The 115,343-nt window shown below is 32.5% G+C and carries 99 protein-coding genes and 4 pseudogenes (2 of these 103 only partly in view); 13 read left to right on the top strand and 90 right to left on the bottom strand.

Annotated features, from left to right (window positions below; translation table 11 throughout):
- Both plsY and ACSUE0_RS04945 read left to right on the top strand, forming a co-directional pair.
- A protein-coding gene (plsY, locus tag ACSUE0_RS04940; protein WP_017724388.1) for a glycerol-3-phosphate 1-O-acyltransferase PlsY crosses the window boundary here: on the top strand, positions 1–513 show its 3' portion. Its footprint begins 96 nt before the window's first position; the window shows 513 of its 609 coding nt (coding positions 97–609); the start codon falls outside the window, past its left edge; its stop codon occupies positions 511–513.
- Between the two features lie 293 nt (positions 514–806).
- A complete protein-coding gene (locus tag ACSUE0_RS04945) occupies positions 807–1,103 on the top strand; it encodes a HesB/YadR/YfhF family protein (RefSeq protein WP_017724387.1) in 297 nt (98 codons plus the stop codon).
- 224 nt (positions 1,104–1,327) lie between these two features.
- Here the strand turns inward: ACSUE0_RS04945 and menI are convergent, their stop codons facing one another.
- The 3 genes from menI to ACSUE0_RS04960 all read right to left on the bottom strand — a co-directional run bounded on the left by menI (position 1,328) and on the right by ACSUE0_RS04960 (position 6,745).
- On the bottom strand, positions 1,328–1,786 hold the full coding sequence (menI, locus tag ACSUE0_RS04950; protein WP_119614887.1) for a 1,4-dihydroxy-2-naphthoyl-CoA hydrolase MenI: 459 nt from the start codon (positions 1,784–1,786) through the stop codon (positions 1,328–1,330).
- 336 nt (positions 1,787–2,122) lie between these two features.
- Positions 2,123–4,825 carry an aconitate hydratase AcnA gene (acnA, locus tag ACSUE0_RS04955; protein ID WP_119614888.1) on the bottom strand — a complete coding sequence of 901 codons (2,703 nt, stop codon included), beginning with the start codon at positions 4,823–4,825 and terminating at the stop codon, positions 2,123–2,125.
- Between the two features lie 264 nt (positions 4,826–5,089).
- Entirely contained in the window at positions 5,090–6,745 is a 1,656-nt protein-coding gene (locus ACSUE0_RS04960) for a BCCT family transporter (RefSeq protein ID WP_436956351.1), read from the bottom strand.
- A gap of 203 nt (positions 6,746–6,948) precedes the next feature.
- Between ACSUE0_RS04960 and mscL the strand changes: the two genes are divergently transcribed.
- A complete protein-coding gene (gene mscL, locus ACSUE0_RS04965; RefSeq protein ID WP_119614890.1) occupies positions 6,949–7,299 on the top strand; it encodes a large conductance mechanosensitive channel protein MscL in 351 nt (116 codons plus the stop codon).
- Between the two features lie 132 nt (positions 7,300–7,431).
- Here mscL and sbcC read toward each other — a convergent pair whose 3' ends face one another.
- From sbcC to sosA, 8 genes are all read right to left on the bottom strand, one after another.
- Positions 7,432–10,461, bottom strand: a complete 3,030-nt coding sequence (gene sbcC / locus ACSUE0_RS04970) for an exonuclease subunit SbcC (protein ID WP_436956353.1) — start codon at positions 10,459–10,461, stop codon at positions 7,432–7,434.
- Complete coding sequence (sbcD, locus tag ACSUE0_RS04975; RefSeq protein WP_119615275.1) at positions 10,462–11,592, bottom strand: exonuclease subunit SbcD; 1,131 nt, start codon at positions 11,590–11,592, stop codon at positions 10,462–10,464. It lies immediately after the preceding gene.
- A 210-nt stretch (positions 11,593–11,802) separates the two neighbouring features.
- Complete coding sequence (locus ACSUE0_RS04980) at positions 11,803–12,270, bottom strand: CcdC family protein (RefSeq protein WP_017724380.1); 468 nt, start codon at positions 12,268–12,270, stop codon at positions 11,803–11,805.
- A gap of 246 nt (positions 12,271–12,516) precedes the next feature.
- Positions 12,517–12,702, bottom strand: a complete 186-nt coding sequence (locus ACSUE0_RS04985; RefSeq protein WP_017724379.1) for a hypothetical protein — start codon at positions 12,700–12,702, stop codon at positions 12,517–12,519.
- A gap of 576 nt (positions 12,703–13,278) precedes the next feature.
- Positions 13,279–13,518, bottom strand: coding sequence for a YneF family protein (locus ACSUE0_RS04990; protein ID WP_017724378.1), 240 nt, complete (start codon positions 13,516–13,518; stop codon positions 13,279–13,281).
- A 208-nt stretch (positions 13,519–13,726) separates the two neighbouring features.
- Positions 13,727–15,715, bottom strand: a complete 1,989-nt coding sequence (gene tkt, locus ACSUE0_RS04995; protein ID WP_119615035.1) for a transketolase — start codon at positions 15,713–15,715, stop codon at positions 13,727–13,729.
- Between the two features lie 76 nt (positions 15,716–15,791).
- The gene (locus ACSUE0_RS05000) at positions 15,792–16,040 is read right to left on the bottom strand and encodes a DUF896 domain-containing protein (RefSeq protein WP_107531355.1); all 249 of its coding nucleotides are present in this window, start codon (positions 16,038–16,040) and stop codon (positions 15,792–15,794) included.
- 128 nt (positions 16,041–16,168) lie between these two features.
- Complete coding sequence (sosA, locus tag ACSUE0_RS05005) at positions 16,169–16,402, bottom strand: DNA damage-induced cell division inhibitor SosA (protein WP_119615036.1); 234 nt, start codon at positions 16,400–16,402, stop codon at positions 16,169–16,171.
- A gap of 142 nt (positions 16,403–16,544) precedes the next feature.
- On the opposite strand from sosA, the gene lexA reads away from it, so the two are divergent.
- Entirely contained in the window at positions 16,545–17,168 is a 624-nt protein-coding gene (lexA, locus tag ACSUE0_RS05010; RefSeq protein ID WP_017724374.1) for a transcriptional repressor LexA, read from the top strand.
- Between the two features lie 205 nt (positions 17,169–17,373).
- On the opposite strand, the gene ACSUE0_RS05015 is transcribed toward lexA, so the two are convergent.
- From ACSUE0_RS05015 to rpsN, 3 genes are all read right to left on the bottom strand, one after another.
- Positions 17,374–18,312, bottom strand: a complete 939-nt coding sequence (locus tag ACSUE0_RS05015; RefSeq protein WP_436956357.1) for a CAP-associated domain-containing protein — start codon at positions 18,310–18,312, stop codon at positions 17,374–17,376.
- A 95-nt stretch (positions 18,313–18,407) separates the two neighbouring features.
- Positions 18,408–19,385, bottom strand: a complete 978-nt coding sequence (guaC, locus tag ACSUE0_RS05020) for a GMP reductase (RefSeq protein ID WP_119615037.1) — start codon at positions 19,383–19,385, stop codon at positions 18,408–18,410.
- A 190-nt stretch (positions 19,386–19,575) separates the two neighbouring features.
- Positions 19,576–19,845 (bottom strand): 30S ribosomal protein S14, encoded by a 270-nt coding sequence (rpsN, locus tag ACSUE0_RS05025; protein ID WP_017724370.1) that lies wholly within the window; start codon positions 19,843–19,845, stop codon positions 19,576–19,578.
- A 150-nt stretch (positions 19,846–19,995) separates the two neighbouring features.
- On the opposite strand from rpsN, the gene rpmG reads away from it, so the two are divergent.
- Positions 19,996–20,145 carry a 50S ribosomal protein L33 gene (gene rpmG / locus ACSUE0_RS05030; RefSeq protein WP_017724369.1) on the top strand — a complete coding sequence of 50 codons (150 nt, stop codon included), beginning with the start codon at positions 19,996–19,998 and terminating at the stop codon, positions 20,143–20,145.
- 643 nt (positions 20,146–20,788) lie between these two features.
- Here rpmG and ACSUE0_RS05035 read toward each other — a convergent pair.
- Positions 20,789–22,276 (bottom strand): catalase, encoded by a 1,488-nt coding sequence (locus ACSUE0_RS05035; RefSeq protein ID WP_119614798.1) that lies wholly within the window; start codon positions 22,274–22,276, stop codon positions 20,789–20,791.
- A 224-nt stretch (positions 22,277–22,500) separates the two neighbouring features.
- On the opposite strand from ACSUE0_RS05035, the gene ACSUE0_RS05040 reads away from it, so the two are divergent.
- A complete protein-coding gene (locus ACSUE0_RS05040; RefSeq protein WP_119614797.1) occupies positions 22,501–23,946 on the top strand; it encodes an amino acid permease in 1,446 nt (481 codons plus the stop codon).
- A gap of 289 nt (positions 23,947–24,235) precedes the next feature.
- Positions 24,236–24,550 (top strand): hypothetical protein, encoded by a 315-nt coding sequence (locus ACSUE0_RS05045; protein ID WP_017724366.1) that lies wholly within the window; start codon positions 24,236–24,238, stop codon positions 24,548–24,550.
- Between the two features lie 265 nt (positions 24,551–24,815).
- Here the strand turns inward: ACSUE0_RS05045 and ACSUE0_RS05050 are convergent, their stop codons facing one another.
- From ACSUE0_RS05050 to ACSUE0_RS05065, 4 genes are read right to left on the bottom strand one after another with little or no spacing between them, the layout of a single operon-like run.
- Entirely contained in the window at positions 24,816–25,622 is an 807-nt protein-coding gene (locus tag ACSUE0_RS05050) for a Cof-type HAD-IIB family hydrolase (protein WP_119614796.1), read from the bottom strand.
- A 44-nt stretch (positions 25,623–25,666) separates the two neighbouring features.
- Complete coding sequence (thrB, locus tag ACSUE0_RS05055; protein WP_436956361.1) at positions 25,667–26,587, bottom strand: homoserine kinase; 921 nt, start codon at positions 26,585–26,587, stop codon at positions 25,667–25,669.
- A gap of 1 nt (position 26,588) precedes the next feature.
- Positions 26,589–27,650, bottom strand: a complete 1,062-nt coding sequence (gene thrC, locus ACSUE0_RS05060) for a threonine synthase (RefSeq protein WP_119614794.1) — start codon at positions 27,648–27,650, stop codon at positions 26,589–26,591.
- Positions 27,651–27,655: 5 nt separating this feature from the next.
- Positions 27,656–28,936: a homoserine dehydrogenase gene (locus ACSUE0_RS05065; protein WP_436956363.1), complete on the bottom strand. Its 1,281-nt coding sequence runs from the start codon at positions 28,934–28,936 to the stop codon at positions 27,656–27,658.
- 188 nt (positions 28,937–29,124) lie between these two features.
- Here ACSUE0_RS05065 and ACSUE0_RS05070 point away from each other — a divergent pair, with 188 nt between their 5' ends.
- Positions 29,125–30,492, top strand: coding sequence for an aspartate kinase (locus ACSUE0_RS05070; protein WP_119614792.1), 1,368 nt, complete (start codon positions 29,125–29,127; stop codon positions 30,490–30,492).
- An 82-nt stretch (positions 30,493–30,574) separates the two neighbouring features.
- On the opposite strand, the gene ACSUE0_RS05075 is transcribed toward ACSUE0_RS05070, so the two are convergent.
- Complete coding sequence (locus ACSUE0_RS05075) at positions 30,575–31,168, bottom strand: hypothetical protein (protein ID WP_017724360.1); 594 nt, start codon at positions 31,166–31,168, stop codon at positions 30,575–30,577.
- Positions 31,169–31,280: 112 nt separating this feature from the next.
- Positions 31,281–31,736, bottom strand: a complete 456-nt coding sequence (locus ACSUE0_RS05080; protein ID WP_119614799.1) for a hypothetical protein — start codon at positions 31,734–31,736, stop codon at positions 31,281–31,283.
- Positions 31,737–32,021: 285 nt separating this feature from the next.
- On the opposite strand from ACSUE0_RS05080, the gene ACSUE0_RS05085 reads away from it, so the two are divergent.
- Entirely contained in the window at positions 32,022–32,885 is an 864-nt protein-coding gene (locus ACSUE0_RS05085) for a hypothetical protein (RefSeq protein WP_436956365.1), read from the top strand.
- A 108-nt stretch (positions 32,886–32,993) separates the two neighbouring features.
- On the opposite strand, the gene nucI is transcribed toward ACSUE0_RS05085, so the two are convergent.
- A complete protein-coding gene (gene nucI, locus ACSUE0_RS05090) occupies positions 32,994–33,530 on the bottom strand; it encodes a thermonuclease NucI (RefSeq protein WP_119615292.1) in 537 nt (178 codons plus the stop codon).
- A 278-nt stretch (positions 33,531–33,808) separates the two neighbouring features.
- Between nucI and ACSUE0_RS05095 the strand changes: the two genes are divergently transcribed.
- Positions 33,809–34,000: a LapA family protein gene (locus ACSUE0_RS05095; protein ID WP_119614600.1), complete on the top strand. Its 192-nt coding sequence runs from the start codon at positions 33,809–33,811 to the stop codon at positions 33,998–34,000.
- Between the two features lie 394 nt (positions 34,001–34,394).
- Here ACSUE0_RS05095 and ACSUE0_RS05100 read toward each other — a convergent pair whose 3' ends face one another.
- The 9 genes and pseudogenes from ACSUE0_RS05100 to hflX all read right to left on the bottom strand — a co-directional run bounded on the left by ACSUE0_RS05100 (position 34,395) and on the right by hflX (position 42,503).
- Positions 34,395–35,264 (bottom strand): GyrI-like domain-containing protein, encoded by an 870-nt coding sequence (locus ACSUE0_RS05100; protein WP_436956368.1) that lies wholly within the window; start codon positions 35,262–35,264, stop codon positions 34,395–34,397.
- A gap of 243 nt (positions 35,265–35,507) precedes the next feature.
- Positions 35,508–35,705: a hypothetical protein gene (locus ACSUE0_RS05105; protein WP_017724353.1), complete on the bottom strand. Its 198-nt coding sequence runs from the start codon at positions 35,703–35,705 to the stop codon at positions 35,508–35,510.
- A gap of 496 nt (positions 35,706–36,201) precedes the next feature.
- Positions 36,202–36,447 carry a hypothetical protein gene (locus ACSUE0_RS05110; protein ID WP_436956370.1) on the bottom strand — a complete coding sequence of 82 codons (246 nt, stop codon included), beginning with the start codon at positions 36,445–36,447 and terminating at the stop codon, positions 36,202–36,204.
- A 35-nt stretch (positions 36,448–36,482) separates the two neighbouring features.
- Positions 36,483–36,809: pseudogene (locus ACSUE0_RS05115) on the bottom strand (FMN-binding negative transcriptional regulator).
- A 394-nt stretch (positions 36,810–37,203) separates the two neighbouring features.
- The gene (locus tag ACSUE0_RS05120) at positions 37,204–37,632 is read right to left on the bottom strand and encodes an Ohr family peroxiredoxin (RefSeq protein WP_436956372.1); all 429 of its coding nucleotides are present in this window, start codon (positions 37,630–37,632) and stop codon (positions 37,204–37,206) included.
- Positions 37,633–38,021: 389 nt separating this feature from the next.
- On the bottom strand, positions 38,022–39,362 hold the full coding sequence (glnA, locus tag ACSUE0_RS05125; protein ID WP_107530903.1) for a type I glutamate--ammonia ligase: 1,341 nt from the start codon (positions 39,360–39,362) through the stop codon (positions 38,022–38,024).
- 20 nt (positions 39,363–39,382) lie between these two features.
- Positions 39,383–39,751, bottom strand: a complete 369-nt coding sequence (locus ACSUE0_RS05130; protein ID WP_017724349.1) for a MerR family transcriptional regulator — start codon at positions 39,749–39,751, stop codon at positions 39,383–39,385.
- Between the two features lie 261 nt (positions 39,752–40,012).
- On the bottom strand, positions 40,013–41,251 hold the full coding sequence (locus ACSUE0_RS05135) for an aminotransferase class I/II-fold pyridoxal phosphate-dependent enzyme (protein ID WP_436956374.1): 1,239 nt from the start codon (positions 41,249–41,251) through the stop codon (positions 40,013–40,015).
- A 16-nt stretch (positions 41,252–41,267) separates the two neighbouring features.
- Positions 41,268–42,503: a GTPase HflX gene (hflX, locus tag ACSUE0_RS05140; protein ID WP_119614604.1), complete on the bottom strand. Its 1,236-nt coding sequence runs from the start codon at positions 42,501–42,503 to the stop codon at positions 41,268–41,270.
- 104 nt (positions 42,504–42,607) lie between these two features.
- On the opposite strand from hflX, the gene ACSUE0_RS05145 reads away from it, so the two are divergent.
- Complete coding sequence (locus tag ACSUE0_RS05145; RefSeq protein ID WP_436956376.1) at positions 42,608–43,081, top strand: glutathione peroxidase; 474 nt, start codon at positions 42,608–42,610, stop codon at positions 43,079–43,081.
- 423 nt (positions 43,082–43,504) lie between these two features.
- Here ACSUE0_RS05145 and hfq read toward each other — a convergent pair whose 3' ends face one another.
- The 21 genes and pseudogenes from hfq to ACSUE0_RS05250 all read right to left on the bottom strand — a co-directional run bounded on the left by hfq (position 43,505) and on the right by ACSUE0_RS05250 (position 67,260).
- Positions 43,505–43,729 carry an RNA chaperone Hfq gene (gene hfq, locus ACSUE0_RS05150; protein WP_119614606.1) on the bottom strand — a complete coding sequence of 75 codons (225 nt, stop codon included), beginning with the start codon at positions 43,727–43,729 and terminating at the stop codon, positions 43,505–43,507.
- 1 nt (position 43,730) lies between these two features.
- Entirely contained in the window at positions 43,731–44,678 is a 948-nt protein-coding gene (miaA, locus tag ACSUE0_RS05155; protein ID WP_436956379.1) for a tRNA (adenosine(37)-N6)-dimethylallyltransferase MiaA, read from the bottom strand.
- A gap of 19 nt (positions 44,679–44,697) precedes the next feature.
- On the bottom strand, positions 44,698–45,624 hold the full coding sequence (locus ACSUE0_RS05160) for an alpha/beta hydrolase (protein ID WP_119614608.1): 927 nt from the start codon (positions 45,622–45,624) through the stop codon (positions 44,698–44,700).
- A 194-nt stretch (positions 45,625–45,818) separates the two neighbouring features.
- Positions 45,819–47,492, bottom strand: a complete 1,674-nt coding sequence (locus ACSUE0_RS05165) for a glycerol-3-phosphate dehydrogenase/oxidase (RefSeq protein WP_436956381.1) — start codon at positions 47,490–47,492, stop codon at positions 45,819–45,821.
- A gap of 144 nt (positions 47,493–47,636) precedes the next feature.
- Entirely contained in the window at positions 47,637–49,139 is a 1,503-nt protein-coding gene (gene glpK / locus ACSUE0_RS05170) for a glycerol kinase GlpK (protein WP_119614610.1), read from the bottom strand.
- Positions 49,140–49,321: 182 nt separating this feature from the next.
- The gene (locus ACSUE0_RS05175) at positions 49,322–50,140 is read right to left on the bottom strand and encodes an MIP/aquaporin family protein (RefSeq protein WP_119614294.1); all 819 of its coding nucleotides are present in this window, start codon (positions 50,138–50,140) and stop codon (positions 49,322–49,324) included.
- 171 nt (positions 50,141–50,311) lie between these two features.
- Entirely contained in the window at positions 50,312–51,352 is a 1,041-nt protein-coding gene (locus ACSUE0_RS05180) for a S66 family peptidase (protein WP_436956384.1), read from the bottom strand.
- Positions 51,353–51,561: 209 nt separating this feature from the next.
- Positions 51,562–52,095 carry a glycerol-3-phosphate responsive antiterminator gene (locus tag ACSUE0_RS05185; RefSeq protein WP_017724338.1) on the bottom strand — a complete coding sequence of 178 codons (534 nt, stop codon included), beginning with the start codon at positions 52,093–52,095 and terminating at the stop codon, positions 51,562–51,564.
- An 11-nt stretch (positions 52,096–52,106) separates the two neighbouring features.
- Positions 52,107–54,101 (bottom strand): DNA mismatch repair endonuclease MutL, encoded by a 1,995-nt coding sequence (gene mutL, locus ACSUE0_RS05190; protein WP_436956386.1) that lies wholly within the window; start codon positions 54,099–54,101, stop codon positions 52,107–52,109.
- Positions 54,102–54,403: 302 nt separating this feature from the next.
- A pseudogene (gene mutS / locus ACSUE0_RS05195) lies at positions 54,404–56,768 on the bottom strand (DNA mismatch repair protein MutS); the annotation flags it as partial.
- 435 nt (positions 56,769–57,203) lie between these two features.
- On the bottom strand, positions 57,204–57,692 hold the full coding sequence (gene thiW / locus ACSUE0_RS05200) for an energy coupling factor transporter S component ThiW (RefSeq protein WP_017724335.1): 489 nt from the start codon (positions 57,690–57,692) through the stop codon (positions 57,204–57,206).
- 41 nt (positions 57,693–57,733) lie between these two features.
- On the bottom strand, positions 57,734–58,093 hold the full coding sequence (locus tag ACSUE0_RS05205) for a RicAFT regulatory complex protein RicA family protein (RefSeq protein WP_017724334.1): 360 nt from the start codon (positions 58,091–58,093) through the stop codon (positions 57,734–57,736).
- Positions 58,093–59,634 (bottom strand): tRNA (N6-isopentenyl adenosine(37)-C2)-methylthiotransferase MiaB, encoded by a 1,542-nt coding sequence (miaB, locus tag ACSUE0_RS05210; protein ID WP_119614289.1) that lies wholly within the window; start codon positions 59,632–59,634, stop codon positions 58,093–58,095. Before miaB ends, ACSUE0_RS05205 begins: the two co-directional genes overlap by 1 nt.
- A 471-nt stretch (positions 59,635–60,105) precedes the next feature.
- Complete coding sequence (locus ACSUE0_RS05215) at positions 60,106–60,402, bottom strand: thiamine-binding protein (RefSeq protein WP_119614288.1); 297 nt, start codon at positions 60,400–60,402, stop codon at positions 60,106–60,108.
- Between the two features lie 108 nt (positions 60,403–60,510).
- Complete coding sequence (locus ACSUE0_RS05220; RefSeq protein ID WP_119614287.1) at positions 60,511–61,407, bottom strand: NAD(P)/FAD-dependent oxidoreductase; 897 nt, start codon at positions 61,405–61,407, stop codon at positions 60,511–60,513.
- Positions 61,408–61,472: 65 nt separating this feature from the next.
- Positions 61,473–61,862, bottom strand: a complete 390-nt coding sequence (locus ACSUE0_RS05225; protein WP_017724330.1) for an RrF2 family transcriptional regulator — start codon at positions 61,860–61,862, stop codon at positions 61,473–61,475.
- A gap of 72 nt (positions 61,863–61,934) precedes the next feature.
- Positions 61,935–62,558, bottom strand: a complete 624-nt coding sequence (locus ACSUE0_RS05230) for a poly-gamma-glutamate hydrolase family protein (protein ID WP_436956390.1) — start codon at positions 62,556–62,558, stop codon at positions 61,935–61,937.
- A gap of 117 nt (positions 62,559–62,675) precedes the next feature.
- Positions 62,676–63,308 carry a poly-gamma-glutamate hydrolase family protein gene (locus tag ACSUE0_RS05235; protein ID WP_436956392.1) on the bottom strand — a complete coding sequence of 211 codons (633 nt, stop codon included), beginning with the start codon at positions 63,306–63,308 and terminating at the stop codon, positions 62,676–62,678.
- 420 nt (positions 63,309–63,728) lie between these two features.
- Complete coding sequence (locus ACSUE0_RS05240; protein WP_017724327.1) at positions 63,729–64,595, bottom strand: 2-oxoacid:ferredoxin oxidoreductase subunit beta; 867 nt, start codon at positions 64,593–64,595, stop codon at positions 63,729–63,731.
- Positions 64,596–66,356 (bottom strand): 2-oxoacid:acceptor oxidoreductase subunit alpha, encoded by a 1,761-nt coding sequence (locus tag ACSUE0_RS05245; protein WP_436956394.1) that lies wholly within the window; start codon positions 66,354–66,356, stop codon positions 64,596–64,598.
- A gap of 115 nt (positions 66,357–66,471) precedes the next feature.
- Complete coding sequence (locus ACSUE0_RS05250; protein WP_017724325.1) at positions 66,472–67,260, bottom strand: TIGR00282 family metallophosphoesterase; 789 nt, start codon at positions 67,258–67,260, stop codon at positions 66,472–66,474.
- A 166-nt stretch (positions 67,261–67,426) separates the two neighbouring features.
- Here ACSUE0_RS05250 and ACSUE0_RS05255 point away from each other — a divergent pair, with 166 nt between their 5' ends.
- A complete protein-coding gene (locus tag ACSUE0_RS05255) occupies positions 67,427–67,642 on the top strand; it encodes a hypothetical protein (RefSeq protein WP_119614283.1) in 216 nt (71 codons plus the stop codon).
- Between the two features lie 218 nt (positions 67,643–67,860).
- On the opposite strand, the gene rny is transcribed toward ACSUE0_RS05255, so the two are convergent.
- From rny to rbfA, 18 genes and pseudogenes are all read right to left on the bottom strand, one after another.
- Positions 67,861–69,420 carry a ribonuclease Y gene (gene rny / locus ACSUE0_RS05260; RefSeq protein WP_017724323.1) on the bottom strand — a complete coding sequence of 520 codons (1,560 nt, stop codon included), beginning with the start codon at positions 69,418–69,420 and terminating at the stop codon, positions 67,861–67,863.
- 484 nt (positions 69,421–69,904) lie between these two features.
- Complete coding sequence (gene recA, locus ACSUE0_RS05265; protein WP_017724322.1) at positions 69,905–70,954, bottom strand: recombinase RecA; 1,050 nt, start codon at positions 70,952–70,954, stop codon at positions 69,905–69,907.
- Between the two features lie 173 nt (positions 70,955–71,127).
- Positions 71,128–72,270, bottom strand: coding sequence for a CinA family nicotinamide mononucleotide deamidase-related protein (locus tag ACSUE0_RS05270; protein ID WP_436956397.1), 1,143 nt, complete (start codon positions 72,268–72,270; stop codon positions 71,128–71,130).
- Between the two features lie 206 nt (positions 72,271–72,476).
- Complete coding sequence (gene pgsA, locus ACSUE0_RS05275; RefSeq protein WP_119614734.1) at positions 72,477–73,052, bottom strand: CDP-diacylglycerol--glycerol-3-phosphate 3-phosphatidyltransferase; 576 nt, start codon at positions 73,050–73,052, stop codon at positions 72,477–72,479.
- 51 nt (positions 73,053–73,103) lie between these two features.
- Complete coding sequence (locus tag ACSUE0_RS05280) at positions 73,104–73,496, bottom strand: helix-turn-helix domain-containing protein (RefSeq protein WP_017724319.1); 393 nt, start codon at positions 73,494–73,496, stop codon at positions 73,104–73,106.
- A 31-nt stretch (positions 73,497–73,527) separates the two neighbouring features.
- Positions 73,528–74,358: a YmfK family protein gene (locus tag ACSUE0_RS05285; RefSeq protein ID WP_017724318.1), complete on the bottom strand. Its 831-nt coding sequence runs from the start codon at positions 74,356–74,358 to the stop codon at positions 73,528–73,530.
- Positions 74,359–74,543: 185 nt separating this feature from the next.
- Positions 74,544–75,248 (bottom strand): elongation factor P 5-aminopentanone reductase, encoded by a 705-nt coding sequence (gene ymfI / locus ACSUE0_RS05290; protein ID WP_119614736.1) that lies wholly within the window; start codon positions 75,246–75,248, stop codon positions 74,544–74,546.
- Between the two features lie 2 nt (positions 75,249–75,250).
- On the bottom strand, positions 75,251–76,543 hold the full coding sequence (gene yfmH, locus ACSUE0_RS05295) for an EF-P 5-aminopentanol modification-associated protein YfmH (RefSeq protein ID WP_017724316.1): 1,293 nt from the start codon (positions 76,541–76,543) through the stop codon (positions 75,251–75,253).
- Positions 76,543–77,832: an EF-P 5-aminopentanol modification-associated protein YfmF gene (gene yfmF, locus ACSUE0_RS05300; RefSeq protein WP_436956400.1), complete on the bottom strand. Its 1,290-nt coding sequence runs from the start codon at positions 77,830–77,832 to the stop codon at positions 76,543–76,545. Before yfmF ends, yfmH begins: the two co-directional genes overlap by 1 nt.
- A gap of 10 nt (positions 77,833–77,842) precedes the next feature.
- Complete coding sequence (locus tag ACSUE0_RS05305; protein WP_119614739.1) at positions 77,843–78,556, bottom strand: GntR family transcriptional regulator; 714 nt, start codon at positions 78,554–78,556, stop codon at positions 77,843–77,845.
- A 2-nt stretch (positions 78,557–78,558) separates the two neighbouring features.
- Positions 78,559–80,013 (bottom strand): annotated as a pseudogene (locus tag ACSUE0_RS05310) (DNA translocase FtsK); the annotation flags it as partial.
- Positions 80,014–80,123: 110 nt separating this feature from the next.
- Positions 80,124–81,009: pseudogene (locus ACSUE0_RS05315) on the bottom strand (cell division protein FtsK); the annotation flags it as partial.
- Between the two features lie 306 nt (positions 81,010–81,315).
- Positions 81,316–82,989, bottom strand: a complete 1,674-nt coding sequence (gene rnjB, locus ACSUE0_RS05320; RefSeq protein WP_119614741.1) for a ribonuclease J2 — start codon at positions 82,987–82,989, stop codon at positions 81,316–81,318.
- 414 nt (positions 82,990–83,403) lie between these two features.
- On the bottom strand, positions 83,404–85,497 hold the full coding sequence (gene pnp, locus ACSUE0_RS05325) for a polyribonucleotide nucleotidyltransferase (RefSeq protein ID WP_436956403.1): 2,094 nt from the start codon (positions 85,495–85,497) through the stop codon (positions 83,404–83,406).
- A gap of 343 nt (positions 85,498–85,840) precedes the next feature.
- Complete coding sequence (gene rpsO, locus ACSUE0_RS05330) at positions 85,841–86,110, bottom strand: 30S ribosomal protein S15 (protein ID WP_017724310.1); 270 nt, start codon at positions 86,108–86,110, stop codon at positions 85,841–85,843.
- 103 nt (positions 86,111–86,213) lie between these two features.
- Entirely contained in the window at positions 86,214–87,185 is a 972-nt protein-coding gene (ribF, locus tag ACSUE0_RS05335) for a riboflavin biosynthesis protein RibF (protein WP_436956405.1), read from the bottom strand.
- Between the two features lie 13 nt (positions 87,186–87,198).
- Positions 87,199–88,116 (bottom strand): tRNA pseudouridine(55) synthase TruB, encoded by a 918-nt coding sequence (gene truB / locus ACSUE0_RS05340; RefSeq protein WP_436956407.1) that lies wholly within the window; start codon positions 88,114–88,116, stop codon positions 87,199–87,201.
- A 257-nt stretch (positions 88,117–88,373) separates the two neighbouring features.
- On the bottom strand, positions 88,374–88,721 hold the full coding sequence (gene rbfA, locus ACSUE0_RS05345) for a 30S ribosome-binding factor RbfA (protein WP_026113574.1): 348 nt from the start codon (positions 88,719–88,721) through the stop codon (positions 88,374–88,376).
- Positions 88,722–89,330: 609 nt separating this feature from the next.
- Between rbfA and ACSUE0_RS05350 the strand changes: the two genes are divergently transcribed.
- Entirely contained in the window at positions 89,331–90,203 is an 873-nt protein-coding gene (locus tag ACSUE0_RS05350; RefSeq protein WP_436956409.1) for a hypothetical protein, read from the top strand.
- A 426-nt stretch (positions 90,204–90,629) separates the two neighbouring features.
- Here ACSUE0_RS05350 and ACSUE0_RS05355 read toward each other — a convergent pair whose 3' ends face one another.
- The 20 genes from ACSUE0_RS05355 to trmFO all read right to left on the bottom strand — a co-directional run.
- Positions 90,630–91,628, bottom strand: a complete 999-nt coding sequence (locus tag ACSUE0_RS05355; protein ID WP_436956411.1) for a hypothetical protein — start codon at positions 91,626–91,628, stop codon at positions 90,630–90,632.
- Between the two features lie 370 nt (positions 91,629–91,998).
- Complete coding sequence (gene infB, locus ACSUE0_RS05360) at positions 91,999–94,107, bottom strand: translation initiation factor IF-2 (protein WP_119615279.1); 2,109 nt, start codon at positions 94,105–94,107, stop codon at positions 91,999–92,001.
- 4 nt (positions 94,108–94,111) lie between these two features.
- A complete protein-coding gene (locus ACSUE0_RS05365) occupies positions 94,112–94,429 on the bottom strand; it encodes a L7Ae/L30e/S12e/Gadd45 family ribosomal protein (protein ID WP_017724303.1) in 318 nt (105 codons plus the stop codon).
- A complete protein-coding gene (gene rnpM, locus ACSUE0_RS05370) occupies positions 94,426–94,710 on the bottom strand; it encodes an RNase P modulator RnpM (RefSeq protein WP_017724302.1) in 285 nt (94 codons plus the stop codon). The genes ACSUE0_RS05365 and rnpM overlap by 4 nt, the downstream gene beginning before the upstream one ends.
- A gap of 17 nt (positions 94,711–94,727) precedes the next feature.
- Complete coding sequence (gene nusA / locus ACSUE0_RS05375) at positions 94,728–95,900, bottom strand: transcription termination factor NusA (protein WP_436956413.1); 1,173 nt, start codon at positions 95,898–95,900, stop codon at positions 94,728–94,730.
- A gap of 23 nt (positions 95,901–95,923) precedes the next feature.
- Positions 95,924–96,391, bottom strand: coding sequence for a ribosome maturation factor RimP (gene rimP / locus ACSUE0_RS05380; RefSeq protein WP_119613632.1), 468 nt, complete (start codon positions 96,389–96,391; stop codon positions 95,924–95,926).
- Between the two features lie 383 nt (positions 96,392–96,774).
- A complete protein-coding gene (locus tag ACSUE0_RS05385; protein ID WP_119613633.1) occupies positions 96,775–101,091 on the bottom strand; it encodes a PolC-type DNA polymerase III in 4,317 nt (1,438 codons plus the stop codon).
- Positions 101,092–101,501: 410 nt separating this feature from the next.
- Complete coding sequence (locus ACSUE0_RS05390; protein ID WP_119613634.1) at positions 101,502–103,202, bottom strand: proline--tRNA ligase; 1,701 nt, start codon at positions 103,200–103,202, stop codon at positions 101,502–101,504.
- A gap of 20 nt (positions 103,203–103,222) precedes the next feature.
- Complete coding sequence (gene rseP / locus ACSUE0_RS05395) at positions 103,223–104,509, bottom strand: RIP metalloprotease RseP (RefSeq protein WP_436956416.1); 1,287 nt, start codon at positions 104,507–104,509, stop codon at positions 103,223–103,225.
- A gap of 395 nt (positions 104,510–104,904) precedes the next feature.
- A complete protein-coding gene (locus ACSUE0_RS05400; RefSeq protein ID WP_119613636.1) occupies positions 104,905–105,687 on the bottom strand; it encodes a phosphatidate cytidylyltransferase in 783 nt (260 codons plus the stop codon).
- A 17-nt stretch (positions 105,688–105,704) separates the two neighbouring features.
- The gene (locus tag ACSUE0_RS05405; RefSeq protein ID WP_107551592.1) at positions 105,705–106,466 is read right to left on the bottom strand and encodes an isoprenyl transferase; all 762 of its coding nucleotides are present in this window, start codon (positions 106,464–106,466) and stop codon (positions 105,705–105,707) included.
- A 230-nt stretch (positions 106,467–106,696) separates the two neighbouring features.
- Positions 106,697–107,251 (bottom strand): ribosome recycling factor, encoded by a 555-nt coding sequence (gene frr, locus ACSUE0_RS05410; RefSeq protein WP_017724294.1) that lies wholly within the window; start codon positions 107,249–107,251, stop codon positions 106,697–106,699.
- A gap of 17 nt (positions 107,252–107,268) precedes the next feature.
- Positions 107,269–107,991: a UMP kinase gene (gene pyrH, locus ACSUE0_RS05415; protein ID WP_017724293.1), complete on the bottom strand. Its 723-nt coding sequence runs from the start codon at positions 107,989–107,991 to the stop codon at positions 107,269–107,271.
- 131 nt (positions 107,992–108,122) lie between these two features.
- Positions 108,123–109,001, bottom strand: a complete 879-nt coding sequence (gene tsf / locus ACSUE0_RS05420) for a translation elongation factor Ts (protein WP_119613639.1) — start codon at positions 108,999–109,001, stop codon at positions 108,123–108,125.
- A 93-nt stretch (positions 109,002–109,094) separates the two neighbouring features.
- Positions 109,095–109,883: a 30S ribosomal protein S2 gene (gene rpsB, locus ACSUE0_RS05425; protein WP_017724291.1), complete on the bottom strand. Its 789-nt coding sequence runs from the start codon at positions 109,881–109,883 to the stop codon at positions 109,095–109,097.
- A 319-nt stretch (positions 109,884–110,202) separates the two neighbouring features.
- The gene (codY, locus tag ACSUE0_RS05430; RefSeq protein WP_436956419.1) at positions 110,203–110,976 is read right to left on the bottom strand and encodes a GTP-sensing pleiotropic transcriptional regulator CodY; all 774 of its coding nucleotides are present in this window, start codon (positions 110,974–110,976) and stop codon (positions 110,203–110,205) included.
- 23 nt (positions 110,977–110,999) lie between these two features.
- Complete coding sequence (gene hslU / locus ACSUE0_RS05435; protein ID WP_436956421.1) at positions 111,000–112,409, bottom strand: ATP-dependent protease ATPase subunit HslU; 1,410 nt, start codon at positions 112,407–112,409, stop codon at positions 111,000–111,002.
- Positions 112,410–112,550: 141 nt separating this feature from the next.
- Positions 112,551–113,093, bottom strand: coding sequence for an ATP-dependent protease subunit HslV (gene hslV, locus ACSUE0_RS05440; protein ID WP_017724288.1), 543 nt, complete (start codon positions 113,091–113,093; stop codon positions 112,551–112,553).
- Positions 113,094–113,096: 3 nt separating this feature from the next.
- Positions 113,097–113,987, bottom strand: a complete 891-nt coding sequence (gene xerC / locus ACSUE0_RS05445; RefSeq protein WP_119613641.1) for a tyrosine recombinase XerC — start codon at positions 113,985–113,987, stop codon at positions 113,097–113,099.
- A 118-nt stretch (positions 113,988–114,105) separates the two neighbouring features.
- Positions 114,106–115,343: the 3' portion of an FADH(2)-oxidizing methylenetetrahydrofolate--tRNA-(uracil(54)-C(5))-methyltransferase TrmFO gene (trmFO, locus tag ACSUE0_RS05450; RefSeq protein ID WP_119613642.1), read on the bottom strand. The gene runs 70 nt beyond the window's last position; the window shows 1,238 of its 1,308 coding nt (coding positions 71–1,308); its start codon lies off the right edge, out of view — the gene reads right to left on this strand; its stop codon occupies positions 114,106–114,108.

Genomic DNA, 115,343 nt, shown 5'->3' on the forward strand with positions numbered 1-115,343 from the left:
CAATTTGGTAGTGGCAACACTGGCGCAACAAATAGCTTTAGAGTACTAGGAAAACCTACTGGATTTTTAGTTACTTTTCTAGATATATTTAAAGGGTTTATTGTGGTCTTTTTCCCACTGTGGTTGCCTGTTCATGCGGAAGGTACAATTAGTACATTTTTCACAAATGGACTTATCGTAGGTGCTTTCGCGATTCTAGGTCATGTATATCCAGTTTATCTTGGTTTTAAAGGCGGTAAAGCCGTTGCTACAAGTGCTGGAGTCATACTAGGAGTTAATCCTGTCTTATTATTAATATTAGCAGTAATTTTCTTTGGAATATTATATCTAACAAAGTATGTATCACTCTCAAGTATCATTGCATCAATTTGTTGTGTTATCGGTGCATTATTAATTCGAGACTATATCCTCTTTGTTGTTAGTATTGGTGTAGGCGTACTACTGATAATTAGACACCGTACTAATATTGTAAGAATATTCAAAGGTGAAGAGCCTAAAATAAAATGGATGTAACTATTACAAAAGTCGCAGTATAAAAACGGATAAATTATGTAAACAAACGCTAAGCTGGGACATTAAGATGTTTCCAGCTTTTTAACATTGTATCTATTATACTACGTAAACAACGTTTTATCATAGTATTTATACAATTCATATTTTTGTAAATCATTTGTCGAAATTAATTGAAAAATTATGTTATACTACCTTTAACATTACTCAAAGTGGGTATTGTATAAATTACTAATTTAAAAATTAGTAATCAACGTTCATAAGTGAAACCTTATGAATCGAAAGGAGACTTTATTATGGAAATAGAACTTTCAGATAATGCTGTATCTTGGTTTAAGGAAGAACTAGATTTACCAGAAGATGACAAAGTCTTACAATTCTTTGTACGTTATGGCGGAGAATTCCAACTAAAACAAGGGTTTAGTCCTGCTTTCAGTGTAGACAAGAAAAATGATGTAGAAATTGGTTACGAAAATCATTACGATGGATTAGATGTCGTAATCGCTGAAAAAGATTTATGGTATTTTGAAGACCACAATTTATATATTGATGTTAGCAACAGTATTGATGAAATTTCATATGCTACAAAATAAATCATAAATTATTCCAAGGTTTTACTAATTCCCTTGACCTTTATTTTTGGAAATAAGCGTATGAAATCTTTATACATTTTAAATAAATCATGATAAATAATAAAAAAAAGCGTTTGGGTCTCTTCCCAAACGCTTTTTTTAACTTAATTCTAGTTTGATTGCTATTGAATAACATATTCTCTTGCTCGTTTCACTGTGCTAGTCATCGAAGCCTAAAGCATGCCTTATATGCCTTTAATCACTTCTAAATCCTCGCCTGCCTTATTTCTTTCAGCGACATCGCTATATACAGCGTGCCATTCAGGAAAATATCTATCTAATCGTATCGGCTTGAAGTCTTCTTTTTTAATACAAGTCAATGTAGTTGATCCTGTAGTTGCTAATTCTCCAGCTTCATTGTATATTTCATAGCAATATTTAGATCGTAGTCTAGAATATTTTTCAACCCATGTTTTGATTTTTACGGTTTCTGGATAAAAAATAGATTTGATATATTTAATGTCCAAATCAACAACTGGAGAAATGATACCTGAATCTTCCATAGCTTTATAGCTAAAACCCAATTTAGATATATAATCTGTACGAGCTACCTCAAACCAGGTAGGGTAATTACCATGATAAATCACACCCATTTGGTCAGTCTCTGAATACCGTGATTCTATTTGTGTCATACTGTAAATCATTATAAGCGTCCTCTTTTCAATTGTTCATCTTATATCTTTTTTACTATTAAATTTTAACATAAAAAATTAAGTATAGCATTTTACTAGTTTACCCTTAGTAATACTCCAATAAAGTATCTATAAACTATTCTATATTCATTATCTAAACATTACTTACAAGTAATGCTATTTCAAAGTAATGTTAATCCAAGCATTTATCCCGACTTATATAATAAAGGAATACATTATGTACATATTCATACGCCTTCAATAACGCCTTTGAGGCTGAGACATATCTATGTATGCCCCAGCCTCATTTGAATCTTTATTATTAAATTAATGCTTCTAACTGTAAAGTTATTCAGCTAATTTATTTCTTAATACTAATTGAAGAATACCACCATGACGATAATAATCCATTTCAACGTTTGAATCGAAACGAGCCATTGCTTCAAACTCTATTACTTCGCCATTTTCTTTCTTAGCTTGTACTTTTACAAGATCATGCGGTTTGACATTTTCATCAATATCTACTGAAATAATTTCAGTACCATCAATGCCAAGGCTATCCGCAGATTCGCCTTCTTTGAATTGTAATGGTAAAACACCCATCATTACTAAGTTTGAACGGTGGATACGCTCATAACTTTGTGCGATAACTGTTTTAACACCTAATAAGTTTGTCCCTTTAGCTGCCCAGTCACGAGATGAACCCATTCCGTAATCATTACCAGCTAAAACAACTAAACCTGTGCCGTCTTCTTTATATTTCATGGCAGCATCAAATATTGGCATTTGTTCACCTGTTGGCCAGTAAGTTGTGAAACCACCTTCAGTTCCTGGTGCTAATTGGTTTTTAATACGGATATTCGCAAATGTACCACGTACCATCACTTCGTGGTTACCACGACGTGAACCATATGAGTTAAATTGACGAATAGGAACACCATGTTCAAGTAAATATTTACCTGCAGGTGTATCTTTACCAATTGCACCCGCTGGTGAAATATGGTCAGTTGTTACTGAATCTCCAAATTTACCCATAACCCTTAAATCTTTTAATGAATCAATAGTTCCTGGTTCTTTAGAGAGACCTTGGAAGAATGATGGATTTTGAATATACGTTGATTCAGGATCAAAATCATATAGCGGTTGATCCGTAACATCAATTTCATTCCACATTTCATTATTATTGTATACAGTTTCATATTCTTCTTTAAATAGTTTCGGAGTCACAACCGTATCAACAGTGTCTGAAACTTCTTTAATTGATGGCCAGATATCTTTTAGGTAAACGTCTTCTCCATCTTTACCTTTACCAAGTGGCTCATTTTGTAAATCGATATCCACAGTTCCTGCTAATGCATATGCCACAACTAATTGTGGTGAGGCTAAGTAGTTAGCTTTAACTAATGGATGGATACGACCTTCAAAGTTACGGTTACCTGATAACACAGAAGTAACGAGCAAATCTTCATCAGCAATTGCTTTTTCAATTTCTTCTAGTAATGGACCAGAGTTCCCGATACAAGTTGTACAACCATAACCAACAAGGTTAAAGCCTAAATCATCTAGATATTCAGTTAAGCCTGAATCTCTTAAATATCCAGTAACAACTTTAGAACCTGGAGCTAATGACGTTTTAACATATTCTGGGACTTTTAATCCTTTTTCTACAGCTTTTTTAGCAACTAGTCCAGCACCTAACATAACATATGGATTAGATGTATTTGTACATGACGTAATCGCTGCAATCGCTAAATCACCAGTTTTCATTGTAGTTGACGTGCCATCTTTAAATTCGATTGTTGCAGTTTTATCGAATTCACTTTCATCAAAACCGTGGCCTTGGTTACCTGCTGGCGCAGTAACTGATTTTTCGAATTCTTTCTTCATATCACTTAAGAAAATTAAATCTTGTGGACGTTTTGGTCCTGATAATGATGGTTCAACAGTAGATAAGTCTAATTCAACTACATCAGTGTATTCAGGGTCTTCTTTTTCAACAGTGAAGAACATGCTGTTTTCTTCTAAATATTTTTTTACAAGATCGATTTGTTCATCAGTACGACCTGTTAAACGCATGTATTTTAATGCTTCTTCGTCTACAGGGAAGAAACCACAAGTAGCACCATATTCTGGAGCCATGTTAGCAATTGTTGCACGGTCTGCTAATGGTAAGTGTTGTACACCTGGACCAAAGAACTCAACAAATTTTCCAACTACACCTTTTTTACGTAATTCTTGAGTTACACGTAAAGCTAAGTCTGTTGCAGTCGCACCTTGAGGCAATGCATTAGACAATCTAACACCGATTACTTCAGGAATTGGGAAATATGACGGTTGACCAAGCATTCCGGCTTCGGCTTCAATACCCCCTACACCCCAACCTAATACACCAAGACCATTAATCATTGTTGTATGTGAGTCAGTACCTACTAATGTATCAGGGAAAGCTACTGTTTCACCATCTACATCACGTGCATGTACAACATTAGCTAGATATTCCAAGTTTACTTGGTGAACAATACCAGTTGCTGGTGGCACAGCGCTATAGTTATTAAACGCTTTTGTAGCCCAATTTAAAAATTGATAACGTTCATAGTTTCTTTCAAACTCTAATTTCATATTGCGCTCTAATGCGTCTGGATTTGCATAGCTATCAACTTGAACTGAGTGGTCAATAACTAAATCTACAGGTACTTCAGGGTTAATTTTATTTAAATCTCCGCCTACATCATTCATTGCCTTACGTAATGACGCCAAGTCAACAACTGCAGGTACGCCTGTAAAGTCTTGTAAGATAACACGAGAAGGTTTGAATGGTACTTCACCTTCAGTGCCTTTAGTAAATTCTGATAACGCTTTAATATGTTCATCAGTAATTACAAAACCATCCTCTTGTCTTAATACAGATTCTAGTAATACTCTAATTGAATATGGCAATTTTGAAACTTTTGTTAAACCTTGTTCTTCTAAAGTGTTCAAATCATAAAAAGTATATGATTTGCCGTTTAACTCAAACGATTTTTTCGATTGCTGTTTAATATTAGAAGCCATATAAATCCCCCTTGAAATTTTTGTAATATATATGCCGTTATTTAAATTGTATAATTATATGTAATTTAAAACAACTAGATAAAGCCAGAAACATCTATAATTTAGATTTGAATTTTCAATCAGTATGTATAAGCAAAACTTATCTTGACTCCATTGTGTAATAAGTTATTATTATCAATTGAGAATCATTATCATCCTAATGTCAGACATTTCCTCATTTTTATATAAAAAAACTGAGTATCCAAATGGATACCCAGTTTTAAATTATAAAGTATGTTTATTGATCATTTTTTCTGCATTTCTAAGTGGTTTACGTTGTTCAATAATATCGTCTTCATAATCTTCTTGTTGATGCTGTAAGTAATCTTGTAATCTATGTTTATTAGGTGTCAATGTTAAACCTAAGAATTTACGTTCTTGGTTAGCATCTTTATAGAATGAAATCATCATCATGATTACTACAAATGAGAATGGCAAGGCGCTTATAATGGCGGCACTTTGAATTGCGTTAAGAGCCTCAGCACCATTTCCTCCACCTGCAAATAGTAATACAAAAGCGATTAATGATTGTGCTATACCCCATGTAACTTTGACTACGTTTGATGGCTCTAATGAACCATAAGTCGTTTGCATACCTAATACAAAGGTTGCAGAGTCAGCCGATGTAATAAAGAATGATGCAATTAATACTAAAGCAATGATAGATAATATCATACCCAACGGTATTTCATTAAACACTCCGAAAAGTTGTGTTTCAGCAGTCATATCGAATAATTCTGGATTTTTCTTACCAGTTTCAATTCCTAACACACCAAACACACTGAACCAAACGAAACTTACAAGAGCTGGTACTAGCAGTACTCCTCCTATAAATTCACGTATAGAACGTCCTTTAGATACACGTGCAATGAAAATACCTACGAATGGGCTCCAGCTTAACCACCAACCCCAGTAATAAAGTGTCCAACTAGACATCCATTCACGTTTTTGAGGGTTTTGTGCTGCAGTGTCAAACGTATTTAATAAGAATGAGTTTAATAAACTACCTGCAGAGCTCGTCATCATATTTAAAATCAATACTGTTGGTCCAATAATAAGTACAGCAATCATCAAGATTGCCCCTAAACTAATATTTAAGTTACTTAAATATTGAATACCTTTACTTAATCCAGACCAAGCACTCATAATAAATAAAATTGTTACTACTACTATGATTATAGCTTGAACCCAAACATTATTTGGTATACCAAATAGATAATTAAGCCCACCGTTAATTTGTAAGGCACCCATACCTAGTGATACGGCCACACCTACTACTGTAGCAAATACAGCAAGTACATCAATGATTGTCCCAATTGGGCCTTCAACTTTGTTACCTAAGATAGGACGTAATGTTCTTGAAATAAGTCCTGGTTCGCCTTTTCTAAATTGGGCATAAGCTAGTGCTAATGCAACAACACCATATATTGCCCACGCATGGAATCCCCAATGGAAGAATGTTGAACGCAATGCTTCTGTATAAGCTGCTGTCGTTTTTGGGTCTGCATTTGGTGGAGCTGCAAAATCAGCCATTGGTTCTGCTGCACCATAGAATACAAGTCCAATCCCCATACCAGCACTGAATAACATCGCAAACCACGAGATTGTGTTGAATTCAGGTTTGTCATTTGGTTTACCTAATTTTAATTTCCCAATAGGGCTAAAAATTAGAAATACACAGAAGAAAACTATAAACGTTGTAAGAATTAGGTAATACCATCCAAGTTTATCTGTAATCCATAGTTTAATCGTATTCGTAACATAATCAAATTGTCCCGGGAATACTGCACCGATAATTACTACGATTGCTACGATGATAGCACTATAGATAAAAACTGGAGATATCTTCTTACCATTAGATTGGTTACTAGAAGAATTCATAATTAATTACTCCCTTTCTTATCATATTAAATTTTCAAGCCAAATAGAACTTTCATTTTTTAAAAAATTCTATTTATGTATTAACCACGTATTAGAATAACAAAACAATGAGGTAATATCAAATTTCGTTAAAAAAACTATTCTCTTACTTTTAAATATATTGTATAATAATCTTTAAAATTAAATAAAAGGGAGTTAATCATATGTTTCAAGAGTTTAAAGAGTTCGCATTAAAAGGCAATGTACTCGACTTAGCTGTAGCTGTAGTTATGGGTGCAGCATTCAACAAAATTGTTACAGCTTTAGTTTCATTCATTATCATGCCTTTAATTGGATTGATTTTTGGTACAGTTGACTTTGCTAAGAGCTGGTCATTTATGGGAATCAAATACGGTATGTTCGTTCAGTCAATTATAGACTTTATCATTATTGCTTTTGCATTATTTATCTTTGTGAAAATTGCTAATACGCTAATAAGAAAAGAAGAAGAAGAAATCGAAGAGAATACTGTTTTACTTACTGAAATTCGTGATTTATTACGTGAAAAAAATTAATTTAAAATACTAAAAAGACGAGAGTCCTAGCAGAATGACAACTACTAGAACTCTTTTATTTATCTTATTTTATTGGATTTTCACACATTATATATTATTTTGAGCTACTTCGGCATATATTATTTAAGTAAATTATTGTTTCTTGAAAGTTGTCGTACTTTGATATTGTTCCGTAACTACTTCTAAAATGAGAGGGATTCTTTGTTTCAATTCACTTACATGTGAAATGATTCCTACCATTCTCCCTGTAGATTTTAAACTTAACAGTGTATCTAAAGCTGTTTCTAAAGTTTCTTGGTCTAATGTTCCAAATCCCTCATCGACGAACATAGAATCTAATGCAATACCACCTGATTCTTGTTGAACTATCTCACTTAAACCTAAAGCTAAAGCTAATGAAGCTTGGAAAGTTTCCCCTCCAGACAATGAACTAATGTGCCTAGATTGATTAGAGTGTGCATCAAACACATCAATCTCAAGTCCACTGTATCCTTGTGAAACTTGTGATCTACGTGTCAATTGATACCGCTGACCTGTCATTAAAGATAAACGTTGATTGGCTTGAGCTAAAATTCTTTCCAAATAATAAATTAACACATAATTTTCTAATGTTAATTTTTGTTCATTTTTCCCTGCTAGAATTTCTGCTAGTTGAAAAACTTCTTGTTGTGTTTTTAATTCACTTTCTAATTTACCAATAATATCTCTAATTTCACTTATTTTTTTATTATTAAACGCAACTTTATATTCATGTTGACTCAATTCAGTACAGATTAATTCAAACGCTTGTTGCTGTTGTTCAAAAGCTTCTATTAGATGTTGAGTATCTTCTAACTTTTTATCGGAAATCTCTTCTTTTAATTGTGAGATTACTACTTCAAAAGATTGTTTTGATTTATTAAATTCAGTTATTTCATTTTCTAGAGATTCTTTTTCACTTACTTTAGAAACTGTATTATATACTTGTTCTAAATCCGTGAAACCAATATGTTTCATTTCATCATCAATTTTCACACTTATATTTTTAATCTCTTGTTCAATTTCAGATAAATTATTACTTAAATGATTTCTATTATTTTGTTCTATAGCAAGTTTACTCTTATATTGTTGTATATTCTTCTCCAACTCATCCAAGTTTTTTTCATATTTCTCAATTTCACTTTTATTGTTTTCAAAAACCTCTATAAAAATATCTACATCAGTATAACCTGTAGTATTTTCAAAATCATTTATAGCCATTTCATTTTGTTTTAGATTATGTTGTTTAGTTTTCTTATCTAATTGTAATTGATGATACTGTTGTTCACATTGTTGTTGTAATTCCTTTAATTCGACAATCGCTTCATTTTCCTTTTCAATTCTCTGTTTTTGTTCTACTTTTTTCTTAATTTCCAACTCAAATTCTTGATAATTAATATTTTCTAATTTCTCTTCATCAAATTTTGCCAACAGTTCCTCTATATAATTCAGTTCGCTTTCAACTTTAATTTTATCTTCAGTTATATCATTTTTCTTTTGTTCTAACTGTGCAAGACTCTTGTGTCGTGCAGTTAAATCATCAAAATCGATATGTTGCGTTATAGTTTGTACTTGATTACCACAAATTGGACAAGTGTCTCCAACATTTATTGCTGATTGCAAAGTACTAATCAAATCTTGCTTGTTATTTAAATCTATACTTGTTTTATCTATTTTTTTATAAGCATTCGTTACCTGTTGAAGTTCATCATATAACTTTTCACTGTAATTTGCTTTTTGATGTTTTCTTTCTTGTAATTGTAGGTATTCTTTTTTATCAAGTTCATTTTGTTTTAGCACTGTAACTTCATTATTCAACCTGTAAATTGTTTCATTTATTTGTTCTATTTTCTTATAGTTCGGTACTCTACCGTTTATTTTTCCTTTAATTTCATCTAATTGCTTTATTTGTGTATCTATCTTTGTTTGAAGTGATACAAAACCTTCTTTAAGTGATTGTTGCTCCTCATATGCCTCTTTGTACTTTTGGGATCTTTCAAAGAAAAGTTTTGTCTTTTCAATAAAGTTTTTAATATCTGTTATTTTATCTGAGTCACTTTTATGAGCATCTAACTGTTCATTTGCTTTTTCTATTTGAATTTCAAGTTCTGAAATAATTTTTATTTTTTTATTGATATCTTCTTTTGTTTTTTGTTGTTTTGTATATAATTCGTCTTTAGACTCTAATAAATTAGCAATTGGCCTTACCTCATTAATTGCATTCAAACGATTGATTTTTTCATTTATATCCTTTTCTTGAGTTAATAGTCGTTCATAGTTTTGTTGGTTTTCTGCCAACTTATTTAATGTTTCTTCTAATTTTTGGTTGTTTTTCAAACAAGCTTCAGCATCATTCAACTTAGTTTTATGCTCAACCTTTTGTTGTTTTAATTTATTCTGAATATGTTCCGCTTTATCATCAAATACTTTTAATACTTCAAGCACTTGATTTGTTTGTCTTGGATTAATAGCTTTATTGTCAATTAAAGTTTCATCGTTGAATGTTTCTAAATCTAGCCAATTTGTTTCTAACAAATGATATCTTTGTTCAATTTGGCCTCTAACTTCTTTAACATCTTCGGATAAGTTTTTTTGTATTTCTTCAAAACGCTGGCTATTAAAAAGTGTCCTTAATATTTCTTGTTTATCAGAACTTTTTGATAATAAAAATCTTTTGAATTCTCCTTGAGGTAAGATAAACAACTGTCTAAACTGCTCAGCGTTTACTCCCAATAATTCTTTAATAAATTGATTACCATTCGTTATTTTACTTTCTCTAAGTTCATACTTCTCAGTTTCCATTTGATATACAGCAAGTTGACCAAGTGTTTTATTCTTATTACCTTCTTTAACAAAAGCCCCTTGTCTTTTTATTTTAAAATATTGGTTTCTTAATTTGAATTCAAATTCTACTACCATAGGCATCTTACTTTCAGCAAAATGACTTCTCAAATCACTTTCTTTTCTATCTTTTGTAGAAGCTTCTCCAAATAAAGCGTAAACAATGGCATCAAAAATCATAGTTTTTCCTGAACCAGTTTTACCACTAATTAAAAATAATTGATTATTATTCACATTATTAAAATCAATTTTTTCATTTAAAAAAGGACCAAAATTATTTAATTTAAGCGTTATTGGTCTCATTTATTTAGAGCCTCCTTCTAATATTGTACGCATAACATACTCAATTTTTTCTTTTTGGTTAGTTGTTAATTTTTCATCTGTTATGCTTTGATAAAAATTATCTATAATAGTCCCATCATCAAGCTTTTGTATTTCTACATTTTCGTGATGCATCGATGTATTAAATTCAAAGGTTTGGTTAGTTAATGCTAGAGTATTTGGATAAATTTGTTTTAAATGCATCATTGGATCATTCACATGTGACATATGCTTTAATTTAAAATGTATATAGTTTTCTTTATTTTTAACTTCTAACTTTTCTTGTATTGCATCCTCATAATCACCTTCTATAACTTCCAGTTGTCTTAACGGCTTCAAAGGTGTAAACTTATCTTTTATATCATTTTCATTTATTGAAATTACTCTATAACCTTTAGGCTGATTCACTTCCGAAAATGAATATTGTAATATAGACCCACTATAATTTATAAAATTTGATTCAATACTAAATGGGTGATGTAAATGCCCTAATAGTACTCTATCAAATTGCTGAAACATCTTCTCTTCTACTGATTCTACCGTACCAATAGTTAATGGTCTCTCAGAATCTGAACGTATGCCACCTTGCACTGTTAAGTGACCTATGAACATATTTATTCTATGTTTATTAATCACTTCATTCATTTGATTCAAAGCATATCCAAGTGCCTGTTGATGTGTTTCAATTTCTTCATTATCGAAGTAGTATTGCATCTCATTAATTGTTGCATATGGCAATGTATAAAAGTCTACACCATCTATTGAAATAGGATTTTGCATATCATTCAAACCCGTGCGAATATACATATTCGATTTTTCAAACCACTTAGCACCATAATTCAATCTTTCTTTACTATCGTGATTACCACTAATTAAAATTAATGGAATTTTCATTTCAAGATTCAAGGTATCAATCGTATGCTCCAACAATTGAATCGCATTTTTATTAGGATAACTCGTGTCATATAAATCTCCGGCAATGACAATTACATCAGGTCTTTCTTCTCGCATCGCCTCAATAAATTGTTCCAATATGTATGATTGATCTTCTAACAATGACTTGCCATTTAAAATTCTACCTAAATGCCAATCCGCTGTATGTACAATCTTCATTTCAACACTCCCTTTCAAGAACGTTCGTTCGTTATTTTATTATATTATACTTTAAGCATATTAAAAATGAAGCAATCTTATTTTATAAGATTTCGTAACCTATCCCTATTTAGATGGCTAGAGTCGATATGGATAAAAGTATTGCCTGAGCCAATGATTATTTAATGATTAAGGCTGAGACAATTAATTTGTCCCAGCCTCGTGTATAACTTATTGAATTAAAGTTCTTTTCACCTTTTTGTATTTGTATAACATCGCTAAACGCCAAGGTACAATCATACAAAACGCAAGTAGGAAAAACATTCCTGCAATTTCGCCAGGATCTATCTGATTACTTATAAAAATTTTAATTATTGTACGTACTAAAAGTAATGTTATAAGAATTATAGGAAAGGCTTTTGAACGTTTCATATAAATTTCACTACCTTGTGTTTCAAACCTAGATGTCCAAATTAGAATAGTAGAAAATAAAACACCTAGAATAATACATTCTACTATTTCAAAACCTGTTAACCTAAAATATGGAACAACGTACATTAATGCCCCCGTTGCCATAAAAAAAGGAGGTAATATAATTTTCTTTTCATTTACTGGAAAGTGTTGTGCTTTCATTCGCACAATTATAACACCTATTCCCATTAGAAATGCAAATACAATGGAAAATATTAAATACAACATGCTTACACCTACTTTAAGTTTCTACAAGATGATATTCACTTTGGTTAGTATATCATTTAAATAAATAATAATCAGTATTTGTATGTCCATTTTTATTTACTATTAACCAATAGCACATATATTATATCTTAGTATTTTTTAAATTACTAAGAAAATAATTGCAGTTCAATCGAATATCATAGATGAGCACAAATAAAAATACGATAAGATAAGCCTTTTTAAAAGCTCATCTTATCGTACTTTTATTTAAAAAGCATGTGTCTGGTTACATGTCGATAATGCATCATTTAAAGTGTATCTAAGATAATTCATATCATGAATTTGCATCGCATTATGATATTTCTTAAATGCCTCATCGGTCGGAAAGTTAATATGCATATTTGCTAGTCGATCAAGTACTTCTTTATCTTCCATGTCATAAGCATCCTTCACTTATCGATACCTCCCTTATATATATATTATAACAAACCACATTTTAGAATCAATTATTTTCTGAATATTTCAATAAATTAATACAGCTATAATATTATATAAACTTAATACCAATACTTTTAATTAAAAAATCATCAAAACATCATTTTATTATTTACTCTTCTATATACAAGAATGTTTAACCGATATTATTTATATTACTTATTCAAAATCAATCTAAAAATTCATGTATATAAGCTCACTCAATTTTAAGTAAAAGGTTATTTTCAAAACAAACGCCATGTAAATATATAAATTATAAACAATGTAATGATATTTTTATCTATTTTCTTACGAAAACTTGTGTAATAAAAAAGTAAAAATCGAAAAAGTCATTTTAGAAACAGTAAGTTAGATAATCCATATATATCATTAAATTGATTATTGAAACTAATATAGCAACTTAACCCTATGAGTTATAGTCTTGCCTTTTGTTATAAGTAAAATCAAAAGCATAATCCACATAAGCCCACCACAGACAAAAATAAGGGCTAACAACTACTCAATGTAAGTAGCTGTCAGCCCTTTATTTATGCGCTATTTCTTTTTCTTCATAGCGTCTTCCTGATTTTTATTCATCATTGTCATCATTTGATTAATTTTCTTTTGAGATGGTTTTTGACCCATTTGCATCATCATCATACGTAGCATTTCTTCATTAATTGGTGGGTTCTTTTTAAGATAATCCATCATATATTTTCTTGCAAGGAAAAATCCACCGACTAATCCTAGAATTAGTGCTAACACGATTAATAATATTGCTAACCAAGTTGCCATTGTTTCACCCACTTTCCTATCCTAATGAATTTTACTAAAATTAGTTCCCCTTTTCAAGAGCAACTCAATTAATATAGCGTTTCGACTTATGTATTATACCAATTAAAAATTAACTTTGTAAATATAAGTATATTTTTATTTCTAAAAATAAAAAATTGGTATGAGAACCTAGGCTCTCATACCAACAAATTAAGCTTAGTTACATAAATTAAAATGTTTGAATTTGATTCAATACATTTTCTTTTGTGAAGCCATATTTTTCAACAACTAAGTCTCCAGGCGCACTAGCACCGAAACCATCGATACCGATAACTTTACCTTCAGTACCTACATATTTATGCCAACCAAGTGGCGAAGCCATTTCAATTGCTACACGTTTAGTAATTGATGATGGAATTACTGATTCTTTATATTCATCAGTTTGCTGATCGAACGCATTCCAGTTTGGCATAGAAACAACACGTACACCTTTACCTTGTGCCTCTAAATCTTTAGCCGCTTCAATTGCTAAGTTAACTTCAGAACCAGTAGCTAATAATAAGAATTCTGGCTCTTTGTCTGATTCAAATACTACATACGCACCTTTACGTACGCCCTCTTCTACAGTTTCTTTCGGTAAATCCATAGTAGTAAGATTTTGACGAGTTAAAACAAGTGATGTTGGTGTATTTTCAGATTCTAATGCTACTTCCCAAGCTACACGAGTTTCGTTACCATCCGCTGGACGAATAACATTCATGTTTGGAATGGCACGTAAACCAGCTAATTGTTCAATCGGTTCATGTGTAGGGCCGTCTTCACCAACTGCAATTGAATCATGTGTGAAGATAAACGTTGAATTTAATCCCATGATTGCTGAAAGACGTAATGCTGGTTTTAGGTAGTCACTGAACACGAAGAAAGTTGCACCATAAGGGTGTAAACCGCCATGTGCAGCCATACCATTTACTGCAGCGCCCATTGCAAATTCACGAACACCAAACCAAATATTTTTACCTTCTGGTGTATCTTTATCAAAATCTGTTGCATCTTTGACATTAGATTTATTTGAACCAGCTAAGTCAGCTGAACCACCAAAGAATGAAGGTACAGTTTTACTTAAAGTTTGAATTACTTCACCAGAGTCAGCACGTGAAGCACCACTATGTCCAGCTTCAAAGTGTGGTAACTCATCTCTATAGTTTTCTGGTAATTTACCACTGATAGTCAATTTAAATTCTTCAGCTAATTCAGGGTATTTATTACTATATTCTTCAACAAGTTTATTCCATGCTTCTTCTTTTTCGTTAGCACGTTTCAACATACTTTGTTGGAAAATTTCATAAACTTCTTCTGGAACATTGAAACGTTTTTCAGGATCTAAACCATAGTTTTCAAGCGCTAATTTTCTTTCGTCTTCACCAAGAGGCGCACCGTGAACACCATGTGAAGCTTGTTTATTAGGCGCACCATAACCAATAATTGTTTTAATTTCAATAATTGTTGGTACATTTTGAGATTTAGCTTCTTCAATCGCTTTATCAATTGCGTCTAAATCATTACCTTCTTCAACTAAAATGTGTTTCCAACCATAGGCTTCAAAACGACCCTTAACATCTTCAGAAAAAGCTTTATTTAAATCTCCATCTAATGAGATATCATTTGAATCATATAAAACAATCAATTTGTCTAATTGGTTATGCCCTGCTAATGAAGCTGCTTCGTGAGAAATACCTTCCATTAAGTCACCATCTGAAGCAAGAACATATGTGTAATGGTCCACAACTTTAGCATCTTCTTTATTAAATTTACCTGCTAAATGCTTTTCAGCCATAGCCATACCAACAGACATAGCAAAACCTTGTCCAAGTGGACCAGTTGTAACTTCTACACCATCAGTGTGTTTGAACTCAGGATGTCCTGGTGTTTTAGAACCCCATTGTCTAAATTCTTTTAATTCTTCTAATTCTAAACTACCTGAAACATGTAATAAGCTATATAATAGTGCAGAACCATGTCCAGCTGATAATACAAAACGATCTCTGTCAAAGAAATCTTTTGATTGGGGATTAAAATTCAAGTGACGTGTCCATAATGTGTATGCCATAGGAGCAGCGCCCATTGGTAATCCAGGGTGTCCTGAATTTGCTTTTTCAACTGCATCGATACTTAGCGCTCTAATCGTATCTACCGCTAATTGATCTTTTTCTTTATTCATCTAAATGACTTCCTTTCTTTTAGCAAGTTTCTATATTATTATACCTTATTTGGTATCTATTTAACAAAAAATTGATTTAGTTTTTATCTTCTTTATTTTTAGAATCTAATATATTTTTCACTTTATCAGGCGTTACATCGTTTCCTTCAGGATCTATGACTCTTGTACTTTCAATTTGTTGCTTAAATTTTTCTCTAAATGAATCTAAGTAAGCTTTTCTCAATTTAGATTGTTCTTTAGCTTCTTTTTCAGTCAAGCCTTTTTCTTTTTTCTTTTTCGCTAATTCATTTATACGTTGTAAATCTACACCGTCTTTATCAGCCATAATAAACCTCCGATATTGTTGATATAGAAAAATATAACAAAAAAATGAACGAAACTAAATTGTTTCGCTCACAAAAACACCATTATATTAACATTTACATTCACTAAAGTTCACGCCGCTAAAAACTATTAGTGAACAGCTGCCATCACTTGCTGTGAAGTTTGTTCGCTTTGTAGTTTAGTTTCATTATTACTCTGTTCGCCATTTACTGATTGTCTTGTCATTTGATGGTCAGTCATTTCGTACGTCTGTTCTGAATTCGCACTATTGTGTGCACTTAATATAAATAAGGCGCAAAGTATCATTGTCACCGTTAAAACTATAATATAAGACTTTATTTGCGATTTATAGTTCTTCATCATTTATAACCACTCCTAGAACATTTGTTTGTATAGTTACTTTATCAGAACATCTGTTCTATGTCAACAACCAGACGAACAAACGTTTGTAAAAATGCTATAATCATGCTATAATTAAGTTAAATTAAATTAGGGAGTGCCTATTATGAGAGAGTTAACTAAACGACAAAATGAAATTTTTGAATATATCAAGCAAACCGTCCAATCCAAAGGGTATCCGCCAAGTGTTAGAGAAATTGGAGAAGCTGTTGGATTAGCCTCTAGTTCAACAGTTCATGGCCATCTATCTAGATTAGAGGAAAAAGGTTACATTAGAAGAGATCCAACTAAGCCTCGTGCCATTGAAATTGTGTCAGAACAATTGGGTGAATCAATTAATATGGAAGAAACAATCCACGTTCCTGTTATAGGGAAAGTAACTGCGGGTGTACCTATTTCTGCGGTTGAAAATGTTGAAGAATACTTCCCATTACCAGAACATTTCACTTCAACACATAATAGCGATATATTCATCTTAAATGTTGTTGGTGACAGTATGGTTGAAGCTGGCATTCTTGATGGAGATAAAGTTATCGTAAGAAGTCAAACTATTGCAGAGAACGGAGATATCATCGTTGCGATGACAGAAGAGAATGAAGCGACTGTTAAGCGTTTCTATAAAGAAAAAACTCGTTATCGTTTGCAACCAGAAAATAGTACAATGGGACCAATTTATCTTGATAATGTAACTGTATTAGGAAAAGTGGTTGGATTATTTAGAGAAATGTAATTGATATTTTGACCAATGCTAACACTCTCAAAAAGAGAGGGTGCGCTCATCGCGCACCCTCTCTTTTTTCATCTTTTTTCATCTTTTTTCTCTAAAACGTCTTTTACTTTTTCAAGTATATCTTCTGTTTTGTCTTTTTTGTTTGTTGTCATAACTTTTCATCCTCACATGATAACAGATACCCTCACACAACAAACCTTAAACATTATCCAGTATAATTTTCTGTCCAATAAGGCTGACGATTTTTATTAAAGTCAACACCTACACCAAGCGTATTAAATTCTTTCTTAAGAATATTCTTTCTGTGTCCTAATGAATTCATTAAGTCTTGGTGAGCATAAATACTATTTGTTTGACCATATGCCAAATTTTCACCTGCTGCATTAAAATCGTGTCCGTCAGCTTCCATACGATCAAATGGAGTATCGCCTGATAAATTATTATGATCAAAATAATTATGTTCAGCCATATCTTTACTGTGTTTTCTAGCCGTCTCAGAAATACTAGTAGAATATTTAAGTGGCTCTAACTCATGCTGTACACGTTCTGAATTAACTAAATCAAAGTTTTGCAATTCAAAGCTTTGTGCTAATCCCTCAGATGGTGCGCCATATTGTTGTTGTAATCGGTTTTCCATTTTTTCACTAACTTGTAATAGCGCTGTTAAGTTATTGCTCTCATGTTTATCATAAAAAGCTGTTGTGTATATTTTGTCTTTATGAAAATTATCAAATTCATCATCTTGAACATCAAATTTCACATGTCCTTTTTGCTTATCAGTAATAGGTTTACCTAAACGGTCCCTTACCTTATCTTTAGGTGTGCCATATTTAATTTTTGATTTAGATGATATAACGTTTTGGTTACTATATAGCGCATTTACTTTATTATCTATATAACTAACCATCACAAATCCTCTATAACTATCCGAATAATACGTGTGCCAATTTGTACCATATTCATTTGATGAGACACGTTGGGAACTCCCTAGCTTTTCTTCTACAGCATCTTTAGTCATATTCATTTGAATATTGTTAACTGCAAATTCTTGTTTACTAGGTACTTTCAACGCATCTTCATTAGTTGTTTTTGATGAAGACCAATCAGCAACTTTATCCTTTAATTGCTGTTGTACTGTAATCATTGGTTCTGTTTCTTTGATTGGTAGGACAAGAATAACTACTAAGAAAGTAAGTACATATAAGAATAATTTTCTAATTTTTTACACCTACTAATATATTAGTCTCTATCACCATTAAAAATTGAGTTTCTTACAATTACATAATCCACTTTTCTTAATGATTTAAGGTCAGTGCCACCCGCATATGAAATTGAACTTTGCAAGTCTTGTTGCATTTCAATCAATGTATTAGATAATGACCCTTTGTGCTCAACAAACATTTTCTTACCTTCTACATTTTTATGTTCACCTTTTTGGAATTCAGAGGCGCTACCAAAATATTCTTTATATAGTTTGCCATCTAATTCCACTGTTTCACCAGGTGACTCTTCATGCGCAGCAAATAATGACCCAACCATTACCATAGATGCACCAAAGCGTATAGATTTAGCAATATCACCATGCGTTCTAATACCACCATCAGCAATAATTGGTTTTCTTGCTGCTTTACTACAGTGATTTAATGCTGATAATTGCCAACCGCCTGTACCAAATCCTGTTTTAATCTTAGTTATACAAACTCTTCCTGGTCCGATACCAACTTTGGTAGCATCTGCACCAGCGTTTTCTAATTCGCGTACACCCTCTGGAGTACCAACATTACCTGCGATTACAAATACTTCAGGAATGTGTTGTTTAATATGTTTAATCATATTGATTACAGAATCTGAATGACCATGTGCAATATCAATTGTAATATAATCTGGAATTACTTTTTCATTAGCTAATTGCTTTACAAAATCGAATTCACGTTCTTTAACACCTACAGAAATTGATGCAATCAAACCTTTTTCATGCATTCTCTTAGTAAATGGGATACGTGCCGCTTCATCAAATCTGTGCATTATATAGAAATAATCATTTTCAGCAAACCATTCAGCTAATTCTTCATTCATTACTGTTTGCATATTTGCTGGAACGACTGGTAATTTAAAACTTTTTGGACCAAATTGAACTGTCGTGTCACATTCAGAACGACTATTTACAATACATTTATTCGGTATTAGTTGGATATCTTCATAATCAAAAATCTTCATTGTTAACAAACCCCTAACATTTTTAATAAAACATTTATTTAATGGTAAGATTTTCATGATTTATTCAATAATTATATGGAGAATAATAGTTATATTTACTAAAATTCCCGAACAATAACTTTTTATTTATCTTTACCAATAGATAATATACATTGTTTTAAACTAAATGTAAATGGACTTAAGTCGTAAATTACCAACTTGCTTTTTTAACACCTGGGATTTGTCCTTTATGTGCATGTTCACGTAATGCAATACGTGACATTCCAAATTTACGATATACACCTCTTGGTCTTCCAGTAACTTTGCAACGACGTGTTAATCTTGTAGGTGATGAATCTCTTGGTAATTTTCTTAAAGCCTCATAATCACCTTTAGCTTTCAATTCTTTACGTAACTCATAATATGCTTCAACTAATTGTTCTCTTTTTTGTTCTTTCGCTATTTTTGATTTCTTTGCCATTGTTCTAACTCTCCTTATAAATCGTAATCATTACGTTTTAAATAATAACATACTCACTTTATATTTCAACTTAAAAGTATTTGAAATTATTTTCTTTATATGCTAAAATTTTAAAACGTAATCATTCCTGTTAAGAAAGAGGTGTTAACTTTGCGCGTAAATATTACATTAGCATGTACAGAATGTGGCGATCGTAACTATATTTCTACAAAAAACAAACGTAATAATCCTGAGCGTATTGAATTAAAAAAATTCTGCCCTAGATTAAATAAATATACGTTACATCGTGAAACAAAATAATTTCTCTGCTAAAATTATCTTTTAAATACGACAATTTAAATACAACAGTATGTTGTAATGATATTTAGCTTATAACACTAGAGTTATCTTCATTAAATTATGATGACTTATGATTGCCAACTACATTTTTATAATTGTGGTTGGCATTATTTATTTTCATCTTTAATTTCTATTTAATGGTACCCTCAATTTATAAAAAAAAGAAACTCATAATGGGGCTCTTGAGACTGTCGACAGTTTTTTGTGCACGCTTTTCACAGTAACTACATGTATCTGTAGTCTTCGGCTAGTACTCTTTCCACAGGATTCGGCCCAAATAACTGCTAATATTATACTAAAAAGATTATATATAAATTAAACAGTGGTGGTGTTTATAATGTTGAATGCACCAATTGATAATAGAGTCAACTTTGTTCTAAAAGACCACTGCTATTTTGAAAAAACAACTATACAAATATAAATAAACAAACCTTAGGCGAACTATCACCTAAGGTTTGTTTTGTCTACGTTCTGAAGAGACTAATTACGGGTCTCTTTTTCACATGTAAGTAAATACTTCTAAACTAATAACTAATCATCATTTTCAAAAGGATTAGAAACACTTATTTTAAAAGTATTCATACTTCATTGTTTTTCTACATTATTAATCTTTAATTTCTAAATCAACATCATTAATATCAATACCTAAAGCTTTCGCTACACCTTTACCATATTCGCTATCAGCTTTAAAACAGTGACGGATGTGACGGTGTTGTACTTCTAATGTAGTACCTTGCATCTCGTTTGCAGTATTTTCAAAAATGCGCTCTTGTTGTTCTTTAGATTGCAATCTAAATAAGCGTCCTGGTTGTTCAAAGTAATTGTCATCATCTTGTCTGAAATCATATTCATAAGCTTCACCTTCAACTTTTAAGCCAGGTTTTTTGAATTCAGGTTGATCCTCAAACGAACCATCACTATTTGGATAATAATGAGTGCCTCCACCTTGATTATTATCCAAAATTCTCATTTGGCCATCTCTACTAAATGGGCAGATATTTTCAATGCCTACACCTTTTGGTTGATTTACTGGTATTTGCCAATGATTTACACCTAATCTATAACGTTGAGCATCACCATATGAGAATAAGCGACCTTGTAACATTTTATCTGGTGAAAAATCTAAACCAGGTACAATATTAGTAGGTGCAAAAGCAGCTTGTTCTACATCTTGGAAATAGTTATCTGGATTACGGTTAAGTTCCCATTCTCCTACTTCTATTAATGGATAATCACCTTTATACCACACTTTAGTTAAATCAAATGGGTTATCTTTATGATTTCTCGCTTGTTCTTCCGTCATCACTTGGATGTACATCTTCCATTTCGGATAATCTTTATTTTCAATTGCTTCGAATAAATCACGTTGTGATGATTCTCTATCGTCGGCAATAATTTTCGCTGCTTCGTCAGGTTGTAAGTTTTCAATACCTTGTTGTGTTCTATGATGGAACTTCACCCAAACGCGTTCGCCTTTGTCGTTATACATTGAGTAAGTATGAGAACCAAAACCATGCATATTTCTAAAACCTTTTGGAATACCACGGTCAGACATCAAGATTGTAACCTGATGTAATGCTTCTGGTAATGACGTCCAAAAATCCCAATTATTTTGAGCACTACGCATGTTTGTTCTTGGATCACGTTTAACTGCGTGATTTAAACTGGCGAATAATTTAGGATCTCTGAAGAAGAATACTGGTGTATTATTACCAACTAAATCCCAGTTCCCCTCATCTGTATAGAATTTCAAAGCGAATCCTCGAATATCACGCTCTGCATCTGCTGCACCACGTTCACCTGCTACTGTTGAAAAACGCGCAAACATTTCAGTCTGTTTACCAACTTCAGAGAAAATACTTGCTGAAGTATATTGCGTAATATCATTAGTAACTGTAAAGGTACCAAATGCGCCTGACCCTTTTGCATGCATACGTCGTTCTGGAATCACCTCTCTATCAAAGTGAGCCATTTGTTCTAAAAAATACCAATCTTGCATTACTAGTGGGCCTCTTGGTCCAGCAGTCATACTATTTTCTCTATCAGAAACTGGTGCACCAAATAAGCTAGTTAATTTTTTATTGTTGCTCATCACATTTCCCCCTCATTCTCTATCCAAATAATAATTATTATTACCTAGTACTTATTTTAATGTAAAGTAGTTTTAAAAGCAACATATCTAACATTAATTAATTAGACTATTTTCGCAATATTTAAACATTTTGCGACTTTTAGCCGATAAAAAGCATTGCTTGTGTCTATCAAAAGCATTAAAATGGAGTGTATATATTTTAATTAACTATTAGGAGACTTATTATGGCACAAAATAATATGAATCGTGGTCTAAATTCTCGACATATTTCAATGATAGCAATTGGGGGTGCCATTGGAACCGGACTTTTTGTTGCTACAGGTAATGTAATTTCTCAAGCTGGTCCTGGTGGTGCTATATTAGCTTATTTAATTATTGGGGTAATGTTATATTTCTTAATGTCCTCTATTGGGGAACTAGCCACATTTTACCCTGTTTCAGGATCTTTCAGTTCTTACTCTACCCGTTTTGTAGATAAGTCATTAGGATTCACTATGGGATGGCTCTATTGGGCAATATGGTTACTCGTTACGAGTGTAGATATCATTATTTCTGCAAGTGTACTTAATTATTGGGATACGTTTCAATTTTTCAGTCCAGTAACCTGGAGTATTATCTTTTTATGTTTACTTTTCTTATTAAATATATTTTCAGTTAAAGCATTTGGTGAAACTGAATTTTGGTTATCGTTAATTAAAGTAATTACAATTATCGTCTTTATCGCCATCGGTATTCTAACTATCTTTGGTATTTTAGGTGGTAAAACATATGGACTTTCAAATTACACTGTGGGAGAAGCGCCATTCGTTGGCGGTTTTTCAGGTTTCTTAGGCGTACTACTCGTTGCAGGATTTTCAGTTGGTGGTACAGAGGTAGTTGCAGTCACTGCAGGTGAATCATCTAATCCTGATCGTTCGATGCCAAAAGCAATAAAGCAAGTTTTTTGGAGAATATTATTATTCTATGTTTTATCTATTGCAGTTATTTCTGCAATCATACCTTATACTGATCCTTTATTACTAAACGAAAGCGAATCGGTATCTCAAAGTCCATTTACAATTGTATTTGATCGTGTGGGAATTGCTTTTGCAGCATCTGTGATTAACGCAGTTATCTTAACTTCGTTATTATCAGCAGCTAACTCAGGTATTTATACAACTAGTAGAATGTTATACTCAATGGCTGAAGACAAACAAGCACCAAGATTCTTAGCAAAATTAAACAAAACAACAAAACTACCTTTGGTTGCACTATTCACAACTTTCATTATTGTATTAGCAGTAATTATATTGGCTCAATTCAAATCAGATATTGTGTTTACATTACTTAATATCATCGGTTCTTTAGTTATTGTTATTTGGGCAGCTAGTATTCTAGCTCAAATCAGACTTCGCTTAGCAATTAAAAAGCAAAACAAAGACCCTAAAGATGTGCTACCGTATAAAGCACCGTTTTATCCTTTAGGTCCGATTATTGTAATCATCGCTTTACTGTTCTTGTTTGGAGGTAATTCGTTTGGTGCAGCATTATCAGGAGATATTAGTGCACTATTTAGAAACATAGTACCTATAGTCATTTTAGTTCTAATATACTTAGTACATAAATTTATTAGAAAAACTAAAATTGTAAAACTCGAAGAAATTGATCTAAAACGTCACGACTTGAACTAATTATTTCATATTAAACAGGCTAAATAACCTTTAATATGATGAGCACACTAACAACTGAAATATGATATCTCAAAGTTACAAAAATGGGGATACGAAAGCAATTTAAACATTGATTTTGTATTCCTGTTTTTTGTTATATCGTATTTTATTTAAAATACATAGATTTGTCAGTATAATACAAAAATATTTTTATTAATTCTTTCCAAATACATAAGCCTCAGTTATTTTCAGTTATATAGAAGTATAGTATAATAATTAATAACAATGACGTAACTTAGAGGTGGAGAATATGATTGGACAAACGAATTTATTTGACGATATTTTAGAAACTGAAGAACGCTTCGTTATAGTTGTGCAATCACTTGAAGATAAGCATCAACGCTTAATCAAACGTACATTAAGAGAGTATAGTAGTTTAGACCATTCTCAAATGGAAAGTCTTTTTGAACATTTGAAAGACTTATTCTTGCAAGAAGACTTTGAGGAAAACCAATCTGCATTTGCAATAACTGTTTATACTAACTTAGACTACGCGGCAGATCATGTATACGCACATGTCAAGCGACATCGTGGCAAAAATGAATGGACGCACACCGCAAAATAATATACACCATTCATTAAAAATTTAGTGTATTAGTAATCTTACTATCGCAACCTTTTATAAAGTCATAATTTACATTGATTTAAACATATCAAATAGGACAGCCACACTGAAATTTCATATTCATTGAATTGATTTCAGTGATTACGTACAAAATCAGTTTATTCATTCTAAAGCTTGCTATAAGCTACTTTTGAATGTTAACAAACAACCATTAGCATTAAAGAAAGAGCCCGAGACACATAACTGAGTGTCTCAGGCTCTTTCTTTAATTTAATAAGGATTTTAAAGCATGTGGAATACCATTATCACTATTACTTAAAGTTATCTCATCAGCAACTTTCTTCACATCATCATTAGCATTTCCCATTGCTACAGCGTGTCCAACAACTTTTAACATAGAGATATCATTGGCACTGTCACCAAAAGCAATGACTTCTGATAGATCAATTTGTACTTTTTTACATAATTCAGTAACGGCATTTCCTTTTGATACACCATTAGCCATAAATTCTAAGAAATAAGGTTTACTTGTAGTAACATCAATTTCTTCATTAAAATGGCCTGCCAAATCTTTATTGAGACTTGCAATCGTAGGTACATAGTCAACGCCCATGACTTTAGGCACATCTTCTTGAATAAAATCCTTTAAGTCATCTACATGTTTCATAGGCAATCCAGTTAATTCAGATTCAATATTCATATATTCATGTTCACCTTCGTAAACAATAAATCCATCTTGATAAGTTAATACAAATAATTCATTTTCCCTACAATAGTCGACTATAAAATCAAAATTTTCTTTAGAAACAGTACGGCTTACTTCAACTGCTTGTGTATTAACATTTACGGTTTTCCCACCATTATAGCTAATTACATAACTTTGAAATTTATCTAATTGTAAAGTTTTAGCAGTAGGTAACATACCTTCTGTAGGACGTCCTGATGCTAATACAACTTTGTACCCTTTATTTTGTATTTCAATTAAATAACTTTCTGTTTCAGGACTCATTTGATTCTCACGGTTCATCAATGTATCATCCATATCCATTACTACCATTTTATATTCACTCATGTTGCTTGTCTCCCTTCAACGTCTTCATTCTATATTACAACAAATTATTGACGTTGGTACAACACTTTGAGTTCAATACCAGTCTCATTAATCGTCACCAACTCTGAACGACAATTTTCAAATGTTCTTTTTAATTCTCTAACCAATTCACCACTACGTTCAGGACCTATCATAGTAAGTACGGTTGGACCTGCACCACTGATCACTGTAGAGTATGCTAAATATTGTTTTGCTAGTCCTTTAATTGTCTGGAATTCAGGGATTAAATTTTGTCTGTATGGTTCATGAAACCCATCTTGCTCCATCATTTTTCCAGCTAATACGTAATTATGTTGAATAAGTGCACTAATCATCGTGTTACTAATTGCACTATTTTGAACAGCTTTTTTATGTGAGAAGGTATCAGGTAAAGCATTTCTTGAATCAATCGTTCTTAATTCATAAGATGGTACTGTGATAATGATATCTACTTTAGGTGTATCAATATAAGAAACATCAGTCACCTTAGTTTCTGGGTTGTAATAACCTAAGACTAAACCACCGTAAATCGTCGGTGCAACATTATCTGGATGACCCTCAAATTCGGTAGCGAGTTGCAGTAATTCGTATTTTGACAACTCAATGTCACCAAAATAATTTGCTATGTATAAGGCACCTACTAAAGCAGATGCCGAAGAACCTAATCCTCTAGCCAATGGAATCTCACTTCTCATTTTTACTGCTAATGGTGGTAAAACTACATTATACTTATGCGCAACTTTTTGTGCAATTTGGTAAATGTAATGACTACTATTTGTTGGTAAACCTTCTACATTAGGACCAATATGGTTAAACGACCAATGATCGTCATCACTTATTTTCACATCTAAATATAAAAATTTATTTAAAGCCATACCAATTGAATCAAATCCGACACCTAAATTTGCAGTAGATGCCGGGATTTTCAAATGTAACCTTTCGCTCATGCTAAAGTGCCCCTTTGATATATTCTAAAATACTTTCTCTATCATTTGGCAATGGTTTAATCGGATTATCCAACAAGGAAATTGCAGTATCTGGATCTTTCAGACCATTACCTGTTAATACAGAAACCACTTTTTTACCTTGAGGTAAATTGCCTGCTCGATGTAACTTGATAAGTCCGGCAATCGATGCGTTACTAGCTGGCTCACTGAATACGCCTTCGTTACGCGCCATCAATTGATATGCTTCTAAAATTTCTTCGTCAGTAACACTATCTATTTGGCCATTAGACTCTTCGAGTGCAGCGGTTGCTTTATCCCAACTTGCAGGATTTCCAATTCTGATTGCTGTTGCAACCGTGTCCGGATTTTTCACTACTTTATTTTGAACGATTGGCGCAGCACCTTCAGCTTGAAAACCAAACATTTGTGGTAATTGCGTATCATTTGCTTCATGGTAATCTTTGAAACCTTTCCAATATGCAGAAATATTTCCAGCATTACCAACTGGAATTGATAAGATATCAGGCGCAACACCATCTAATTGTTGGATGATCTCGAAAGCACCCGTTTTTTGTCCTTCGATACGATAAGGGTTTACTGAATTAACTAGAGCAATTTCTCCATTTTTAGCAATTTCTTGAACAATTTCTAAAGCTTCATCAAAATTACCTTCAATTGATACAATTTCTGCTCCGTACATTACAGCTTGTGACAATTTACCCAATGCTATTTTACCTTCTGGAATAACTACAATGGCTTTTAATCCAGCACGTGCAGCATATGCAGCTGCCGAAGCTGATGTATTTCCAGTAGAGGCACAAATTACAATTTTCTTGCCTTCTTCTTTCGCTTTAGCCATTGCCATGACCATACCTCTATCTTTGAATGAACCTGTCGGATTGGCCCCTTCATATTTTACGTGTAATTCAATACCTAACATTTCAGACATGTTTTCACAATAAATTAATGGTGTGTGTCCTTCATTTAATGATAAAGATGGTGTTTTTTCAGTTACTGGTAAATAATTTTTAAATTCTTCTACTAAACCTTTCCAATTCTTCATATTAATTAAACCCCTTCTACTGGATAAATTTTCTTAACGATATAACCTGACTCTGTAATTGACACTTCTGGGTTTTCATCGATCCCGATTACTGCAACACCGACTGTATGAGCGTCACGTTCAGTTACTGCTAATGATTTATGGAAAGGTAAAGCACCCTTAAGTAAAGTTTCAACTTTATTGATATCTTCACCGTCTGTTTGCACTACAACGTAATAACTTTCTTTTTCCTTAATTGATACCGTATCTCCATCGTCCATAATCGCTTTTGTTTTTTCAGTTTTTAATTCAAAATGTGGCGGTAAAGTGTGTAAATTTGTATCAAAATTTAATGTTACATTCAATAGATCACTTACAACCGCGCTTCCAGTAGCGAGGCTACCAGCACCTTTCCCGTAAAACATTGTTTCGCCTACTGCATCGCCGATAACATAAATTGCATTAAACTCATCTTCAACAGCGGCTAATTGATGGGCTTTGTTTATAAGTGTAGGTGAGACAGAAGCTTGTACTTGGCCATGCTCATATGTCCCTTTACCAATCAACTTAATCTTATATCCAAGATCATCGGCAACTTTAATGTCTGAGGGCTCAACATCACTAATGCCATGTCTTACCACATCATCTAAATTAATAACTTGGTTAAATGATAAATATGAAGTAATGACAACTTTTCTAGCAGCGTCGATACCTTCAACATCATCAGTTGGATCTGCTTCTGCAAAGCCTAATCTTTTCGCTTCATCTAATGCATCCTCGAATGACGTTTGTTCTTTTGTCATTTTACTTAAAATAAAATTAGATGTTCCATTCAAAATACCCATAAATTTACTAATGTTATTAGCATTTAATCCATTGTTAATTGCGTTTACAATTGGAATACCACCTGCGACACTAGCTTCATATTTTAAAGCTACATCATTTTTTTGTGCTAAATCTTCTAATACATTTAGATGCACCGCTAATAAATCTTTATTTGCAGTCACAACATGTTTCTTTTGAATTAATGCGCGTTTCAACCAATCCACTGTTGGCTCAATACCACCCATAACTTCTACTACAATATCAATTGAATCATCGTTTAATATTTCATCAATATCTTCAGTTAAATTATAATTCGACACATTGATTGGACGTTGTCTTGATTTATCTCGAACCAATATGTGTCGAATATTAATGTTTTTATTCATTGTTTCTTTTATTTGTTCTCTATTTTCTTCAATAATTTTTACTACACCAGAACCCACAGTTCCTAAACCTAGTAAGGCTACATTTAATTCCTTCATAATTTCATTCCTCCGATTGTTCTTCTAAAAAATACAGTTGTACAGTTGAAAAATACTTGAATATGGTATAGTATAAATTCATTCATTATTTTTGTAAAGGTGAAAATTTAGATTCTATATCTATCCTATCACTCTCGTGATAAAAACTAAACAAAATTTTCTGATTTTTTAGAAAGGTTGTATGTCCCATGAAAGTTGCCAAGTTTGGAGGAAGTTCTGTATCTACTGCAGATCAAATCAAAAAAGTATTAAATATCGTTAATTCCGATGAAGATCGGAAAATCATCATTGTTTCCGCACCAGGTAAGCGTCATAAAGAAGATGTTAAAACAACAGATTTACTTATTCGTCTGTATGAAAAAGTCATTGCTGATTTAGATTACATTTCTAAAAAAGAAGAAATTATTCAGCGTTTCGCTGATATCATTTATGAATTAGATATGAGTGATAACTTATTAACTACCATTGATCAAACGTTAGAAAATTTTATTGCTACATTAAAAGATAAACCTTCACGTTTATTAGATGCTTTACTTTCATGTGGTGAAAATTTCAATGCACAATTAATTGCAGAATATAATAATAGTCAGGGCACACCAACTCGCTATATATCTCCTGGCGAAGCGGGCATTCAAGTTACCGATTTGCCCCAAAACGCACAAATAACAGATCAATCATATGAAGTGCTATATAACTTAAGAGCATATGACGAAAAATTAATCATCCCAGGTTTTTTTGGTGTTTCAAGACAAAACTATATCGTAACATTTCCTCGTGGCGGGTCTGACATCACTGGTGCTATTGTTGCAAGAGGTGTCAGAGCAGACTTATACGAAAACTTCACTGATGTTTCAGGCATTTTTAGAGCAAACCCAACAATTGTCAAAAATCCTGAAGTTATTGATGAAATTACTTATAGAGAAATGAGGGAATTATCTTATGCAGGTTTCGGCGTCTTTCATGATGAAGCTTTACAGCCTCTGCATAAAGATAGAATTCCTGTCGTTATAAAAAATACAAATAGACCAAATGATACAGGAACATTTATTCGTCATGATAGAGAAATTAATTCTAATAATATCGTGAGTGGTATTAGTTGTGATAAAGGATTTACTGTATTAAATATCAAAAAATATTTAATGAATAGACAAGTAGGATTCACTCGTAAAATCTTAGGTGTCTTAGAAGATTATAATATTTCTTTCGACCATATGCCTTCAGGTATTGATAGCATCAGTATCATTATGCGCTCAAAAGAAATTCATAACAGAGAAGAACAAGTGCTTAATGATATTCGTGATAAATGTGACGTTGATGAGTTAAGCGTAGAACATGATTTAGCCATTCTAATGATTGTTGGTGAAGGTATGCACAGAATCGTTGGTACCGCTAACACAATTACACATGCGTTGGCAGAATCTAAAATAAATTTAAAAATGATGAACCAAGGTGCTTCTGAGATTTCAATTATGTTCGGTATTGATGTAGCTGATGCAGATAAAGCTGTGAAATCAACTTATGAATATTGCTACAACGGAAAATGTTTAAAAATATAGCATCACACATTATTTAACAAACAAAAAACCCTTCAAATTCATTTTGTCTTCCTATTAGGACTAACGAATGATTTGAAGGATTTTATATTGCTTTTTTCTCTGAAATAAGTGCTTGATTGATACGTTCATCTCCAACAACTAACCTCAATATTACAAACTGATAATAACTTAATGAATCTATTACATTTCTATAATTTGGTAGTTGATGATAATCTATTGGATCTAATAGTTCATACATTAATACAATTTCTGGTTTAATATAATCTACATCCCATTTAATAGAATGGAAGTAAATATTTTTCTCTGGCAACCTTATATTATGATTCCATCTAAACATCCATTCTTCATCTTTTACATCGTATACAATCACGGTCATAACCAAAGTATCACCATCATATATATTAGCATGAGTTATCTTTGAAAAGTCTACTGCTGTAAAATCAGAAGTACTATGTGAAGTATCGTGCAATAATGTTCGATATTCATTTGGAATATATTTTAAAACTTCTCCCAGAAACTTTCTCTCTACACTAATATCAACTTTATTCTCAAGATTAAATGCATCATGTAAAAACAATTGTTTTGCTACTTCACCATTATATTTAATTAAATTTGGTACATTAATATTTAAAATTTCGACAATTCTCTTTATCGATTTATTTTTTTCATTTTCCAAATGTGCACCTCCTGACAAAAAGTAAGCGTTTCCAATAATTAATATTATATAGTTTGTCCATAGATATTTCAATGTATTAAATACAAAATCGTGAAATAAAACACAAATTATTTTAAAAACTGCCTACCAAGGTATAATCATGGTTGGGATGATTATCTAAAACATCTGGTCTGTTTAACAGAAAAATACCATTAGCGTTTGTATTAAGTGTTCTTTGAATGTCGGCAATAGCAGGTATTGTCTGGTATAAATTATTATCAAATATATATGGTACAGTGATGAAGTAATATCGAATACGGTATTTTGAAAATGTTTGTACTACATCCGACCCCACAATGATATGGAAAGCACTATCAACCACGCCATTAGGTACAATAATATTGAAATTTGTGTACCTCGATACGTATTTAATAACATCTGTAGAGTAACTAATCACAGATATTTTAATATCATAATTAGAAAGTTCGTCTAAAATTTTATATGCAAAAGGATGATTATCAAAAGCTATAATATCCTCATGTTTAATTGTTCGAGTAATATGCTCGAGATATTCTTTTATCGTACTCAAATCGCTTTTCACCATCTTCCTTATTTTATATTGCATATAATTTATTATAGCTATTAATCTCCATAAGTTAAACCGTTATCTATTTTAAAAAATACCACTTAAGTACTCAAAAGATACGAAAGGAATTAATTTACAAATATAAATTATGTACAGGTTTGTTATAATATATTACTATGAATATAATTATAGTAACTATAATGAATTGATAAATAGCATTTGTAGAAAGTTAAATAAAAGCGTAAAATGAGCTATGTTAAAAAAATTAATAAGATTAGGATGATATTCATGTTTTTACCACTTATATTACTAATAATAATAGTACTACTTATTATTATAGTATTTATAGATCATCGTGTTATGCAAAATAAACTTGAAACTGAAAGTTATGCTAAGGATCAATTAGTAACTAAAATAAGTACAGTTACTCGTGAAAATACAAATTTGAAAAACAAAATGTTGGATATTGATTCAAATAATGACACGCATCACCATGGTCTCAGAAAAGCTAAACAAGATTTAACAGTCATTTTAAATGAACAAAAAGAACAAGGTGTAATAGCGTACTTCGATATTATTGCTACTGGTAATTTAGCTGTTAAGCATCCTCTATTTGAATACGCAAGAGCTTTTGACTATATTGTTTTTACTGAAAAAGGAATCTTTAATATTAATGTCAAAAATTGGAAGCAAAAAACTTTTTATCACTTTACACCTGATTCAGCAGAACAAACTGAAATTGATAAAGAGAATTCAGTACATCAAATTGTAGGAAGATATATTGCCAATCAATTTCATGGACAATTTCAATCATCGCGTTCTACAACTTATACATTTATAGAACGTATTAAAAACAATTCTGTCATTTATGACTTTTACAATTATGATCCTTATGAACAAGCTTCTAAAAACACTCAAGCATTAGAAGCAAAAATCCAAGAACGTTTAAATCAACAAATTCCAAATGTTGGTCTAGTCTACTTCACAGATGGTAGTGTTAATTTAATCGATGGTCCAGCAATTAGAAATAATTACGTGGAAACTGTTTCTTCAAAATCTTCTTTACAAAAGATTATAAAAGAGACTTTAAATTCAAATAATGATGTTTTAACTAAAGAACAATATGATAAATTAGTTGCACGTTTTAGCTAATTTAACAAAACAAACCTGTTACTTAAAATAAATTTAAGTAACAGGTTTATTTTATACTTTATTTTCCTACTAAATAATATAAAGGCATATCAGCTAATTAGAATAAATTTACTTACTCCAAAGGTTTATTTGGTCATTTTTAGCCTGTGTTTCAGCTTGTTTAAATACTTCTCTATACTTTCCATTTGGAGAAAAATATTTTTCTCTAGCTAATCCTCTTTTCACCAATTCCTCATTGAACATCGTTTTATCATCTAGCCATACATATGCTAATATTCTACCATAGCGATCTTCTTTTTCTTTATCATATTCTAAGTACACATCTTTATTCGTTAAATGTTTTTTAGAATAATCCGATGCTTCTTTCCCATATGGCTCTACAGGCGTATTAGGTTTAACAGTCTCTGGTGTATCCATACCTATTAACCTAACCTTCAATTGTTCATTATCACTGTTTTTAGCAACTAAAGTATCTCCATCTACAACACGATCAACATGAACCTTTTCTGAATTATCAGGCCCTGAAGATGTATCACTACTACCATTTTCTTGAAATGGTCCCGTATGATTAATAAATTGAAATGCTAATACACCCAATACAATTACTATTGCAATCAAAGATGTCGTTTTCTTTTTTGATTCCACTGTTGCACCCACTTCTTTTTAATTGTCCAAATTATCATATAGAAAAAAGCGCCCTGCGTCAACAAAACAAATATACTTTCTAACCAATGAAAAAATTACTGAGCTATTTATTACGCGATTATAATCTTCCAATATAGAAACTATTCATGTTAAAAATTTCCTTTTCAAATGTAATTATTAGTTTATTTAAAAATTAGAAATTCAATCGAATCTATTTGATTTTATTTATCTATTTAAATAACTCATGCTATAATACTTGATGAATAGGAGTGAACAAGTTGAGTATATTTAAAGAGAACATGATAACGATTATCGCAGTTATTATAGCTATCATTATTGGTATGGTATTACAATTTCAATTCGAATTACCCCCAATGGTATCAGCAGTTGTAGCTATTTTCTTAGGCCTCTTAGTTGGTTTTATCGTATTTGTAATCCAAGCAATTGTCACTAAAAATAAGAATAAATAAATTTAACTGCCGCATATTCAATGCTGGCAGTTTTTTACTTTAACATTAAATAATTTTATATCTAGCCTTTCTAAACTTATGTGAATAATAGTTCAGTGGGCGACTTCTCCCACTGATTTCATTTAATTAGTTTAATCTTTACCTAATTGCAATTATATCTTAAAATTATTATCTAATACTCTTTCATATGAAACTAAGCAATAAAATTAGTGTGTGATGTCACAACTTCATAGTGACAAATGTCATGATTTAAATTCACCTCAAATAGATTTACATAATAAAAATATTGTCACTAAAAATAGCTAACCTCATATATATTATGAGATTAACTATTCTTTCTCTATGATTTAGTTGTCTATTAGATTACTTATCGATACTATAAATAATAATTAGGCTAATAATTATTTATAGCTACCCATATTTCACTGTAAGCAACGTTTTGTTCATTATCTTTAAAATTAGTAAATGAAAACATTGGCAAATCAGATAATTCATATTCTGAATCAGGTAACCACTCAGAATAAATTTTAGCATAAGTATCCTGTAAAACTCTTGGATACTCTCCTTCATTTTCAAAAACAACCCATTTACTTGCTTTAAAGTTTAAGATTTCTAATTGCTCACTAGGGTTACTTTCAGTAGTTAAAACACCAATCATATGTGTCAATTCGCCTTGCTCTTTTGTAAATGATTCATCAGCATCATATGACACATTTACGATTTCTTTAGGTTCTATATTTTGTAATTGATGCATTTCTTCTTTTTGTGAATTTGTAATGCTTTTTGCCAATTCTACAATTTCCTCATTAACTCCTTCAAATTGCATAGGCACTCGTTTTTGAACACCGACAATATTAAATTCAGGTTGCTCTACGATTCTTGATTTCATATTTATTCCTCCTTTGGTATTAATAGAAAATGAAAGTTTAGGAAATGATATTAAAATTTGATGTTCATAAACTTGCGATGGCAAGTAACCACTCCAAGCTTTAAACGCTCTTGTAAATCCATCAACGGAATAGCCATATTTTGTAGCCACTGTTGTAACTGAATACTTATTTAGTAAATCCTTATTAGCAAAATATAATTTTCTCTTTTTGATATATTCCGACAAACTCATCTCAGATAAGAATATAAATAAATTTCTGTAATGCTGTTCAGGTATACCAATATAATTTGATATATCAGACAAATTCAACTCATTTGTTAAGTTATTGTCTATATAATCTATAGACTGATTTAATTGGTTTATAATCATTTCCATCACCTTTCACCTATATAGTAATCAATTTTTATAAATTCAACTCGACTATTTAAATATAAAAAATATCGATTGTTTTTGATGGCTTTAAATTCAAAAACTATATTTAATATTAAAGAAGTAATATCTAAATTTATACTACTTAAGACTCACTTAGGTTCTTAATATGTTACTTATGATAATAGCTACCTATTTGGTAACCTTGATAAAATAAAAAAACTGAGACAAAATGTCTCAGTCTAAATATTAACGCTCTTTTATAAAAGTTAGAATTGCATGAAATTCTTGTTCATTCGCTGAAAAAGTACGCTCTTCAATTTCTCGCACTGTAGAATTCAATAATTTATAACCAGCAACTTCATCATCTTGTAAATAAGCATTAATGCTGGATTCTAATTCCTTTAACGTTGTTGCCTTTAATGTAGATAATTTAACTTCTTGCATATTGCCATCCCCTTTAGAATCTTAAATTTATATTGCTTATATCATACTATTTAGACGAATGACATTCAAACAATAAAACATAAATGTACGCAATTCAATAAAATTATTTCACTCTTAATATAACTCTATATTGACGCGACTTATAGCTTATTTTAAAATTAAAGTTCACTAAGTATGATTGAGGTGATTATTTTCTTTAAAACAAAAGAAGTGCGTGCGTTTATTATCTATTTTGCAGTATGTCTTACTTTATTTATATTATATTTGATACCATTTTCGCATGCAATATTTGGTTAATAGCTTATATGTAAAATTAAGCTATTTGATTGAAATAACACAGTAATTTAAACTGAGTTATTTCAATGTTTTTTTGTCCAACTCAATCTATTTCACCTTTCAAAAATTGATTTTATTTAATCTTTTGAAATTGTTATTCAATGTTAATTCTTTTATTTATAAAACTAGACACCTTTCCTTCAGTCCAATAGTTTTTTAATCACTGTTGATCTTTTATTGCATCTGCTAACTGTGAATTTAAAAGCTTTCCAGTTTGCTTAAGTTGTTTCACTATATCTTCTTTATCATTTTGACTGCGATTTTGGCTTAACTTATATGCAGCTTCTAATTTATCTACTTTTACTTTAAATCCAATTATTCCATTTATTTGTTGTTTTGTTTCTTCTGATAAGTTTCCCCACGTTGCACCATTTAAATGACTACTTTCATATCTATTTAATATCATACTTAAATCTTTTTTAATTGCTCTTCATTTAATAACTATCCTGTACCATATGCGTGAACACTTTGATAATCCCACGTTGGAACATCCTCATTTTCATACCAAGTTGAAGATATATAACCATTTGCCCCTGAAAAAATAATTAATATTTTGTCATTTCCGTCTATTGATTGCTATTGTTTATTAGCCTTTGCAAAATGCCCTGATAAATATAAACTATTCTCTTTGTCTTCAATATTAAGTGGTAAATATGTTGCAGTAGGTGTGGATTCATGATTAGTTACAATAGTTGCAAAATTATTAGTTGCTATAAAATCTTTTATATTTTGATAATCTTTCATTTCATAATATTTAGGTATATACATATAAAAGCCCCTAATAGATGATTAATGTAAAAACATTCAACCTTTAACCTTATTCTATTATATATACAAATTTATAAAATTACTTCTAAAAAATGATTCCATATTACAGCATTTAAAATAGTCTATTTTAGTCATACAAAAATACACTCCCTAAATGTGTGCACTTTAATATGACTAAAGTGGTTATTTTAGGGAGTGCCTTAGATTAAAATGGCTTTTGATAATCTACTTTTGAACTAGGGAGTTCTATATATAGTTTAGCATCGTTAAGTCAATTATATATATTAGGGAAAGCCCTAAATAAAAATAACTTCTCAGTTGTATTTACTCGTTATATCTAAAATCATTTCTCCATAAATTTCGCACATTAATGGAAAATTTTATAACATATTTTTTAATTAACACTTACATTGATTTCAATATCTATTGTTTCTTTTAATGCCTTTGAATATGGACAATAATTATGCGCTTTTTCTACATACGATTCTGCATCTACTTGACTAAGATCTTTAACTGTTACATCTAATTCAGCAGCCAATTTAACACCGCCATCTGTTTTGTCCGGTAATAAGTAAGCTGTTACACGCACTTCTGGTTCAATTGAGCCTTTACCATCGCTTTTTAAAATGTGCATAAGTGCATTATTGAAACATGAGCTATAGCCAGCTGCAAATAATTGTTCTGGATTTGATTCAGTAACACCGTTTCCTCCCATTTCTTTCGGTACAGCTAAATCTTGATAAAAAGTATTGTCTTCACTAAAAACTTTACCATCTCTACCACCATTGCTAATAACAGTAACTTCGTATAATGGTTTTACCATTCCAACCACTCCTTTTAATTAAATAATTTATTCTTGCCTTAATGAATTATTCTCAATTCATTAATAATATAACATTAATTTTAAAATATTAAAAATTAAAAGATAAACTAAATAACGCTAAATCAAATAAACAACAATTTTATTCAAATACATTAAGTAAAGTGAATATTTTACAATTGTAAAGAAATGTATGTTCATGTTGTAATTAGTACTAATTTGTTAAAAGTGAAAAATAACTTTTAGCAAACAAGGCTTCCGTATATTGCACCCATTCTGCACCCAAAACGCTCAACATAATAAAAGTGGGTGCAAAAAAACAACCCGAGACCATCCTATTAGAATGACTCGAGTTGCTTATATACCTAGTGTTTAACCCCTTTGTTTAGCACCTAGTATTGTTTGATATATTGTTCTCTTTCCCATTCAGAAACTTGAGTTCTGTAGTAATCCCATTCAATTGATTTAGAATTAATGAATTGGTGATAAATATGATTACCAAGTGCTTGTTTAATTGGCTCATTGTTCTTCATAGCTTTAATTGCTGTATATAAAGTTGAAGGTAAATCTTCAATGCCAACTGCTTCGCGTTCTTCACGGTTCATCTCATAAATGTTTTGGTTAACTGGTTCTGGTACTTCTAATTTATTTTTAATACCATCTAAACCAGCTTGTAAGATTGCTGCTAATGCTAAGTATGGATTTGCTGCTGGATCGACTGAACGTACTTCAACACGTGTTGATAATCCACGAGATGATGGTACACGAATTAATGGTGAACGGTTTTTACCACTCCATGCAATATAACAAGGCGCTTCATAACCTGGAACTAAACGTTTATATGAGTTTACTAACGGATTACATACACCTGTGAATCCACGTGCGTTTTTCAAGATACCTGCAACAAAGTGGAATGCATCTTTAGTCATTTGCATATCACCATCTGGATCAAAGAATGCATTTTCTTTGCCTTTAAACAATGACATATTAAAGTGCATCCCGCTACCATTCACACCAAATAATGGTTTTGGCATAAATGTTGCATGTAGATTATGTTGGCGAGCAATTGTTTTTACAACAAGTTTAAATGTTTGGATATTATCACATGCGGTAATCGCATCTGCATATTTAAAGTCAATTTCATGTTGTCCTGGCGCAACCTCATGATGACTCGCTTCAATATCAAAGCCCATATCTTCTAACTCTAATACGATGTCACGACGACAATTTTCACCTAAATCCGTTGGTGCTAAATCGAAATAACCACCATCATCATTTAGTTCTAATGTTGGTTCACCTTTTTCATCTAATTTGAATAAGAAGAATTCAGGTTCAGGCCCTAAGTTTAATTCTGAGAATCCTAGCTCTTTCATATCATTTAACACACGTTTTAAGTTTGCACGAGGGTCCCCTTCAAATGGTGTACCATCTGTTTTATATACATCACAAATTAAACGAGCAACTTTACCTTGCCCAGCAGTCCATGGGAAAATAACCCATGTATCTAAATCAGGATATAAGTACATATCAGATTCTTCGATACGTACGAAGCCTTCGATTGAAGAACCATCAAACATCATTTCGTTATCTAAAACTTTTTCTAATTGACTAACTGGTACTTCAACGTTTTTAATAACTCCTAAAATATCAGTAAATTGCAATCTTAGATATCTTACATTTTCTTCTTTAGCAAACTTATGAATATCTTCTTTGGTAAATGAACGTTTTGGCATTGTAAATGTCCCCCATTATTTTATTTGATAAAGCGTGATAAGTCTCCACGATTTATCGGAATTGCTTCTCGCTGCGGTTTCTGAGTGGCTTCAACTATCATTTGTTTTCTTGTCTCTTGTTCATCATCAGTCAGGTGATCTTGATCATTTTTTATAATTTGTTTAATTCCTTTTATATTAAAACCTTTTTCAATTAAGCTTTTAATTTCTAAAAGTCGTTCCAAATCATTTAATGAAAAAAGTCTTTTGTTCCCGTCTGATCTATGTGGTTTAAGCAGTTCATGTGTTTCATAATAACGAATTTGTCTTGCAGTCAATTCGCTTAATTTTGTTACAACACTCATAGGGAAAACCGGCATACTTCGTCTTAATGTATCATTTGACTTCAATCCGATCACCTCTATTTTTGAACTTGTAATAAATTTAGCATAATAACTAAATTAATTCAAAGATATGTAAGGTTTTCTTACATGTCATTTAACCCCTTGCTATAACTACTCTCAAGACGCTTTCTAATCATTAATCAGATGAATTTTTAGAAAATCCCTTAAATTTTTTCAAAAAATACCATATATTTTGCCTATGATTCATAAAATTAGTACTCAATTTTAGTTCATCATAAAATAAAATATATGGTAAATAATTATTATTTATACAAGTTGTTGTGTTTTTAATTTTTGTGCCGCTCTAGTAACAGCTAATTTAACGTGTTCATATGTTAAACCACCTTGTACATACACTTCATAAGGTGGCCTTATCGGGCCATCTGCCGATAATTCTATAGAAGACCCCTGTACAAAGGTACCTGCCGCCATGATTACATCATCTTCATAACCAGGCATGTAAGCTGGTTCTGGACTGAAATGTGCATTTATTGGAGAAGCTTGTTGGATACTTTGGCAAAATAGAATCATTTGTTCTTTTGTATCAAATGATACAGTTTGTATCAAATCAGTTCTCTCTACGTCATAGCGCGGTGCTGTACGCATATCCATTTTCTCTAATAATAAACTAGTAAACAAAGCGCCTTTTAAACTTTGGCTTACTACGTGTGGCGCAAGAAAAAATCCCTGATACATTTCTTGAAGTGAATTTAACGAAGCACCCGCTTCTTTACCTATACCTGGCGCAGTTAATCGATAACCACATCTTTCTACTAACGTTTTTTCACCTGCAATATAACCACCAATTTTTGCTAAGCCGCCACCTGGATTTTTAATCAATGATCCTGCAATTAAGTCTGCACCACATTCAATAGGTTCACGTTTTTCAACAAATTCGCCGTAGCAATTATCTACAAAAATGATTATATCAGGATATTGTGCTTTTATTTGTTGTATTGCCTGTTCGATTAAATCTAATTTAATTGAAGGGCGTTGATCGTAACCTTTCGATCTTTGGATAGCAATTACTTTTGTTTGTGGTTTAATTTGTTTGAACACGGCTTGAATATCAATGTCGCCCTCTTTTAAATCGACTTTATCATAACTCACGCCATGTTCTTTCAAACTTTCTATCCCATTGCCATTAATACCTATTACTTCTAACAATGTATCATATGGGTTACCTGTAATATATAAAAGTTCATCTCCATATTTCAAAATACTCTGCAAGGCAATTGTAATCGCGTGTGTACCAGAGATAATTTGAGGTCTTACAATGGCATCTTCCGCTTTAAAAGCGTGTGCATAAATTGCTTCAAGGTGATCTCGACCTAAGTCATCATAACCGTATCCTGTAGTACCTTGTAAGTCATTTTCTGTTGCTTTGACTGCATGAAAAGCATTTAATACTTTTTCTTGATTCTCATAGGCAACCTCTTCAATATATTTAAAATAAGGTTCTAATGTTTCTTCAGTTTCTGCAATCAGTTGTTTCATCTCTTCCATTAATCATTACTTCCTTCTACTCTTTTTTATAGCCTTTTACTTCATAAGTCGCGGTCATTTCATTAAAATTCAATTCAGAAACCAATGAATTTTGTTTTAAAAAATATAAACGATTGGCATCTGAACTCGGTACATCCTCTTCATAATAAGTTAATACTTTTTTCACTTCATTATATAAAAGTTCTTTAACCTTTTCTACATCTTTATGTTCTTTACTTGAAACAAAAACATGTGGTTTATTTGTAGCTGGCAATGTCCCTTCATGCAAATCTTTTTTATTAAAGATAATCGCTTGGGGGATTTGTCCCATTTCTAAATCACCAATAATTTGATTCACCGTATCATATTGCGCTCGATATTCTGGATGACTACTATCTACTACATGTAACAGTAAATCTGCATTTTTAGCTTCTTCTAAGGTGGATTTAAAAGCAGCAATGAGCGTTGTTGGTAATTTTTGTATAAAACCAACCGTATCAGAAATAATGAGATTAAACCCATCGTTAATTTGAATTTGTCTCGTTTTAGGATCAAGCGTTGCAAACAACAAATTCTTTTCATATGTTGTTTCTTTAGCTAATGCGTTAAACCACGATGATTTACCAGCATTTGTGTAGCCAACAAGTGCAACTTGAAACACATGATTTTGTTCGCGATTGTTACGATAACGTTCACGATGCTCTACTACAGTTTCTAACTGGTGCTTGATTTCATTCATTCTTGTTCTTATATGTCTGCGGTCCATTTCAAGCTTTGTTTCACCAGGGCCTCTTGTACCGATGCCACCACCTAAACGCGATAAACTTCTCCCGTGTCCCTGCAATCTAGGCATTAAGTAATCTAATTGAGCTAATTCTACTTGTAATTTTCCTTCTTTACTACGTGCTCTTAAAGCAAATATTTCTAATATAAGCTGTGTTCTATCAATGATTTTAACATTTAAATTACCGTTAAGTGTCTTAGATTGCGCTGTTGTCAATTCATCGTTCGCCACGATAACATCAATATCATGAAATTCAACATATGCTTTTATCTCATCTAATTTACCTTTACCAACATAATATTTGTTATCAACGTTTATTCTATTTTGAGTAAATTGCTCTTGAACATCCAATTGACATGTTCTGGAAAGAGATGCCAACTCTTCCATAGTAGATTCGAAATTAAAATCATTATCTGTTTGAGCATGTACTCCAATTAATATAGCTGTCTCTAATTTTTGTTCGGTCGTATGCGTTTGATATTGGGTCATAATATGCACCTCTTTTCCAAGTTTTCTTAGCCATTCTATCACAGTGCCAATATAAAGACTATAAACTCAAATTGTGTTAAATTAATATAAAGAGGTGAATTAAAATGACTATATATGATATAGAAGTTCAACAGCCAAATGGAGAAACATATTATTTAGACACATATAAAGATAAAGTTATGCTGATTGTGAATACTGCTAGTGAATGTGGATTCACACCTCAGTTTGAAGGTTTACAAGAATTGTATGAGAAATATAAAGATCAAGATTTCATCGTTTTAGGGTTCCCATGTAACCAATTCGGTGGTCAAGAACCTGGTAACGGTGAAGAAGCCACACAAAATTGCAAAATTAATTACGGTGTTTCTTTTCCAATGCATGAAAAAATAGATGTTAAAGGAGAAAACCAACACCCACTTTATAAATTTTTAACAGAAGCGCAAAATGGGTTATTCAACGAAAAAATTAAATGGAATTTCACAAAATTCTTAGTTGATAAACAAGGGAACGTCGTTCATCGTTTCTCTCCACAAAAGAAACCAACTCAAATTGAATCTGAGATTGAAGCTCTACTTTAATATAATTAGAAGCATTTGAAATAAGAATCTCAATAAATGTTCGAATAATTTTTAAAAGCAATAAGATCATAATTCAGACTATGTAATTTAATAAGTTACACTTTAAACCGATGATTAATAAAGATTTAGTTATCGCTACTTATAGAAAGATACTAAAGATAGGGACTTAAATACCCTTTCTCAAAAGGACTAATCCAGATTTAAAAAATGGATTAGTCCTTTTTATTTACAAATCTCACTGCTTTGAACATAAGAGTGAGAGTATGCCATAAGCTATATATTTTCAAAAAAGTGAAAACGCCAGTTTCTATTTATCTCAATAGAAACTGGCGTTCATGCTTTAGACAGAGATATTTACGTCTCTGCCTCTTATACTTTATACATAAAGTATCATATTAAATGTTAATTTTTAAAATGTAGTATTTATGCTTCCTCATTAGTATTTGAATCGTCAATTGTAAATGTACTAATCGCATGTTTGTAAATTAAATGCTGTTTGCCTTGTGATAATAAGCATACTAAATACTTATCATAATCTTCGATAATACCTTTCATTTGAAAACCATTCACTAAAAACACAACTACCTTTGTTTGATCAGCCTTAAATTGCCCAAGGAATTTATCTTGGATGTTCTCTGTTGTATTCATATTATGTTCTCCTTTTCTGTATTTGGACTGAAACCTCTTCTAACATCAATGATAGTGACATTTTCTCTCTATCTAACCACAACACGTCGAGCTTGTTTTTAAACCAAGTCATTTGTCGCTTAGCGTAATTTCTAGAATGCTGTTTTAATTTTTCAGTTGCTTCATCTAAACTTAATTCTTGTTTGATGACTGGTACAATTTCTTTGTATCCTATCGCTTGCATACTTTGACTAGTTTCATATCCGTTATCAACGAGTTGTTGCACTTCACTAACTAATCCACGCTCCAACATTATATCTACGCGTTTATTAATTCTTTGATATAATATGTCACGCGACATTTCTATCCCTAATAATAATGTATCATAATTTTCAGTAAATTGTTGTACTTTCTTGCGAGAACTTAAAAGTTTTTTTGTTTTTAAATAATATTGTATCGCTCTTCTAACTCTTTTTCGATTATTTGGGTGTATTTCTTGTGCAGATACCTCATCAAAAGACGCCAAGTATCGATGCAACGCCTCATTTGATAATTTATCAAGTTCAGATAACTTTGCTTCAATTTCTAAACTTTTCTGTTCTGAAATAGTTTCATCTTCAAACTCATAATTATAGATAAGAGATTGAATATATAGACCTGTGCCGCCTGCAATAATAGGCACACGTCCTCTCGCTATAATATCTTTAATTAATCGTTGTGCTCTATTTTTAAATTCATATGCTGAAAAGTTTTCATCCGGTTCTAAAATATCAATCATATGATGAGGGATACCTGACATCTCGTCTTGCGTAATTTTAGCAGTTCCAATATCCATTTGTTTATAAACTTGCATTGAATCACCACTAATAATTTCACCGTCCACTTTCTTTGCTAATTCAATGCTAAATTCTGTTTTGCCCACAGCCGTTGGTCCTACTAATACGATTAAAAATGGTTTGTCGCTTTGCACGTGTATCAACTCTCTTTTTCTATTTGTACTTTTTTAAAATTTGTTTTTCTATCCACTCATACATATGTTGCCATGTTTCTGTATAACCTTGCTCAAATAATACTTCATGCCTCTTGTTTTTATACAAGTGTACAGTGATATGCTTAACCCCTGCTTTTTTATATAAATTACCTAATTTTCTTATTCCTTTACCATATTCACTTAATGGATCATCTTTACCAGATATTAATAAAATTGGAAGACTTGGATTGATTCTTTTCATATTTTTACCACTGCTTGTCAGTAACATATGTTTCATTGATTCGTAGATCAATTGGTTAGATACCAAGAAACCTGTATAAGGATCTTTGATAAATTGTTTCACTTCTTCAGGATTACTAGATAACCAATCACTTGTTGTTTGCTGATTAACTATATTTTTGTTAAATGTTCTATACATAATACGATTCAACCAATTTAAACGCCGTTTTTTCCCTGAAATTAGTGTGATTAATTTCAAAACCATTCTTAGCAATACAGCTTTATATTTAGGATATTGTGTAGTTCCTGATAAAATTACCCCTTGTGCAGCATCTGGATATTTTTGAACAAAAATGCGTGCAATAATTGACCCCATAGAGTGTCCGATTACAATGTAAGGTATATTATAATAATGTGCACACATTGTTTGTGCTATTTCATATGTATCATCAGCTACTTGCGACATATTATCAATATTTCCTCTTTCACTATCGTCGATCTCTTTACCATGACCTCTATGGTTATGACGCAATACATCGTAACCTTGTTGATTTAACGATTCAACTAGATGATCGTATCTATCCATATGCTCAGCCATACCATGAAGTAAATGCACGATACCAATTGTTTCATTTTTAGCTTTATCTAATTTAACTTCTAGCATTGTCCCGTCTGAAACTGTTATTTTAAATTCATTTTTACTCATGTGTTTAGCCTCCCATACCATACGATTATCATTATCTATATTATACAATATACCTTCAAAATATCATGTTATCAAATACTACGCTAAGTGTTTAGTCATAAGTGACAATTTCTATTTCATAAAAAGCAGCTACCAACTCAATAGAGTCAGTAGCTGCTTTTCTTTTAAACTTTGTAGCACAAAATTTTAAATAATTATTCTTTTTCTGCTGGTTGTTGGTTACCAGTTTGTGCTTCATCAATAGCAATTTGTAATTCTTTTGTATAAGCTTCTTTTTGAATATTAGTGTAACCTAATAAGTCGCTCATAACTTCAATAACTTGCTCTTTATAATTTAATACATCATCAATTTTGAAATAAAGTTTACCCGTACGACGAATAAAGAAGTCAGTTGGACGGTACACCATTTCATTTTGTATTGAATAAATTAATTCCGTATAAATATCTAATGGCAATCCAGTATCTTGATGTTGAGCTGTTTGTGCAATTTTAAATAATTCTTCAGCATTAGAACCATACTTAGAAGCAAAGTGACGTGCTGTTGCTTCGTCTATTTGGTATGATTTAGCTTCTTCAACTTTTTGGTCGATGAATTGTTCAAAGTTTTTACTGCCACCAACATCTCCACCAGAAATTGTTAAATGTTTTGTAGCACATTTAGCAAATTTCATACCATATTGCTCTTTCAAACGTTTTGATAATAAGTCTACAATTTCTAAAGCCATGTGACGGTAACCAGTTAATTTACCACCAGCAATTGTTAATAGACCTGATTTACCTTCCCAAACTTCATCTTTACGAGAAATTTCAGATGGGTCTTTACCTTCTTCTAAAATTAATGGTCTAATTCCAGCCCATGATGATTCAATGTCTTCATCTTTAACGTCTACATCTGGGAACATATAATTAATTGCCTCAATTAAGTAATCTCTGTCTTCTTGTGTAGCAAGTGGTGAAGCTTTGTCGTTATTGTAGAATGTATCTGTTGTACCTACATAAGCTTTACCTTCACGTGGTATAGCAAAAATCATACGACCATCGTTTTCAGTATCAAAATAAACAGCTTGACCTAATGGGAATTTAGATTGATCAATAACAATGTGAACACCTTTAGTTAAGCGTAATTGTTTATTATTTCTAGCGTAGTCACCACTGCGAACTTCGTCTACCCATGGACCACTTGCATTGATAACTTTTTTAGCTTTTACTGGATAAGTTTCATTGTTAATTTGATCTTCTACTTGAATACCATTAACTTGTTCATTGGAATCATATGTGAAATGAATAGATTTTGTATGGTTAATAATCGTTGCGCCTTTTTCTTCTGCACGTTTCATAACTTCTATTGTTAAACGCGCGTCATCAGTACGATACTCAACGTAAGAACCTCCACCTTTAAGACCAGATTTTTTAACAAGTGGTTCTTTTTCTAATGTTTCTTTAGCATTTAACATTGTTTTGCGTTCTGCCTTTTTAACACCAGCTAATCTATCATACATTGTTAAACCGATAGCAGTAGTGAATTTACCCATTGAACCACCTTTGTGCATTGGTAAAAGCATACGCTCAGGTGTTGTTACGTGTGGTCCATTTTCATATACAATTGCGCGTTCACGACCAGTTTCTGCTACAACTCCAACTTGTAGTTGTTTCAAGTAACGTAAGCCACCATGTACTAATTTAGTAGAACGTGAGCTTGTACCTTGTGCAAAGTCTTGCATTTCTACTAAAGCAACTTTCATACCTCTTTGACTAGCATCTAAAGCAATACCTGCTCCAGTAATACCGCCGCCAATAATGACAACGTCAAAATCTTTATTTTTCAAATCTTTCTTGATCTGTTCTCTTTTTAATGTTGATAAACTCATAAAAACTAGGCCTCCTAAAATAATAAAAAAAGAGAGACTCATCCCATACATATATAATTGTACGAACTGAATCTCTCATTTCTCATCTCTGTATTATTAACTTACCCATATTGTAGCATACATAACAACTTTTAGTCTATTTTTTTATTCATCTTCTAATTTAAAGACTTGAGTTGCTTCTACAGCTTTTTTCCAGCCTTTATATAATTTTTCTCTTTCTTTATCTTCCATATTCGGTGTAAAATCTTTTTCAAGTTTCCAACGATTAGCAATTTCATCTTTACTATCCCAGAATCCTACAGAAAGTCCTGCTAAGTATGCAGCACCTAAAGCTGTCGTTTCATTAATCTCTGGGCGTTCTACACCAACGTTTAATAAGTCAGCTTGGAATTGCATAATGAAATTATTTTTTACAGCGCCACCATCAACACGTAGATTATTGACTGTAATGTCAGAATCTTTTTCCATTGCTTCTAATACATCACGCGTTTGATAACATAATGATTCTAATGTCGCACGGATGAAATGTTCTTTTTCTGTACCACGTGTTAAGCCGAAAATTGCACCTCGTGCTTCTGCATCCCAATAAGGTGTACCTAAACCAACAAACGCTGGTACAACATATACACCTTCTGAAGATTCAACACGCTCAGCGTAATTCTCTGATTGTGGAGCAGAATTAATCATTCTAAGACCATCACGTAACCATTGAATTGCAGAACCAGATACGAAAATAGAACCCTCAAGTGCATAATTCACTTTACCATCTATCCCATATGCAATAGTTGTTAATAAACCACTCTTAGATGTAACAGCTTCTTCACCAGTATTCATCAACATGAATCCACCAGTACCGTAAGTGTTTTTCACATCACCACGGTTAAAACAAGCTTGTCCAAATAAAGCTGCTTGTTGGTCACCAGCAATACCAGAAATCGGTACTTCTTTACCGAAGAAGTGATAATCAATTGTATTTGCATAAACTTCACTTGACGCTTTCACTTCAGGTAGCATAGAATTAGGAATTTCTAAAATATCAAGTAACTCTTGATCCCATTCTAACTCATGAATGTTATAAATTAATGTACGACTTGCATTTGTATAATCTGTAATATGTGCTTTACCACCAGATAATTTCCAAACTAACCACGAATCAATTGTTCCGAATAATAGTTCGTCATTATCAGCTTTTTCTCTCGCACCTTCAACATTATCTAAAATCCATTTTACTTTTGTACCTGCAAAATAAGGATCTAATAACAAACCTGTTTTCTCACGGAATTTATCTTCTAGTCCTCGTTCTTTTAAATCTTGACAAATGCCTTGAGTTTGACGAGATTGCCATACAATTGCATGGTAGATAGGACGTGAAGTTTCTTTATCCCATACTACTGTTGTTTCACGTTGGTTAGTAATACCGATACTAGCGATTTGATCTGCACCGACATTTTCTTCATTTAAAACTTCAGCGATAACCGCTAAAACTGATGTCCAAATTTCATTTGCATCATGTTCTACCCAACCTGATTTAGGGAAGAATTGTTTAAATTCGCGTTGTGCTACACCTTTGATTTTACCATCTTGGTCAAAGAGAATTGCTCTTGAACTTGTAGTTCCTTGGTCAATTGATAAGATATATTTTTCCATAATTATAATCTCCCTTTTATCATGTTCGCTTTTTACATAGTATATGTAAAATTTGACACTTTAAACGTCTAATTTACACATTGCCAAATAACTCACTCTACAAACATGCTTTTATTACTTATATTTATATATTATAAAGCCTGTTTATATTTTAACTTATAAACAGGACTGTTGAAACTTAATTAATAAACCGATTCGATACCTTTTGCACTTTTAGATTTATTTAACACAATACCAAGGGCAACTGTAACTATTAGTAATACTATTGCTACAACTGACATCATATCAAATGCCCCTTTGTAAACTAATCTATAAATAACAGCACCAATCATACCACCTGTGATAGGACCTAAAACAGGAACAATTGCATAACTCCAATTCGAATTACCTTTACCTGCAATTGGTAATATCGCATGCGCAATACGCGGACCTAAGTCACGAGCTGGGTTAATCGCATAACCAGTTGGACCACCTAAACTTAAACCAATTGCAATAATCAAGCTACCAACGATTAATGGATTTAAACCGTCAGCGATTTTATTCATACCTATAAACATTAAGCCTAATGTTAGAGCAGCAGTACCAATAATTTCACTTAAGAAGTTTGCAAAATAGTTTTTAATTGCAGGCGCAGTAGAGAATACACCTAATTTCGCTCCTTGATCTTCCGTTTGTTTCCAGTGTGCTAAATACATTAACCAAACAACGATACCACCAGTAATACCACCTAGAATTTGGCAAATTATATACCCTGGTACCATGCCCCAACTTAAAGCGCCATCCATAGCGAACGCAAGTGTTACCGCGGGGTTAAGATGCGCGCCAGAAATATTACCGACAGCATAGACTCCCATTGTAACCGCAAGTCCCCAACCTAATGCAATAACAACCCAATCCGCGCCGTTACCAGCACTTTTTTTCAAATTGACGTTGGCACAAACGCCTCCCCCAAATAATACTAATATTGCTGTTCCCAAGAATTCAGCAAAATATACACTCATAGAGACTCCTCCTAAAAATAGATAGAGAGACCCCTACAATTATAGCCAGTTTCGAACCACCGGTTTAATTACTGTAGAAATCTCCCATCTCTGTTCTAATTATTAACTTGAATTCATCTTACACCGATTTTGTAAGCGTTGTCAAACATTTTGTTAAAATCTTGTCACAAATTAATTCTCAGTAACAGCTTTTTCAGTAATAAAAAATTGTTTAGTTTCGCAATTAATTTCTGCTTCAACACCATAAGGCAATATATGTTTAGGTTCGTTATGACCAAATGACAAATTATATAATATAGGTAATTGCTTGAGTGGTTCTACGTTGAAAAATGTCAATATTTCATCTTTATATTGCTCATAATAAGTATTGTTAAATGGTTTACCGAATATTATACCGTTAACTCTATGGAACACTCCCTTTTTAAGCAATTGAAACAACATGTCTCTAAATTCATCAGGGTTAGGCATATCTTCCGAAGTTTCTAAAAATAAAATAGCCTGTTCAAAATCATTTAGTTGTGGAAATAATTCAGAATCTTTAATATCTACAAGTGTTTCCAAATTCCCACCTATTAAGTGTCCTTTGATATTAACTTGTCCTTGTCCCTGTAGGAAAATATATCCTTGTTGTTGTATAATCGGTCTCGCTATTGCTTTATTTTCAACATTCCAACTTATTCCATAAGGTCTAATATATTTTGCAGGTCTCACTTCACCAATTGGCTCACTATTAAACCAATTCTTTTCTATATCCTTTATAGTATAACAATCCATGTTAATATTCTCTGCAAAATCTGTTAACAACGCTGGACCGTAAAAACTAGTGATGCCCATTTTATAAAACATCATATGTACTGTTGTTGAATCTGAAGACCCTGAGAAAATTTTCGGGAAGTTTCGGAGTGCTTCACGATCTACATAAGGCCATATCCTAATCGCATCATCTCCACCAATACAACTTATAATAGCTTTAACTTCTCTATCTCTTATAGCTTCATTTAGGTCTGAGGCACGCAATTCTGGATGTTGTTGTATAAACTCACTGCCCTTTAGTGCATATGGCATTATTTTTACTTTCAAACCGAAAATCTCTTGTAACCTTTGTATTCCTTGATATGTTCGCCACATAATAGAATCATCACCTGCGATACCTGATGATAGCGATACAATAGCAACCGTATCTCCCCGTTTTAACTTTTGCGGTTTTAACATAATTAATCACCCTTTAAAAATTTTATAAAAAAAGCTAGCTCATTTAATGCGGCAATGAGATTACCTTATGCTTAAATGGCTAACTTTTGAATTTAATTTGTTGTTTTTGAATTAATTTTTAAAAATGCTTTACAATTGTTTTAATTTGAATTAATTTTTAAAAATGCTTTACAATTGTTTTAATTTGAATTAATTAAAGTACTATCGATTTACCATAAATGTCTGTCACTTGTGGTAATATATTTAGCACCATTTTCGACCGCGACTTCAACTTCATCTACTGTGTTGATTAAGCCTCCAGCTATTACAGAAGTATTTGTTTCTTCATTAATAATTTGAATTACTTTACTGGCAATTCCTGGTAAAACTTCTACATAATCAGGTTCTACACGTTTAATTAATTCTATGCTTCGTGATAAAGCGTGACTATCTAATATAAACACTCGAAAAACAGTCGTTGTATTCAATGATTTCGCCTTATTGATTACCTTTGTTTTTGTAGAAACTATACCCTTAGGATGATAATTTTGTATGATATATTCGCATGCAAATTCATCATGACTCATACCTTTAATTAAATCGATATGCATATACGTTTCAATTTTGTTCTTCTTAAGTAATTCCATGATGCTTTTAACATGTCCAATATGTGTATCTAGTAACACACATTCTTTATAATCCGTTTGTATCATTTTCTCCAAGTCTTTCATTGATCGAATAGCTGGTAAAATATGTGGTTTCATCCACTAACCTCCTAGATAATTCGTTTGAACAGTCGCTCTAATTCATAATTTGAAAAGTTTATAATAATCGGTCTGCCATGTGGACAAGTAAAAGGATCTTCAGTTTCTCTTAATTGATTAACTAAATCAGCCATTTCATTATTTTTCAAATAGTGATTAGCTTTAATAGATTGTTTGCAACTCATCATAATTGCAGCTTCTTCACGTATTTTTTTGACATTAACTTTCTTATGCTCTAATACATATTCAATCATATCTTTTATAATTTCTTCCGCTTCAGACGCAGGGAACCAAACTGGATAACTATCTACTATATAATCATTACCACCAAATGGTTCTAAATGCACACCAACTTTATCTAATTCTTCTTTGTGTTGATTTATAATCATCAGTTCATCTGTAGAAAAGTGGAACGTTAAAGGAATTAATAAATTTTGAATTTCATTTGAAACTTCACCAATTTTCTCTCTAAAATACTCATATTTAATCCGTTCTTGAGCCGCATGTTGATCAATCATATACATACCTTGTTCGTTTTGAGCAATTATATATGTACCATGGACTTGGCCAACTACTTCCATATAAGGTACACGTCTTGAGGCATCTTTACTAACACTACCTTTGATATCTTGACTTGCGATATCTTGCTCCATGTCATCTTGGTTAAAAGTTTCGTGTCGGTTCTTCTGATCGAGCGTTGATTCTTGTTCATAAGTATCCATTTCATTTAATAACGCTCTTTGTGATTGTGCATACTCGTCATTATTGACATCTGTTTCCTGTATAGTTGATTGAATATCATTATTATTATGCTTATTTTCAGTATTATATTGTAATTGAGTTTGCGATTTTGGTTCATGACTTTCATGGTTTTCATAGCCTTGTACCTCATCACGAAAAGGTTGTTGTTGAAGTTCGTTTTGTTGTTTACGTTTTTCAAAATCCATTTTTTGCTGTTCAAATTTATCCAGCACTTTATTTTTCTTAGTGATTTTATCCATGTCGTTTTGCGGAATTAAAATACGATCTTGAAATGCTTCACGAATTTTTTCAACTATTAATTCAAAGAGTTGATCTTCTTTGGAAAGTCTTACTTCTAGTTTAGTCGGATGTACATTGACATCTACTAGTATAGGGTCCATTTCTATATTAATGTAACAAATAGGGAATCGGCCAATCATCAATAGCGTATGATAACCTTCCTGAATTGCCTTATTAAGTAAAAAGTTTTTAATATATCTACCATTTATAAAAATAGAAATATAATGTTTATTACTTCTAGAGTGCTCAGGTTTTGCGACATAACCTTCTAAATGGTAATCACTCGTATCTCCAGTAATATGAACTAAATCTTTAGCTACTTTCATACCATATATTTCAGCCATAACTTCATTTGTACGGCCAGAGCCATTCGTCTTAATAATAGTCTTACCATCAGAAATCAATGAAATACGTATATCAGGATGACTCATTGCCATACGATTCACAATATCCGTTATTTTACCTAATTCTGTATATAAACTTTTAATATATTTGAGACGTGCAGGTGTATTATAAAATAGTGATTCAACTAAAATATCTGTACCGCGTTTAGCTTTTGCTGGTTTTTGATTAAGAATTTCACCATTTTCGACATAAATTTCTTGCCCTTCTTCATTGTCTGTACAAGTCTTCAGTGTCACTTTCGACACTGAAGATATACTTGCTAAAGCTTCTCCTCGGAAACCTAGCGTACGTATATGGAACAAATCGTCATCTTGATCTAATTTACTCGTAGCATGGCGATGAAATACGAGCCCTAAATCATCTATGGCAATCCCTGTACCATTATCGACTACGCGGATAGACTCAACACCAGACTGCGCTACTTCTATATTGATTTCGGTCGCTTGGGCATCAATGGCATTCTCTAATAATTCTTTAACTACTGATCCTGGACGTTCAACAACTTCTCCAGCAGCAATTTTATTTGCTAATGATGTCTGTAACTCTTTAATTTTACCCATTTGACTTCACCTCTATTTCAATTGTCTTTGTAATTCACTTAGTTTCACAAGTGCTTCTATAGGCGTCATATTAGATAGGTTTAATGTTTTAATTTCATTTTCAATTTCACTTTGTTTTGCAGATGTATCGAATAAATCAAATGTCGCCTGTTCAAATTGACTTTGCTCTTGGCTAGCAGATTTCTTAGCATCTGGTGTTTGATATTGATACGTTGCATGTGAGTCATTTACTGAATCATTAAATGGCTCGTTGCTACTATTCTCTAATTCCACAGTATTTACGTCAACTTTAGTTTCTTGTTTATTGCTTTGTTCAAAAGCATCTAATATTACTTGAGCTCTATCAATCACTGCATCCGGTAAATTTGCTAATTTAGCTACTTGTATACCGTAACTATCATCAACCGCACCGTCTTTCACCTTATGAAGGAATATCAATTCACCTTTATATTCATTTGCTGCAACATGTACATTTTTCAAACAAGGCAACGACTGATCTAGTGTAGTCAATTCATGGTAATGTGTTGAAAATAACGTTTTAGCATTTGAAGTATGTGCAACATATTCAATCATCGCTTGGGCTAATGCCAAACCATCATAAGTTGATGTACCACGTCCTATTTCATCAAAAATGATTAGGCTGTCTTCAGTAGCATGAGCAAGTGCTTTTTGCGCTTCTAGCATTTCAACCATAAATGTACTTTTACCTGAAACTAAATCATCGGCAGCACCAATTCTAGTAAAAATTTGATCAAAAACAGGTAATGTTGCCGATTCACATGGTACATAAGCTCCCATCTGCGCCATGATACTAATAATGGCTACTTGTCTCATATAAGTTGATTTACCTGACATATTTGGACCAGTAATCAAATATATAAATGTATCTTGATTAAGTGCACAATCATTAGGCACATAGTCATTATGATCCATCACACGTTCTACAACTGGATGTCTCGAATTAATAAGCTCTAACGTTTTATCTTCGCTAAAAGTAGGCCGTGCATAATTATATTTTTGAGCAATTTCTGCAAAACTTTGTAAACAATCAAGCTCCGATATCACTTTTGCTTGTTTTTGTAATCGCTCTGTATATGATTTAATTTGCTCTCTAAGCCCTACAAACAATTGATACTCTAATTCAATTGCTTTGTCTTCAGCACCTAGGATAATATCCTCTTTTTCTTTCAACTCGTCTGTTATAAAACGTTCGGCATTTGAAAGTGTCTGCTTTCTGTGATAACCAAAAGCTGTCGGGTCAAAACCTTGTAAGTTAGCTCGTGTGATTTCAATAAAGTAACCAAACACTTTATTAAAACTGATTTTCAGTGATTTAATGCCAGTTCTTTCACGTTCTTTGGCTTGTAATTCTGCTAGCCATGTTTTCCCGTTTTTTGAAGCTTCCAAATAACTATCTAATTCACTGTTAAAGCCAGCTTTAAACAAGCCGCCCTCTTTAACTGAAATCGGTGGTTCTTCTTTTAAACTTTCTTCTAATAAAACTAATAAATCATCTAAAGGTTCTAATGCTTTAAACTGTGCAGTCATTTGTTCATCGAAATCTTCTAATAAGTGTTTAATATTTGGGATTTCTGAAATTGAATGTTTCAACTGAATCAAATCACGTGCATTGACATTGCCATAGCTCACACGTCCCACTAATCTCTCAATATCATATACTTGATTTAAATGATTACGTAAAGTGTCTCTTTCAATAAAATGATTTATAAATTGACTAACTGTATCTAAACGAGACTCGATTTGTGATTTTTGAATAAGCGGACGATCAATCCATTGCTTTAAGCGTCTAGCCCCCATGGGTGTTTTAGTTTCATCCATTAGCCATAACAATGTACCTTTTTTAGTTTTCAAACGTATACTTTCAGTCAATTCTAAATTACGTTTTGCATAGAAATCCATTTTCATAAAATCAATAGCTTCGTACTTAATTACAGTTTCAATATGTGATAAATCTCTTTTTTGTGTATGGTGGATATAATCTAACAATAGTTGAGTTACATTAAACAAATATGTTTCCGTCATATTATTCACTTCATAACTCGCATTAGAAATATCTGATAACACAGTAATTGTCTCGGTAGTTAAACTAATTTGGCGTTTTAACGTTTCACCAATTTCTTCATTAACAACGATTTCATTAGGATTAATTGTTGTAATTTCATTAATTAATGTCGCTTCATCTGCAAAATGAGTAGCCTTCAATTCACCTGTTGATACATCACAATAACTTAATGCATATGATGATGCACCTTGAATAAAACTTAATATATAATTGTTTTGCTTTTCATCGACGCCACCTTGGTCCATCACTGTCCCCGGTGTAACTATACGTACCACTTCTCGGCGAACCATACCTTTTGTCTGCCTTGGATCTTCCATTTGTTCACAAATAGCTACTTTATAGCCATTACTGATCAAAGTTTCAATATAACCATCCGCAGAATGATAAGGCACACCGCACATTGGTATTGGGTCTTCTTTTTTAGCGTCACGTTTTGTTAATGTTATTTCTAAAACTCTAGATGCAACTTTAGCATCCTCGAAAAACATTTCGTAAAAATCCCCTAATCTAAAAAATAAGAGACAATCTTGATATTGAGATTTGATTTTTAAATACTGTTGCATCATTGGCGTTTGATTTGTCATATTAATATGTCACAGTCCTTTTTTAAATTCTTATGTATTTGTTTTCACTTAAACTTTTTGTTTTATAAATTAAATTAATGATTACTTTTCATCAATAATCAGGCACATTTACTCACTGAATATACATGCGATACCGTGCGTTTCTGAATACTTTTCATTGATTTTTTAATCATACCCGCTCATTTTCTTTAACTAATTTAGTTAATTTAACTCTTGAATTTTAACATATGTTTTCAATTTTCGCCCATTTATTAAATTAATATACAGGCCCTTGTTTATTAACTTAATCTTTTCATGAGTTAAAGATTAATTAAAAACAAAAAAATTAAGACAACTTTGTAAATGATCGATTTAATAGATATACTTCTGCAGTAAATCTATTAAACCAAACTCATATTAGTAACAAAGTGCCTTAACTTGATTTATTAAGATTGATTATAAATATTTTTTTAATATACCTTTTCTTTTCAATATCATTAAAATGATATAACTAATGATGGCACCAATAACACTCGATACAATAAAGGCTGTCATTAAAGGTTTAACAGCAAAGTTTGAAAAGCCTAAAATCCATGCTAACGGTATGCACATTATACTACCAATAATGCCTGTACCTATTACTTCTCCTACTGCCGCCATAAAGATATGTTTACGATAAAAATAGAAACCACTAGCAAGCAACACGCCTACCATACTTCCCGGGAAAGCAAAGAAACTTCCTGTACCAAAAATCATACGTATGATAGATGAAATAAAAGCTTGAGCAAGCCCAAACCATGGCCCTACTAGTACAGCACATAACACATTAATCAAATGTTGAATTGGCGCTGCTTTAACTGGACCTAATGGGATTACAATAATACTACTTAACACAACGTTTATAGCAATAAAAATTGCAGTTAGCGTTAACTTTCTCGTCTTCATATGGCTCATTTCCTTTCCAACAAGTTCCTCCAAAATCTCTGTTAATCTTTATCTCCATGTTGTTGATTTAAACGATCTGACATGGTACTAATCATCATTTGTAATAAATCATTAGCTTCAGTCTGTGATTCTCTAAACTCTTCTACAATAGGTAAAATATTAATATCTTCTTCAATATGCTGAATTTTATCCTCAGAATCTTTTAATGCTTGCGTCTTACCGTAATTTTGTAAGTTAACCGATTGCTTTTGATTTTTTTTTAATTCTTTCATTCGCTGCTCTATATTTTTATTTTGATGTATTTGCGATTCAACATTATGATATTCCTTAACCGTATCTAAAGATTTAATGCGTTCGCTAATACGATCCGCTTCGGCTAAAATTTCTTCTTTTTCATACATTATGGTGTCACCATCGCTTGTTTACTTACATTTAAGAATGTACCATTAAGAGAAAATTGTTTCGCTTCATCTACTTGTACATCTACAATTTTGCCAATCATAGATTTAGGCGCTTTGAAGTTTACTAATTTGTTTTTTGAAGTGTAACCGGCTAAGACTGTTTCGTCTTTTTTACTAGATCCTTCACATAAAACTTGTACAACTTCGCCTTCATATTCTTGCATAGCACGTTCAGAATAGTATGCAACCTTTTTATTCAATTGTTGTAACCTATCTTTTTTCACGTCTAAAGGTACATTATCTTTCATTTTAGCTGCTGGTGTACCATCTCTTTGAGAATAAATATACGTATATGCATGTTCAAATTCAACTTCATCATAAAGTGTTAATGTTTCTTCGAATTGTTCATCTGTCTCGTTTGGATAGCCAACTATGATATCAGTAGTTAAAGCAACATTAGGAATTCTTGACTTGATGCGATTAACTAAGTCTAAGTAACTTTCACGTGTGTATTTACGTCCCATAATTTTAAGCACGGCATTGTTACCCGATTGAACTGGCAGATGAACATGAGGAACTATATTTCCGCCGTTAGCAATAACCTCAATCATTCTATCTGTAAAGTCCCAAGGATGACTTGTTGTAAACCTGACTCTTGGAATATCAATTTGAGAGATATCCTCTAACAAATCACCTAAACCGTATGCTAAACCGTCTATATCTTTGCCGTAAGCATTAACATTTTGGCCTAACAATGTAATTTCTTGATACCCTTGACGTGCTAAATCTCTTACTTCTTCAATGATATCTTCTGGTCGTCTACTACGTTCCTTACCTCTTGTGAACGGAACGATACAGTATGTACAAAACTTATCACAACCATACATAATATTTACCCACGCTTTGATATTGCCTTCTCTTACTTTTGGAAGGTTTTCAATGACATCGCCTTCTTTTGACCAAACTTCAACTACCATCGCTTTTGATAAATAAGCTTCTTCAAGTATTTCTGGTAAACGATGAATATTATGTGTGCCAAAAATCATATCTACATTTTGGTATGATTTTAAGATTTTATTTACGACAGATTCTTCTTGGGACATACATCCGCAGACACCAATTACTGTTTCTGGTTTCTCTTTTTTCAAATGTTTTAAGTTACCGATTTCACTAAATACTTTATTCTCTGCATTTTCGCGAATTGCACATGTATTAATTAAAATTACATCTGCCTGATTAATATCTTCCGTTGGTGTATAACCTAATGCCTCTAGGATACCAGCCATTACCTCTGTATCATGCGCATTCATCTGGCAACCATATGTTTTAATTAAAAATGTTTTTCCCTGTCCCATATTTCTATATTTCTCATCTATTTGAAAATCACGGTTATAATTAATTTCTTCTTTACCGCGTTTACGAGCTTCTTTTAAACTTGGCGGTTGATACACGTGTTCAAAATACTTGCTATAGTCTTTTTCCTTTTTATCTCGTTCAGCTAAAATATCTATAGAAGTACTTTTTCTTTGTTCTTCATTCACTCTACAAAACCCTTTCTATATCATAAAAACTAAGAACAAGTATTTTAAAATATCCCTCAAGATTCTGTTTTTCAACCTTGACGTTCAAAGTTCTATAAATTTATCCATAGTCATTATTACATTATATTAAATTTGACTTCAAAGTGCAAAAAGACTAATAAACAATCAGTTTATTGCACAATATTCTCAATACTAAGATCATCAATTCACAATTTAACGTTTTAAAATACAAATGAGGGAGCGGGAAAGAGTTTCTGACTGAAATCATATCTTTCTAAAATGATTATGTCTGAGCTCCACTTCCTGCTCCCTTATATAATTAAGTTCTAATTCACTTAATACATGATTTTATCTAAAATTTAGGCCATTCATGTTATTTCGTCTAATCTACACTCGCTAAACATAAATAAAGGTTATAAACAAACTCCGTATTTACAGTTTGTCTTTTAATGTAATTTCACGTGTTAAATTTTAAACTTCGTCGTATTTTCCAGTAAGCGTCTCAATAGTAATACCTTCTGGTACATGATAAAACTTAACTTGACTTATTGTACTAGGTATTTCTAATTCAACCATACGCTCGTTTAATTTTTGAATTAAGATTAGGCACTCATTCATTTCACCTTGAACAGTTGTTTCTAATGGCCCAACTCTGTAAGTTAATCCCGAATCATCAATGATTTTAATTGCTTCATCTACGTATGGAATAACATCTTCTCCGTTGGCTATTTTAGGAATAATCTGAATACTCATCAAAGTATCATTCATGTTATTACAACCCCTTAATTATTTAACTTATTGTTAGTTTATCAAATTATAAGTTAAAGGCATAGTTAAAAGTGAATGAATATATTAAAGTATTATAGTGCCTAGTAATCAAAAATCTTCTTCTATCTGTTTCATCATCATCATTTTTGCAATCATGCCACCATTAGCAGCTGAATCTAATAATTGACCTGCAAAATTATCTTTAGCTTCACCAGCTACATACAACCCTTCAACAGATGTTTCTCCGTATATATCAGTTTCGAATTTACCATCTTCGTCTCGTATCATACTTAATTTATTTAAGAAATCAAATTGTGTATCCCAATACATCTTAGCAAATGCACCTTCTACTGAAATAATTTGCTCATCGTTTAACTCAATGCCATTTAAACGTCCATTGTTGCCAATCAATCGTGCAATAGGTTCGGTATAGATATCAATACCTTTTTTGTCAAGCAATACTTTGTCTTCTTCAAGAACCTCGTTTTCTCCATTTGTAAACACGACTAAGTCTTGTGAAAAGTTACTTAACAGTTTGACTATATGAAGCATCATTTCACCTGAATAAATAACTGCAAGTTTTTTATTACGCATTTCATAACCATCACACCAAGGGCAATAAAAGATAGATTGGCCATAAAAGTCATTAAAATTTGTAATATTAGGACCTTGTTCCCTTAACCCTGTAGCTAATAACACTTGTCTTGCATTAAATGTCTGAGCTTGTGTCTTAATTATAAATTCCTTATCTATTTTCTCTATTTGTTCTACATGTTCTTCCAAATAAGTAACATCTTTATATTTAATCACGTCTGCTTTAGCTTTTCTTTTGAATTCGGTTGGTGTAACACCATCTTGCGTTAAAAAACTATGTGACAGTTGAGTAACACTATTACGTGGTTTATCCTCATCGATTACAAGTGTTTGTTTCATACCTCTACCGAAATTTAGTGCAGCATTTAATCCTGCTGGACCTCCACCAATAATAATTACATCATAATACATTTGCCTCACTCCTTCACAACTTTTAAAGACTCTTAATATCTATAATTAGGTTGAATTATAAGAACTTAGCTATTAGCCAAGTCCTTTAATGTCTTATCTTCTAAATTGGTAATTAAACTATGCTCTGCTTCGTCCATAATTTGTTTGATTGGACATTCTTTAGCATGATTAAAACTATCTTCTAATAAGCTTTGCTTGCCATCAATGGTAATAATGACTTCATATATCGAAACGTCTTCCCAACCAGTTTTTAATTGATAGCCACCTTTCGCGCCACTACTAGCTGAAATAATGCCCACCTTTACAAGGCGTGTCAATATTTTCGATAAATATGTTGTTGAGACTTTTAATGCTGTTGCTAAATCTTGTACTGGAATTCTACTTGATTCACCATTACTTTTAATCATATATAAAAGTGCATGTAATGCATAGTCTGTCGCTTTAGAACATTTCATATTTTATCAACTTCCTAATTGTAGATATCGTTAGTCTACAATAACTCAATTAGTGATAATTTGCAATCACTATTATTGAATATTCTGTATAGATTTCACGATAGCAGTCGTAAATTCATCCATAAATTGACTCCAATTATGTTGATCTTCACGACTTTTTTTATTATATTTTTGGTTGTCAAAACACATTTTTCTTAATCCAGGAGTTAACTCTAATTGTATGCCTGCGCCTGTTTTACAACAATTAATAATATTATCATCATGAGCACCTGAAATATGTTCTGGCGCTTGCTCTACGCTTATATTCAATTGCCTAAATTGCTTAGTCATTTCATAAATAAGTTTTTGATCTTTTCCACCGATATAGATAATATTTTCATTACCGTCACAACCATGAATTGCTACTGCACATGTTTTGTTCTTTATCATTTTCATCAATTCAGACTGATCATAATTTCGAGAAGTTACATGTAAATCTTCATTCCCTTTTGATTTAGTACCTTTAAAAGAAAAATAATCATACTTACCTTTTTGCGCAGTTAAATCAGCAATTTCAGTTGTACCAGGTTCGATACCTCCGCCGTGTATCGCAGTAATAATTACTTGACTATCTAAGTAACGAGATACAATTTCCCAGTCACTATTTTCAATAGTCTCCGCTTCCAACTCTGACATTGAATTATACTTATCAGTCATATAAAAACTCCTTCCAAAGTTTCTATATTTGTATTTCCCAAACCCCATTCCTATTAACTTAAGATTTTGTAAAGAGCAACTTAATATTTTTAATTATCAAACACAATACTATTATATTTATATAGTTTCCTCTACATTGTTTATCGCTTTATTTATAGCTGTCGAAAATAAATACATAAGTTGTGACCAATTCTGTCTATTTTCTCTATCATTTAAATTATACTTATTATTGTTAAAGTATTGTTTTCTTAATGCCACAGTTAATTCTAGTTGAACACCAGCGTTTTTTTGACCAGCGTTGACAAAATTATCCGTATGCATACCTGATATATGTGAAGGCGCCGGTTTAACAAAGATGTTTACTTTTTCCAGTTGTAATTTTATTTCAGATGCTAGTTCAAAGTCTCTACCACCAATATAAACTTCAGGAACATTCCCCATACATCCATGTAAAGATATAATGCTATGATGACTAGACACCATATGCGTAAGTTTTGGTTCATCAAAATGTCGTGATGTAACATGTAATTCATTATTTTTATTATTTCTTATACCTTTAAAAGTATAAAAACTATGGTTACCTTGCTCACTAATTAACTGTGCTATTTCTGTCGTTCCTCGCTCAATTGCCCCACCATGAATTGCAGTTATGAGTGTTGATGATTTCTTACTTACTGTTTGTATTTCCCAGTCATTATGTTCTGCAGTCTCTGCAACCAATTCAGTCATCGACTTAAATTTATCTACCATAACTATTGCCTCCGTTAATTAATAACACTATGAAATTTTATAGCAATTTCACGTTTAAATCAAAACAAAAAACCGTTACAATACTTAACGATGTTAAGTTTTAGAACGTAGACAAACCTTAGAGGATAGTTCATCTAAGGTTTGTCTATTTATATTTGTATGGTTATTTTAAAAATATAAGTTTTCTTTTATCAATTAATTTATTCAACATATTAAACATCTACCTGTTCAATTTATATATACTATATTTTTTTAGTTCATTATCAGCATAGATTTGGGCCGTTTCCTATGGGAAGAACGCTAGACTAAGACTACAGGCTAAGGCAGTGCTAGCGGAAAGCGTGTACAAAAAAACTGTCAACAAAGCCGAAGACTTTGTTGACAGTCTGTTACTTAACGAAGTTAAGTTTTACTATATATTTATACGAATTGTTTTGTTAAGGCTTCAAATTGCGCTTCATCAATATGAAGATCTTGTTTAGCAAGTGGTGTACCATTCATTTCTTCAATTTGCGATTCATAAGATGGCGTTTCTGAATCCTGATAAACAATACCTTTAAGCAGTGAATTATATTCTAAAACTTTTTGAGTCGCTTTTTGTTTGTCAGTTGTGTCGAAGTCTTCGATTTCTTCAATACTTGTTAAATTTTCTTTAAACCAGTCGTAAGTATTGACTTTATTATATGTTACACAAGGTGAAAATACATTTACAAACGAAAATCCATCATGATTAATGGCGTCCTCAATCATTTTCGTAAGTCCTTTGATATCGCTTGAAAATCCTTGTGCTACAAATGTTGCTCCTGATGAAAGTGCTAGTTCTAATGGCGCAACATTTTGTTCGATATTTCCTTTTGGTGTGGATTTGGTTACAAAACCTTGTGCTGAAGATGGTGATGTCTGTCCTTTGGTCAAGCCATAAATTTGATTATCCATTACAATGTAAGTCATATTCATGTTTCTACGTAAAGCATGGATTGTATGCCCCATACCTATCGCATAACCATCGCCGTCACCACCTGAAGCAATTACTGTTAAATCTTTATTAGCCATTTTCACTCCTTGAGCAAGTGGCAATGAGCGTCCATGTATACCATGTACACCATAAGAATTTACATATCCTGACAAACGTCCTGAACAGCCAATCCCAGTAATAATAGCTACTTCTTCAGGTTCTAACCCTACATTTGCCGCTGCTTTTTGAATCGCTGCTTGCACTGAAAAATCACCACAACCAGGGCACCAATTGGGTTTTACATTATTTCTAAAGTCTTTAAATGTTGCCATTTATACCAACTCCTTTATTTCTTTAGCGATTTCTAGTCCTTTAGCTTCAATTTCTCTTGGTAAAAATGGTGTACCATCATATTTGGTCTGATTAATTAATTTGTCACCTAAATTTACATTCATTTTTAAAATGCTAGCAAGTTGTCCTTGATAATTATGTTCCACAACAACAACTTTAGAAGCTTTATCTACTTCTTTTTGTATCAATTCACTAGGAAAAGGATGTAATTGTCTAATTTGAAGATGGTTTACTTTTAGCCCTTCTTCTTCTAATCTGGCTTTCCCTTCTTGAATTGCACCTTTTGTTGAAATAAAGCCTAAATATAAAATATCTGCAACTTCATTTTCTGCATCTAGCTCAACAGGATCTTGGATAAGTAAATGCTCTGTTTTACGCATACGTTTATCCATTTGCTGTTGTCTATTGTCTGCAGCTTCGCTTGTTTTTCCTTCTTCATTATGTTCAACACCGGTTACATGGTGTATACCACCTTTAACACCTGGTATAGGTCTTGGTGATACACCACTGTCTGTAAGGGCATAGCGTCTAAAGTATGATTTATCATCTTCTTCACGTTCTATATCTGATTGGATAATTTCACCGCGGTTAATTTCAATTTTACTATAATCTAACTTTTCAACAGTCTGTTTACCTAATGATAATTGTAAGTCACTTAATATAATTACAGGACATTGGTACATTTCTGCTAAATTAAAAGCTTCCATAGTTAAATAAAAGGCGTCTTCAGCATCAGTCGGCGCTATTACAATTTTAGGGATATCGCCGTGTGTGCCATATATCATCTGCATTAAATCAGATTGTTCTTGTTTTGTAGGTAAACCTGTAGATGGTCCACCACGTTGCGTATTAATAACTACAAATGGTGTTTCTGTCATACCTGACAAGCCAATTGCTTCCATCATTAATGAGAGACCAGGTCCTGCACTCGCTGTGAACGAGCGAACACCTGCATAATTTGAACCAATAGCCATATTTGCCGCTGCAATTTCATCTTCAGTTTGAACAACTGTACCGCCAACCTTTGGTAGGTTTTCAATCATATATTCCATGATTTCAGAAGCAGGGGTGATTGGATAAGCTGCCATAAATCTAGATCCAGCTGATAAAGCACCTAGTCCTATTGCATCATTTCCAATCATATATAAGTGAGGTGTGCCCTTTGTTTCCTCTAAAACAAAATCACCATCCACAGTAGTTAACTGTTCATGCATTAAACGATAACCTTCATTCAATGCTTCTATGTTCATTTCTACAACTTTGTCACCTTTTTTAGTAAACATATTCGTAATCAGCGTTTCAAAATCTGAAATATCAAAATCCATGATCGCACAAGTCGCACCTACTGCAACCATATTTTTCATTAAAGCAGTGCCTAATTCCTTTGCAGTCGCAGTAAAAGGTAAATCTATTAATTGTGCACGACAATCTTCTGGTTTTTCAGGTTTTGCTTTACTATCCGCAATAATCACACTATCTTCGCGCATTTCTTGATGGTTTAGCTCTATTGTTTCTTGGTCAAATGCAATTAAGATATCTAAGTCATCGCTAATTGCATGTACTGGCGTAGTAGAAACTCTTATTTTATTATTTGTGTGGCCGCCTTTAATCCTACTTGAAAAATGACGATATCCGTATAAGTAGTATCCCTTACGATTCATAGCAGTCGCGAAGATTTCTCCAGTAGATTCAATACCTTCGCCTTGTTGTCCGCCCACTTTCCATGATACTTGTGATTTCATATCATCTTGCCTCCTAGTGGTTATAATAATTCATTATTCATCATATCAAAAAATACCACTCTATTACTATGTTAAGAGTGGTATTTTTCAAATTCATACTAATGGACGATACTTTTTAAAAGGGATGATCATCATTAATTAACACTCGTTCAATGTGTGTTGTTTTCCCTTCTTTATTGATATCAATAATAACGCCTGATAATACACTTCTGCCTTCGTCTGGTACTACGTGTCTTTGAGGTAAACTTGTTATAAATCGAGTAATTACTTCATCTCTATTAATTCCTAGTATACCATCATAAAAACCCGTCATCCCTACATCTGTGATATAACCTGTACCACCAGGTAAGATACGTTCATCTGAGGTTTGGATATGTGTATGTGTGCCTACAACCGCACTCACTTTACCATCTAAGAACCAGCCCATTGCATTTTTTTCTGAAGTAGTCTCAGCATGAAAATCTACAAAAATATAGTCTGTTTCTTTTTGAGCCTCTTTGATAAGTGCATCAGCTTTTTTAAAAGGATCATCTATATCTTGCATAAATGCACGACCTTGTAAATTGATAATCGCTAATTTAATCTCATTGATCTGAATAAATCTCATACCTACCCCTGGCGCTTCTTCTGGGAAGTTCGCTGGTCTCACCATACGATTTGCCGATTCAATAAAATCATAAATTTGACGTTGGCCAAAAGTATGATTACCCATCGTCATAAAATCTACGCCTTCTCGCAATAGATCTTTATATATTTTTTCAGTTAATCCTTTACCATGTGCAGCATTTTCAGCGTTTACAATAGTAACTGTAGGACGATACGTTTGTTTCAACTTAGGTAAATACGTTGTAATAGCCTCACGACCTACTTTACCTACTATATCTCCGATAAATAATAATCTCATTTACATGTTCATCCTCTCTCTTAATGTTAGTTTAATGCAATTTATTTACGATGAAAAGTATCATTATAAAAATTTCATTAATTTAACTAAGTTTTAATCATAAAATTGGTGGTATAAATTATAGTAGGAATTAAATAATTCAAAATATAGGAGTTGGAAGTAATACATGGCAATTAATATTGACCCACAACATTTTGCTGACTTAGTTGTTACAGCAAACCCATCCAAAAGCGAAGATCCAGAGGATATAACAAAAGAAAGTTTAGAACTATATATCCACGCTTATCGTTTAGCTGAAAGATACGCTAATATTTCAACAAACTGTTATGATACAGCTGAAATTATTCAAGAAGTTAAAAATGCGGATTTAGAATTAACTTAGTTTTAGATTAGTCTTTTAGCACAAAATATTTAAAGTTAATTTGGAAATGAATATAAATGATTTTTTTCACCTCATATGTGCTTTTAGCATATGAGGTGTTTTCATTTGTTAAGAATTATGTAAGCATCAAATCTATATGCTAATTTAAATATAAAAAACAAACTAAACGATAATTTCGTTTAGTTTGTTTAAAAATTCATTGTTAAATATTTTAAATCTTATTTTGCATATTCAATTGCTCTAGTCTCACGAACAACTGTCACTTTTATATGACCAGGATATTGAAGTTCATCTTCAATTTGGCTCTTAATGTCTCTTGCTAAGCGATGTGATTTTAAGTCGTCGATAGTATCTGGTGATACGATAACTCGAATTTCTCTACCCGCTTGGATTGCAAATGCTTTCTCAACACCATCATAGCTTTCTGAAAGTGTTTCTAGTCTTTCCAGTCTTCTAATATAGTTTTCTAAAGTCTCTTTACGAGCACCTGGTCTTGCTGCTGATAATGCATCGGCAGCTGCCACTAATATAGAAATAATAGAAGTCGGTTCGACATCACCATGGTGAGAATGAATTGCATTAATAACGGTTTCATTCTCAGCATATTTTTTAGCTAATTCAACACCAATTTCAACATGGCTTCCCTCAACCTCGTGATCAATTGCTTTACCAACGTCATGAAGTAGTCCAGCACGTTTAGCCAATGTAACGTCTTCTCCTAGTTCAGCTGCTAACATACCACTAAGGTGTGCAACTTCAATAGAATGTTTCAATACATTTTGTCCATAGCTAGTACGATACTGTAAACGACCTAAGATTTTCACTAAATCTGGATGCATATTATGCACATTTATTTCAAATGTAGCTTGTTCCCCAGCATCTCTAATAATATCGTCTACTTCTTTTCGAGCTTTATCTACCATATCTTCTATACGTCCAGGATGGATACGACCATCTGAAACAAGATTAACTAATGCAGTTCTTGCAATTTCACGTCTAATTGGGTCAAAACCAGAGAGAATTACCGCTTCTGGTGTATCATCTATAATTAAATCAATACCAGTTAACGTTTCTAAAGTTCTAATGTTTCTACCTTCTCTACCAATGATTCGACCTTTCATTTCGTCATTTGGTAAATTAACAACTGATACTGTTGATTCAGATGTATGTTCTGCAGCTAATCTTTGAACAGTAGTTGCTAATAACTCTTTTGCATTTTTATCGACTGCTTCTTTTGCTTCTTTCTCTTTTTCCTTAACAAGTATAGCAATATCTTGTGACAATTCCTCTTCAACTCTTTGAAGTTGCTCTTGTGCAGCTTCTTCTTGAGAGAGACCAGAGATGCGTTCTAATTCTTGTTCATGCTTATTTATTAATGTTTGAACACTACTCTCTTTTGCATCTACTTGTTGTTGTCGTTCTTCAAGTTTAGACTCTTTTTGCTCTAAAATCTCATCCTTTTTATCTAACAGGTCAGATTTTCGCTCTAAGTTTTCTTCTTTTTGTAGAAGTCTTGCTTCTTGCTTTTGAAGATCTGCACGCCTTTCACGAAGCTCATTTTCAGCTTTTTCTCTTATGACTTGGTTTTCTTCTTTAGCTTCTAGAAGCTTTTCCTTCTTGATATTCTCTGCTTCTTTATTACCTTGTTCGATAATATCATCGGCAGTCTGTCTTGCTTGTAATTGCTTTTGATGCAATATATTTCGGGCAACAACGTACCCTACAACAACTCCGAGAATAATACCTAGCAAAATGAGTAGGAGGCTTAACAAATTCACACAAACACCCCCTTTTATCTAGGATTTTGCTCTGTATATCAAAATTCAATATGATTATATGAAGTTATATAAGAATCATACAATGTAATTGTACGGTTTTAAACTAAGAAGTGTCAAGGTTTGACTACACAATAATTCAATATTTGAGGCATCTCTTTTACACTAAATTTACTTTAATGTTGGCTAGACCTTAATTCATCTTATTTTTGAAACGAAATCGTTTAACATAATATTTTTATATTCTTATATGAACATCGTATATAAGGTCAAAATATAATATATTTCATCCCTAATCATATTACATTTAAGATATATCACTATAAAATCCTATAGAAACTACAACCAAAGAATAATAAAATTTCAAATTTTTATCTATATTAAACAAAAAAACAAACTAAACGCCTTGTTGAGGGTTCAGTTTGTTTTACTACTAAATAAATACAATAACTTAATGATTCAAAATATATTATTGTAACTATTTAACCTATTCTTCTTCATCCAAAAGTGTCGCTGTATTTTCAGCTTCCGATTCTTCAACATCTCCATCAAATATACCTAATTTTTCTCTTAGCTTTCTATCTATTTCTGCTTTGACAGCAGGGTTTTCTTTAAGGTAAGATTTTACATTTTCTTTACCTTGCCCCATTCTGTCGCCATTATAAGAATACCAAGCACCTGACTTATCAACGATTTCATTTTCAACACCTAAATCGATTAATTCCCCCTCTTTAGAGATGCCTTTACCATACATAATATCAACTTCAGCAACTCTAAATGGTGGTGCGACTTTATTTTTAACAACTTTAATTTTAGTTCTATTACCGACAATATCTTGTCCTTGTTTTAATTGTTCCGCACGGCGTACTTCTAAACGAACAGAGCTATAGAATTTCAGTGCACGACCACCTGGAGTAACTTCAGGGTTACCGAACATAACGCCGACTTTCTCACGGATTTGGTTAATAAATACTGCAGTCGTATTTGATTTAGATATCGCACCTGAAAGTTTTCTTAGGGCTTGTGACATCAAACGTGCTTGTAAACCAACGTGTGTATCTCCCATTTCACCTTCAATTTCTGCTTTAGGTGTTAATGCTGCAACAGAGTCAACAACAACTATGTCTACAGCACCACTTCTTACAAATGCTTCTGCAATTTCTAATCCTTGTTCCCCATGGTCAGGTTGTGATAAATATAAGTTTTGAATATCAACACCCAATGCTTCTGCGTAAACTGGGTCTAATGCATGTTCAGCGTCAATAAAAGCTGCCACGCCACCATTTCTCTGAACTTCCGCAATGGCATGAAGTGCCACAGTCGTTTTACCAGAACTTTCTGGACCATAAATTTCTACAATTCTACCTTTAGGGTAACCACCTACTCCTAAAGCATTATCTAATGTTACAGAACCACTTGAAACACTTGAAACTTTGCGTGCTTCGTTATCGCCCAATTTCATTACCGCGCCTTTACCAAATGATTTCTCCATATTTTTAATTACTGTATCTAAAGCCTTTTGACGATCGTTATCCAATGTTGGACCTCCTATATGAGAATTCTCTCTGAAAAATATCTTAACCATACTATACCTTGATTTAGATTATTCCGCAAGTATTTTGCGAATATTTGTTCGCTAAAGAAAAGCGGTAGCCACCCAAAAACAGAACACACGTACTATGTTTTTAATTTTTAGCAAGGCGTTACTAGCTATTTAAATAAATTTAGCAACCTAATTAACACATAATTTTGCGTTCTACTTTTCATTAGATTTCTTTTGCGAGTCATTTTAAATGATTGTATCGTTAAGTTTTCGCCTTTTAAAACACCTAAATATACAACATCACTTTGACTCAATATCGAAAAACCAACTTTTGCATTATAAAAATCTCTTATAATTTGCGCTGTTATGGAAAGTTGAGATTCAATTGTATCATGTTCATTTATAAATTGTGAGTGATGAGGTAACATACCTCTCAATGTTTCACTATCATCAAAATTTTTCATTCTAGAATATAATTCACCGTCAGTCACACCATCATATAAAGCAAAGGATTCATTAACTAATGACATAACAGCTTGTTCTAGCAGTATGTCGTCAGAACCATAATAATATTTACCAATGCGATTTAGTATTGCGCTTTTCACAGGTGCGATTAAATCCTTACATGCTTGCTGCGATGCCCCATTTGCAGTTAATCTTATATTTACTTCATGTGTTCCAGCGAGCGGTGCAATAGTTGGATTAGTTTGTTGATCTATCAAATCCATTAATTCAGTTTCTACTTTTGACTCACCAATTCCGGCAAAACGTAGTAGTTCTGAAAATATAGTTTGCTCCCCATTAAGTAGATAAGGTAATAACTCATGTTTCGCCATTGGTTGCATTTCTTTAGGTGGGCCTGGTAACAAAGCAATTTTTTTATCTCCGTGATCAACAAGCATACCTGGTGCCATGCCGACTTTATTTTCTAAAATATGTGCACCTTCAATCACAAGTGCTTGCTGTCTATTATTTGGAGTCATGTCGATGTCCTGCTCTCTAAAATATGATTCAATATAATTTAGTGCATGTTCATCAATGACTAATTCACGTCCTAATATTTTAGCTACAGTATGCTTGGTTAAATCATCTTTTGTTGGACCTAAGCCACCCGTTAAAATCACGGTATCATATTGATTAAGGGCTTGCTTGACAACTCTTTCTAAACGCTGTGGATTATCCCCAATTACAGAATGCTCTACAACACTATGACCGACACCATTTAATAGCTTTGATAAATATTGGCCATTAGTATTAACAATTTGTCCAAGAAGCAATTCCGACCCTACTGCGATGATTGATATATTCACAAATACTCCTCCTCAAAAAACAAAGTTACAATTATCCATCATATGATTTAAATGTCCTCTGTTTATACAATACATTTTTACTTCCCTTAATTATAAAAGGAAAACCACGAAAAAACGAAAAATCTGACTTCATATCATTAAAACATCAAAAAACTGGAAGATGTCTTTACTATAAGCACATCTTCCAGTTTATTAATAATTTTTAATTATACTTTAAAAACATCTTTACCTTTATAGAAATATTCTATGCCTGATAAAATTGTAAAGAATACACCAATATACAATAATACTTGTCCTATTGGGAAACCAACCCATGTAACTAATGGATCACCAAATAGTATCCAAATGATTGCTACCATTGTGACTGCAGTTTTAATCTTACCTAATTGACCAGCAGCGCTTACAAAGCCTTGTTCGATTTGCAATAAACGTAAACCTGTAACAGCAAATTCACGTGCTATAATAATAATAGCAACTACTGAATTTGTTAGCCCTAGTTGAACTAAAGCAATTAATGCACTTGAAACTAATAACTTGTCTGCAAGTGGGTCTAAAAATTTCCCCATATTAGTAACAAGTCCCCACTTTCTTGCTAAATAACCATCTAAGAAATCACTTAACGATGCAACAATAAAGATTACACCACTTATTAATAATTCAATTTTAATTTCATATCCACCGATAAATGAAAGGTTACCAAATCCAAAATCTACTAATGCAAAAACAAGAAATATTGGAATTAGTATAACTCTAAACACAGTTATCCAATTCGGTATATTCATACAAAGTCCTCTTTTCTATTTATAACTTATAGTTTATGTTCATTTGCCACTTTAAAATATCAATACTGAAAATACCCACAACAATGCTGTAATAATAATCGCTAAACTAATCACAACACCAACTTGTAAAGGTTCTTTATTTTTGCTGCGGTATGTTGGTTTGTCATCATTAGCGAAGGCTGCAATTGTTTGATGTATCGCTTCATCATTATTGGGAATTTCTTCTCTGTGTGCATTAATCAACTGTACTGAATCAATATTCACTGCTTTAGCATACTTTCTAATAAAACCTTCCGCATACTCAGCTTTTTTTAATGATTCGAAATCATTATTTTCAATCATCACTAACGTTTGCCGTTTAATTTGTGTACGCGATTCTAATTCATTTAATGTCATACCTAAACGTTCTCGTCGTCCTTTTAATGTCTGACCAACTAAGCTCACAATATCAGCCCTCCTCAATCAACAATCTTTATTACTCAAAGAAACCAAATCCGCCACCAAATGGATCGTTACCAAAATCCAAATTGTTTTTACTCTTAACTGTTTGTTTTTTCATTTCTTCATAATGAATTTCTTGATTTTTATTTTCTCTTAATTCGATAATATAATCAAAATCACTCATCTTGTAGTCGCTTGCTTCAACAAATAAGTCAGGGTGTTCAACTACTTTAATAGCAGGAAGACTCATAACTTCTTTCACTAATTCTTGGTGTTTCTGACTAGATTCTCTTGCTGTAACAGCACCATCAATGATATAGACATGGTCTGAATCATATTCACCTTTAATTAATGAACTACGCACAGTTTGCTTAATAAGTGTAGAACTAATAAACAACCAACGTTTATGTGCACAGACACTACCTGCTACAATTGATTCAGTTTTACCAACTCTGGGCATTCCACGAATACCAATTAATTTATGACCTTTTTCTTTAAATAATTCCGCCATAAAATCAACTAGTAAACCTAAATCTTCTCTTTCAAAACGAAATGTCTTTTTATCGTCAGCATCTTGCTCTATGTATCTTCCATGTCTCACTGCCAAGCGATCTCTTAACTCTGGCTTTCTTAACTTAGTAATAGAAATATCATCTATTTCGGTTACAATATTTTCGAAACGACTTACTTTTTCTAGACTATCAGATTTAATTAATAGACCTCTACGACCTTCATCAATACCATTGATTGTTACTATACTAATCCCCATCATGCCCAACAAACTTGATATATCACCTAGAAGTCCGGCTCGGTTCATTGTTATCTCATACTCTAAATACCATTCTTTTTTAGTAGCAACTGTCATGAAATAAGCACCCCTTTATTTAGAAACCATGTACAAATAATTTATACATGAGCATGTAACTCATTTAAAACAACTTAACCTTGGCATATTTTCAACTTAAATATGCATATAACCATTTTATTGTAATGATATTATATCATTGAATGTTTCATAGTTGGTTTATTTTTTGTACATAATTTAAAAATCTATACGTACCATCCACCATTTACTTTCTGAATCGTTCCGGTGATGCTTCTTGCCATCGGATGACACAAATAACTGCAAGTATGTGCAATCTCAACAGGATCAATAAGCCTTTGTTGTGGTAATTCTTCAGTAATTGCCTGTAATTCTTCTTCAGACCATACTTGAGCCATATTTCCGCTAACAAATCCAGGAGCAATCGCATTTACAGTTACTGTTGTCATAGCTAACTCTTGGCTTAAAGCTTTTACAAACGCAATTTGAGCACCTTTCATTGCAGAGTAAATACTCTCCATGCTTGCACCAGTTTCTCCCCAAATAGATGATATGACTACGATACGACCATGACTGCTTTGTCGCAATTTATCAGTGAAAAATCTACAAATTCTAATTAGTTGGCGAACATGGACTTGATAACAATCGTCTATTTCTTTATCAGTCACATCTTGTAATTGACCATATAAAGCTGCCCCACTTGCGTATACTAAACAATCCAATTTTGTTATACAAGAAAAATATGATTCTAAATCTATGTCTTGATTTAAATCACATTGTAAAAATTCAACTGGTTTTGCAATATAATCGCTTTGAAGTGTTTCAATATTCGTATTATTATAATGTACAATTACTTCAAAACCATCTGACAATAGCCTGTTAACAATCGCTTTTCCTATCGTTCCGGAACCACCAATAACTAATGCCTTCACTATTATTTCATCTCCAAGCGACTATCTACTACTTGTGTTAAATTCAAGCATGTTCGTGCTGTATCATTCACACTTTCTAAAGTTATACTTTCAACAATATCTAATAAGTCGAACAAACTTACGCCTTCAAAATATAATTTTGTATATTGGTTCGCAATGTATTCCGGTGAGTTCAAACCTGAAATAAATTCTCCAATAAACTGTTTCTTCAACAGACTAAAGGCCTCTAAATCATCAAGTTTCCCTAAATTGTTTTTAATTTCATTTAATAATAAAGTTTTTAATTTATCTGGATATTGCGTTGCACTTGTTATAACTGAAAAACTGTATGTAGGTTCTAATAAAAATTGATATCCAAAAGTTTCGTCTATTAATTCATCGTTGAGAAGTGACTGATAAAAATCGGTTTCTTCACCAAATATCAATTCATAAAACAAAGTCATTTCTAAATCACGTTTAACAAAAGCTTCATTAGGCTCGTCGTATAATGGTTCATTTTTAAAACCTAACATTAATCTTGGTGATTGCAATTTCATCGTTTCTGAAATTTTTAGTTCTTTTACTGAAGCTTGTTCAATTAATGGGTCTCTTACGATTTGCGGCTGTGCTTCTTTATCACGTTGATTCTCATGTTCTTCAATAACTTTATAGATATGATTCACGTCCACATCACCAACAACAAACAATACCATATTCGAAGGATGATAAAATGTTTCATAACATAGATATAAATCGTCTTTAGTTATTTCATAAATACTTTCAACACTGCCAGCAATATCAACACGTATTGGGTGTGTATCATACATAGCTCTTAAAGTATTAAACATTAACTTATAAGCTGGTTGTTCTTGGTACATCTTAATTTCTTCAGCAATTATACCTTTTTCTTTATCTACTGTTTCTTTAGTGAAATAAGGTGTTTCTACCATAGTTAACAGCCGTTTGATGTTACGCTCTATATTATCAGTTGCGCTAAATAAATAGCTTGTTCTATCAAAACTTGTAAAAGCATTGACCTGTGCATTGTCTTCAGCAAATGCTGTAAACAAATCTTCTTCGTCGTCACCATTTTCAAATAACTTATGTTCTAAAAAGTGTGCCACTCCATCAGGAACCGTAACAAAATCATCACTACCATGTGGTTTAAATTTGTTATCTAACGACCCAAATTTCGTAGTATAAGTCACAAAGGTTTTCTGAAATCCTTTTTTAGGAATTATGAATAATTTAAGACCATTTTTTAATTCAGCTTCAAATACTCGTTCGTCTATTTGATCATAGTAGGTTTCGTTCATTAGTCATCGCCCCCTTTTGTCAAAATATAAATTGTATCTAATGTAGTTGCCTGTGCTAGTTGTTGGATATCTGATTTATTAACGTTTTGAATCCCCGAAATATAACTTTCTTCCGACATCGGTTCATCTAATAATATGTTGTTATTCATAATTTCTATGATACTTTTAGCTCTATCATGAGATTCTTGTCTTTGAGATAGTATTACTTTTTTAGCAAGAGCTATCTTCTCTTCTTCAAAATCCCCTTGTTGGAATTTCTCAAATTCAGATACAATCGTCTTTTTAGCAATTTCATATTTATCGGTTGAAACACCACTTAATACAAATAAAAAACCATTTTTTGCGTCTATTTGGGAATGGATGGAATATGCTAAACTTTGCTTTTCTCGTACTTCATTAAACAATACAGAAGATGGATCGCCGCCAAACATAACATTAAAAACAATCATTGCAAAATACTCTGGATCTCCGTATTTTGCTGGTAATTTAAAACCCATATTTAACTTAGCTTGATCGACATCGTCTGTTTCTACAATAACTTGAGGTGTATTATGGTCTTGTCCTATTGGAGTAGACTGTGATAATTCAAAAGAGAATGGATTAATATTAAAATATGTTTGGATTTGGGATTTCACCTGTTGTTCATCTACGTTGCCTACCACATATACTGCACAGTAGTCATTTTTCAACATAGATTGATATGTATGATATAGATTTTCTGATGTAATGTCAGCTATGTATTCAACTTGCCCAGTTGCTAAATGTCGATATGGTTGTTCCCCAAACATATATTTCAATAAGTTCAAAAATGAAATTTGTGATTTGTTGTCGATCATAGCGTTTAATTTTTTTGATAATAACGATTTTTCTTGAGCGACAAATGTTTCATCAAATTTATTGTCTGATATTAAAGGATTGTATATCATTTCTTTAAGCAATTCTAAGCCTTTTTCAAAAAGCGGTGTTTGATCTTTTAAATAACGTTCATTTACTAATTCTAAAGATATGGTAATAACATGCTTATCTTTAAATTTGGAAACAAAACTATTAACATACGCACCATATAAATGAGATAAGTGTCGATTAAAATCCTTATCTGACGGCCATTGCTTTGTAGCACGTACTAAAACCTTACTTAAAATAGATCGCGCAGTCATTGTTTGGCTGTCTAACGGTGCCATAAATTTAAGCGTAATCGTTGTGGTTTTAAATTTTGTTGTCGGCAATACTTTAACGTGTGAATCTTTCTGTGGGTTTTCTATTTTCAAATTGTTATACCTCACTTTCATAAATTTATTATTATAATCTATTTTTAACCGTTTTAAACGTAACTAAACTACTTTTAAAATAATTAAATGAATATAATATTGGTTGATCATCTGTATCGTAATGCACTAATTTTAACAACATGAGTCCTTCATGTGGTGAAGCTCCTAAGAGATCTGAGATATGTGGCTCATAACTAATCGCTTCCATTTCAGTATCTGCATATGAAACCTTTTTATTTGTATAAGCTTCAATTGCACCTAAAAGTGACTCATCACTACTTTGGTATTGTGCACAAGTTAGATAATTTGCAGGCACTTTATCTAAACAATAAACGACTGGTTTTCTATCTGCAGTTCTTAAACGTTCTATAATTGTTACAGGCGCCTTGTCTGTAGTATTTAATCTTTTAGAATCTAAAGAGGTCGCAGGTTTTTCATCAAAACTAATATATTCTGTCCCTGGTGTGTAACCTTGATCTTTAATCATTCTACTAATACTCACAACTTCTCCTAATGGGTAATAGAATGGGTGCAGTGATTTAACACGTGCACCTTCTTCTAAGTTATTAGATAATACTTGTTCAGTAATTAGTTCGTCTACTGCATCATAAACATCATCTGTTTTTACGTTTAAGGTTCTTGCTATGGCTAAATTACTCGGAAGTGGCTCTCCATGTTGTAATTTGCCTTCCTTAATTTGTTGAATCATCCATTCTTTTACTTTATAAACTGAAGTTAGTTCCATATTTACACCTCATCACTATCAATATCCACTAAAATTTGTCTCGGTTTACTACCTTTTTGTGGTCCAATAACTTGATTACGTTCTAAATCGTCCATTAATCTTGAAGCTCGGTTATAACCAATTCTGAATTGTCTTTGTAATAAAGAAGTACTCGCTTTTTGCTGTTCTAACACAAATAAATATGCTTCATCATAAAGTGCATCTTCACTTTTCATTTCTGATTTATCAACTGGTGCATCTGGTTCCATTTCTTTTACATAATTGGCTTTTTGCTGTTCTACGACATAATTAACAACATCCTGTACTTCTTGATCACTTAAAAATGCACCTTGTACACGTGTTCTAGTAGATCCACCGTTAGCAACATATAGCATGTCACCTTTACCTAATAATTTATCGGCACCAGCGCTATCAATAATCGTACGAGAGTCGATTTGCGAACTTACTGCAAAAGCTATTCTAGATGGTATATTATTTTTAATCAAACCAGTAATTACATCTACAGAAGGTCTTTGCGTTGCAATAATTAAATGAATACCGGCTGCACGTGCCATCTGCGTAATACGTTGAATAGCATTTTCTACCTCTTTACCAGCAACCATCATTAAGTCTGCCAATTCATCAACAATAACAACAATATACGGTAATTCTGATTGTTTTTCTTCTAATTCAGCATTTTGACGTCTAATTGCCTCATTATAACCTTCTATATTCCTAGTTGAAGAGTGTTGGAATAAATCATAACGACGTTCCATTTCAGCAACTACTTTTTCTAGTGCCTGTGATGCTTTGTGAGGATTAGTCACAACTGGTATCAGTAAGTGAGGAATACCATTGTATATGTTCAATTCTACCATTTTTGGGTCAATTAACATAAGTTTTACCTCATGTGGTTTAGCATTAAGTAAAATACTTGTAATTATTCCGTTGATACAAACAGACTTACCACTTCCTGTTGAACCTGCAACAAGCATATGTGGCATTTTGTTTAACTCTACTGTAATAGGATCGCCTGATATATCTCTGCCTAAGCCTACTTCTAATTTATTTTTAGCAGGGAATTTTTCATCTAAAACTTCTTTTAATGAAACAAGAGAAATCTTATCATTAGGAACCTCAATACCAACAGCAGAGCGACCAGGTATTGGCGCTTCTATGCGAATATCTTTAGCAGCAAGTGCGAGTGCAATATCATTATGCAAATTAACAATTTTACTAACTTTAACCCCTTGTGCTGGTTGAATTTCATATTGTGTCACTGCCGGTCCTATTTTTATTTGCGTAACTCTCGCATCAACACCAAAGTTCTTAAGCGTCGTTTCCAATAGTTGTCCTTTTTTCTGAACTTCTGCTTTAGAAGTAGCTTTTTGTTTAGTTGGTTGCTTTAGCAAAGTGAGTGGAGGTAGAGTATATGCTTCATTTTCCACTTCTCCTGCTTCAGAAATTGAATTAATCGCTTCACCTTGTTCACTTTGTTCGGACTCGATATCATCTATTTGTTGATCGAGTGATGCTTGATTTAAATTAGTGGTTTGTTGTGTTGCTGTTTGATTTAGCTGTCCTTCTTGATCAAACATGCGTTTATTACGTTTACCTATAGGTTTTTCTGAGGTTTGCTTATGGTCATCTTCACTATCACTATGTCCGTAGATAGGGATAGATAGTTGTTGGTCAGATTTTGAATTAGGAATTTCTTTTAAATCGCTAACATCTGTAACATTGTCATCTGATTTTTGCGCTTCAGTTCTTGCTTGTTGTTCTGCTTTTTTCTCAGCTTTAACACGCGCTTTGGCTTCTTTTTTTACTTTATTCTGTTTACGTCGCTCTTGATAATTTTCCGAAGCATCCTTACTTTTAACTTTCAGCTTTTCAAATAGTAACTTTGATACTTCACGATGTTTTTGTTTAAGTAATAAAATTACACTTGAAGCGATTAGTAATATCGTCACTATAATAATACCTACAATAGATATAAGCGGTATAAACAGCGCTAACAGGTAATGACCTATTAAGCCGCCCCCAAATACTGGAAAATTAGAATGCTCATAAGATTTATATACGAAAGATAAAACTGGTTCACGTTGGGCCTGAGCTTTATGTGTAAAGTAAAAGATAATATGAGTAACTAATAGTAAAGCTACTTGTAATACAAATGCGCCAACAGTACGTCTAGTTTTAGGTAGAGCTTTATAATATGTAATAAAAACTGTGCCTATTAAAATAAGGATATATGTTAAGAATCTACTTGTACCAAATAAATAATTAAAGAAACTATCTATCATAGTTCCAATAATACCAAGTTGAAAGGCACCTAACGTCACTATTACAAATATAGCTATTGCCACAATATATCTTAACGGACTATCTCCTTGCTTTTTCTTGTTGTTAGTAGTTTTCTTTCTTGTATTAGTAGGTTTTCTTTTTGTTGTTTGTCTCTTTTTTGTTTGTGCCAAATTTACCACCTTTTCTTCGACTGTGCTCAAAATCAGTATATATATTCACACACTACTGTATAAAATAGATTATTTCATATTTGGCAATAATAATAAATTCATCAGTTAAATATATGTAAATTTATGTATGATTAATATTTAATCCTTCTTTCTATAATAACATAAAAGAGGTAAGACATTTAACGCCTATAGTCATTTCAAAGGTCGCATGAATGTCATTCACTTCAAAAACATTCAATCACATTTTACCTTTCAAAATATTTACCTAAGCGCTTGTCTTAACCTCTTTGTTTAGTACAGGAATTATTAAATTTCAGAAATTACTGGAATAATCATTGGACGACGTTTTGTATTTTCAAATAAAAGTTTGCTAATTTGATCGCGCATGTTTTGTTTGATTTCAGACCATTCGATGCGTTTCTCTTGTAAGCCTAGTTCAACGATTTCACGGACTTTTTCTTCAGCTTCATTTAATAAGGCTTCACTTTCTCTGACATATACGAAACCTCTTGATTGAATTTCTGGACCTGCTGCAATTCGTCTGTTTTTAGGATCGAGTGTTACAACTGCGATAAAGATACCATCTTCCGCTAGCAGGTGACGATCTCTTAGTACGATATTGCCAACATCACCGACCCCGATACCATCAATTAGTACATTACCAGAGTGAACTTTTTCATTTAAAATCATTTCTTTTCCATCGTAATTAACTACGTCGCCTTTTTCAACAAGAAAGATTTTTTCAGGTTGCACGCCTGCTTCATTTGCTAATTTAGCGTGTGCAATTTGCATTTTAAATTCGCCGTTAACTGGAATAAAGTACTGAGGTTTCATAATATTAATCATCATTTTCAATTCTTCCATACAACCATGACTTGAAGTGTGAATCTTTTTACTATTTGGAATAATCTCTGCACCAGCACGTACTAATTCATTAAGCGTATTTCCGACAATCACTTCCATATTAGCAGAAGCGGTGATAGCTAAAAATACAGAATCTCCTGGTTCAATATTCATTATTTTGTGTTTTTTCTGAGCCATTTGGCTTAAAGCTTCTACAGGCTCACCTTGCATACCAGTAGCAATAATAATAACTTCATTTTTAGGATAATTCTCAACTTCATTAATTGGAATTAATAAGTCTTTTGATATATCAAAGTACCCCATTTTTCTAGCAGTATTGAAAGAGCTCTCCAATGAACGACCTAAAAATGATACTTTTCTATTTAATCTTTGTGCAAGATTTAAAACTTGTTGAATGCGAATAAAATTAGATGCGTAGCAGGAAACAATCAATCGACCTTTCACTTTTGTAAAGGCATCATACATGTGTGATTCAATTACATTTTCTGGTGTATTGTATCCAGGTTTTTCTGCTTCAGTAGAATCACTGATTAATGCAAACACACCCGCTTCACCAATTTCAGTCATTTTCTTTAAGTCTGGTGCATAATGTCCTTGTAAACTTTGGTCAAATTTAAATTCACCTGTATATACAATTGCCCCGTATGAAGTATGAATGCACACACCTAAACTATCTGGAATACTGTGTGTCGTATCAAAGAACGTTACATTAACACCTTTGAAACGCATAATAGATTCATTATTAACTGTATAATATCTTACTTTTTTATTAATATTGCGAGCTTTCATATTCTCCTTAATTAAAGCAATTGTAAGCTTTGAACCATAAACTGGCGCATCAACTTGTTCTAAAACATACGTAACAGCACCAATTGCATGTTCATGACCATGTGTTAAGAAGATCCCTTTTAATTTATCTTTGTTCTCAATAACATATTGAATGTCTGGTATAACAATATCTACACCTAACATCTCATCTTCTGGGAACATTAAGCCAGCGTCAAGCATGAACATTTCGTCATCTACTTCGACGATATACATATTTTTCGCTATTTCTCCAACTCCGCCGAGTGGAATGATGCGAATATTTTTATTATTTTTCTTTATTAAACTCAAAATGTTACCTCCTATTTAAATTCCCGTCCATATATAAACTCATAATTTATTATAAGTTAAAATAGGCATTATGTACACTATTAAAGTAATAACTGATACAGCTTAAAAACTTATAAATGTAATCATAATTCCATTAACTTAAATTGTTTATACCGAAAATTAAGTTAAAATTTTATAATAACAAAAAATATTTATTATTAATCATATGTTGCATGGCAACAATTTCATAATATTGTATTTTTATGTATAACTTGACATTAAAAATGTAATCATCGACCTTTATATAATAAAAAAGAAACTAGTGTATACTGATTTTAAGCATGCTTTTACAATAGAATTAACGGCATTCTACTATAAAAGCACAAATCAATGACTAGCCTCTAATTAAAAATTCAATGTATTTAGATTTTGATTTTACAACAAGACTTTATGTGATGCATTAACGCGTCCTTGTTTATCAATTTCAGTTACTTTTATTTTAAATGTGTCTCCAACTTTCAACACATCTTCTACTTTTTCAATGCGTTCATTAGCAATTTGTGAAATGTGAACAAGCGCATCTTTACCTGGGAATAATTCAACAAAAGCACCGTATTTCTCAATACGTTTTACTTTACCTTCATATACTTGGCCAACTTCTGCTTCACGCGTGATATCTTCTATAATATTACGCGCGCGATCAATTGCGTCTTTATCAACAGCGCCAATGAATATTGTACCGTCTTGTTCAATGTCTAATTTAACACCAGTTTCATCAATAATTTCATTGATTTTTTTACCACCAGGTCCAATTACGTCTCTAATTTTTTCAGGTTTAATTGTCATAGTTACTACTTTTGGCGCAAATGCACTTAATTCGTTACGTGGTGTATCGATTGTTTGTAACATATGATCTAGAATAGCAAGGCGACCTACGCGTGCTTGCTCTAAAGCTTCTTTAATAATTTCTTTTGTTAAACCATCAATTTTGATATCCATTTGAATAGCAGTAATACCTTCAGAAGTTCCAGCAACTTTAAAGTCCATATCGCCTAATGCATCTTCCATACCTTGAATATCAGTTAAGATAGTATAACTATCATCGCGTGTTACTAGGCCCATCGCAATACCTGCTACTGGCGCTTTAATTGGTACACCTGCATCCATTAATGCTAGTGTAGAACCACAAATTGACGCTTGTGATGAAGAACCATTTGATTCTAAAACTTCACTTACAATTCTCACAGTGTAAGGGAAATCTTTTAAATCAGGAATAATATGGCTTAGAGCACGTTCGCCTAGAGCACCATGCCCGATTTCACGACGTCCTGGAGAACGTACTGGCCCTGTTTCACCTACTGAATAGTTAGGGAAATTATAATGATGCATAAAGCGTTTTTGTTCTTCTTCACCTAAACCATCCAGAATTTGATATTCGCTCATAGAGCCTAACGTTAATACTGAAAGTGCTTGTGTTTGTCCGCGTGTAAATAATCCCGAACCATGTGCTCTCGGCAACACACCAACTTCAGATTCTAGTGGGCGAATTTCATCCGTCTTACGGCCATCTGGTCTGATTTTTTCATCTGCAATTAATCTTCTTACTTCTTCTTTAACTAAATCATTCAATATGCTATTAACTTCTTTAATTAAAGCTTCATTGTCAGCATCAGTTTCATCAATAAATTCAGCTGCAACTTTTTCTTTTAAATTATCTAAGTTAATATCACGTTGTTGTTTATCAAATGTTAAAACAGCATCTTTCAAACCATTTGCTTCAGTCAATTGAGTAACTTTTTCTACAAGGGATTCATCTTTTTCAACAGGAACAAATGCTTTCTTCTCAGGTTGAATATGATCTACAATTTCTTGTTGGAAATTAACTAAACGTTGGATTTCACTATGTCCGAAGAAAATGGCATCTAACATTTCACTTTCAGTTATCTCACTTGCACCAGCTTCAACCATGTTTACAGCGTCTTTATGACCAGCAACTTCTAAGTCTAAACGTGATACTTCTTTTTGTGCAACTGTTGGATTGATAATGTACTCTCCATCGATATAACCAACATTCACACCAGCAATTGGTCCTTGGAATGGAATATCAGAAACACTTAATGCCATTGATGAACCTATCATTGCTGCCATTTCAGGCGAACAATCAGGGTCTGCACTTAATACAGTATTCATGATTTGAACGTCATATTTATAACCTTTAGGGAATAATGGACGAATTGGTCTGTCGATTAAGCGCGCAGTTAACGTCGCTTCATCACTTGGGCGACCTTCGCGTTTCTTGAATCCTCCTGGAATTTTACCAGCAGCATACATTTTTTCTTCATAATTAACCATTAATGGGAAGAAATCCCCATCGCGCGGCTCTTTTGAAGCAACCGCAGTTGATAAGACAACTGTATCACCATAACGAACGAGTACAGCACCATTGGCTTGTTTAGCAAGTTGACCAGTTTCAATCGTCAATGATCTGTTTGCCCATTCAGTTTTAAAAACTTTTTTCTCTTGAGACATTACAAATCTCCTCTCATATATCTAATAGTACTATCATATCATTTCTTAGAAAATTTTTATATTAGTATATTATTTTTTAAAAATGCTCATTTCTAATTATAAAAAAGGAGCAGGACAGAAATCTAATAATTTTAAATAAGATTTCATTATCCCACCCCCTAGCAAAGATGAGTAGAAAAAGCGTTTAAATTCTTGTATAAACACTACTTACACCAAAAATAAGTCATTTACATTAACAGTAGTATGTTTTACAAATACTTTTTCAAATCTGTCGGTGCCTATATCAAAGTTGAGGCTGAGACATTTAATTATGTCCCAGCCTCTATCAATATACGTCCTAAAATTAACGACGGATACCTAATGATTTAATTAATTCACGGTAACGTTGAACATCTTTTTCACGTAAATAGTTAAGTAAGTGTCTACGACGACCTACCATTTTTAATAATCCACGACGTGAATGGTGATCCTTTTTGTGTTCACGTAAGTGTTCATTTAATGCAGTGATTTCTGCAGTTAATACAGCGATTTGAACTTCTGGAGATCCAGTGTCCGCTTCGTGTGTACGGTATTCTTTAATTAATTCATTTTTACGCTCTTGTGAAATTGCCATTGTCAATTTCCTCCTTTAATTTTTATTCGCCTTTATCCGAGCAAATCGTCGGAGTTTCGATGTGCCAAGGTAAAGGTGCTAAAATGTGTTATACACATTCGACTTAAATATTATATGATACTTCATCACCAAAATCAACCGATAACAAGTATTTCGCTTTTTCTTTATCTTTATTCATTTGTTCCACCAACGGATCAATACCATCAAATTTAATTTCAGGTCTCAAATAATGATGCCAAAATACTGTAACGCGTTCACCATAAATGTTTTCTCCAAAATCAAATAAATTCACTTCGATTACCACTTGAGCTTTAGAAGGATCATGGAATGTTGGTTTTACACCTACATTAGCCACCCCTCTATAAATCTGTTTATCCGCACCTATTTCCATGCTAACTGCATAAACACCATTCTTAGGTAATACGTAATCACCACTTGGTTGTACGTTTGCTGTAGGAAAACCAATAGTTCTACCTCGTTTCTCCCCTTGCACAACCGTACCTTTAATGCGATAGCGATAGCCTAATTCTTCATTAGCTTTTTGTAACTCTCCAGTTTTCAATGATTTTCTGATATCAGTAGTAGAAATTTTTTCAGAATTAATTTCTTGTTTGTTTACTACTGTCGAATTAAATTCAGTCATTTCATCTAAAATCATCATATTACCTTTGCCGTATTTTCCAAAAGTAAAGTCAAAACCAGCAATGACTTCTTTAACATGATTCTTGATAATATAATCTTGTATAAAATCCTCAGCACTTACTTCTGCAAATTTAGATGAAAAATTAATGACAATACAATAGTCAATATCATAAGATTCTAGGATTTCTATTTTATCTTGAATCGGCGTTAAATAATCAGTTCTCTTTAGTTTAGGATTTAATACAACCGAAGGATGTGGATCAAATGTCATTACTGCCTTTTTTAAATTCGCAGCTTCTGCTTTTTGATTTAAAATATCAAATACTTTTGCATGGCCCTTATGCATCCCATCAAAAAATCCAAAAGCCATAGCAACATCTTCTGTTATATATTGTTCTTCCTGAATTGGATGAGTTACTTCTATCACTTTCATGCATATTTCTCCTTTAGTTAAACACCTTTTTAGGTTTAATTTCATCTAGTTTTTCTGGATGAGGTTCATAAATTGCTAACACTTTGTGTGTGTGCCCATCTACCATTGTAACCATATCGTCTATATTTTGCTTGAACATTGTTTTTTCAAATTTTTGTCCGTTTAAAATTTTAGACTTAATATTTTCTTCTGAAATTATAATTTGTGGTAAACCTTTCAAACCATATTCTATAGGAAATAACTTGTCTTGTAATGATTCATGCTCATGTAATGCTGCTACATCATTTAAAGTTAAACTGTCCTTAATGTCAAATCCACCACTCTGTGTACGTGTTAACTTTGACATATGTGCAGGTAAATGTAATGACCTTCCTATATCTGTTGCGAGTGTACGTATATATGTACCTTTACCACATTCTACAATTATATCAAATTGACAGCCGTTGTGGTCAAAACGTAGTTCAGTTGTACGTTTGATTTTATATATACGCGCTTGACGTTCAGGTCGAACAACTTCTTGGTTACTTCTAGCATATTCATATAATTTTTTCCCATTTACTTTTACCGAAGAATACATTGGTGGTATTTGTGTAATAACACCTTCAAATTGTTGGAGTATTGAATCGACATCCTCAGCAGTAATTTCACCATTTAATATATCTTTCTCTTCTATCACATCACCAGTTTGGTCTTCAGTAGTGGTTGCACTCCCTAAACTAACTGTCGCTTCGTAAGTTTTACCCATTTCCATTATGTAGTCACTAACTTTTGTCGCAGCTCCTATACATATCGGTAACACACCCGAAACTTCCGGATCTAATGTTCCAGTGTGTCCCACTTTTTTAGTCTTCAATATTTTTCTCAACTTAAACACCACATCATGACTTGTCAATCCACGATCTTTAAATACTGGTAATATGCCGTTATACATTCTTATTTCACCTTCAAAGTTGATTTTTTAAATCTCTAATCTCATATTAACATGTAATAATTGATAAAAAGTTATGTAAAAAGAGCGGGACAGAAATCAAAACTAAATTTGATTTCGTATTCCCGCCCCACAATTTTGTCAAAACATCTAATCAAGTTAATTTAATTATAATTTAGAATTAGTTCGACAATTGCGCAAGTTCTAATTTACAGCACGAACACCACATGATATATGGATGTGCTAACTATTAAGAAAGACTAATCTTTCTTATGCAAATCTTGAATCATTCGTTCTATCTTATTACCGTAGTCGATTGATTCATCATATTCGAAATTTAACTCAGGAATAATTCTAAGTCTCATTCTCGAACCAAGCTCAGATTTAATAAAACCTTTCGCTTTTTCCAAACCTTTAAATGTATCTGCTTTTTGTTTTTCATTTCCTAAAACAGTTAGATAAACCGTTGCAATAGATAGGTCATTAGTTAATTGAACTTCTGTAATTGTTAAGAATCCAATTCTCGGATCTTTAACTTTATTATTAGCGATATCCATGATTTCTTGTTTCATTTGTTCGCCTACACGTTCTGCTCTCATATTCATTATATTTCACCTCTCATTGTTTATAAGTCCGTTAATCTTTCCCTTACTTACAGATTATATGACAGTTTATTTCATAACGTCAAACAAATTTCACTTATTCACTGCTCAAAATAATATATTGTAAATAGATATCACTTTTGAAAAGGTAAATTGTATATTATTAATAAAATTCAAATATCTTATGACAGTTAGGCATAATTTTATTTCCAAACTGTTAAATTATGTAATAATTTTTCATGAAAACGCTATGAATTTCATTTTAAATTGCCTATCTGTTAATTTTTTTGCCTCAGTGTTAAATTCAATTCAGTAAACCTTTGTGATTGAAAATTTTCTCATTATTTATGTAATTAAGAAAATAAAATATTACACATTTTATAATTTATAATGGTATACTTCAAGGGAGCGAGACAGTAACTATATATTTTTAAATATATTATCGCCTTCCCTCATATGCATGACTTAAATTAACGAACGCACACATAAATATGCAAGCACCACTAGCTTTAAATAGCAGATTACATACATATCACTTATGCTTAAGTGCCACTTTACAGGTCAAAATATTTTAATAACTCGACCTTATTTTCAAAATTATAGGAGCGTATATTATTGGAGAAACCAGAACGCCTTTTGTACATTTATACACGATTTTTAAACGGAAAAGCATTAAATAAAGAAGAACTCGCACAGCAACTCCATGTTAATGTAAGATCTATCCAACGAGACATAAGTGACATAAATAATTTTTTATATGAAGATCAAGAATGGCATGGTCTAAAAGGTCAAATTGTATACGATAATACCATAGACAAGCATCGTTTAAAAATTGATAGGTATAAATTTAAAAATAATAGCTTACTTAATTTGATTTTTCGTATGAAAAACTTCACACCTATAATTCATGAAGATACATACAATCTTATAAGAGGCTTAAATGCCAATTCAAACTTAGCCGAAAAAATTTTGTCTAATAAAATATTAAGTCAATTTAATATACATCGTGAATTTAGTGAATCAACTTTAATCTTTAGAATACAATTAGCGATTGAAAACAATCATAAAATTTCTATTCAACTACAAAACATACGTTTAACAGACATTATCCCTATTTATACACGTTATTTTTCCGATAAATATTGGTTCACTTATTTAGATAATGGAATAGTTTATACTCTCGATTTATCTACTGTAAAAGAAGTCGAACAACTTAACGATGTTTATGATCAATCTGTATTTGAAGATATTAATAGTGTGTCTATGCTTATTCAAGATCATATTTGGCCAAAAATTAAACGTCAGTTTATCATTGTAAATACGAAACCTGTAGATAATGGACGAATTGCAGATATCATTATTTCAAAAGAAGAATGCATGCACATTGCTTATGAACATCCAAATCAAATCACATTACTAAAACCTCAACATTATGTCGATGATTTCAAAGCAATTATAAAATCATTGTTCAACTCTTACAATATTTAAAAATGATAAATTAACGATGAATTTTTTGTGTCAATTATAAACGATTAATCTTTAAAAAATACGCTTAACAGAATGACAACTTTATATTAAAAAGAATTTTAAGTTACAAAAATACAATGATTTTTCAAATTATCCGTTCATCAATCAACTTACGTAAATTCCATCTACAACAAAGTTTTTCATAGCTCAATGAACTACAAAATGACATAAAAACTAAGAAAACGTCAATTTCTATAATCTCAATAGAAATTGACGTTTGTTCTGTATACGAGATATTTAAATCTTAATCTCTTGTTCCCACATATTTATTCACTTTACCAGATAACTAAGTACCTACACATGTACTCAGCTATTATCAATTTTTCTACTAATACATACATTTATTTATTAGTATTACTACTTTTCATAATACAATTTATAAGTTTATTAATGTTGTCTTTCCAATGTATGTTGTAAAATTTTTATTTTTTCGTGAAAATCAGAATTCCCATTTTCACGTGCTACTTTTTGTTCTTGATTCCATTTATAATATTCGATTTTACTAAGTTTCTGCTTTTTCTTAATACGAATACGTTGTTCCCTATAACTTAACACATTACATACTGTAAGATGACGATTTTGCTTCGATGATAGTACGAATAAATGATCAATTAAATACTGACATAATTCACTTTCTGCGAAATTCTTAAATATAGAAATATATAATTCTTCTTCACTAACGATATAGATACGTGGTTTGTCATCTTTCAACATTTTTATCAACAACTCATAGTTTTTTACTTGTGATGGAAGTTTATGATTAAATGTTAAAAAATCTTTAGGTATACCTGCAGAATGTCCAGTCTGATATGGAAAGAAATTGAGTACCATAACCCTGTTAGGGTCGATATTAAATTGTTTTAATGTCGACGCATTACTATATAAATATTTCACAAACCATCGATGTCTATCTATATAAGGTAAAAATAATTTTTGTCCATCAAATAATAATTTACCTTGGATGTCTAATAAAATTCTTTTTCTGTATTCAATCGCCTCATCATCAGCTAGATTTAGTTGGTATGTTTTAAAATCATTTTCTGGTTGCTTCTTTAATATTACTATATCTGCAATTTCTGGATTGCCAAAATAAGGTCTTGCAATAGCTGGATTTAAATCTGCGTTTTCGAATGTGACTCTTTGTCTATTTTTATTTAAAGTAACTTTGCCGTTCGCAAAGTCTATCATTTTTTTAAACCTTGGAATGTCAGTAAAATTATCTCCGAAGTATTCTTGAAAATAAGCATAATCCATAGGATGTAAAAACGCTGTTGTATCATTATTTTTAATAATTGCCTTTAATGTTGATTCGTCATAAATAGAGTTATACTGACTAAAATATTGTTCCCAAAATTCATTTATATCTTTTAAATATTCATTCATCATTTATAACCTCCTATTTAACTTAACTATAATTAAAAGGATAGACAACCATTGTCAGCGCACCTCAATAATTGTAAATTTACAATATTTTTTTAATCTAATTTACAACTATGAATAGGTATATAATTTATATAAATTATTATGTCTACAATTGTAAGATTCAATTTTTATATTTTATTATTGTTCAAAAAAGAAAAGTTTTAGATTGTTTATTGTACGTAATCTAATTTTATTAATTGTTTACAGAATACCACTGAGAATTAAATAAAGAAATTAAGACAAAAAAACAAAGCAAACAACATAATAAAAGTTTGCTTTGTTTCTAATATATAAGCTTTTTTCCAAAAAGGAAAATATCATTAAAGATTAAAAGTTACCTTTTAATTTCAACCATTTCGAACGCTTCAATAATGTCGCCTTCTTTTAGGTCATTGAATTTTTCAACTGTTATACCACATTCATAGCCTTGAGCTACTTCTTTAACATCATCTTTAAAACGTTTTAATGTGTCTAGTTCACCTTCGAATTGTACTACACCGTCTCTGATTACACGAACACCAGCATTACGTGTGATTTTACCATCTATCACATAACTACCAGCAATCGTACCTACTTTAGAAACTTTGAAAGTCTGGCGAACTTCTGCTTGACCAATAACTTGTTCTTCAAATTCTGGATCTAGCATACCTTTCATTGCAGATTCAATTTCTTCGATAACGTTATAAATAACACGGTGTAAGCGCATATCTACGCCCTCATTATCTGCAGCGCGTTTCGCACCAGTATCAGGACGTACATTAAAGCCGATAATGATACCATTTGAAGCATTAGCAAGTGTAACATCTGATTCATTAATCGCACCTACTGCAGTATGAATAATTCTTACATTAACACCCTCAACATCTATCTTCATTAAAGATGCTGCAAGTGCTTCTACTGAACCTTGTACATCACCTTTGATAATTACGTTAAGATCTTTCATTTCGCCCTGTTTCATTTGTTCGAACAGGTTATCTAATGAAACGCTCTTACTTTCTTGACGCTGTTGCAATACATTTGCTTCATGACGTGCTTCACCGATACGTCTTGCTTGTTTTTCATCTTTGAAGACAACAAATCTATCACCAGCTTGTGGTACATCGTTGATACCAGTAATTTCTACAGGTGTAGAAGGGCCAGCTGACTTAATACGTTGACCTAAATCATTTACCATAGCACGGATTCTACCATAAGTGTTTCCTACTACTAGTGAATCTCCAACATTAAGCGTTCCGTTTTGAACTAATAATGACGCAGATGGTCCACGTGATTTATCCAATTCAGCTTCAATCACAGTACCCACAGCATGTTTGCTAGGATTTGCTTTTAATTCTTGAACTTCAGAGGTTAGGACAATCATCTCTAATAAATCTTCAATGCCATCTCCACTTAAAGCTGAGAGTGGTACGAAAATTGTATCTCCACCCCATGCTTCGGGAATTAAACCGTATTCTGTTAATTCTTGCATTACACGGTCAGGATTAGCTGTTGGTTTGTCAACTTTGTTTACAGCAACAATTGTAGGCACCTCTGCTTCTTTAGCATGGTTAATCGCTTCAATTGTTTGTGGCATTACGCCATCATCTGCTGCTACTACTAAAATTGTAATATCAGTAACTTGGGCACCACGAGCACGCATTGTTGTAAATGCAGCGTGACCTGGTGTATCAAGGAAAGTGATTTTTTTACCATCATTTTCAATTTGATATGCACCGATATGCTGTGTAATACCACCTGCTTCTCCAGCAGTTACTTTAGTATGACGAATTGAGTCTAATAATGTTGTTTTACCATGGTCAACATGTCCCATGATTGTCACAACAGCTGGACGTTCAATTCCATTTTCCTCGTCAGCTTCATCTTCAAAATAAATTGATAAATCTTCTTCATCAATGATAACTTCTTTTTCAAGTTCTACACCATAATCATCTACGATTAATTCTAATGTTTCATCATCTAAAGATTGATTAATGTTTGCCATTATGCCTAGTAAGAATAATTTTTTAATAATACCTGATGAATCTATATTTAATTTCTCAGCAAGTTCACCTACAGTGATACCATCATGATACGTAATTTTAGAAGGTATTTCCTTTGGCTCTTCTTGTTTAGGTTGTTTATTATTTTTATTGTTTTTATTAGTATTCTTATTATTTTTGTTATTTTTCTTGTTGTTGGATTTATTATTTTGATTACCTTTGTTGCCTTGGTTATTTTTATTATTCGTCGTTGCTTGTTTATTTTGAGCACTTTTCTGCTCTGATTTAGCAGATTGCTGTGCTTGTTCTGGTTTATAGATTTTATCTAAAGCCTTAATTTGGTCGTTTTCTAACGTTTGCATGTGGCTTGTTACCTCAACGTCCATTTTAGCTAACTCATCTATAATATCTTTACTTTTTAATTTTAAATCTTTTGCGTATTCGTAAATTCTTTTTTTACTCATATAGTCACTCCTTACGATATTCATCAATCATTGACAATAACTTTTTAGCAAAGCCTTGATCAGTGATTCCAATGTTTACACGTTCTGCTTTCCCTAAAGCTTGTCCTAATTCAGCTCTCGTTCCAAATATGCGTAATGATATATGGTAACTTTCACATTTGTTCTGTATCACTTTAGTTGTGTTATCAGAAGCATCTGTTGCAATAATTACGAGCTTTAACTTGTTCTTTTTTAAATCATTTAAAATGACAGATTCACCTGTTTTAACTTTTCCAGCACGCATTGCTAAACCTAAAAAATTTACGATGTTCTCCTTGGTCATTTAGGAATCTCTTCACGATAAATAAGACGTATAATTTCTTTATAAACAGGTTCTAGTGTTTCAGCATCAGCTTTATAATATTTTTCTAATATACCTTTTTGCTGTGCCTCTTCTACTAATTTAACATCTTTTGATACATATGCACCACGACCTTGTTGTTTTCCAGTTGCATCAGCAAAAATTTCGCCTGCTTTATTTATCACAACTCTTATCATATCGTTTTTCGGATGCATTTCATTTGATAATATACATTTACGCATTGGAATTTTTTTCTTTTTCATAAAGTATTCACTCCAATTTATTTTTCAGTATCTACATCTTCTTCAATGGTTTCGTTTGTAGTGTTCTCAGAATGTGCTACTTCTGTGTCAACCGTTTCTGAAGGAGTATCAATTTCTTCAATGGTACCTTCCTCCGTTGGATAAACTCCTGCTTCTCTGGCATCAGTTTCAGATTTAATATCAATCTTCCAACCTGTTAATTTTGCAGCTAAACGGGCATTTTGACCACGTTTACCAATTGCTAATGATAATTGATAATCCGGTACGACAACAATTGTAGATTGGTTTGCTTCATCAACAATAACTTGTAAAACTTGTGATGGGCTTAAAGCATTTTTGACAAATACCTTTGGATCTTCGTTCCATTGAACGATATCTATTTTTTCTCCACCAAGTTCTTCTACTACAGCTTCAACACGAGCACCTTTGGCACCTACACATGCTCCGACTGCATCAATATCAGGATTATCAGAGTGTACACTGATCTTAGAACGATCTCCAGCTTCACGTGCTACAGATTTAACAATTACTGTACCGTCAAATATTTCAGGCACTTCTTGCTCAAATAAACGTTTTAATAAGCCTGGGTGACTTCTTGATACATAAATTTGTGGACCTTTTGTAGTTTGTTCAACTTTGTTTACGTATACTCTAATTCTTTCATTCGGAATATAGCTTTCATTTGGACTTCTTTCCGCTTCAGATAAAACTGCTTCAGTACGTCCCAAATTTACATAAACATAGCGATGATCTACTCTATCAATTAAGCCTGTTACAATGTCATCTTCTTTATCGATAAATTCATCATATAAAATTTCACGCTCTGCATCACGTAAGCGTTGCATCACAGCTTGTTTGGCTGCTTGAGCTCCCACACGTCCGAAGTCATTTGGTGTAACATCTTCTTCATAAATATCACCAATTTCATATGCAGGATTTTTAACAAGTGCAGTACTTAAATCAATTTCTTCTCTATCATCCATTGATTCTTCTACAACTTCTTTACGTGCGATAACATGAAATGTACCATTATCCATATTTAATTCAACACGTACGCTTCTTGCGCTATCATAGTTCTTTTTATAAGCAGTGATTAAAGCTGCTTCTATAGCATCAACTAACACTTCTCTAGGAATCTTTTTTTCTTTTTCTAAGTACTCAGTTGCTAATAATAATTCATTACTTGACACGACTTATCATCCTCCTTATCATGTTATATCATTACAGCATGACGTGCTTTAGCGATCTTACTTCTTAATATTTCAACTTGTTTTGTTTTTGACTTATCCTTAACTTCCATAGTTATCGTTTCGTCATCAACAGTTTTTAAAATACCTAACCATTCTTTAGAACCTTCAATTGGTGCGTATAAAGATACGAAAATAGGTTTTGATACAGCATTATGGAAATCTTTTTCTTTTTTAATTGGTCTTTCTGCACCAGGTGACGCAACATCTAAGTAATACATTTCTTGAATAGGATCTTCCGCATCCATAACTTCGCTGATTTTTTCAGAAGCTAACGCACAATCATTTAAGTCTACGCCGCCTTCTTTATCAATAGATACTCTTAAAAAATGGTCTTTTCCTTCTTTTGTAAACTCAACTTCTACTAATTCAAAATTTAAGTCGTTAAGGACAGGTTGAATAATTGCTTCAACTTGTTCAGTTATTTTACTCATGCTGACCTCCTTTTTTGGCAAATAGAAAAGAGCGGGTAATATGCCCACTCTTCCTGCCTGAGTCTAATTTTTTAAGCACTGTTATTATATCATATGTTTATTTTCTATACAAATAACTATATTTTAAAAATCCCATAATGACAAGATAGTCACTTTGTTGTGCTATATTTTATACGTTTAAAGTATTTATTTCATTGAAGCATTGTTTCAAATAAATCATAATTAAATCTTAACCGCTTTGTCGTTTTAGTAAACTAATACCATGACATATTATTCAAAAATATAATAATTAAGCTTAAAGTTACTTCTTCAAAGTTTACATACTTGTTCAAATTTATTTTAACTAATTATACTTTTGGCTTTTTGTATTTATGATACACACGTTACATGTCAAAAATAGAAAGTTGAGCTTTGTCTGGTAAATTAGGTAATGAACCTAATTCATCCAAATACTCAATTACTTTTTGTGATAAACCAGCTTTCTTATTTAAATCTTCTTTAGACAAGAATGGCCCTTCTTCACGTGCTTCAACTATTCTTTGTGCAACATTTTCTCCAAGACCTGGAACAGATATAAATGGTGGGATTAAAGTATCACCTTCAATAATAAATTCGAAGGCTTTACTCTTTTCTAAACTAATTGGTTGCATACGATAACCTCGTTGAGCCATTTCATTCATAATTTCCAGAACAGTTAATGTATCTTTTTCCTTTTTAGCTAAATCCATATACCTTGAATACATGTCATTTACTGTATTACGAATACTTTCTTTGTCTTTAATCATTGAAATCAAGTCAAAATCAGAGGCACGCACTGTGAAATAACTTGCATAATAATACAACGGGTAATGGACTTTGAAATAAGCAATACGTACAGCCATCAATACATAAGCGGCAGCATGCGCTTTAGGGAACATATATTTAATTTTTCTACAAGAATCTAAATACCAATCTGGCACTTCATTATCGACCATAGCTTCAACCATATCGTCTGTTAATCCTTTACCTTTACGCACAAACTCCATTGTTTTGAAGGCAAGTGATGGTTCTAAACCGTTATACATTAAGTAAACCATAATGTCATCACGACAACAAATTACGCTAGCTAGATCACATTTTCCAGAACGAATTAAATCTTGCGCATTACCTAACCATACATCCGTACCATGAGAAAGGCCTGAAATTCTAACAAGCTCTGAGAATGTTGTAGGCTTGGTATCTTCTAGCATTTGTCTAACAAATCCAGTACCAAATTCAGGTACACCAAATGTGCCAGTTTTACATAGAATTTCTTCTGAAGTCACGCCTAATGGTTCTGGTGAACTAAATATACCCATTGTATCTTTATCATCAACTGGGATAGTTTTCGGATCAATACCAGATAAATCTTGCAACATACGTATCATAGTTGGATCATCGTGGCCCAGAATATCTAATTTTAAGACATTATCATGAATTGAATGGAAATCAAAATGCGTCGTCATCCAAGATGAAGCTTGATCATCTGCAGGGAATTGAACTGGCGTGAAATCATATATATCCATATAATCAGGTACAACTATGATACCACCTGGATGTTGCCCTGTTGTACGTTTAACCCCTGTACAACCTTTTACTAGTCTATCAATCTCGGCACCTCGTTTATGGATACCTTGGTCATTTAAGTAACCTTTAACAAAACCAAATGCAGTTTTTTCAGCAACAGTACCTATCGTTCCGGCACGGAATACTTTATCTTCTCCGAAAAGTTCTTTTGTATAATTATGTGCTTCTGGCTGATATTCCCCACTAAAGTTCAAGTCAATATCTGGTACTTTATCTCCTTTGAATCCTAAGAACGTTTCAAAGGGGATGTCTTGTCCTTCTTTAATTAAGTCACAGCCACAAGATTCACACTTTTTATCAGGTAGGTCGAAACCAGAACCAACTGAACCATCATTAAAGAATTCACTATTTTTACACTCAGGACAAATATAATGCGGTGGCAACGGGTTTACTTCTGTGATCTCTGTCATTGTTGCGACAAAACTTGATCCTACCGAACCACGTGAACCTACTAAATAACCATCATTTAATGATTTTTTTACAAGTCTCTGTGAAATTAAATAAATAACGGAGAATCCGTTTCCGATAATACTTTCTAGTTCTTTTTCTAAACGATCAATAACAATTTGAGGCAAGTCTTCCCCATATAATGCTTTGGCATTATTATAACTCATTTCACGAATCTCATCGTTTGCGCCTTCCATTCTTGGCGTATACAATTCATCTTTAATTGGTACAACACGTTCAATTTTATCTGCTAATTCATTTGTATTTTTAATAACAAGTTCATAAGCTTTTTCTTCGCCTAAAAAATGTAATTCATCTAACATTTCATCAGTTGTTCTAAAATGTGCCTGTGGTAAAGTAGAGCGATTTAATGGATTACCTGGTTGTGATGCAATTAAAATTTTACGTGCAATTGCATCATGTTCGTTTAAATAGTGGGCGTTGCCTGTTGCAATTACAGGAATATTATTAACATCTCCCGCTCTAATTAAACGATTATATATTTCATGTAATGTTTCATTGTCTCTCACAAGTTCTCTATCTATTAAATCTTGATAGAGTGCTGGTGGTTGAACTTCAATAAAATCGTAATATTTAGCAATTCGTTCTACTTGGGATTGGTCTTTTTGCATTACTGCGGTAAATACTTCACCTTCATCACAAGCTGAACCTACTAGTATCCCTTCCCGATATTCATCTAGCAGTGAACGTGGAATTCTCGGTGTACGATAGTAATATTGAACTAACGAAGCACTTACAATTTTAAAGAGATTCTTCAATCCTTCTTGGTTTTGGACAATAAGCGTAACATGGTTAGGTCTCGCACGTTTATACGCATCTTCGTTGGTTAAAGAAGTATTGATGTCTTGGTGATTATGAACACCGAGCTCTTCTAATTGTTTCAACATTTTTATAAACATATATGCTGTTGCTTCAGTATCATAAATAGCTCTATGGTGCTGAGTCAATTCCACACCATATTTTTTAGCTAAGAAATTTAAACCATGTTTTCCATATTCAGTATTAATTGTTCTAGATAATTCTAATGTATCAATAACACCGTTTGTGGAAGCACCTATACCTACATGTTCATAACCCGTATCAATGAAGCCCATATCAAAGGAAGCGTTATGAGCAACAAAGATTGCATCTCCAACCCACGATTTAAACTCTGTTAACACTTCTTCAATTTCTGGTGCATCTACTAACATATCATCAGAAATATGAGTTAAATTTTTAATCGTTTCTGATAAACGTTCATGTGGGTTACTAAAACGTTCAAACTTATCTATGATTTCACCGTCTTTAACTTTGACTGCGGCAAGCTCAATAATCTTGTCGTATTGGTTAGATAATCCTGTCGTCTCAACGTCAAACACAACATATGTTGCTGTTTTCAAATTACAATCTTTAGGTTTATACGCTATTGGCACTCCGTCATCTACAAGCATGCCCTCCATGCCATATATCATTTTAATTCCATTTTTTTCTGCTGCAGCGTGTGCATCTGGAAATGCTTGGACAACGTTATGATCCGTAACAGCAATTGCTTTATGACCCCACTTAGCAGCTTGGTCTACATATGTAGAAATATTGGGGATACCATCCATTTGGCTCATTGAAGTGTGCAAATGGAATTCTACTCGTTTTTCTTCAGCTTTATCTTGCTTTGTTGCTTTTTTAATTTCCTCTATGTCTGACATCATCATAACTAAATCTCTTACGAAAGTATCTTCTTCTATTCTACCTTGTGCACGCACCCATTTCCCTACACTTAAAGCTTTAAAATGTGCTAAGTCATCTTTATTTTTACGTGTGAACATTTTTAATACGAGAGAATCTGTATAGTCTGTTACCTTAATTTCTACAATATGTCGGCCACTTTTTAACTCTTTCAGATTAATATCAAAAATAACGCCTTCGACTGCTACTTTAAACTCTTCTTCAATAATAGAATCAATTGTACGTACGTTCTCAATTTGAATTGGTTTACCAATTTGACATTTTGAGACAGAACTTTCGTTATTATCTTGTTGTTTCGCTTTTTCAGCTTTCATTTTTTCTAATTTTTCCGTTGCTTCACGTGCACTCTTTTCATCTTCTTCTTGTATGTGTGCCTCTAATGATGCTAAATCACCATCGTTGACTGCACTATCAGTTTCAAAAACAACTTTACTTATGCTAAATCCACACTGTTGATATGCTGAAATTAAACTACCGTTACAAGCTTTATCAAAATGATCGCGTTCAACATCGTTTTGGCACATCACTTTTAAAATATCTCCAGACATAATCAAACGTTTCTGTTTCAATTGACCTTTAACTTTTGGTGATAACTTTGTTTGATCAATACAATGGCTAAAGTATTTAATAGCATATTCATCTTGGTTAGCTTTATCTTTTATCGTAATATTACACTTAACCTCAGCAATTGTTTTGAATTCTTCAGTAATTGCACTTGTGAAAAGTAAGTAATCTTCTATTGCTAAAAAATATGGGAACGTGATTTGAAATACCCATGAACGATCCACTGTTTTAACGTCCACGCGTGTTAATTCACTTTTTGTTAATATTTCAGAATCTAAATGATCTGCGATTTTAATTTGGTCAGCTAGGATTTTAAACTTTTCCTCATTTGTCATTGCCATGACGATAACCACCTTACTATTAATTACACTGTTTTACTTGTATATTATTAATTACATTTTATGACGGTGTATGTATTATTTTTCATTCTCTCTATTATAACTAAATATATTCGAAATTCTAATAGTTCAACTTATAGGATTAAATGCATAATTTTTACAAATAAATAGGAGCGGGACAGAAATCAAAATTTTAAATTTGATTTCATATGCCCGCCCCCACAAGACTGAATAAGTATTTAAAAATCTTGAAACCATTATTTTTTAAATACTAAACAGCTACTGTGTATGCTCAAATCTATACACATCAGCATTAAACACTTATTTTGTTTCAGCCTCATGATTTTTTATAGGCATTATTTACCTATTTACATTAGCCATTATAACAAATTGTCATCGACTCTGCTTTCAACTTATATATTTGAATATAAGTCATTTACATAATTTGACAAATTGTCAATGTGAACATCTTCACTGTCACCAGTATCACGACGCTTAACCTCAACAATACCCTCAGCAGCATTTTTACCAACAACAACTCGTATTGGTAAACCAATTAAATCTGCATCATTAAATTTCACACCCGCACGCTCTTTACGGTCATCATATAACACATCAAATTGCTCTTTCAACTGTGTGTAGAGTTGATCTGCTAATTCACGTTGATCATCTTTTTTAGGATTAATTGTTATTAAATGTAAATCAAATGGTGTAATTGACTTTGGCCAAATAATACCATTTTCATCATTATTTTGTTCGACAATCGCACTTAATGTTCTAGAAACACCAATACCATAACAACCCATTAATAGTGGTTTAGCTTTACCTTGATTATCCAGGAAAGTAGCATTCATACTTTCTGAATATTTTGTACCTAGTTTAAATACTTGTCCTACTTCAATACCTTCGGCAAAGTGAGCTGAACCTGAACCATCTACTAATGGCTCACCTTCTAATATAAATCTGAAATCACCATATTCTGTAACTTCAAAATCACGACCTACATTTGCATTTAATAAATGATAGCCATCTTCATTTGCACCAACTACGATATTATTTAAATCTTGAATGTAATTATCGGCATAAATCTTAATATCTTTATCGAAAATCGGACCTAAAGAACCTGGTTTTGCACCAAGTAGATTTACAATCTCATCTTCCGTTGCTAATTCAATATTATCTGTGGCAAAGTATGCTTTCAATTTAATATCATTAATTTCGTGATGGCCACGCACTAAGACCATAATGAATTCACCGTCCACTTTAAATATCATAGATTTCGTAATTTCATCTAATGGCTTTTCAAGGAATGACGCCAACTCTTGTGCAGTATGGACGTTAGGCGTTTCTATTTTAGTTAATGGTTTAACTTCATCATGCTTTTCATTTGGTTGGTAAATAACTTCTGCTTTTTCAATATTTGCAGCATAATCACTTTGGTCGCTAAATACAATCGTATCTTCACCAATTTCACTTAATGCCATAAATTCATGCGTATGACTACCACCAATTGCACCAGAATCAGCAACAACAGGTCTCGCATTAATACCAACTCGTTTAAAGATGCGACCATATGCATTATACATATCTTGATATGAGGCATCTAATGATTCTTCATCAGCATGGAAAGAATAAGCATCTTTCATAATAAATTCTCTACCACGTAATAAACCAAATCGTGGGCGTTTTTCATCTCTGTATTTAGATTGAATTTGGAATAATGTCATAGGTAATTGTTTATAAGACTTTAATTCATCTCTTACTATAGAAGTAACTACTTCTTCGTGAGTTGGCCCAAGGGCAAATTCACGACCATTACGATCTTGTAAACGCATGAGTTCTGGTCCGTATGCGCTCCAACGACCAGATTCTTCCCATAATTCTGCTTGTTGCAGTGCTGGCATTAAGATTTCCACTGCATCAATACGTTCCATTTCTTCACGGACAATTGCCTCTATGTTATTTAATACTCTAGCTGCGAGCGGTAAATAACTATATATGCCACTTGTACTTTGTTTGATTAAACCAGCTTTCAATAACAAACGATGGCTTAATGCTTCAGCACCAGCTGGTACTTCTTTCATAGTTGGTATAAATACTTTAGACTGTTTCATTTATATACTTCTCTCCCTCTTTATAAGAAATAACGTTGTATATCGTTCCAAGTCACTAAGACCATTACGATTAATACAAATACTGCACCGATTGCAATAATTGTTGTTTCTGCTTTTTTATTTACAGGCTTTCTGAATATCGCTTCGTAAATGACAAATAGTATGCGACCACCGTCTAAAGCAGGTACAGGTAACAAATTCATTAATCCTAAGTTGACACTTAATAGTGCCGTCCAAGAAATTAAGTTTATTATACCAGTTTTAACTACAGAATCGACTGAATGATAGATACCAACAGGCCCATTCAACATATCAAAAGAGAAATTCCCTGTGAAAATACTAGCAATCATCCCGACAATTGCAGTGAAGATAAGCTTTCCAGCTTCTAGTGTGCGATCGATACCAGCAACGATTGGTTTAAATAAAGTATGTTCTGTGCTAGGAGTATAACCAAATAAATATCTTGTTTGACTCTTGTTTTTAGTAACTTTTTGTTCTACTTTTTTAGGCTTTATATCTATCGTATGGGTATTACCATCACGTTCTACTGTCATCGTTGTTTTTGTGTCTTTATTCTGTTCAACAACTTTATCGATATCACTTTTGTCTTCTATTTTTTTGCCATCTAATTTCACAATTGTATCACCAGATTTAAGTCCAGCTTGAGCAGCCGGCGTATCCTTCGCTACTTCATCTACTGAATTTGTAGGTGTACCTTGATAATAAGCTAAGCCGATAAATAAGACTAATGTAAGTAAGAAATTAAACAATGGTCCAGCAAATAACGTTAAGAATTTTTGATAAGGTTTTTTATATGTGAATTGTCTGTCTCTTGGTGCAATTTGAATTAAACTACCATTTTCTACAAAATATGATTTTTCTGCAATAGGGAAACGATGACGATCATCATCATAAGCAGTCACACCTTCCACAAACAAGCCATCTTTGAAATCGCATTGTTTCACTTCCATAGCTTCAATTTGTTGGAATTTATGTTGGTCATCTAAAATGATATGTGTAATTTCTTCTTTATCATTTAGTTTAATTTTTACGTGCATCCCGGGTTGAACCGGCGGCTCTTCTAAGCCATCACCCGCCATACGAACATAACCACCTACAGGTAATAGTCGTATTGTATATAATGTTTCATTTTTTCTAAAACTAAAAATTTTCGGTCCCATACCGATCGCAAATTCTGGACACATAATCCCTGCCCGTTTGGCAAAAAACATATGACCATATTCATGCACGGTTACGAGGACACCAAAGACGATTATAAAAGAAATAATTGTTACTAGAAAACTCAATTTGATACACCTCATATATTCTTAATAAATTAAATACGTTTAACTTTAAAAATCTAACAATTCAAAGTTTACTGTTCTCACTACAGATTATAAAATTATAACACAATAATGCTAACTGACACACGTAACTATTATATATCATTGTAGCCGTTTTTTATGTAAAAACATATCAACTTATAGTTTAGTCTTATTTAATTCCTTAGATGCTATGATTATGTATTAATATTCACCTGATTTAACTTTTATATTTTATAGCAACAAAATAGAGTATTAAATTGAAACCTTAAGATTTATTAAAGGAGTTAAGAATCATATTAACTGTATGCTTTACGCAGTTACTCCAATTCATTAACTCCTTGTGTATGATTTATAAAAATTTTTAAAAGCAAAAACATTTAGCTTTGAATTAATAATATATTCAATAGTGGCAACACAAACATAAAACTATCAAATCTATCTAAAATACCACCATGCCCGGGTAAAATTCTACCTGAATCTTTAACACCAAAATGACGTTTAAAACCTGATTCAACAAGATCTCCTAGTTGTCCGAACATACTTAAAATAATTGTAACTATAATTAATAACCAAATAGCTATATTAAAATCGACAAATAGTATCATCACAAGCGGTACAATAATACTGCAAATTAATCCACCAATAAAACCTTCTACTGTTTTATTAGGGCTAATAACTGGCCATAACTTATGTTTACCCATCATTCTACCAAATATATATGCTCCAGTATCAGTTAACCACACAACTAAAAATGCAAACAATATATAATGCAATCCTTCTGAGCGTGTTTCATATAAATACATGAAACCAATACCAACATATGCGATTGACATAAGACAGAAAGCTGCATCCATGAAACTAAATCTATTTTTAGAAAGCACAGTATAACTTAATAATATAAAACTCATAGCTATTAAAGATTTCAATTGGAAGTTATTAACCCAGTCACCCGCCTCTTGAGGCAACATTATAATTAATATACCTAATGCACTTATTATACCTGGTATTGATAAGAATTTAATCATATTCATATTAAGTAATTCTTTCAGAGCTATAAAAGCTAATAAATATGAAAATAGCATTAGAATAAAGCCGCCCTTTAGTAATACAGGGAGAAAAATGATAAGTGCTATGATTGCTGTTAAAGTTCTAACTTTCATACTAATCTCCTAACTATTTATAACCCACCAAAGCGACGTTGGCGTGATTGATAAATTTTAATACAATTTATTAATTCTTCCTTATTAAAGTCCGGCCATAATTTTTCGTTAAAAATAAATTCACTATACGATACTTGCCAGATAAGGAAATTACTAATTCTTTGTTCTCCTGAAGTTCTTATCAAAAGATCTGGGTCAGGATATGCATGAGTCATTAAATGCTCATCAATCATTTGTTCAGTGATTTCATCGCTTGATAATCCTTTAGCAGTTAATTGGTCATAAATTTTTTTTACACTGTTTACAATTTCGGCACGTCCACCATAGTTCATAGCAAAGATTAATTTTAAGCCTGTATTATCTTTAGTATCTTCTTTCGCTTTAGCTATTGCTTTGAGTGTAGAATTTGGCAAATGTTCCAAAAAGCCAATCGTCTCTACTCTAACATTATTTTCTATCAATTCCGGTAGAAAAGTTTTTAAAAATGTGCCTGGTAAGCTCATAATATAGTTAACTTCATTTTCCGGTCTTGACCAATTTTCTGTAGAGAATGCATATAACGTTAAGTATTTAATTCCTAAATCACTGGCTACTTTAGTGATGTTTTTAACGGTTTGTGTACCTTGGTAATGACCTTTAATTCTAGGCAATTTCCTTTGTTTCGCCCAACGACCATTACCATCCATTATGATTGCAACATGTTCAGGTATATTATGTAGATCCAATTCGAAATCGGATTGGTTAGGCTGACTTTTCTTCTTATTTAACTTTTTAAACATGGTATTTCCTCCGAGCGTGATCATCTATGTTTATTATAATAGGTTCTAGATGCAATTATCTACCATTTTATCATACTAGATAGGTGCATTGAATAAACAAATAAAAAAACTGTACCAAAGTCTGATTTGATACAGTTCAGATAAAATATGATAAACCTCTGATTCTTGAATTCCATTGTTTAATTTCTAACAACAGAAGTGAAGCGAAGTCTTACCATCCATTACCATGTTTATACTGACATAATATCTTGTTCTTTTTCTTCTAACAATTTATCGATTTCTTTAATTGAATCGTCAGTTAGCTTTTGTACATCTGCTGTTTGTGATTTTAAATCATCCTCAGTGATGTCAGCATTTTTTTGTTGTTTTTTAAGTTCGTCGTTAGCATCACGACGTACATTTCTAACAGCCACTTTAGCATCTTCGCCGATTTTCTTAACTTCTTTCACTAAATCTTTACGACGTTCTTCTGTTAAAGCAGGAATACTTATGCGAATAACTTCACCATCACTCGAAGGATTAACACCTAAGTTAGCAGCATTGATTGCTTTTTCAATGTCACCTACAGATGATTTATCATATGGCGAAATTACTAATAAACGTGCTTCTGGCACACTGATACTTGCAAGTTGTTGTACAGGGGTAGGAGCACCATAATAGTCAACAGTTACACCGTTTAATAAATTTGAGTTAGCTCTACCTGCACTGATATTAGCTAATTCTCTAGAAAGATTATCTACAGATTTTTGCATTTTTGATTTCGTGTCATTAATAATGTCACTCATAGTCATACACCTCTAAATTATTTTGTAATTAACGTTCCTATTTTTTCACCCATAACAGCACGTTTAATATTACCTTCTTCTGTTATCGAGAATACATTCAATGGAATATTATTATCCATACAGAATGATGAAGCCGTTGAATCCATAACTTGTAAACCTTCTTGTAACATTTGAATATGTGTTAAGTGTTCATACTTAATCGCATTTTGATCTACTTTTGGATCAGCAGAGTAAACACCATCAACATTGTTTTTACCCATTAAGATAACATCAGCTTCAACTTCAGCCGCACGTAATGCTGCTGTAGTATCAGTAGAGAAGTAAGGGTTCCCTATACCAGCCGCAAATATAACAACACGTTTCTTTTCTAAATGTCTAATTGCACGACGACGGATATATGGTTCTGCAACTTGTTTCATTTCAATTGAAGTTAAGACGCGTGTATCACACTCTAATTGTTCAAGGCTATCTTGTAAAGCTAATGCATTCATAACCGTAGCTAACATACCCATATAGTCAGCAGTACCACGATCCATGCCTAAGTCACTACCAGTTTTACCTCTCCAAATATTGCCTCCACCAACGATAACAGCAATTTCACAATCCATTTTTGCTACTTCAGCTACTTGTTTTGCAACACTTTTAATAATAATTGGGTTGATTCCAAACCCATCGTCACCTGCTAGTGCTTCGCCACTTAATTTTAATACAACACGTTCGTATTTAGAAGTTTGAGCCATTGTCTTATCCTCTCTATTGTAAAATATGTAATTATACAAGTAAAGAAGACACAATAGGTCTTCCAATACAAAAGTGAATCTTTCATACGGAGCACAAAAGGTGTCTTCTTTCTTGTTCTAACTATGAAAAATTATTTCATTTGTCCTTTAACTTCGTCAGCAAAGTTTTCTTCACGTTTTTCCATACCTTCGCCTACTTCATAACGTACGAAGTCAACAAGTTTACCACCTTTAGATTTTAAGAAAGCTTCAACTGTTTGATCAGGATCTTTTACAAAGTTTTGGTCAACCGCACAAATTTCTTGTAAATATTTACGTAAACGTCCTTCTACCATCTTTTCAACAATTTTCTCTGGTTTACCTTCATTTAAAGCTTGTTGTTTTAGTACTTCTCTTTCGTGATCAATTTCATCTTCACTTACTTGTTCTGATGAAACATATTTAGGGTTGATTGCAGCAATGTGCATAGCTACATCTTTAGCAGCTTCATCATCAGTTGAACCTTCAACTACTGTTAATACACCAATGCGTCCGCCCATGTGTAAGTAAGCGCCAAATGAATCGTTATCAGTTTTAGTTCTAATAGCAAAACGACGGATACTTAATTTTTCACCGATTGTAGAGATAGCTTCTTTAACACGTTGGTCAACTGATTTACCATCTGATAATTCAGTTTCTAATAAAGCTTCTACTGATTCAGCTTTTGTATCCAATACTTGGATAGCAATTTCTTTCACTAATTGTTGGAATCCTTCGTTACGAGCTACGAAGTCAGTTTCTGAATTAATTTCTACAATTGCTGCTTCGTTCCCTCTTGCTTCAACGTGTACTAAACCTTCTGCCGCAATACGGTCAGATTTTTTAGCAGCTTTAGCAATACCTTTTTCACGTAGGAAGTCTACTGCTTTATCGATGTCACCATCAGTTTCTGTTAACGCTTTTTTACAATCCATCATGCCAGCGCCAGTTTTTTCACGTAATTCTTTTACAAGTTTAGCTGAAATTGCCATTTTATATTCCTCCATTATTTAATGAATTTTATTATATTTATTTTAAAAAAAGGTGATAAGCTTAAATATCTTATCACCCATTTTACATTATTCTTAGTTTGATTCAACAGAAGTGTTTTCTTCAGTTGTTTCTGCTTCAGTAGCTTCAGTTGATTCGTTTAAATCAATGTTTTGTTCAGCTGCTACTTCTTCATTTGATACACCTTGTTGACCTTCTAAGATTGCATCTGCCATTTTACCAGTTAATAATTTAACTGCACGGATAGCATCATCGTTTGCAGGGATAACGTAATCAATTTCATCTGGATCACAGTTAGTGTCTACAATACCAACGATTGGGATGTGTAATTTACGTGCTTCAGCGATTGCGTTGCGCTCTTTACGAGGATCAACTACAAATAATGCTTGAGGCATAGATTTCATATCACGAATTCCGCCTAAGAATTTAATTAAACGGTCATATTCTTTTTTAAGTTCTACAACTTCTTTTTTAGGTAATACTTCGAATAAGCCATCTTCTTCCATTTTTTCAATTTCAGAGATACGTTTGATACGTTTAGAAATTGTTTTATAGTTAGTTAAGATTCCGCCTAACCATCTTTGGTTTACGTAAAATTGACCAGCACGTTCTGCTTCAGATTTAACTGAATCTTGTGCTTGTTTCTTAGTACCAACGAATAAAACTTTTCCGCCATCTTCTGATACTTGTTTAATGAAGTTATAAGCTTCTTCTACTTTTTTCACTGTTTTTTGTAAATCGATAATGTAAATACCGTTTCTTTCAGTGAAAATGTATCTTTTCATTTTTGGGTTCCAACGGCGTGTTTGGTGACCGAAGTGAACACCTGCTTCTAGCAATTGTTTCATTGAAATTACTGCCATAATAAAATTCCTCCTAGTGGTTTTCTACCTCCATAAAAAGCTCATATAAACACAACATTAAATATGTCGCACCCTTTATACTTTCACTTTTTATGTGTGTATTGGCTTCATAGCCGTCAATAAATATAACATATACATTTCTATAAATCAATACTTTCAAACTACTATTTTAAACATTTAAGAGGCTCAAACGTCGCAATCTGTTTCAGCCTCTTAATTAGTATTGTATGTTTTCTATTGAATATAAATCCACTAATAGAAACACAGTATATTTTCTATATTAGCTTTCTCAGTGTGTACAATTAATAGTTCATATGAATTATTTAATGCGGTCTAATTCATCTAAGAATTTCTCTTTTTTAACTTTGATGAAAGTACCTTTCATTCCAAGTGAACGTGATTCAATTACACCAGCACTTTCTAGCTTACGTAACGCATTTACAATTACTGAACGTGTAATTCCAACTCTATCTGCTACTTTAGATGCAATTAAGAGACCTTCTTTACCTCCTAATTCTTCAAAAATATGTTCAATCGCTTCACTTTCTGAATATGACAACGAATTAATCGCCATGCTAATCGCAGCTTTATCTCTAGCTTCTTTTTCTACTTCGTTATGTTTTTCACGCAAAATTTCCATGCCAATAACTGTAGCTGCATATTCCCCTAAAACTAAGTCGTTTTCTGAGAAATCGTCAGTTACACGACCAAGTACTAATGTACCTAATCTTTCACCACCGCCTAAGATCGGGAAAATTGTTGTCTTGCTATCACCAAATAGGTCTTTATTTTCTGGTGGGAATACAGTTAATACATTCTCAATGTCGATATTTGATTGAGTTTCTTTAACATCCATCAACTGATCAGTATATTCAACAGGGATATGTCTACTTTCTAACATTTGGATGATGCGTTCATTTTTTAAAAGTTCATTTAAACTTGATCCTAAAATTTTACCTTTTCTTGAAACTATAAATACATTAGTAACTGTTACGCTACTTATCGTTTGTGCTACATCTTTAAAATCTACAGCAATACCTTTATGTTTTTGTAAAAGCGTATTTAATTCTCTAGTTTTCGATAATAAGCTCATATTCCTTCTCCTTTTTATTTATATTATAAAATAAATGCACTTAAATCTTTATTTGTTGAAATTGTTTTCAACTTATCGTCTACATATTGTGGTGTAATGTCTACAACCGCATTGGGCATACTTGGTGCTTCAAAAGATAAATCTTCCAACATTTTTTCAAGTATAGTATGCAATCGACGTGCGCCGATGTTATCAGTATCTTGGTTCACCTGGAATGCTATCTCTGCTAGGCGTTTGATTGCATCATCGGTAAAATTAACTGTTACTTGCTCTGTATGAAGTAACGCTTCATATTGTTTTATAAGTGATAGTTTAGGTTCAGTCAATATTCTAACGAAATCTCCCACCGATAGACTTTCTAATTCAACACGAATTGGAAAACGACCTTGTAACTCTGGAATTAAATCACTTGGTTTAGACACGTGGAATGCTCCTGCACCAATAAATAGCATATGTTCAGTATTAACAGTACCATACTTCGTTTGAACCATGCTACCTTCAAGAATTGGTAAAATGTCTCTTTGGACGCCTTGGCGCGAAACATCTTGACCCGAACTTTGATTATTTGTAGCTACTTTATCTATTTCATCGATAAAAATAATCCCCATTTGTTCCGCTAATTCAATCGCTTCTTGATTTGCTGTCTCTTGATCGATTAATTCGTCGGCAAATTCATCCGTCAATATCTTGCGAGCTGTTTTAACAGGTACTTCTCGTTCAACTTTTTTCTTCGGCATTAATTGGTTCATCATATCTTGCATCTGTTGATTTTGATTCGTCCCTAACATTCCCATTGCGGCAGGATCTTGCTCTACCTTCAACCTTACTTTTTCTTCTTCTAACTTACCTTCAAATAGTTGCTGTTTAATTTCTGAACGCTTTGTTTTAACTTCTTCAGTAGGTGTTTCTTCCTCTTCGTCATTATTTTGACCGAAATTAGGCATCGAACCTCCAAAAAGTGACTCTAATGGATTATTATTATTGTTTGCCGTGGCCTTTTTCTTCATGCTCGGCACTAATAATTTAACTAACTTCTCATTAGCTTTATTTTGTGCCTCATCATGTACTAATATTTTTTTCTGCTCTTTTACTAACCTTACCGCGATATCAACGAGGTCACGCACCATACTTTCTACATCTCGACCTACATAACCAACTTCCGTAAACTTCGTAGCTTCTACTTTGATGAATGGCGCACCTACTACTTTTGCCATGCGTCTAGCGATTTCTGTTTTACCAACACCTGTGGGTCCAATCATCAATATATTTTTCGGAGCGACTTCTTGTTTTTCTTCTTCAGTCAAAAGGCTTCTTCTATATCGATTTCTTAAAGCAATCGCAACTTTACGTTTTGCATCATCTTGACCGACTATATATTCATTAAGTTTTGTAACAATATCTTTAGGTGTTAATTTAATACCATTCGTCTCCATTAGACAAGTTACCTCCGTTATAATCATTTTTTATCTCTGTAACATATTAATAGTTATTTATGGAAAATTTTTACTATTCCAACTATATCTTAATGATAAACATTTTTACATTGCAACCAATCAAATTTCTATTTTTATTATTTACAATTCTTCTACGATGATTTGATCATTTGTAAATACACAAATATCTGAAGCAACTTTTAAGCTTTCATATGCCATTTCACTCGCTGTTAAGTGTGTTGCGTTACTTTTTAGGGCTCTACCTGCACTTAATGCGTAATTACCGCCAGAGCCTATAGCGATTAAATTATCATCTGGAGCAATAACTTCACCAGTACCACTAACCACAAGAATTGAAGTTTCATCCATAACTATAAGCATAGCTTCTAACTGTCTAAGTTGTTTATCTCCACGCCATTCTTGCGCCAATTCTACCGCAGCTCTTTCTAGATTACCGCTAAATTGTTGTAGTTTTGTTTCAAACTTTTCAAATAAGGTAAATGCATCAGCTACACTTCCAGCAAAACCCGCCAAAACTTTATCATTATATAAACGCCTTACTTTTCTAGCTGTTTGTTTCATAATGACTTGCTCTCCAAGAGTAACTTGACCATCACCAGCCATTGCCGAATGACCATTGTGTTGTACTGCAAATATAGTTGTTGCATGGATAGATGTACTCATAAACTAATTCTCCTTTTTTGCACGTGGGTGTGCATTTAAATAAACTTTCCTTAATTGCTCATTTGTTACATGTGTATATCGGCCTGTTGTAGACAAATTGACATGACCCAACAGTGATTGTACCGTTCGTAAATCAGCGCCTTGATTTAACATATGTGTTGCAAACGTATGCCTTAATTTATGAGGATGAATTTCAGTCACGCCTGCAGTACGTTTTACAACATCATTTAATACATAACGTACACCACGTTCTGTAATAGGTTCTCCCTTCATGTTGACTAATAAATACGCATGATCACTATTTGTTTTAGGTTTAAATTGTGTTAAGTAACGTTCAATGCTTTGCTTGCAAAATTCACCAAAGGGTATAAAACGTTCCTTACCACCCTTACCTAATACTTTTACTCCTGGTGCATACATATCTACATCTTGTTCTTTTATATTAACCAATTCAGAAACCCTAATTCCAGTTGCATAAAGTAATTCTAAAATAACTCTATCTCTCAAACCTTTTTTAGCATCACTTTCAACAGTATCAAATAAGGCTTTCATTTCTTCTTCATAAAAAAAGTGAGGTAAATATTGTTCTTTCTTAGGGTGTACTAATTGTATGAATGGATTAACTACTTGTTCATCTTGCGTCATCCAATATTCGTAAAAACTTCTCAGCGTAGAAATTTTACGAGAAACTGATGTTCTTTTCAAGTTTTTTGAGTATAAGTAACTTAAATAATTTCTAGCATCTTTGTACTCGAATGTAGCTAATACAAGATGTTCTTGTGATAAGAAATCATTAAACTGCTCTAAATCATCGTGATATGATTTCAATGTATGTTCTGAAAAATGTTTCTCCACTTTCAGCATATATAAATATTCTTGTTGGATTTTTTCCATTAAAAACCCCTCCATCAATATGAATTGTAGCATATTGAAAGAGGAGTCTGCGAAAAAAAACTATTAAATTGAGTAAAACTTTCAAAATTTTCGAATTTGTTTGTTAAATATGATGTTTTTAAAGCGTTTTTTTATAGTTATCTAAATAGTCCAATGCACGATTTGCTAATGTTTCATAACGTAACTTTTTGTCTTTAATTCTATTTTCCAAAGTAGGTAAAAGCCCAAAGTTGGCATTCATCGGTTGGAAGTTCTTTTCATTTTTAGCATGTGAAATATAATATGCCATACTTCCAATCATTGTTTCTCTAGGGAAAATAACCTCACCTTTGTTTTGAATTTTATGTGCAACATTTATACCAGCTACGAGTCCACTCGCTGCACTTTCTACATAACCTTCTACGCCTGTCATTTGACCTGCAAAGTATAGTTCTTCTCTCCCTTTCAATTCATACGTTTCCGTTAAAACATCAGGAGAATTGATAAAGGTATTACGATGCATGACGCCATATCTTACAATTTCAACGTTCTCTAAGCCTGGTATAAGGCGAATAACGTCTTTTTGTGCACCCCATTTTAAATGTGTTTGGAATCCAACAATATTATATAGAGTGCCTGCCGCATCATCTTGACGCAATTGAACAACAGCATATGGTCTTTTCCCAGTCTTTGGATCTTCGAGTCCTACTGGTTTCATTGGACCAAACAGTAAAGTTTTTCGACCACGCTCAGCCATAACTTCAAAAGGCATACAACCTTCAAAGTATTTTTCTTTTTCAAATTCATTGACTGGAGCAACTTCTGCTTCCATTAAAGCATCATAAAATGTATTAAACTCTTCTTCAGTCATAGGACAATTTAAATAGGCTGCTTCACCTTTGTCATAACGTGATTTTAGGTATGCTTTGTCTAGATCTATACTATCTTTTTCAACGATAGGCGCTGCTGCATCATAAAAATATAATTGATCCTTACCAGTAGCTTCGACAATTTCATTTGCCAATTTATCTGTTGTTAAAGGTCCAGTAGCAATAATAGTATACCCTTCTGGTATGCTATTAATTTCTTCATTTAACACTGTTATATTTGGATGTTCTTTTAATATTTCTGTAACATAACCTGCAAAATCATGACGATCGACCGCTAAAGCACCTCCTGCTGGTACCCTTGCTTTATCTGCAGCACGAATAATCAATGAATCCAAACGTCTCATTTCTTCTTTAAGTACACCTACTGCATTAGTTAACGCATTACCTCTTAATGAGTTAGAACACACTAATTCAGCAAACTTATCGGTGTGATGTGCAGGTGTTTGCTTAACCGGCCTCATCTCAATAAGATTGACTTTTATACCTC

The sequence above is a fragment of the Staphylococcus sp. AS1337 genome (genome assembly GCF_051408735.1).
GTDB classification, from domain to species: domain Bacteria; phylum Bacillota; class Bacilli; order Staphylococcales; family Staphylococcaceae; genus Staphylococcus; species Staphylococcus xylosus_B.

What these genes read in the sequence shown, in the direction of transcription:
- ACSUE0_RS05205 (WP_017724334.1), bottom strand. Translation starts at nt 58,093, where the DNA reads ATGTATGAAAAAGAAGAAATTTTAGCCGAAGCGGATCGTATTAGCGAA.
- ACSUE0_RS05135 (WP_436956374.1), bottom strand. Translation starts at nt 41,251, where the DNA reads ATGGAAGAGATGAAACAACTGATTGCAGAAACTGAAGAAACATTAGAA.
- frr (WP_017724294.1), bottom strand. Translation starts at nt 107,251, where the DNA reads ATGAGTGACATTATTAATGACACGAAATCAAAAATGCAAAAATCTGTA.
- ACSUE0_RS05085 (WP_436956365.1), top strand. Translation starts at nt 32,022, where the DNA reads ATGTTTTTACCACTTATATTACTAATAATAATAGTACTACTTATTATT.
- lexA (WP_017724374.1), top strand. Translation starts at nt 16,545, where the DNA reads ATGAGAGAGTTAACTAAACGACAAAATGAAATTTTTGAATATATCAAG.
- sbcD (WP_119615275.1), bottom strand. Translation starts at nt 11,592, where the DNA reads ATGAAGATTGTACATACAGCGGATTGGCATTTAGGTAGAATTTTAAAT.
- mutL (WP_436956386.1), bottom strand. Translation starts at nt 54,101, where the DNA reads ATGGGTAAAATTAAAGAGTTACAGACATCATTAGCAAATAAAATTGCT.
- ACSUE0_RS05355 (WP_436956411.1), bottom strand. Translation starts at nt 91,628, where the DNA reads ATGATGAATGAATATTTAAAAGATATAAATGAATTTTGGGAACAATAT.
- hslU (WP_436956421.1), bottom strand. Translation starts at nt 112,409, where the DNA reads ATGGAGACGAATGGTATTAAATTAACACCTAAAGATATTGTTACAAAA.
- ACSUE0_RS05400 (WP_119613636.1), bottom strand. Translation starts at nt 105,687, where the DNA reads ATGAAAGTTAGAACTTTAACAGCAATCATAGCACTTATCATTTTTCTC.
- hflX (WP_119614604.1), bottom strand. Translation starts at nt 42,503, where the DNA reads ATGACCCAATATCAAACGCATACGACCGAACAAAAATTAGAGACAGCT.
- ACSUE0_RS05385 (WP_119613633.1), bottom strand. Translation starts at nt 101,091, where the DNA reads ATGGCAATGACAAATGAGGAAAAGTTTAAAATCCTAGCTGACCAAATT.
- hslV (WP_017724288.1), bottom strand. Translation starts at nt 113,093, where the DNA reads ATGAGTACATCTATCCATGCAACAACTATATTTGCAGTACAACACAAT.
- mscL (WP_119614890.1), top strand. Translation starts at nt 6,949, where the DNA reads ATGTTTCAAGAGTTTAAAGAGTTCGCATTAAAAGGCAATGTACTCGAC.
- ACSUE0_RS04960 (WP_436956351.1), bottom strand. Translation starts at nt 6,745, where the DNA reads ATGAATTCTTCTAGTAACCAATCTAATGGTAAGAAGATATCTCCAGTT.
- ACSUE0_RS05160 (WP_119614608.1), bottom strand. Translation starts at nt 45,624, where the DNA reads ATGAGTAAAAATGAATTTAAAATAACAGTTTCAGACGGGACAATGCTA.
- ACSUE0_RS05225 (WP_017724330.1), bottom strand. Translation starts at nt 61,862, where the DNA reads ATGAAATGTTCTAAAGCGACAGACTATGCATTACATGCACTTTTATAT.
- rpsB (WP_017724291.1), bottom strand. Translation starts at nt 109,883, where the DNA reads ATGGCAGTAATTTCAATGAAACAATTGCTAGAAGCAGGTGTTCACTTC.
- ACSUE0_RS05050 (WP_119614796.1), bottom strand. Translation starts at nt 25,622, where the DNA reads ATGAGTGAATATAAAATGGTAGTAATGGATATGGATGATACATTGATG.
- ACSUE0_RS05145 (WP_436956376.1), top strand. Translation starts at nt 42,608, where the DNA reads ATGACTATATATGATATAGAAGTTCAACAGCCAAATGGAGAAACATAT.
- yfmF (WP_436956400.1), bottom strand. Translation starts at nt 77,832, where the DNA reads ATGAAAGTGAGGTATAACAATTTGAAAATAGAAAACCCACAGAAAGAT.
- ACSUE0_RS05305 (WP_119614739.1), bottom strand. Translation starts at nt 78,556, where the DNA reads ATGGAACTAACTTCAGTTTATAAAGTAAAAGAATGGATGATTCAACAA.
- codY (WP_436956419.1), bottom strand. Translation starts at nt 110,976, where the DNA reads ATGAGCTTATTATCGAAAACTAGAGAATTAAATACGCTTTTACAAAAA.
- acnA (WP_119614888.1), bottom strand. Translation starts at nt 4,825, where the DNA reads ATGGCTTCTAATATTAAACAGCAATCGAAAAAATCGTTTGAGTTAAAC.
- ACSUE0_RS04980 (WP_017724380.1), bottom strand. Translation starts at nt 12,270, where the DNA reads ATGTTGTATTTAATATTTTCCATTGTATTTGCATTTCTAATGGGAATA.
- ACSUE0_RS04990 (WP_017724378.1), bottom strand. Translation starts at nt 13,518, where the DNA reads ATGGCAACTTGGTTAGCAATATTATTAATCGTGTTAGCACTAATTCTA.
- ribF (WP_436956405.1), bottom strand. Translation starts at nt 87,185, where the DNA reads ATGAAAGTGATAGAAGTAACTCATCCAATTCAGGAAGAACAATATATA.
- tsf (WP_119613639.1), bottom strand. Translation starts at nt 109,001, where the DNA reads ATGGCAATTTCAGCTAAACTTGTAAAAGAATTACGTGAAAAAACTGGC.
- pyrH (WP_017724293.1), bottom strand. Translation starts at nt 107,991, where the DNA reads ATGGCTCAAACTTCTAAATACGAACGTGTTGTATTAAAATTAAGTGGC.
- hfq (WP_119614606.1), bottom strand. Translation starts at nt 43,729, where the DNA reads ATGAATACAACAGAGAACATCCAAGATAAATTCCTTGGGCAATTTAAG.
- ACSUE0_RS05100 (WP_436956368.1), bottom strand. Translation starts at nt 35,264, where the DNA reads ATGGAAATGATTATAAACCAATTAAATCAGTCTATAGATTATATAGAC.
- ACSUE0_RS05070 (WP_119614792.1), top strand. Translation starts at nt 29,125, where the DNA reads ATGAAAGTTGCCAAGTTTGGAGGAAGTTCTGTATCTACTGCAGATCAA.
- pnp (WP_436956403.1), bottom strand. Translation starts at nt 85,497, where the DNA reads ATGTCTCAAGAGAAAAAAGTTTTTAAAACTGAATGGGCAAACAGATCA.
- ACSUE0_RS05175 (WP_119614294.1), bottom strand. Translation starts at nt 50,140, where the DNA reads ATGAGTGTATATTTTGCTGAATTCTTGGGAACAGCAATATTAGTATTA.
- ACSUE0_RS05180 (WP_436956384.1), bottom strand. Translation starts at nt 51,352, where the DNA reads ATGTTAAAACCGCAAAAGTTAAAACGGGGAGATACGGTTGCTATTGTA.
- ACSUE0_RS05255 (WP_119614283.1), top strand. Translation starts at nt 67,427, where the DNA reads ATGGCAATTAATATTGACCCACAACATTTTGCTGACTTAGTTGTTACA.
- ACSUE0_RS05065 (WP_436956363.1), bottom strand. Translation starts at nt 28,936, where the DNA reads ATGAAGGAATTAAATGTAGCCTTACTAGGTTTAGGAACTGTGGGTTCT.
- ACSUE0_RS05165 (WP_436956381.1), bottom strand. Translation starts at nt 47,492, where the DNA reads ATGAGTTTATCAACATTAAAAAGAGAACAGATCAAGAAAGATTTGAAA.
- ACSUE0_RS05040 (WP_119614797.1), top strand. Translation starts at nt 22,501, where the DNA reads ATGGCACAAAATAATATGAATCGTGGTCTAAATTCTCGACATATTTCA.
- ACSUE0_RS05250 (WP_017724325.1), bottom strand. Translation starts at nt 67,260, where the DNA reads ATGAGATTATTATTTATCGGAGATATAGTAGGTAAAGTAGGTCGTGAG.
- ACSUE0_RS05035 (WP_119614798.1), bottom strand. Translation starts at nt 22,276, where the DNA reads ATGAGCAACAATAAAAAATTAACTAGCTTATTTGGTGCACCAGTTTCT.
- thrC (WP_119614794.1), bottom strand. Translation starts at nt 27,650, where the DNA reads ATGAAGAATTGGAAAGGTTTAGTAGAAGAATTTAAAAATTATTTACCA.
- ACSUE0_RS05235 (WP_436956392.1), bottom strand. Translation starts at nt 63,308, where the DNA reads ATGGTAGATAAATTTAAGTCGATGACTGAATTGGTTGCAGAGACTGCA.
- ACSUE0_RS05110 (WP_436956370.1), bottom strand. Translation starts at nt 36,447, where the DNA reads ATGATATTAAATAGATATGAAAGTAGTCATTTAAATGGTGCAACGTGG.
- rimP (WP_119613632.1), bottom strand. Translation starts at nt 96,391, where the DNA reads ATGAGTAAAATAACTGAACAAGTTGAAGCAATTATTCAACCTGTCCTT.
- infB (WP_119615279.1), bottom strand. Translation starts at nt 94,107, where the DNA reads ATGAGTAAAAAAAGAATTTACGAATACGCAAAAGATTTAAAATTAAAA.
- ACSUE0_RS05285 (WP_017724318.1), bottom strand. Translation starts at nt 74,358, where the DNA reads ATGACAGTTGCTACTAAAAAAGAATGGTATTTAGAGTATGAGATAACA.
- ACSUE0_RS05015 (WP_436956357.1), bottom strand. Translation starts at nt 18,312, where the DNA reads ATGATTACAGTACAACAGCAATTAAAGGATAAAGTTGCTGATTGGTCT.
- xerC (WP_119613641.1), bottom strand. Translation starts at nt 113,987, where the DNA reads ATGGAAAAAATCCAACAAGAATATTTATATATGCTGAAAGTGGAGAAA.
- guaC (WP_119615037.1), bottom strand. Translation starts at nt 19,385, where the DNA reads ATGAAGATTTTTGATTATGAAGATATCCAACTAATACCGAATAAATGT.
- ACSUE0_RS05365 (WP_017724303.1), bottom strand. Translation starts at nt 94,429, where the DNA reads ATGACCAAGGAGAACATCGTAAATTTTTTAGGTTTAGCAATGCGTGCT.
- truB (WP_436956407.1), bottom strand. Translation starts at nt 88,116, where the DNA reads ATGTATAACGGCATATTACCAGTATTTAAAGATCGTGGATTGACAAGT.
- menI (WP_119614887.1), bottom strand. Translation starts at nt 1,786, where the DNA reads ATGATTTACAGTATGACACAAATAGAATCACGGTATTCAGAGACTGAC.
- ACSUE0_RS05220 (WP_119614287.1), bottom strand. Translation starts at nt 61,407, where the DNA reads ATGTATTATGATGTAATTATTATTGGTGGAGGTCCAGCAGGATTAAAT.
- ACSUE0_RS05245 (WP_436956394.1), bottom strand. Translation starts at nt 66,356, where the DNA reads ATGAAATCACAAGTATCATGGAAAGTGGGCGGACAACAAGGCGAAGGT.
- ACSUE0_RS05105 (WP_017724353.1), bottom strand. Translation starts at nt 35,705, where the DNA reads ATGCAAGAAGTTAAATTATCTACATTAAAGGCAACAACGTTAAAGGAA.
- ACSUE0_RS04945 (WP_017724387.1), top strand. Translation starts at nt 807, where the DNA reads ATGGAAATAGAACTTTCAGATAATGCTGTATCTTGGTTTAAGGAAGAA.
- rpsO (WP_017724310.1), bottom strand. Translation starts at nt 86,110, where the DNA reads ATGGCAATTTCACAAGAGCGTAAAAATGAATTAATTAAAGAATACCGT.
- ACSUE0_RS05185 (WP_017724338.1), bottom strand. Translation starts at nt 52,095, where the DNA reads ATGAAACCACATATTTTACCAGCTATTCGATCAATGAAAGACTTGGAG.
- yfmH (WP_017724316.1), bottom strand. Translation starts at nt 76,543, where the DNA reads ATGAACGAAACCTACTATGATCAAATAGACGAACGAGTATTTGAAGCT.
- sosA (WP_119615036.1), bottom strand. Translation starts at nt 16,402, where the DNA reads ATGATGAAGAACTATAAATCGCAAATAAAGTCTTATATTATAGTTTTA.
- tkt (WP_119615035.1), bottom strand. Translation starts at nt 15,715, where the DNA reads ATGAATAAAGAAAAAGATCAATTAGCGGTAGATACGATTAGAGCGCTA.
- glpK (WP_119614610.1), bottom strand. Translation starts at nt 49,139, where the DNA reads ATGGAAAAATATATCTTATCAATTGACCAAGGAACTACAAGTTCAAGA.
- thiW (WP_017724335.1), bottom strand. Translation starts at nt 57,692, where the DNA reads ATGAAGACGAGAAAGTTAACGCTAACTGCAATTTTTATTGCTATAAAC.
- ACSUE0_RS05405 (WP_107551592.1), bottom strand. Translation starts at nt 106,466, where the DNA reads ATGTTTAAAAAGTTAAATAAGAAGAAAAGTCAGCCTAACCAATCCGAT.
- thrB (WP_436956361.1), bottom strand. Translation starts at nt 26,587, where the DNA reads ATGAGCGAAAGGTTACATTTGAAAATCCCGGCATCTACTGCAAATTTA.
- ACSUE0_RS05390 (WP_119613634.1), bottom strand. Translation starts at nt 103,202, where the DNA reads ATGAAACAGTCTAAAGTATTTATACCAACTATGAAAGAAGTACCAGCT.
- glnA (WP_107530903.1), bottom strand. Translation starts at nt 39,362, where the DNA reads ATGCCAAAACGTTCATTTACCAAAGAAGATATTCATAAGTTTGCTAAA.
- rpsN (WP_017724370.1), bottom strand. Translation starts at nt 19,845, where the DNA reads ATGGCAAAGAAATCAAAAATAGCGAAAGAACAAAAAAGAGAACAATTA.
- ACSUE0_RS05230 (WP_436956390.1), bottom strand. Translation starts at nt 62,558, where the DNA reads ATGACTGATAAGTATAATTCAATGTCAGAGTTGGAAGCGGAGACTATT.
- ACSUE0_RS05240 (WP_017724327.1), bottom strand. Translation starts at nt 64,595, where the DNA reads ATGGCAACATTTAAAGACTTTAGAAATAATGTAAAACCCAATTGGTGC.
- sbcC (WP_436956353.1), bottom strand. Translation starts at nt 10,461, where the DNA reads ATGAGACCAATAACGCTTAAATTAAATAATTTTGGTCCTTTTTTAAAT.
- ACSUE0_RS05000 (WP_107531355.1), bottom strand. Translation starts at nt 16,040, where the DNA reads ATGGCTGATAAAGACGGTGTAGATTTACAACGTATAAATGAATTAGCG.
- ACSUE0_RS05045 (WP_017724366.1), top strand. Translation starts at nt 24,236, where the DNA reads ATGATTGGACAAACGAATTTATTTGACGATATTTTAGAAACTGAAGAA.
- ACSUE0_RS05215 (WP_119614288.1), bottom strand. Translation starts at nt 60,402, where the DNA reads ATGAATGATACTTTGATGAGTATTCAGATTATTCCTAAAATAGCCAAC.
- ACSUE0_RS05120 (WP_436956372.1), bottom strand. Translation starts at nt 37,632, where the DNA reads ATGGTAAAACCATTATACGAAGTTACTGTTATTAGCAATGGTGGTAGA.
- rnpM (WP_017724302.1), bottom strand. Translation starts at nt 94,710, where the DNA reads ATGAAAAAGAAAAAAATTCCAATGCGTAAATGTATATTATCAAATGAA.
- pgsA (WP_119614734.1), bottom strand. Translation starts at nt 73,052, where the DNA reads ATGAATATACCGAATTGGATAACTGTGTTTAGAGTTATACTAATTCCA.